Source organism: Myxococcus sp. MH1, from assembly GCF_059738865.1.
In genome coordinates, this window is the sequence record NZ_AP026947.1 from 10,198,232 (window position 1) to 10,312,515 (window position 114,284).

Genomic DNA, 114,284 nt, shown 5'->3' on the forward strand with positions numbered 1-114,284 from the left:
CAGCATCATCGCAACCAGACACATCTTCCGCATGTGTTTGCCCTTCCTTCGCTTGTGGCCGCGGCGGCGAAAGCGCGCCGCCAATCTCTCGTTCCGGAGGGGCGACTTACTACAGAAACGCGCGTCCTTCCTCTTGGCGCCGCACCGCGACGCCCATCCGCCGCCCTCGTTTCATCCGAGTAGGATATTTCTCCACCCACCATCCCGAGGCCCTACGAACGCGAAGGGACTCCGGGCTCGAGCGTCAACAAGCGCCAGGGCGGCGCAGGTACGCGAGGAGCGGCTCGCGCAGGGGGCCCAGGCGCTTGTAGCCGCTCAGGTCGTCCGGGACGGTGGCGAGCACGCGGGCCAGGCGCTGGCGGCGCTCGGGCGTGGGCACCTCGCCGGCCACCGGGGCCACGTAGGTGTGGATGGTGAAGAGGATGGCGCCCGTCTGGGGCAGGCGGCTCAAGGTCTGCCGCTCCAGGCGCAGGAAGCAGCGCTCCCCGGCGTTGTCGGGGGTGAGGCCCTCGAAGAGGTGGCGCCACTCGGAGAAGGAGCGCGGCTCCATGCACAGCCTGTCGGTGACGGTGACGGCCCAGTTGCAGCGGGTGACGGGGCGGCCCGGCTTGAGGCCCTCCAGCAGCTTCAGCGTGCCGCGGCCCATCTGCTCGGCGAAGCCCGGCACCGGCGCGTGCACCGCGAGCAGGGACTTGCCCAGCTTCTCCCCCAGGCTCCAGCCGGAGGGGAAGCAGAGCTGTCCGGCGATGAGCGGGCAGCCCTCGCGCGTGCCGTCCAGCACCAGCAGGTCCTCCTGCACCTGCCTCCCCACCCAATCCAGCGGCGCGAACGGCAGGCCGTCCTCCTGGCCCGGCGTGAAGGAGGCCGCGTCGCCCGTGAGCGTGTTGTGCCAATGCCAGCGCCCGTCGTCGTCGACCCGCAGGGTGAACGACTCCGGTGTCTGCTCGGCCATGCGCGACAGCAAGAGCCGCAACACCTCCCACTGCTGGGGCCCGGTGCCCGGCTGCGCCTGGAAGCGCGCGTGCGGGTCCTCGCCGAGCAGCGAGGCTTTCAACGCCAGCTCAGCGCGATAATGCGCTGCGTCTACCTCGATGAGTGTTTCACCGGGACGCAAGGCGCGCACTCCAAGTGCCATGGCGTAGGCGTCCTGCTCGAAGGGGAAGTAGGGCAGCACGTGGACGAAGCTCCGACCCGAGAAAAATACAGCCTGCCATTCCTTGCACATCGCAGCGCGTCACGAAACCCAGGCGCGAAGGAAATCCTCACCTCACCCTTGAGGTCGGGCGCGGGCGGGATGAGGATTCGCGCCATCCCTTGGCCCCGCCCCGCTCCGCTCCCCGTCGAGACACGAGGGGGGCATGGCCGACTCCTGGAGGAACCCTGATGAACCGTCTGTCACGTGCCGTGCTCGTCGCCGCGCTGAGTCTGCTGGCCCTTCCCGCCTGCTCGGACGACGACGAGGACCGTCAGTTCGCGAGCCCCAACCCGAGCCCGGGAGAGCCCGCGACGGACGCCGGCACGCCCGACTCCGGCACGCCGGACTCAGGTGACGTGTGGCCCGCCGAGTTCTCGTGTACCGATGCGCAGCGCAAGACGCTGACCTTCAATCCGGGTCAGGAGCAGGACCTGCAGAACGCCGTCAATGACTTGCAGCCGTGCACCACGGTGCAGCTGGGCGCGGGCACGTTCAAGTTCAACAACGCGGTGACCATCCGCCAGGACGGCATCACCATCGTCGGCGCGGGTCGGGGCGCGCAGGGCGAGGGCACCGGCGGCGCCGCCAGCACCGTGCTGGACTTCTCCAACGCAGTGGCCAACACCAACGGCCTGGACGTGGTGGGCAAGCTGTTCACGGTAAAGGACGTGGCGCTGTGGAACGCGAAGAAGGACGCGCTGCGCGTGGAGAACTCGTCCAACGTGTTCATCCAGCGCATCCGCACCGAGTGGGCGGTGGAGAACGACGAGAACAACGGCAAGTACGGCATCTACCCGGTGAAGTCGCGCTACGTGCTCATCGAGGACTGCGAGGCGTACAACGCCGCGGACGCGGGCATCTACGTGGGCCAGACGCGCTACACCATCGTCCGGCGCAACATCGCGAAGAAGAACGTGGCGGGCATCGAAATCGAGAACACGCGCTTCGCCTACGTGGAGGGCAACACGGCCATCGACAACACCACGGGCCTGGTGGTGTTCGACCTGCCGGGCAACCCCATCAAGGGCACCGACATCCTCATCACCAAGAACACCATCACGGGCAACAACCGGCCGAACTTCGCGTCGGTGACGGCCAGCAGCAGCACGGTGTCGCAGGTGCCGGCGGGCACGGGCACGTTCATCCTGGCGTCGCGCCGGGTGGAGTTCGTGGGCAACACGTGGGGTGACAACGGCTCCGTGGACATCGCGGTGCTCAGCGGCCTGGCCATCGAGCCCAACCCCATCCTGTGGTCGGCGGGCTTCTTCAACTTCAACACGGGCGATGTGTCCATCCACGACAACACGTTCCTGGGTGGCAGCGGCGCGAACGTGGACAACGGCCAGCCGGACCTGCAGAAGCGCCCGCTGGGCGCGCTGATGTTCAACCTGTACGCGTACGGCAAGGCGGTGCACGGCGTGGAGCGCGTGGAGCACGTGCTGTGGGACGGCATCGACCCGGCGCCGCGCGCCGAGGGCCGCGAGCCCAACGCGCTGAACCTGTGCTTCTACAACAACACGGTGCCGGCCACGACGAAGCAGGCGGTGGTGGACCTGGACCTGCAGTCGGTGCAGGCGTACCTGACGGCGCAGACGCCCAACCCGGCGGCGGCGTGGGCCGCGACGGCGCGCTACGACCAGGGCGCCGAGCCGTTCAACTGCCGCGGCTTCGCGCCCGCGCTGGACCTCCCCTGAAGTGAGCGGACCGAGGACGCCCGTCGCCATGCGCGCGCCGTACACGAAACATCTGGGCCTCGCCGCGGTGCTGCTCGCCGCGGCGGTGGCCGCCTGCTCCGGTGACGAGGACCCACCGGGCAACGAGCCCACGCCGGACGCGGGCAATCCCTCGCAAGGGGATGCCGGCACGCCGGACGCGGGTGCGCCGGACTCGGGCCCGGACGCGGGGCCCCCCGACGCGGGGGTGCCGGACGCGGGTCCCCCCGACGCGGGCACGCCCGACGCCGGGCCTCCGGGCACGGTGGTCATCCCGAACAAGCTGTCGGACCTGAAGCTCTTCACGGGCACGCCGGCGACGGGGGACTTCCAGCCCGTGGCGGGCAACATCCCGTACGAGCTGACCACGCCGCTGTTCTCCGACTACTCGCTGAAGTCCCGCACGCTGTACGTGCCGGACGGCAAGAAGGCGCTGTATTCGGCGAACGACGTGTTGGACCTGCCGGTGGGGACCATCATCACCAAGACGTTCGCGTACCCGGCGGACTTCCGGGAGCCGGACAAGAATGTGCGCCCGCTGGAGACACGCATCCTGGTGCGACAGCCGAGCGGCTGGGAGGCGTATCCCTACGTCTGGAACGACGCGCTGACAGAGGCGACCAAGGTCGTCGGCGGCTACGTATTCGAGAACTTCGAGTTCATCGACGCCGAGGGCGTGAAGAAGACGTTCAACTACCTGGTACCCCAGCGCAACCAGTGCCAGAAGTGCCACCACGAGGTGGACGCGCAGGACAACCAGTACCTGGTGCCCATCGGCGTGAAGGCGCGCTACCTCAACCGGGAGCACGTCTACGACGGGCAGCCGGTGAACCAGCTCCAGCACCTGGCGGCGCTGGGGAAGCTGGGCAACCTGCCTTCCGCCAACATCCCCCGCGCGCCGAACGCGTTCGACGCCACGGAGGCCACGGTGGCCGAGCGGGCGCGCACGTACCTGGACATCAACTGCGCGCATTGCCACAACCCGAAGGCGCAGCCGGGCATCACCAGCCGGCTGTTCCTGGACATCAAGACGACGGACGAGTTCAGCCTGGGCTACTGCAAGCGCCCGGGCTCCGCGGGCAGCGGCGTGGGCGGTGAGTTCGACATCGTCCCCGGAGACCACTCCACGTCCATCCTCTGGTACCGGCTGCACACCGAGGAGTCGGGGAAGATGATGCCGGAGATTGGCCGCGCCCTGCGCCATGACGTGGGCTCGCAGCTCATCGCCGATTGGATTGACGCCATGCCGCCGCGGTCCTGCAAGTAGCGGCGCGACAGTCCTGGGTGTGGATGAAGGCCCTTCGCCGCTGCCCCTTCGAGGCACGGCGGAGGGCCTTCGCCTTGTCGGGCCTCAGCGAGTCGGCCGCACCCGGCGGCGGCGCGCCGCGTCCTCACCGCCCAGCGACACGAGCATGCCGGCCAGGAGCGTGCGGGCCTCCTGCAGCGGGCCTTCGCCATGCTGGCGCTCGAAGCGCTTCTGGAGCGCGGAGCGCAGCGCCCGGGACTTCTCCACCGACGCGAGCCCGCGGGGCGACAGGGCCACCTGACGCACGCGCGCGTCCCCGGTCTCCGTCTTGTCCACGTAGCCTAGCGACTCCAGCTCCGCGACGGACTTGGACGCCGCCTGCTGCGTCACCCCCAACAGCTTCGCCAGCTCGCTGATGGAGCGCGCGCCGCCCAGCAGGTGCTGGAAGACATGGCCGTGCGAGTGGCGCAGCCCGGTGAAGCCCGCGCCGTGGAGCTCCTCCAGCACCTGGTCGTTCATCCGCTGCCCCACGAAGAGGGCCAGGTACCCCAGGTCCAGCGACTCGGGGCGCACGTCCACGTCTTCCATCCGGCGTGACATGCGCCACTGTGTCGCATTCACATCCCGGGTTGTGCAATGCGGGTCCTCCCTGGACCTGGCCTTGTCGTCGTCGACCCGTGGGTCCTTTCGTGACATCGCCCCCCAGGACTTTCCGCAGGCGTGTCGCATAATCCCGCCCCCATGTCCCTTCCCCTCCTCGCCCGGGCCTTGGGCCTCGCCGTCGCGCTGGCGGTGCTCGCCGCGTGCCGCATCGAGTCCGCGGCGCCTGCGTCCGGCGCCGCCAACAAGCACGAGGGCGCGCCATCGGGCGAGGTCTGGGTCTACACGTCCATGTATCAGCACGTGCTGGACGCGATGGAGCCGCTCCTGAAGGAGAAGCTCCCCGGCGTCACGGTGCGCTGGTACCAGGCCGGCAGCGAGAAGGTGGCCAGCCGCCTGGAGGCCGAGCGCGCCGCGGGCGCCGTGCGCGCGGACCTCCTCTCCGCGTCGGACCCGTTCCTCGTCGAGCGGCTCGCGCGCGAGGGGGCCCTCCTGCCGTATGCGTCCGTGCACGTGCTGCGGGCCCCGCGCGCGTTGGTGGACCTGGATGCCCGCTACGCCTCCATCCGCGTGTCCACCATGGTGCTGGTGCATCGCGAGGGCTCGCCGCCCCCGCCCGCCTCGTTCGCGGCGCTGGTGGATGGGAGCTGGAAGGGACGCGTGGCCATCGGCGACCCGCTCACGTCGGGGACCGCCTTCACGTGGGCCGTGTTCTGTCATTCCAGGTACGGCGAGGCGTACTTCACCGGCCTGCGCGAGCACGGCGCGCTCGTGGCCGGCGGCAACGCGGCGGTGCTCCAGAAGGTCGAGAGCGGCGAGGCCGACGCGGGCGTGCTGCTGCTCGAGAACGCGCTGGCCGCCCGGGCGCGCGGCAGCAGGCTGCACATCGTCTGGCCCACCGACGGCGCGGTCACCATCCCCGGCCCCGTGGCCATCCTCGCCGGGACGCCGAACCCCGTGGCCGCCCGCGCCGTAGTGGACGTGATGCTGTCTCCCGAGGGCCAGCGCCTCATCGTCGAGAAGGGAGACATGCACGCGGTGGACCCCCGGCTGCCGGGCCCTCGCGAGGAGCCGGGCGTGGACGCGCTGCTGCGACGCACGCAGCCGTGGACGCCGCCCCTGCTGGAGCAGGGGCTCACGCGGGGCAGCGCCATCAAGGAAGCCTTCAGCCGGGCCTTCGCGCGATGAGGGTGCCCACGCGGTGGCTGGGGCTCGGTGCGTGGCTTACGCCGCTGCTCGTCTTCGCGGTGGGGCCGGTGGTGGCGCTGCTGGCGCGCGGGCTCGGCGCGCAGACGGGTGACGCGGGGATGAGCGGCCTGGGCGCGGAGGCGGGGGCGCTGCTCAACACGCTGGCCATCTCCGGCGGCGCGGCGCTGCTGGCGCTCTGCCTGGGCACGCCGCTGTCGCTCTTGCTGTTCCGCACGGACCTGCCGCTGCGCGGCGGCTTCACCGTGCTCTTCACCCTGCCCTCCGCCATCCCCGCCTTCATCTGGGGCATGGGGTGGTTGTCATTGGCGAGCCCTCGCGCGGGCTATCTCAATCGCATGCTGGGCGCGGGCACGCTCGACATCCACGGCCCGGTGGGCATCGCCTTCGTCGAGGGTGTGTCCGGCCTCCCTCTCGTGCTGCTCGCGGGCGCCGCGGCGCTGAGGCGCGTGGACCCGGCGCTGGAGGAGGCCGCGCGCGTGTGCGGCGCCTCCCCCCTGCGCGCGCTGCTCACGACGACGGTGCCGCTGGTGATGCCGTCGCTGCTCTCCGGCGCGGTGATGGTGTTCCTGATGGCCGCGTCGTCGTTCGGCGTGCCGTACCTCCTGGGCGTGTCCGCGACGCCGCCCACGCGGGTGCTCACCACGCGCATCTACGAGCTGGTCCTGCTGGGCGACGAGGGCCTGGGACGCGCCAGCACGCTCGCGCTCGTGCTGCTGCTGCTCACGCCGCTGTCGCTCTTCGCCACGTGGGCGCTGGGGCGCTCGGGGCGCGTGCGGTTGAGCGCGGGGAAGGGGCTGTCTCCACGGCCCTTGTCACTGGGCCGCGCGCGGAGACTGGCCACCGGTGGCGTGGCGGCGGCCTGCGTGCTGCTGGTGCTGCTGCCCCTGGGCGCCATCCTGCTCACCTCGCTGCAGCGGGGCTTCGGGGCCCGGCTGGCGTGGGAGGAGTTGACGCTGTCGCACTGGTCCGGCGTGCTGTTCGAGCCGCGCACGCTGCGCGCCACGGGCTTGAGCCTGCTGCTCGCGACGGGCGCGGGCGCGCTGGTGTGCGGCCTGGGGCTGTCGGCGGCGCTGCTCCAGCGGGCGTGGCGTCGCCTGGGCGCGGGCATGGAGGCGCTCGCCGTCTGGCCCTACGCGGTGCCGGGCACGGTGCTGGCGCTGGCGCTGCTCGTCGCGTTCTCGCGCGACTGGCGCTTCATCCTCGTGGACCGCGTGGCCTTCGTGCTGGCGCTGGCGCACACGCCGTGGCTGCTGCTCGTCGCCTACGCGGCGAAGTACCTGGCGCTGGGCACCCGCAGCGCCTCGGAGGCGCTCGCGCAGCTGGACCCGTCGCTGACGGAGGCGGCGCGCGTGTCGGGCGCGGGCCCGCTGCGCGCGTTCCTGGACGTGCCGCTGCCGCTGCTGCGGCCCGCGCTGACGGTGGCCTTCATCCTGACCTTCCTGGCGTGCGCGACGGAGATAACGATGTCCGTGCTGCTGGTGCCCGCGGGCTCGGAGGTGCTGGGCAAGCTGCTGTTCGACCTGCAGAGCTACGCGGCCCCGGCCTCCGCGGCGGTGCTCGCGTGCGCCTTCGTGGCGCTGGTGGTGGCGGGACAAGCGGTGCTCGCGCTGGTGTCGCGGCGCGCGACGGAGACGCGGTGATGGCGGCGATTGCGTTGCGGTCCGTGTTCAAGGCCTACGGCGCCACGCCCGTGGTGCGCGGGCTGAGCCTGGACGTCCACGAGGGCGAGCTGGTGTCGCTGCTGGGCCCCTCCGGCTGCGGGAAGACGACGACGCTGCGCATGCTCGCGGGCCTGGAGCATCCGGACTCGGGCGTCATCCGCATCGGCGACGAGACGGTGGCGGGCCCCGGCGTGCGCGTGCCGCCCGAGCAGCGCGGGCTGGGCATGGTGTTCCAGGGCTACGCCGTCTGGCCCCACCGCTGCGTCGAGGAGAACGTGGCCTATCCGCTGGTGCTGCGCCGCGTGCCGAAGGCGGAGCTGGCCACCCGCGTGCGCGAGGCCCTGCGACAGGTCCGTCTGGAGCACCTGGCCACGCGCAGGCCCCACGAGCTGTCGGGAGGACAGCTGCAGCGCGTGGCGCTCGCGCGCGCCCTGGTGGCGAGCCCCCGGGTGCTGCTGCTCGACGAGCCCCTCTCCAACCTGGACGCGGCGCTGCGCGAGGAGCTGCGCGCTGAGCTCGCCACCCTGCGCGCGAAGCTGGGCACCACGCTCGTCTTCGTCACCCATGACCAGGGCGAGGCGCTCGCGCTGTCGGACCGCATCGCGGTGATGAACCAGGGCGTGCTCGAGCAGGTGGACTCGCCCCAGACGCTCTACCGCGAGCCCGCCACCCCGTTCGTCGCGGGCTTCGTCGGCGGCGCCAACGTGCTCACGGGCGAGGTGCGCGCGGGCCACTTCCACACCACCCCTGGAGGCACAGGGTTCGCGCTGCCACCCGGGACTCCCGCCACCCCGCCGGGCCCCACCACCCTGGTGGTCCGCCCCGAGGACGTGGAGCTCGGCGAGCACGGCACGCCCCTGCCCCTGTCCGCGCGCCTGTTCCTGGGCCACGCCGCCGAGTACCGCTTCCCCGTCGGCAGCACCCTCCTGCGCGCGGTGGCCCCTCCACTCGAGGTGCGCGCGGGCCAGACACTCCACGTCCGCCTGCGCAAGGTCCGCCTCTTCGCCCCACGGTGAGGCGTGGGCTCGGGGGCACCTGGATGTTTTCGGACTCATTGCCCGGGACGAACCGCTCCGGGGAGACTCCCAGCGTCACCCCCGACTCCCGGAGTCCTCGTGTTTCGCCCCATCGCCCTGCTCGCGCTCCTCGTGTCGTGCCTCGGACTCACCGCCTGCTTCGAGGACGACGTCTGTACCGGAATCTCCACCTGTGGCGGCTGCGCCAGTGAGTACGTCGCCAACGCCTGCAAGTGGTGTCCGTCCGACAGCACCTGCTCCGCGTATGGCGAGGGCAGCTCCTGCTCCTACTCGGAGTTGAAGGACGACGCGGACGAGTGCGGCGGTACGTCGAGCGCGTGCAACAGCCCGTACTCGGGCCCCTCGGCCGACCCGCAGTCCTCCTCCTTCTGCCAGGCCGCGTACCACTACGGCTGCCAGGGCCAGACGTCGCGGCGCGACGACAACTGCCGCGTGTACGCCCAGTTCGAGGCGGACAACCCGGGCATGCCGTCCTGCCCCTACTGCCCCTGAGCGATTGGGCGCGCGAGGAGGCTCGGGCCGGGTTAAAGCCGCACGCATGAGCGACTCGAACCCGAGCATCCTCTCCCACGTCTCCCTCGGCACGAACGACTTCGCGAAGGCCGTGGCCTTCTACGACGCCGTCCTCGGCACCCTCGGCTGCAAGCGGGTGCTCGACTTCCCCAACGCCGTGGCCTACGGCAAGCAGTTCCCCGAGTTCTGGGTGCAGGCCCCCATCGACGGGCAGCGCGCCAACGTCGGCAATGGCACCCACTTCGGCTTCATCGCCGCATCGAAGGAGGCCGTGCACGCCTTCCACCAGGCCGCGCTCGCGGCGGGCGCCACCGACGACGGCGCCCCCGGGCCCCGTCCGCAGTACGGCGCGCCCTACTACGGCTGCTTCGTGAAGGACCTGGACGGCCACAAGATTGAGGCGTCCTTCTGGGACGAGTCCGCGGGCGGCGCGCACGGCGTCTGACGTGGCGCCTACACCTGGCGCAGCTTCCAGCGCCCTCTGCGGAAGAGGAGGGCCGCGAGCACCGCCAGCACGGAGAAGGCCACGGTGAGCGAGAGGAACACCCCCGAGGGCCCCATCTTCAGGGGCCCCGACAGCACCCACGCCAGGGGCAGCTCCAGAATCCAGAAGCAGAACACGTTGATGAGCGTGGGCGTGGTGGTGTCCCCCGCGCCGTTGAACGACTGCGTCAGCACCATGCCGAAGGCGTAGAAGAGGAAGCCTCCGCTGATGATGCGCAGCGCGTGCGAGCCGTGGTCCACCACCACCGGGTCCGGGGAGAAGGCGCCCACCAGCGGCTGGGCGAAGGCGACGAACAACACCCCCAACGAGCCCAGGAACACGGCGTTGATGCGCCCCGCCGTCCACACGGCCTGCTCGCCGCGCTCCGGCTGACGCGCGCCCAGGCTCTGGCCCACCATCGTCGCCGCCGCGTTGGCCAGGCCCCACGAGGGGAGCAGCGCGAAGAGCACGATGCGCATCGCGATGGTGTAGCCCGCCACCGCCTGGCTGCCGAAGGTGGAGACGATGCGCGCCAGCACCACCCAGCTCGTGGTGTTCACCAGCGACTGCGCCGTGCCCGCGCCCGACAGCCGCAGCATGGAGAGCATGGTGCCCACTTCCAGCCGCACGTGCTCCCAGCGCACGCGCAGCCGCCCGCTCCCCCGGGCCAGCCGGTAGATTTGGTACACCACGCCGCAGCCCCGGCCGAACGTGGTGGCCACCGCCGCGCCCATGACGCCCAGCTCCGGGAAGGGGCCCACGCCGAAGATGAGCATCGGCGCCAGGACGATGTTGATGGCGTTGGCCAGCCACAGCACCCGCATGGCGATGGCCGCGTCCCCCGCGCCCCGGAAGATGGCGTTGATGAGGAACAGCAGGAGCACCGTGCCCATGCCGCCGAGCATCACCTGCGTGTAGCGCACGCCGTGCTCCAGCACCCACGGCTCGCCGCCCATCAGCTCCAGCAGGGAGCGCGAGAACACCACGCCGCCCACCGCCAGGGGGATGGCCAGGAACACGCCCAGGCCAATCGCCTGCACCGCCGTGCGCGCGGCCTGCTCCGGGTTCTTCTCACCGATGCGCCGCGACACCAGCGCGGTGGCGCCGATGCTCAGCCCCGCGGCCGCCGCGTAGATGATGGTGAGCAACGACTCCGTCAGCCCCACCGTGGCGACCGCATCCGCGCCCAGCCGCCCGACGAAGAAGACGTCCACCACCGCGAAGATGGACTCCATCACCATCTCCAGCACCATGGGGACCGCGAGCAGGAAGATGGCGCGCTTCACGGGCAGCCCCGTGAGGTCCTTCTCCGTGCCGTGCATGGCCTCCTTCAGCGACGCCCAGAACCCCTCTTGCGGCACGGACTCCCGCCCCTCCACCTGCGACATGTGTGCTGCCTCCTGGACCGCCCCGCCGAGCCTCGGGCCCTTCTGTCAGGAAGGGGCGACGGCGTCCAGGACGCCGCGGCGCGCGGCCGGCTGACCCGCACGGCGCCTCGCGGCGGGGCGGGTGCGCACGCTCGGCCTTGTCCTCCGCGCCCGGGCGGGCGTGGATGGCCGTCACCCACCCCAGACCCGGGGCCGGGTTACGCGCTGTTCGCCGTTGCACCTCCGACACCACTCCAGCGCCTCCGGGCGGTCCTTCATCGCCGAGGCGAGGTGTAGCTTGCGCCCACTCATGATGCCGAGCTTCTCTCGTTCGCTGTTCCCGTCAGTCCCCAGTCCGGGCACCGCGCACTTCCGTCTGGCCAGCAGTGCGCGCGTGCTGGGGCGCGTGCACCTGGGACCCGGAGTCCACCTCGCGCAGGGCGCGGTGGTCTGCTCTCCGGAGGGCGCGGTTCAACTGGGCGCGGGCTCCACGCTGCGGGAGAACACCACCGTCGTCGGCACCGCGCGTCATCCCGTGGTGGTGGGCGAGAAGACGACGCTGGGCCCGCGCAGCCTGGTGCTCGGCGCGTCGGTGGGCCACCTGTGCGACGTGGGCCCGGGGGCCATCCTCCAACCGGACGCCCGGCTGGGCGACCGCTGCCTGGTGGCGGATGGGGCGCTGGTGCCTTCCGGCATGTGGGTGCCCTCGGATTCCGTCGTCGTCGGCCGGCCCGCGCGCGTCGTGCGGCGCGTGGACACCGGCGACCTGGAGCGGCTGCGCGCCTCGCGCGGCGGCTCACTCACCCTTCCCCAACAACCCCTCACCCCTTTCTTCGCCAGAGACCGCGCCGAGGATGCACCCATGGGACAGCTCTACTCCCTCCGAGACAAGCACCCGCTCGTCCACCCCACCGCCACCCTGTTCTCCTCCGCCGAGGTGACGGGCGACGTGCTCATCGGCCCCGGCGCCATCATCGGCCCCGGCGTGCGCATCATCGGCGAGTCCCACGCGCCGCTGCGCATCGGCGCGGGCGTGCGCATCCACGCCAACGCCGTGGTGCAGCTGCAACCGGGGGGCACGCTGGTGGTGGAGGATGGGGCCATCATCGGACCGGGCTGCCTGGTGCACGGCTGCTTCGTGGGCGCGGGCACCGTGGTGGAGGCGGGCGCCATCCTCTGCGACCGCAGCCGGCTGGGGCGAGGCTGCCTGGTCGGCGCGGGCAGCATGGTGCGCCCCGGCTCGCTCTTCCCGGACGCGGCCCAGGTGGATGGCTTCCCCGCGGTGCAGACGGGCTTCTTGTCCGCGCTGCCCGCGACGCCGCCCTGGGCGCTCAAGCCGGAGGACCTGCCGGAGCTGCGCCGCGTCAGCTGAAGCCGCTCGTCGCCCGGGCATGCCGCGAGGCCCCGCCCCGCTGCCCGCTGTCGACTGCGCTCCCGCGTGCCGAGGGGCGCCTTCGTCCAAATCCTGAGGGAACGGGCCCGCCCGCGCGTGGAAACGTCCGCGCGCCTGGGGGACGGACGGAGGACCTCGCCTCGCGGCGGGGACGAACGATGTGGCAGGCGCCGGGCACCGAAGGCCTTCAGGAAATCCATCGGGGACGCCGGTACGTCGTGTTCCGCACCTGGGCACGCGATGGCCGGCCCCTCATCATCAAGCAGGTCCGCCAGGGGCCGCTCGCCGCCGGCAGCGCGCCCATGCTGCGCCACGAGCACGCGCTGCTCACCGGGCTGCGCGACACCGTGCCCGACCTCGCGCGGGTCGTGTCGCTGGAGGACGCGCCCTCGCACCCGCCCGCGCTGGTGCTGGAGGACGCGGGGCCGCACAACCTGCAGGAGTGGCTGCGCCGCAAGCCCGTGGACCTGGAGCGCTTCATGGCGCTGGCGCTCCAGCTCACCGGCATCCTCACCCGCCTGCACGAGCAGCACGTCATCCACCGCGACCTCAACCCCACCAACCTGGTGATGAGCGCCGACGGCACGCACCTGACGCTCATCGACCTGGACCTGGCCACGCGCGTCTCGGGCATCGCCCCCAGCGGGGAGCTGCCCGGCGAGCTGCAGTGGGCCCTGCCGTACGTCGCCCCGGAGCAGACGGGACGGATGAACCGGCCCATCGACCACCGCGCGGACCTGTACTCACTGGGCGCCACCTTCTACGAGCTGCTCACGGGGCTGCCGCCGTTCACCTCCCCGGACCCGGTGGAGCTGGTGCACGCGCACCTGGCCCGCGCGCCCGTGCCGCCCGCCTTCGTCAACCCCGCCGTGCCGCGCATCGTCTCGGACATCGTCCTCAAGCTGCTCGCGAAGATGCCGGAGGAGCGCTACCAGGGCGCCGACTCGCTCCTGTCGGACCTGCTCGAGGCCAGCCGGCGTCAGAACGACGGGGACTTCACGCTGGGGCGGCTGGACCTGGCCCACCAGCTGTCGCTCCCGGAGCGCCTGTACGGCCGCGAGCCCGAGCAGCAGGCGCTGCGCGCGGCCCGCGAGCGCGTGCGCCGGGGCGGAAGCGAGCTGGTGCTGCTGTCGGGCGCGGCGGGCATCGGCAAGTCCGCGCTGGTGCACGAGCTGGCGCGCGACGCGCTCCCTGGAGACCGGCTGCTCACCGGCAAGTTCAACCAGCTGCAGGGCACCGTGCCCTATGCCGCCTTCGTGCAGGCGTTCCAGGGGCTGATGCGCGAGCTGCTGGAGGAGTCGCCCCCGTCGCGCGACTTCTGGCGCGAGCGCCTGTTGGGTGCGCTGGGGCCGCACGCGCGCGTCATCACCGACGTGGTGCCCGCGCTGGAGGTGCTGCTCGGACCGCAGCCGGTGCCGCCCGCGCTGGGACCGGTGGAGGCCGCCGCGCGCTTCCACCTGCTCTTCCAGTCCTTCGTGCAGTCGCTGGCCACGCCCCGGCACGCGCTCATCCTGTTCCTGGATGACCTGCAGTGGGCGGACCCCGGCTCGCTCCACCTGCTGGAGAGCCTGTGCACGGACCCGGGCTCGCGACACGTCCTCTTCATCGGCGCGTGGCGACCGCAGGAGGTGGGCCCCGGACACCCGCTGTCGCGCCTGCTCGACGTGCTCGCGGAGCAGGACACGCTGCCGGTCCAGGACCTGGAGCTGGCGCCGCTGGAGGTCGGCGCCGTCACCGCGCTGTGCGCGGACACCTTCCAGCTGGAGCCCGCGCGGGTGGCGCCCCTGGCCCGGCTGCTCGCGGGCAAGACTGCGGGCAACCCGCTCTTCCTCACGCGGCTGTTGCGCCTGCTGCACGCATCCGGGCTCCTGCGCTTCGACTGGGAGCGCGGCACGTGGACCTGGGAGCTGGAGCGGCTGTCCCGGGTGGAGGTGACGGAGAACGTGGTGGAGCTGCTGCTCGCCGCCATCCGCCGCCTGCCCGAGCGCACCCAGTACGTGCTGGAGGTGGCCGCGTGCCTGGGGGACCAGGTGGAGCTGGGGCTCCTGTCGTCGCTCGTCGACGAGGACGAGCAGGACGCGGCCTCCGCGCTGTGGAGCCTCCTGCGAGAAGGGCTGCTCGTCCCCGAGAGCGAGCCCGCGCGCGCGCCGGCGACGACGGACGGCGCTCGGCGCGAGGCCACCTACCGCTTCGCGCACGACCGCGTCCGACAGGCGGCGTACTCGCTGCTCACCGAGGACCAGCGTCAGGCGCTGCACCTGGCCGTGGGACGCAAGCTGTGGCACGGCGCGAGGGGCGAGGCGCTGGAGGAGCGCCTGTTCGCGGTGGTGGACCACCTGTACCGGGGCCTCGGCCAGCTGAGCGACGGAGAGGAGCGCGAGCAGCTGGCGGAGCTGTTCTTCCGCGCGGGCTTCAAGGCCAAGGGGGCCTCCGCCTTCGGCGCGGCGCTGGTGTACTTCACCCGCGGCCTGTCGCTGCTGCCCTCGGACGGGGGACTTCGGCGACAGGCCCGGCTCTTCCAGGTGCACCGGGAGGCCGCAGAGTGCGCGTACCTCTCCGGCAACGGGAGGCTGGCGGAGGAGCTGCTGCACACCGCGCACACGCACGCCGCGTCCGCGACGCAGAAGGCGGACCTGTACGTGCTCCAGGTGCTCGCGAACCTCATGACGGGCAGCTACCCGGAGGCGCTCGCCGCGGGCCGCGAGGGGCTGCGCCTGTTCGGCGTGGAGCTGCCCGAGCACGGCTACACGGAGGCGCTCGCCGAGGGACAGGCGCGCGTGCGCCGGCACCTGGACGGGCGCCGGGTGGAGGCGCTGCTGGACGCGCCGATGATGACGGACAGCGCGCACCTGGCCTGCGTGCAGCTGCTGTCGGAGCTCGTCACGCCCGCCTTCTTCGTGGACCCGGACCTGTTCGCCTGGCTCAACACGCTGGCGCTGGCGCTCACGCTGGAGCATGGCAGCTCGCGCTGGGCCCCGGCCGTGTACGCCGTGCAGGGCATGCTGCTGGCGAGCCGGGGCGAGGTGGAGGAGGCCCAGGCCTACGGACACCTGGGCGTGGCGCTCGCGCGCAAGCTGGGCGACGCCAGGCAGGAGTGCCGGGCGCTCATCAGCCTCACGCTCAACGTCAACCACTGGCGCGCGCCCCTGCGCACCAGCCTGTCCCTGCTGCGCCGGGCGGTGACGACGGGGCTGGCCAGCGGTGACCTGCAGTTCACCAGCTACGCGCTCACCACCGTCGTCTCCACGGAGCTGGCGATGGGCACCGAGCTGGTGCGCATCCTCGGCTCCATCGACACCGCGCTCTCCTACTCCCGGCGCGCCAACGTGCAGGGCATGGTGGACGTGTCCCTGCTCTACCGTCAGGCCATCCGCGCGCTCCAGGGCCGCACGCGCACGCCGGCGCGGCTGGACGACGACGACTTCGACGAGAGCGCCTACCTCGCGTCGGACCGGGTGGAGCAGACCAACCTCTACCTGCTCGCGATGATGAAGCTGTTCGTCGCCTACGTGATGGGCGACCTCGACGAGGCGCTGCGCATGTCGCGCGAGGCCCTGCCCTACGTGCACTACACGCAGGGCTTCTTCCGCAACGTGGACTTCAACGTGCTCACCTCGCTGACGCTCCTGGCGCGCGCGTCGCGGACACCGCTGGAGAAGGAGGCCCTGCTGTCCCACGTGGAGGCCAACCAGCGCAGGCTGGAGGCGTGGGCCCGGACGTGCCCGGAGAACTTCCGCCACAAGCACCAGCTGGTGGCGGCGGAGGTGGCGCGGCTGGAGGACCGGGCGCTGGAGGCGATGCGGCTGTACGACAGCGCCATCGACGGCGCGCACACCGAGGGCTTCCTCCAGGACGAGGCCCTGGCCCACGAGCTGGCGGGGCGGTTCCACCAGCAGCAGGGCCACCGGCGCCTGGTGCCGCTGTACCTGCGCGCGGCGCTGGACTGCTACGTGCGCTGGGGCGCGCAGGCGAAGGTGGCGCAGCTGGAGGAGGAGTTCCCGGAGCTGGCGACGCGGCTGGACCGGCCCTGGACGGAGCCCGGCGCCATCACGACGGGCCCCACGCCGCCGGGGGCCTCGCTGGACCTGCTCACCCTGCTCAAGGCCTCCGAGACGCTGGTGAGCGAGGTGGTGCTGGACCGGCTGCTCGAGAAGCTGATGGCGGTGTGCTTCGAGGCGGCGGGGGCCACGCGCGGGGCGCTGGTGCTGGACGAGGGCGGCAGCCTCCAGGTGTGCGCCGTGGGCGCCAGCTCCGAGCCGGTCAGCCTGGAGCGCACCCCGCTGGAGTCGAGCCCCCAGGTGCCGGTGACGTTGGTGGAGCACGCCTTCCACACCGGTGAGACGCTGGTGCTGGCCGACGCCGCGCACCAGGGCCGCTTCGTGGGGGACGCCTACGTGGTCCGCCGCGCGGTGAAGTCCGCGCTCGTCGTGCCCATCCAGCGCCACGGCAACACGGTGGGCGTGCTCTACCTGGAGAACGACCTGGCCACGCGCGCCTTCACCCCGGAGCGCGTGGGCGTGCTGCGCACGCTGTCGTCGCAGATCGCCATCTCGCTGGAGAACAGCCGCCTGTTCGAGCAGCTCCACGTGGAGGTGCAGGAGCGCCGCCGCGCGGAGCGGGCCGTGCGCTTCCTGGCGGACACGGGACTGGCCCTGGCCGAGTCGCTGGACGTGGAGGTGATGCTGGGCAACGCCATGCGGCGCGTAGTGCCCTTCCTGGCGGACTGGTGCATCGTCACCGTCGTCGAGCGCGGCGAGCACCTGAGGGTGCTGTCGGCGACGCACGTGGACGCGCGCAAGGAGGCGCGGCTGAAGCAGATGCTGGAGCGGTACCCGGTGGACTGGACGTCCCCGCCCGCCCTCGTCCACGCGCTGCGCACCGGCCAGCCCTTCCTGCGCGAGGACGTCCCCGACTTCATCCTGCGCGAGCATGGCCATGGCCAGGAGTACATCGACACCCTGCGCGACATCGGCTCACGCGCCGCCATGCACGTGCCGCTCATCGCCGGAGGCAAGACGCTGGGCGTCGCCACCTTCGTCTCCGGCGCGCCCGGAAGGCGCTACACGGAGGCGGACCTGGGGCTCGCCCAGGAGCTGTCGCGCCGCGTGGCTGTCTGCCTGGACAACGCCCGCCTCTACCGCGAGGCCCAGGACGCCGTGCGCCTGCGCGACGAGTTCCTCAGCGTGGCCTCCCACGAGCTCAACACGCCGCTCACCTCGCTGCGCCTCATGGTGCAGACGCTCCTGCGCCACACGCCGCCCGGGCTGCCGCCCCACGCCGTGCGCGCGCTGCGCACGCTGGACGGCCAGACGCTGAAGCTGGCCACGCTGGTGGAGGAGATGCTCGACATCTCACGGCTCCAGGCCGGGCGCATGGACCTGCGCCTGTCGCGCGTGGACCTGGCGGACCTCATCCGCCACGCGGCCAGCAGGCTCGCCGAGCCGCTGGAGCGCGCCGGCTGCGCGCTGGAGCTGCACATCGACGGTCCGCTGTGGGGGAACTGGGACGGCGCGCGGCTGGGGCAGGTGCTGGTGCACCTGCTGTCCAACGCGCTCAAGTTCGGCCCGGGCAAGCCCATCACCCTGCGCGCGTGGGAGGACGACGGGCGGGTGCGCGTGAGCGTGACGGACCGGGGCATCGGCATCGCGGAGGACCGGCTCGCCGACATCTTCGAGCGCTTCGAGCGCGCCGTCTCCGTGCGCGCCTACGGCGGCCTGGGCCTGGGGCTGCACCTGGTGCGCGAAATCCTCACCGCGCTCGGGGGCTCCATCCACGTGGAGAGCACCCCCGGCGAGGGCAGCACCTTCACCGTCGAGCTGCCGACCGACCCCGAGGCTCAGAAGTCCTCGTACTCCATCGAGATGACATAGGGCTTCGTGGCGCTGACCCGGCCCGCGGCGTCCGTGTGCAGCTCACAGCCCAGCATCTGGCTCACCGGCGCGTCGAAGCGGAGGATGCGCAGCCGCTTCGCGACGGAGCCCTCCAGCCGGACGGGGTAGCCCAGCGAGCGCGAGCGCTCCAGCGCGTCCTCGGGCAGCTCGCCCGCCTTCACCTCGCCGCAGAACCCCGCGATGCGCGCCTGCACCTGCCGCTCCCTGCGCGGCGTCAGGACGCGCGCGCTCAGCCAGGAGAAGAACAGCACCAGTCCCGGCACGAGCACGAACACCAGCAGCGACACGCCGCAGCCGTACCGGCCCAACGAGGTGCCACCCGGCTTCGCCGCGCTGTCACGTGCCATCCGCATGCTCCCTTGCGTGCCCCGGGAAAAAGCGACACCCGGGAGGCCCATGATGGCCCCCCGGGTGTCGCCGTCCAACCCCGAACCTCGAAGCTCCTGGAGCTAGTAGGAGCCCTTCAGCGTCACGCCCGTGAAGGCCGAGTAGGCGCGCACCATCACGTAGTACTTGCCCGCCGTGGTGTTCGTCAGCTGGCAGGTCTCCGCGTTGCCACCCAGGTACGGGCGGCAGTCGTAGGTGCCGGAGCCCGTGCCGGGGGCCGAGCCGAAGCGGACGTACAGGTCCGCGTCACCCGTGCCGCCGCTGGTGGCGAACGTCACGCGGGTGTTGGCCGGCACGTCCATCGTGTAGTTCACGCTGGCGCTGGTGGCGGCGGACAGGCCCGTCACCGGCACGTTGTTCTGCAGCACGTTGCCCACGGTGGCGCTCGCCGTGCCCGTCAGCGTCACGTTGGAGTAGGCCGAGTACGCGTAGAGCAGGACGTGGTAGGTGCCCGCCGTCGGATTGTTGAGGGTGCACGTCTCCGTGCTGCTGCTGCCCGCGGAGCTGCACACGTAGCTGGACGTGGTCGGCTGGGTGCCGCGCCCCACGTACAGGTCCAGGTCACCCGAGCTGCCCGTGGTGGTGAACACCACCTTGGTGGTCCCCGCGGGGACGACCAGCGAGTAGTACTTCTCGTTGCCCAGCGTGCCGGAGATGCCCGTCACGGGCGTGCCGTTGGTCAGCGGGATGGAGACCGGCGGCGTCCACACGCCGTTGACCCCCACCGCCTCCCAGGCCGCCTTCACCGCGTCCTGGATGGCCTGACTGTAGTTGAGGTCCGCCGCGGCCTGGATGGTCCACGTCTTCGCCTGGAGGAACGTGGTGCCCTCCGTGAAGATGTCCGTGTTGGCCTTGTACCAGATGCGCGCGGCCGTCTCGACGCCGATGGCCGGCACGTTGATGGTGGTGCGGCCGCGCGGGTGCGTGCCGCCCTTGGCGAGCAGCGCGAAGGCCAGGTTGGGGATGCCCGAGCTGTAGTGCACGTCGGTGCTGGACGTGTAGCTGTCGAGGTGGTCCAGCGAGACGCCGTCCTTCCTCGGGTCATCCATGTAGCGCAGGGCGTCGTTCTGCGTGTTCGGCGTCCACACCTGCTCGCCAATCATCCAGATGGCGGGCGCGGTGCTCCAGGTGCCGGACGCCCAGCTCTGGCAGATGGCGGCGAAGGTGTCCGACAGCGCCTCGTTCAGACCGCCGGACTGGCCGGAGTAGATGAGGTTGGACTCGCGCTCCGTCACCGCGTGCGTCAGCTCGTGCACCGTGACGTCCGGGTCCTTGCCCAGCTCGATGGAGTTCACGCCGTCGCCGTCGCCGTACACCATCTGGCTGCCGTTCCAGAAGGCGTTCACGTAGTTGCTGCTGTAGTGGACGGTGCTGCGCAGCTCCGCGCCCGCGTTGTCGAACGAGTCGCGGCCGAACAGCGTCTGGTAGCAGTCGTACGTGTAGCCCAGCTGCGTGTGGTTCTGGTCCACGTGCGCGTCGTTGGTGACCGCGCCCAGCTCGCCGCGGCGCAGGGTGCCCGGCAGCGTGGTGCCGTTGTTGGCCGTGTACACCGCGCGGTTGCGGGCGGTGTGGATGAGCGGGTGGCGCGCCACGACGCCCGCCTTGCCGAGCGCGTCGACGTAGACGTTGTCCACCAGGGGGATGCCGGAGGGCTGGGTGCCCGTCACGCGCACGTGCCAGGCGAGGAACAGCGTGCCCGCGTCGTCACGCACGTAGACCAGCCGGGGCTGGCCCTCGGAGGCGATGCCGGTGCCGGCGGTGGCACGGGCCGCCGCGCTCGCCGCCGCGGCGGCGTCCACGCGGGGCGTGGCGGGCAGGTCCACGCCGTCACGGGCGGAGCTGTTGGCCGCGTACACGTTGCCGTCGGGGCGCACGTGCAGCATCAGCTCACCGCCCACCACCTCCAGGCCGTTCTTCGTCTGGCGATAGCGCAGGTGCTGGTTGCCCTGGTTGTCCGTGCGCGCGCGCTGCAGGAACAGGTCGTCGGCGCGCAGGCGGAACACCGGGGCGATGTCCGTCAGCGCCGGGGCCGCCGCGAACGCCGCCTGGCCCACGCCCAGCGCCGACAGCGTGCGCTCCACCTTGCCCAGCTCACCCACCAGCGTGTCGGGCACGCCGTCCGTGTGCGCCCCCGCCACGCCCGCGCTCGGCAGCTTCTTGAGCGACTGCTGGATGTCCGACCCCGCCTTCACCTCGGGCGCCTTCGCCTCGTCCGGCGCGGACTCCGTGGTGCCACACGCGGTGAGCGCAACACCCAAGCAGGCCACGCCAATCGTCTTCAGGACTCGATGAGCCAAACGCAAGACCTCCGGTAAAAGGCCATTTATTCGTGACACACCTGGAATCACGATTTCAAACGTAAAAGCCATTATTCATGTTTCGATATATTTCCAACCCAGACACGTCAATTTGCTTTACGTGTGAATCCTCGCGCGACGAGAAATGGCCAGCACAAGGGTAGGACAACGGCTCGAAAGAGCGTGTCTGGCGGTAGAAGTCGAGCCCGCCTGAAAACACGTCTGTCAGCGTCAGGGATTCAACGGGGTTTGAGAGGCATTGACTTCGCGCGGCTCACGGGCGCGGCTGGGGCGGCTCGGTCGCATCCCCCTGGATGAGCCAGAGGCGCGCGGCAGACTCCTCCCAGAAGCGGCGCAGGATGCGGTCCGTGCGGCTGTTCTGGGCCACGCGGTTGAGCTGGAGGGCGACGATTTCGCTCTCCACCAGCTCCGCCACGCGCACCACGCCCGAGCGCAGGCCGTACTCCTGCACACGGCGAATCATGTTGGCGGCCTCGGGCGAGGCGGGGCGGAAGGCGCGCAGGTCCGCCAGGATTTTGATGTCCTGGCCGGCGAGCGAGTCGGTGGCCCGCTCCAGCTCCGTCACGAAGGCCTCCATCTCCGGCACCCGGATGTAGCCCTCCAGGACGAAGCCCACGATGGCGTGCGCATTGTCGACGTCGATTCGGAACACCCGGGCTCCTTCGCCACCAGCACGCGCGTCGCGCGCCCCCACAGCGTAGGAGCCCGCTGGTGGCGAGCCCAGACACCCGGGAGTGCGGGGTGGATGTCCGGTTCAGGATTCGACGCTCAGCCGCTCGATCAACAGCGCGAAGGCGCGGCGGGCCACGGCGTCGCGCACCTGGGCCCGGCCCCCGGCGAAGACGTGGCGCTCCACCGCCGCCGCTCCGCCCCGCCGCATCACCGCGATGAAGGCCAGGCCCACGGGCTTGTGCGGCGTGCCCCCTCCGGGGCCCGCGATGCCTGTCTCCGCGAGGGCCCAGTCCGCGCGCGAGCGCTCCAGCGCCCCGCGCGCCAGGGCCTCCGCCGCCTCGGCGCTCACCGAGCCATGCGCCTGGAGCAGCTCGAGCGGGACGCCGAGCTGTTCGACCTTGGACTCGTGGGAGTACGGCACGAAGCCGCGCTCCACCACCGCCGAGGCCCCGGGCACCTGCGTCAGCCGCCCGCACAAGAGCCCGCCGGTGCACGCCTCCACCAGCACCAGCCGCACGCCCGCGCTCCGGCAGCGCTCCAGCACGCGCTCCTCCAGCGACTGCTCCTGTCCGTCGTTTCGCGGCGTCACCGCGCCATCCTCGCGCGGAGGGCCGCGGGCCTCAACTCCGGGCAGGCGCGGGTTTCACGGCCAGCACCGCCACCAGCACCTCGTCCCTCCAGCGCAGGCCCACCACGCCCGGCTCGCGCTCCAGCGTCAGCGCCGGGTGCACGCCGTCGGGGCCCAGGTGCTCGAGCAGCTCCAGGGGCTCGAAGCCCGCGCGCGACAGCCGCGCCATCCACATGCGCGCCGTCTCGTGGCGCTCGCAGCGGGCCGACTCGTCCACGGTGCCCACCACGTCCTCCACCTCGCGCCCGAAGAAGCGCTTGATGGCGGCGCGCTCCTCGCCCGGCACGCCCAGGGAGTCCAGCAACTGGAAGACGTGCGTGAAGTGCCGCCACGCGTGGCCGAAGCGCTCCAGGGGCGCGGCCTGGAAGTGGTCCGTGTTCGGCTCGCACATCACCAGCGCCACGGGCTCCAGCGCGCGCAGCTGCCGCAGCACCGCGTCCCGGGCCGGGCCCTGGCTGTCCGGCGCCTCCGCCACGTGGTGCAGGGCGAACGCCGCGTTCACCACCCGGGGTCCCGGCAATGCGCGCAGCCGGGCCCACGTCGCCTCGCTCAGCGCCTCCACCGGGGACTCCACGCCGATGAAGCACACGCTCGCGCCCACCTCACGGGCCACGCGCGCGGTCGTGGCTTCCGCCTGCGCGAGGCTCGCCCCGCTCGGGTCCACGCCCACCAGCGTCAGCCGCCCTGGCAGGGCGCCGCGTCGTGACAGGGATTGCAACAGCCGCACGGCCTGCCGTCCCTGGCCGATGCCCACGTCCACCAGCGTGGCCTCCTCCTGGCCCCCCAGCAGCGACTCCAGCACCGCGTTCGCCAGCGCGTCGGCCGTGGACGCCAGCGGCATGTGGGCCATCAGCGAGCGGAACAAATCAATCTGCCGCTCGCTCGCGTCGGGGTGCAGATAGGGATTGCGGCTCCCCGCACCCGCGCCCGCCAGGCGATGCCTCACGGCGGTGGCGAAGAGCTGGTAGCCCAGGTCCTCGGGCACCGCGTCCACGTCCAGCATCGACTCCAGCGCCCCCAGCGACGCCGTGGCCTCGTCGACGCGTCCCGACAGGCCCTGCTCCATCGCCTGGAAGAGCAGCTGCTCCTTCTGCGCGCGCATCGCCCCGACTCCTTCCCCACGAGAAGCCCCGCGTGGACTCAACGGTAATGGTGCCCTCCCGGGCCCTCCACCCGCGCCCCACGCCCGCGCCCTTCCTCCGTGAGTTGCCACACACGCGGACGCACGAACGTGCGCCCCGGCCGTCCTCGGGACGACGACGGACTCGTACCCGGCGACCAGGACTCGCCGTGAGGGACCCACCGCACGCGGGATGCATGACTTCCCGCGTAATCGAACAAACCATTCGACGCGCCGGAGGGACGGGGCGAGGCTGCGCCCACCTGAGGACTCGCCGGAGTGACAGTTCCGCGGTCATCGGGTGTTGAAGGGGGCCTCATGCGTTCCAGACGCGGTGTCTTCCTCCCGCTGCTCGTCCTCACCACGCTGTCCGTCCTCGCGCACGCCCAGGGTGTCCCCTCGCCCGCGTCGGACGCGCGCGCCATCGAGGTCCAGCTCCAGGCCAGCGACGGCGGCACCGTGCTCTCCGCCGACGACGCGGAGCGCTTGGGTGTCACCGAGGATGGCCGCGAGGCCCGACTCCAGCCGCCCACGCTCGTCACGCCCTCCCCGGCCGCGTGGCCCGAGGGGCTGGAGGGCACGCCGGGCGAGGTGACGCTGGAGCTCCTGGTGGACGTGGAGGGCGCGGTGGCCGAGGTGAAGGTCGTGGCCGCGCCCCAGGAGCCCCGGCTCACCGAGGCCGCGCGCCAGGCCGCGGCGGGGCTGCGCTTCACGCCCGCGGTGCTCGCCGGCGCGCCGGTGGCGGTGCGGCTGCCCTTCGTCTATCGCTTCGAGCCGCCCGCACCCGTGCCCCGCTCCACCGCGAGCCTCTCCGGAGAGGTGCGGGCCCGGGGCACGCGCCGTCCCCTCGCGGACGCCACGCTCTTCGTCGACGGCGCCACCGAGCCCTCGGGCGCGGTGGACGCGGACGGGCGCTTCACGCTGGCGCTGCCGCCCGGCGTCCACCGCGTGGAGGTGCGCGCGCCGGGACATCAACCGGGCACGTTCGAGGAGACGCTGTCGGAGGGGCAGGCGCTCCAGGTCATCTACCGGCTGCAGCCCGGCCGCGTGAATCCGTACGAGACGGTGGTGCGCGACGAGCGCCCGCGCACGGAGGTGACGCGAATCACGCTGCACGAGCAGGAGCTTCGCGAGGTGCCCGGCACGTTGGGAGACCCGTTCCGCGTGGTGATGTTGATGCCCGGCGTGGGCAGCCTCGCCTCGGGCATCAGCTACCCGGTGGTGCGCGGCAGCCAGCCCGCGGCCACGGGCTTCTTCCTCGACGGCGTGCGCATCCCCATGCTGTACCACCTGATGCTCGGGCCGGCGGTGCTCCACCCGGACTTCATCGACACCGTGGACTTCTTCCCGGGCACGCCGCCGGTGCAGTACGGCCGGCTGCTGGGCGGCGCGGTGGATGGACGGCTGAGCCGTCCGCGCGAGGACCGGCTGCACGTCACCGCCTCGGTGGACCCCATCAACGCCGGCGGCTTCATCGAGTACCCGTTCGAGAGCACCGGCACCTCCGTCAGCGTCGCGGGGCGCCTCAGCTATTCGGCGCTGTTGATGACGCTGGGCTCCAAGCTGCTCAGCTCGGCGGAGACGGAGAAGCTCCACGCCGACTTCTGGGACTACCAGGCGCGCGTCGAGCAGAAGGTGGGCCAGGGGCGGCTGCGGCTGTTCGCGCTGGGCAGCTCGGACGACGTGGGCTCCTCGCCCTCGCTCGACTGGGTGGGCATGACGGGCGGCCGCATCGTCTCGCGCTTCCACCGCGTGGATTTGCGCGGCACGCACCCGCTCGCGGGCGGCGACGCGGAGGTGGGCTTCACCTTCGGCACGGATGCGCTGGGGTTCACCGGCCAGGAGTCCTTCCGCACGGCGAGCGGCGCCATCGACTACCAGGACGTCGGTGAGTACGCGCTCGAACAGCTCACCTTCGCGGCGCGCGCGGGCTGGAAGCGGAGCTTGAGCGACACGCTGGAGGTCGCCGTCGGGGGCGACCTCGAGCACCGGCGCGCGGCCACGGACATCCGGGGCACCGGCATTCCTCCTGGCAGCCGGCCCGGCGAGACGACGGACCCGCTCAAGAGCCCGTCCTCGCTGGCGCTGTTCTCCGGCGCGTATCTCTCCGCGACGTGGCTGCCCGCGCCCGGGTGGCTGGTGCAGCCCGGCGTGCGCGTGGACAACTACCACCTGTCCCCCGGCATCAACCACACGGTGGCGGAGCCGAGGCTCACGGTGCGGCGCCAGCTCACGGACGCGCTGGTGCTCAAGGGCGGCGCGGGCGTCTTCCATCAGACGCCCACGGTGCTGGTGCACCTGCCCGCGGTGGACACGTCCAGCCTGCGCCACGGGCTCCAGGAGGGCCTGCAGTTCGACGTGGGCGCCGAGTGGAAGGCGGTGGAGGGCCTGGAGCTGAGCGGCGACGTCTTCTACAACCCGCTCACCCGCACGGTGGAGCTGGACCTGCGGCAGGTGGTGGAGAACCGCCGTCGCCGGGGGCTCGACACGCCGGACCCGGCCGCGAGCGGGTATGCGTACGGCATCGACCTGATGGCGCGGCACCCGCTGGGGCGGGACTGGTTCGGCTGGGTCTCCTACAGCTTCCTGCAGAGCAAGCGGCGCGTGCGCTTCGACCGGTACGGGGATGATGACCGCGTGGTGGAGACGGTGGAGGGCACGCTGCCCTTCGCGTTCGAGCAGGCACACGTGCTCAACGCGGCGCTCAGCTACAAGCTCGGCAACAACTGGACGGTGGGCACGGTGGTGCACTTCAACACCGGCCGCCCCGAGTCCGGGGAAATCACCACGCTGACGCAGCGCCTGGTGACGAGCGCGGACGGCACCCAGGATTGGGTGCGGCAGGACCGCGACAAGGCCGAGCGCCTGGACGCGTTCTTCCGCGTGGACCTGCGCGTGGCGAAGTCCTGGGCGATGGAGGACTTCACGCTCGACGCGTACCTGGACATCCTCAACGTGTCCGCGCGGCAGGAGGTGTTCGCGTACGACTACGGCTTCGACGAGGCCCAGCGCCCCGAGCGCAAGCCCACGCGTTTTCCCATCATCCTGCCGCTGCTCGGCGCGAAGGGGACGTACTGACATGCCACGACTGCTTCGTTGCCTGCCTCTCGCCGCGCTGCTCGCCACGGGCTGCGACCGCAAGCCGGAGGACCCGGTGTTCGTGTACGGCTTCCTGCAACACCTGGATGGCTCGCCGCGTCCCGACGTCACGGTGACCTTGGAGCGCACGCGCCAGCCGAGCTACGAGCACCCCGAGAACGAGGGCTTCAAGCCCTACACGGAGGCTCGCAGCGAGGGTGGGGGCCAGGTCACGCTGGAGGTGCTCCACGGAGACGCCCTGGAGGAGGGGGAGTACGAGCGGACGCAGTACCGCTTCCGGCTGGCCGCGCCGCTCGAGGAAGGGCATGGCGTCTACACGTCCTTCGTCTTCGAGGACGACGTGGAGATTCCTCCCCTGCGCCCGTGGGCGCCGAACCTGACGGTGGGGCGGGACGCGGAGGGGCTCGCGCTGTCGTTCGACGCGCCGCCGCCGGTGCCGCCGCTTCCGCCCTCGGGGCGCCTGCTGCAATGGGAGACGAGCGCGTCGCCGGACCTGATTACACTCGAGCCGTGGACGCCCTACCCGGTGGTCCAGCTGCATGGCCCGGGAGGAAGGCTCTGGGAGGTCCATGACGCGGCGGCGCCCTGGCGTCCCAATCCCTATCAACTGGAGGACTTCGCCGGGGTGGAGGCGCAGGTGCGCGCGGTGAGCCTGGGCACGTGGATCTTCCGTCCGCTGGCCTCCAATGACAGCACGGTGTCGTTCCGCGTGGAGTGGCGAGGCCCGCGTGTCCCCGTGCCCGTGGGCACGGCGCACCCCGTGAGCCGAGGGGCCGCGTGCACGCCTGCTCCCGTGGGCGAGCTGTGTCCGTACACGGATGGTTCGCTGCGCAAGGTGCGCACCACGCAGGGGGCGGTGGACTCCGGCGTGAACGAGGTGGTGCTCCAGTGGGAGGCCCCCATCCGTCCCCGGCACGCCGTCATCCGGGAGGTGGAGCTGCATTCGAGCGCCACGCCCCAGCTCCTCTTCCAGGTGGAGGGCAGCCTGGATGGAGGGAGCTGGGCGACGCTGGGGAGCGCGCCGTACGAGAACTACGACGACGTCGAGATACGAGACCCGAGCTTCTCCATGGCGCTCGACCACACGGCGGAGGACAGCCCCTATGGGGATGGGCCGCTGGACATGAAGCGGCCGGCGCGCTTCGTCGAGGTGGCGCTGACGGGGGAGGTGCCGGTGCGCTTCGTGCGCCTGCGGGTGTTCGCGGGAGGAGGCTCGTGGACGATTCCCATCTCCGCGCTCTCGGAGCTCTCGGTGTTCGAGTAGGGGCCATCGCCCTGGAGAGCAGGTTGCTGCCCGGGGGACACGTGTCGACGTTGCGCGAGGTAGTCCACATTGCCTCGAAGGAGCAGGCCCTTGCGTACGACGCCCGAGAAGAAGATGTCCCTGCTGACGGAGAACGAAGCCCAGCTCGTGCTCGCCAGCGCGCCCCGCAATCTGATGGAGCTGTCCCGCCGCGAGCTGCGCGGTCGCATCCAGCGCGCGCGGCGGCTGATGGACAAGTATGACGGCCTGGCGACGCGTCAGCGGCGCGAGGCCCTGGGCAGGCGCACGCCCACGCGCTCCAAGCGCGCCGAGGGCAACGCGAACACGCGGCGCAAGGCCACCTACTTCCGTCAGGCGCTGATGCGCTTCGAGAAGCGCCTGGCGATGCTGGACCGCCAGGAGGCGATGATGGCCAAGCGGGCCCGCGTCACGAGGAAGGCCACGGGGGCCAGGAGGACGACGAGGGCCGCGGGTGGGAACACGCGGAGGACTCGGACGGCGACGCGGACCACGGGCGGCGCGCGGAGGACGCGCACGGGCACGGCGACGCGAGCCGTGGGTGGGCGCAAGCCCGTGCGCCGCATGAGCGCCGCGGGTCGCACCGCGACGGGCTCGGTGCGCGAGATGAAGGCCCAGCGCCGCAAGGGTGGGGCTCGCAAGCAGCAGGGCTTCAGCTCGATGCGGCGCGCGTCCCATGTCCAGGGTCGCAACCGGCGCACGCAGGCGCGCAAGGACTCGCGCCGCTGAGCTTCTCGGCTCACCGCACCGCCTCGCCGAACCCGACGAGGCTCGGCGAGGAAGTCGTCAGGATTGAGCGGAAGTCGGCGTGGACGCGTACAGCGCCGAGACTTGCTCCGTCACGCTCTCCAGCCATGCCCGCGCCAGTGCCCAGTTGCGAACCGGCTTCGGATAACGCCACGCGGGGAAGTCCGTCTCCTCGTCGCTGCGACAACCCGCGGTCGCGACACCTTGGGCGTCGACCCAGGCTTGCGCTTCGACTGCGAGCGACGCGAGCCGCTTGTCCAAGCCCCATGCGCAGATGACGAGCGGCGCGCCCAGCACGTCGGTGCCAATCGCCGCATTCGCCTCTGCGAATACGCACCCCAGGTCCGCGTGGGTCGCGCCCTTGCTGATGAGCGCGAACAGGTCGGCGCTCTTGGCCGCGCGAACATCGGACAGGTTCACGACCCGCACATGGGTCATGCCGACGGCCTCCATGACACGCATGATCCGGTACTGGACCGCGTCGGGTTTGGTGGGCACCAGGAGCCCCGCATGCTCGCGCGAACCGAAGCCTGGCTTCGGCGCCGATGAGCCCGGATTCATCATCACCACCAACGCCTCAGGCTGCTCGGCGAGCTTCTCGGGCGGGAGCGGAGCGAGCACCAACGGCTTGCCTGCACGAATCTCGAGCACGGCTCGCCGCTGGAAGTCGGCGCGCGCATCATCCCAATCGTGGAACAGACCCCAACAGGCGTAGTGGTTCTTCAGGCGCTTCATGGCGGCTCCCTGATGGGGGGTTCGCCGCGCTCCATCCGCGTGGGATGGAGCGCGCAGTGACGCGAGCCTCAGGCCCGCCGACGGCGCGTGAGCGCGGTGACACCGGCCAGCGAGAGCATCAGCCACAGCGCCATCGCGCCGGGGCCCGTGGCGCTGCAGCCACCGCCCGTCACCTGGGGCTCCTCGGACGAACCCGAGTCGGGCTGACCGGGGTTGCCCGCATCGGGCGTCCCCGGGCCGGCGTCGGGCGTGCCAGGGCCCGCGTCGGGCGTCTTGGTGATGGTGCTCTCATCCAGGTACGCGCCGCACGCCGGGTCGGCCGTGCCCTCCGCGCGGTGCGCCAGCGCGAGCGCATACGCCCCCGCGCCGAAGCCCACCATGGGGGAGTTGTACTTGTAGGTGCCATTGAGCTCGTCATACGTCTCGGACACCGCGAGGTAGTTCTTCAGCGACTGGTCCGTCACCCACTTGAGCACCCGCTCCGCACGCTCCGGGTCTCCGGCCATCCGCTTCGCCATGGCGCCGCGCAGGCTCACGATGACCCACTCCGCGCTGTCGTACTCGCCGCCCCAGGGGCTCAGGTCCGCGCCGCCCGTGTGGTCATAGCGGTCATCGTTGCGCGACCAGCCCGCGCCCGCGGGAGAGGACAGGCGCAGGTCCAGTCCGCGAATCGTCTCGCGAGCAATCTTCCCCGCCGGGTCGAACAGCTCGAACGCGAACGCGTCCAGCACCGCCGCGTCCCAGTAGCCGCGACCCGAGCGCACCTCCTCCAGGTTGGAGCCGAGCGCGAAGTTGTGGTCCGTCAGCTTCTCCGCCATCGCGCGGCGGATGGACTCGCCGGCGTTGCGGTAGCGCGTGGCCCGCTCGGTGTCACCGACGCGCTCGGCGAGCGCGGCCGCGTCACACAGGCCGCGCGCCGCGGTGAGGCTCGTGTACGTCCACGAGCGCTGCCGTCCGTTCCAGTGTGTCTCCCAGATGGACGAGTCCGCGCGGATGAGCCCCGTCTGCGGGTCGATGAGCGCCACCAGCGCGTCACCCACCTTCGTGGACACGGTGGGCCACGTCTGGTCGACGAGGGTGACGTCTCCGGTGGTGCGCTCGTAGTGGCGCAGCGCCCAGAGGAACAGGCCGAAGCCGTCGAACTCGATGTTCGGCCCCGCCTCGTTGAAGTCCGTCTCCTCCACGCCGAAGCCGTGGTAGCGCGTGAGCGTGATGATGTAGGGCGGCATGGAGTACGGCTGCAGCTCGCGCCAGTTCTGGAACCGGCCGCTGTCCGCGTTGAGGTAGTAGGACAGCGCCTCGCGCGCGTCCGTGTTCATGCCCAGCGTGGTCATGGCGGCGGCCGCGTAGGCGCCGTCGCGAATCCATGCGTAGGTCCACTGTCCAGGCGGGAGGCTCGCGAGCACCGCGCCCTTGCCCGCGTGCTTCACCAGGCCGGGCAGCGTGGCCGGTGAGCCATTGGGCGCCTTGAAGCGCGTCGCGCGGGGCTCGCCGTCGCGGGAGAGGAACTCGCGCAGCCAGGCCTCGCTGGAGCGGACCTGGGCCATGTGCATCACGACGGCGGAGTGGCGCAGCAGGGTCTCCTCGTTGTCGGACAGGCCGGTGGGGACCTTGACGGTGTCGTTCTGGAAGGAGGCCCAGCGGGCGACCTCGGCGTCGACCAGGGCCTTGGCGTCGGAGGTGCCCACGTAGTCGGACAGCCACTGGCGCGCGGTGGCGGAGCCCTCGGGGTTGCCGAAGTGCGCGAAGGCGACGCCGACCCACTTCTCCGCGCCGGCGGCGATGTCCCCCAGGTTGAACTGGTAGGCGGTGGCCCAACCCTTGGCGGCCGAGGGCTGCGCGGTGAAGTCCTGCAGGTCCTGGCCGCCGCCGCTCTGCACCACGTTGTAGCCATTGGCGGCCCCCGTGGCGGTGGAGACCCACGCGGCCTTGCGAGCCACGGCGCCCAGGGGGCGGCCCACGACGACGCCGGCGAAGCCCTTCTCGACGAAGTCGTTGCCGCTCAGTTCCACCGTCTCGCCGTTCTCGTCGATGTCGGACATGACGCCGGGGCGGCCGTAGCCCAGGTGGAAGTTCTGGAGGGAGAAGACGCTGACGCCGGTGGAGGGCGCGGTGCCGGTGTTGCGCACGCGCAGGGCCATGACGAAGGCGGCGTGGGGGAGGGACTGGGGGGCGAAGACGTAGGTGGTGACCTCGAGGGTGCCCACGCGCTGGACCATGCGCGCGAGGCCCGTGCCGCCGTTCTCACCGGAGGCCCAGGGGGCGTAGCCGCTCGCGTCCAGGTCCACGTCCTGGGCGCTCAGCCAGCGCTGGGAGCCGCCGGAGCGCAGGCCGAAGAACGCGTCGAAGAGGACATCGCGCGCGTGGACGACCTGGGGCTGGCCGCGGACGAAGACGTCGTTGCCCACGCCGTCGATGACGGGCTCCTCGGTGGCGAAGAGGTGCTCGCGGAAGTGGGAGACCTTCTTCTGCTCCAGGTCGAGCATCACGGCGCCGTGGCCGTTGGAGGAGGCGAGCTTGGTGAAGGTGCGCTGGACCGCGACCTCGGCGCGAGCCTCGATGGCGAGGCCACACAGCAGGGGGGCGAGGAGGAGGGTCAAGGCCCGGGCGGGGGCGCGACACAGGTGGGAGAGACGCTTCATGCCGCCGATTCTGGAGTGCTTCCCGCCCCAGGCCAACCGGGTACGTCGCTTCCCTGTGTCACGGGTGCCCGTGGACCCGTGACGGTGGTCCGATCCGGCGACGAGTTGCCAGGCAGCTCAGACCTCGTCGAACCGTCCTCCCGAGATACCGTTCGCCTCCAGCGCGTCCTTGAGCTCCTCGTCGACGATCAGGGCCGCGGGCCATCCCCAGGGTCGGAACACGCGCGCATTCACGACCTTCGCTGGGTCGATTCGCAGACCGATGACCGACCGGTACTCGCCCACCCGGTCCGCATGCAGCTTGTCGTCCGCGGTGTAGAGCTGCACCTCACGGCAAGCTGCATCATCGATACAGCGAATGGTCCGAGCGACATTCAAAATGAAATAGGGGCTCGACTCTCCTTCGACCTCCACCGGGAACAACTGCACATCGTCTGGTGCCATCTCGCGGAAGATGGACGCCACACGCCCGCTCACGACAGGTGCCAACCCTGTTCCGGCAAACTCGATATCGAGCGGTATTCCTGGACGAGAGATGGGCACTCTCAGCTGCGCCTGTGGCGCGATGGGCCGCCCATCCGAGAACATCCAGACATCCTCCAACGCCTGACCTGTCACTGACGTCGGGTCGTCGAGGTACCACCGCCCCTTGACGTATTCGTCCATGCTCAGGTCGAAGTAGCGCTGTGCCATGTCCCTACTCTTGAGCGCTCTGCACGAAGAGACCTCTCAACTCGGACCCGTCACCTATGAGGCTCCATGCGCTCCTGGCAAGTTGCTCCGCCAGCGAGCTCGGCAGCGCTCCTGGTCCATGCCGACCGTGCATTCGGGGTGCTACCAATCCTGGGGCTCTCCAACTCGTAGCCCATGAGCAGTGGATGAACTGTCGGGCAATCCACACTGACGACAAGGCAGTGCGCGCAGACAGCCGGGCAGCGCTGGCGCAACCATCCTCGGAACCGCCACGGCGCGGACACTCGCTCACGAGCTACAGCCCTGCTCCGCGCTTACTGCAGGTCCGTGGCCGTTCACGGCATTGAGCCGCGGCTTCTGACGCACGGCGCCTTTCCCATCGAGACACCGTAAGTCCCCGCGTCCCCTCGGGTTTCACGCGCGCGTGACACAGGGCACGCCGTGCATCGCGGCATTCGCGCGCACCGGCTTGGCGTCAGGAGACAACGGGTTGTCGCCCACGTTCGTCTCAAGACATGCGACTTCTTGCGTTCTGTGAAGTGCACGGCCCTCGGTCAACCAGGCCGAGACACGGGGGGGACAAAGGCATGATTTCGCTCGACGGGTCCACGGTGAGACTCTGGAAGACGCTGAGCTGCTTCCTCAGGGTCCTCATGACGCAGGTGCTCTACGTGGCACCGCTGTTCTGGTTCATGGAGCTGTCCCAGAACGTGGCCTGGCGATGGATGAACGGCGACTGGGGGTGGCACTACCCGGAGTCGCCGTACCACTGGTTCTCCTTCGGCAGCATGATTCTGTGGGCCGGGTGCGTGGGCCTCTTGTGGACCCTGCACTACTTCTGGTTCTACCCGCGCCGCGTGAAGGTCTGGACGCGCGTGGGCATCGGCGCCGTGGCCTGCTTCATGGGCGAGTGGTTCGGTGGCTACATGGCCGCCAACATGTTCGACCACCCCCTCCAGGTGTGGCCGGGCTCGCCGCTCATCTACGTGCACTACGCGGCCATGTTCTTCTGGGTGAGCAACGTCATCGTCTACCACCTGGTCACCGTGAACGTGGTCGACCTCACCCCCACCTACGACGCCCCGCCCGACACCGGCGCCCAGGTGGCCTGAGTCTCCGGACACCCGTCCCTCCAGGGCAGGGCTCTGTGCTGGAATGCACGCAACGCCAGTCACGCGTGAGTCCCTCGGGCTCACGTGAGGCAGCGCAGGCGCGGTTCCACACAACCTGGAGGTAGCCCCATGCTGAACAAGATGTTCATGTCCGCGGTGGTGATGCTGGTGGGCCTGATGGGCGTCGTCGCCACGAGCGGTGCCGAGGTGACGAACCTGGATGCCAGCGAGCAGGTCTGTGTCGCCGCGCACACCGCGCAGGAGCTGGTGCCTCCGGGCCCCACGGCCGCGTGCCCCTCGTACTGCGGCCCGGCCCGGGTCGCCTGTGTCGCCGGCTGCAACGGCGACACCGCGTGCCGCGCTGTGTGCCAGGACCAGTACATCACCTGCTGCGGTTTCTGAGCGTCGCCCGTTCCTCGCCGCGTGGCTTCTCGCGCGGCGAGCCAGCGACCGGAAGAACAGTCCCGCCCATGAAAGACACCCCGGGCGAACACTCGAATCGCTCACTCGAGGTGCCCGACTCAATCACTTACAGGCCAACCCGCTACGGCCAATCCGGATCGCACTGCCATCGCCCCAAGCAGACGCAGCTTCCAGGAATATCGACCGGATAGCAGCACCGCCTCCTCGTCTCCTCTCCGCACTCCGTCCGGTGCACGAACTTGCAGGGCGTATCGTCAATACACCCAGGCGGCGAGGAGGGGCACGGCATGAAGACCCCGTCGCACGTCACGCCCTGGTAGTCCGTCGTCGTGCACGTCGAGGTCCCCGTCGGACAACTGACCGAGCCCGAGGAACAGAGCGCGGTACAGACCGCGAGCTCTTGCGAGGACGACTCCAGCACCTCGCCCTCGACAGCGACCTCGGTCGACGCGCCTCCACATCCCATCACCAGACCGACAGCACAGGCCAAAACCCACCACTTGAAGCACTTCATGGCAGCCCTCCCGTTTCGTGGAGCTGTGCGAGCCAGGGATGTTCGAGCCACCCCCATCCTCGGGCAGGCGTGCCAGCCTGACAATCGTGTCCCCTGGGACCCACCCGCTCACGGCGCTTGCCTTTGCAGTTGCTCGAACGCCCCACCGGGCAACGACTCACACGCATCTTCATGCCGTGTACCTGGCCCCACTGAGCGATGCTGTCCGCCGGCCCCCATCACCCCCAGGGACGAACACATGACCGTCAAGCGCTTGGACAACATCGGCATCGTCGTCGAGGACCTCCCGGCGGCCATCGCCTTCTTCACCGAGCTGGGCCTGGAGCTCGAGGGCGAGATGCCCGTCGCCGGTGACTGGGTCGACCGCTGCGTCGGACTCGAGAACGTCCAGGTCGACATCGCGATGATGCGGACCCCGAATGGCCCCACCCGCCTGGAGCTGACGAAGTTCCACCACCCGGCCGCGACCCACGGCGAGCCGAAGGACGCTCCCGCCAACATCATGGGCCTGCGTCGCATCATGTTCGCCGTCGACGACATCCACGACGTCGTCACCCGCCTGCGCAAACACGGCGCCGAGCTCGTCGGCGAGGTCGCCCGCTACCAGGACCGCTACCTGCTCTGCTACCTCCGAGGCCCCTCGGGCATCATCGTCGCCCTGGCCGAGGAGCTCCGCTGAAGCACCTTCACCCCACCATCGCCGCGCGCCCCTCCAGCGGGAGCCTCAGCCGCGCCCGGCACCCACGTCCCTCCGGACGGTTCTCCAGGCGCAGCGTGCCACCGTGCGCCTCGGCAATCTGCTGACTCAGCGCCAGGCCGATGCCGCTGCCCTGCGGCTTCGTCGTGAAGAACGGCACGAACAGGTTCCCCGTGTCCGCCAGCCCCGGGCCCTCATCCTCCACCCAGACCTCCACCGCCCCCGGCGACAACACCGCCCACGACACCCAGACGTCGCCACCGCGCGGCTCCGCCAGCACCGCGTCCACCGCGTTGCGCACCAGGTTGATGAGCAACTGCTCCAGCTGGTCCGAGTCCCCCCGCACCACCAACGACGGCCCCGTCCGCACCGCCACGGGCTTGCGGTGCTCCAGCGCCGCCACGCGCCGCACCCACCCATCCACCTCCACGCCTCGCAACACCGGCGGCGGCAGCCTGGCCAGCCGCGCATACGCGGACATGAACCGCGCCAGCGCCTCCGAGCGCCTCGCCACGATTCCCAGTCCGCTCTTCGCGTCGTCCTCCCAATCCGACGGCCTGGGCTCCATCACCAGCGTGTCCCGCAGCGCCTCCGCGATGGACTGGATGGGCGCCAGCGAGTTGTTGATTTCATGGCTCAACACACGTACCAGCCGGCGCCACGCCTCGCGCTCCTGCTCGCGCAACGCCAGTCGCAAATCGGCAATCACCACCAGGTGATGCGGCAACCCGCCCTGACGGAACGCCCCGCGCCGCAGCTCGTACGGCCCGCCCTCCTCCGCGAAGGTGCGCGACAGCCTGCGCGGCGCCGGGCCCTCCAGCAGGTCCGCCAGCCCCACCGAGCCCGCGCCCTTCCCCATCAGCTGCGAGCGCGGCTGGCCCAACAGCTTCTCACCCGCCCGGTTCACCAGCCGCAGCGTCCCCGCCACGTCGAACGCCAGCACCGTGACGTCAATCTCCTCCATCACCTGCTCGAGCAACGCCCCCGCCTCCAGCGCACCCAGTCGCTGCTCGCGCAAGGTGTCGCCCAGCGCATTCACCTCCAGCAGCACCTCGCCCAGCGCGTCGCCCGCCCGAGCCCCACGCCCGCGCGTCGAGTAGTCCCCCTCGCGCAGCGCGGCCAACAGGTTCGCCACCGCGTGCAGCGGCCGCATCACCCGCTCGCGCACCAGGAGCCCCACGCCCAGGAAGATGCCCACCACCAGCGTGGTGAGCGTCCAGCGGACCTTCGACGAGAAGTCTCCCGTCCACACCAGCGCGAGCGACGCCACCCCGCCCGGCAGTCCCGCCAGCCACGTCAGGGCCAGCACCTGCAGGTCATGTGGCCAGGGCCCGCGCTCGCGCCTCACCTTGCTCCCTTGATGCCGTAGTACTGGAGCCGACGGTACAGCGCGCTGCGTGACAGGCCCAGCCCCTTCGCCGCCTCGCTCACGTTGCCCTCATGCCGCGCCAGCGCCCGCTCGATGAGGTAGCGCTCCACCTCCTCCAGCGTCATCTCCTCCAGCCGCGACAACCCCTCACGCCCCGCCCGGCGCAGCAGCAAATCCTCCGCCGTCACCTCGTTGCCCACCGCCATCAACAGCGAGCGCTCCACCGCGTGCTCCAGCTCGCGCACGTTGCCCGGCCACGGATAGGACAAGAGCGCCTCCAGCGCCCCCGCCGACATCCGCACGTCATGGCGCCCGTAGCGCTTGCCGTGCTCGGCCAGGAAGTGCGCCGCCAGCAGCGGGATGTCCTCGCGCCGCTCCCGCAGGGCCGGCAGCGGCACCTCCACCGTGTTGAGGCGGTACAGCAGGTCCTCGCGGAAGCGGCCCTCGGCCACCGCCTTGGGCAGGTCCACGTTCGTCGCGCTCACCACGCGCACGTCCACCCGCCGCGTCTTCGACGAGCCCACCGGGTGCAGCTCCCCCGTCTGCAGCACGCGCAACAGCTTCGCCTGCTGCGACAGCGGCATGTTCCCGATTTCGTCCAGGAACAGCGTGCCGCCGTCCGCCAGCTCGAAGCAGCCGATGCGGTCCGTCTTCGCGTCCGTGAAGGCGCCCTTCACGTGGCCGAACAGCTCGCTCTCGAAGACCCCCTCCGACAGGCCGCCGGAGTTCACCGCCACGAAGGCCCGGTCCGCGCGCGTGGAGGACGCGTGCAGCAGCCTGGCCACCACCTCCTTCCCCGTGCCGTGCTCACCCGTCACCAGCACGTTGGCGGCCGACGGGGCCACGCGCTCAATCATGCGGCGCACCGGCATCATCGCGCGCGACTCGGAGACCAGGTTCGGCAGCCCGCCCTGTCCCCGGCGCAGGTGCTGGTTCTCCTCCTCCAGCCGGCGGCTGCGCTTGAGCGCGCGGCTCAGCTCCAGCTGCGTGCGCAGCGTGGCGAGCAGCCGCGTGTTGTCCCACGGCTTCTGCACGTAGTCGCGCGCGCCGCCACGCATGGCCTCCACCGCGCCCTCCACGCTGCTCCACGCCGTCATCACCACCACCGGCAGCGACGCGTCCTGCGCGCGGATGCGGCCGAGCAGGTCCATGCCCTCCTTGCCGGACGTGGTATCGCGCGCGTAGTTCAGGTCCATCAGGACCAGGTCCACGTCCTCGGCCTCCAGCGTGGCGAGCGCTCCCGCGGGCGACTGCGCGGTGACGACGGTGTGTCCGTCACGCTTGAGCAGCAGGCGCAGGGCCTCCAGCACGTCGGCCTGGTCGTCCGCGATGAGGATGCGCGAGGGCCTCGCGGCGGCCACCAGGGCCGGCGACGCAGGGACGGGGGTGGGAACGGAAACGGAGAGTGATTCGGACACGGAGGTCATCCAGGAGAAAGAGAGTGCCAGAAAGGAAGGGACTCAGCCGCGACGAAGCACCGACGCGGGGTCCACGCTCGCCGCCCTGCGAGCCGGAAGCCAGCTCGCCAGCCAGGCGGTACCCAGGAGCAACAGCGCCACGCCCGCCAACACCGGAACATCCAGCGCGCCCATGCCATACAGCAGCCCTTCCATGATGCGATGGGCCGCCAGCGCGCCCAGCAGGCCCAGGCCCAACCCCAGCCCCACCCGCCGCAGCGCCTGCCCCACCACCAGCCACAGCACATCCACGCCGCGCGCGCCCAGCGCCAGCCGCACCCCCATCTCGTGCGAGCGCTGCGCCACCGAGTACGACATCACGCCGTAGATGCCCACCGCCGCGAGCACCAGCGCCAGCACGCCGAAGGCCCCCAACAGCACCGCCCGGAAGCGCGGCTGTCCCAAGTCCATCGCCAGCCGCTCCTCCAGCGTGCTCGCGCGCGCCAGCGCCACCGAGGAGTCCACCGCGCGCAGCTCCTCGCGCACCACCGACTCCAGCGTCCTCGGGTCCAGGCCCGGCGCCGCCCGCACCGCGAGCTGCCCGTCCGTCGTCGGCTCCTGCGCCATGGGGACGTACGCGGTGGGCTCGTGCCCCGTCTCCACCCCCGCGTACGCCACGTCCGCCACCACGCCCACCACCGTCGTCCACAGCGGGTTGCCCTGCTCGTCGTCACCTCCGAAGGAGATGCGGCGGCCAATCGGGTCCTGGTCCGGGAAGACCTCGCGCGCGAAGCGCTCGCTCACCACCGCGACCCGGGGCGCCTTCGCTCCGTCCGCCTCCGTCAGGAGCCGCCCCGCCCGCAGCGGCACGCGCAGCGCCTCCAGGAAGCCCGGCGTGGCGGCGTTGATGAGCGCGTCGGGACGCACGGGTGGATCCTCGGAGCCCTCCTTCCAGTAACCCGAGCGCGAGATGGAGCCCCCCGCCGGAAGGCTCTCGCCCACGCCCACGCCAGCGACCTCCGGACGCGCGGAGAGCCGCGCCGTCAGCTCCCGATGGAAGGCCTCCGTCCGCTCCGGCGTGTCATAGCGGCCCTGCGGCAGCGCCAGCCGGGCCACGAAGACGCCCGCCGGGTCCAGGCCCGGGTCGGACTGGTACATCCGCCAGAAGCTCTTGAGCATCAACCCCGCCGAGGTGACGAGCATCAGCGCGAGCGCCACCTCCGCCACCACCAGCGCCGCGTGCGCGCGCCCGCGGGACGTCTCCGTCGCTCCGCGCCCCAGCACCGTCGCCGGCGACAGCTGCGTGCGCTGGAGCGCCGGCACCAGCCCCACGCCCACGCCCGTGGTCAGCGTCACCGCCAGCGCGAAGACGAGCACGCGGCCATGCACCACCACCTCGCCCGAGCGGGGCAGCTTGTCGGCGCCCAGCGCCATCAACACATCGGTGATCCACAGCGCCAGCAGCACGCCGCCCACCCCGCCCATCAGCGCCAGCAGCACGCTCTCCGTGAGGAGCTGACGCATCAGCCGGCCACGCCCGGCGCCCAGCGCCACGCGGATGCCCATCTCCCGCTGCCGCGCCGCCGCCCGCGCGAGCTGCAGGTGCGCCACGTTGGCCGCCGCCAGCAGCAGCACCAGGGACACCGCGCCCAGCAGCACCCACAGCAGCAGGCTGACGCCCTGGGTGAGGTGCTCGTCGTAGCGGACCACCCGCAACCCCAGGGTGGTGTCGTCCCGCGCGAGCAGCTCCTCGCGCAGGCCCTCCAGCTCGTGCCGGGCCGACTCCAGCGTCGCGCCCTGGGCCAGCCTCGCCGCGACGGCGAAGGAGCGGAAGCCCCGCTGCGTGCGCTCATCCGACGTGGCCGCGCCCGGCAGGCTGTCGAAGGGCACCCAGACCTCGGTGGTGAGGGAGGGCGCGTCGAAGGACGGCGGCATCACCCCAATCACCGTGTAGGGCTGACCGCCCAGCGTCAGCGTGCGGCCCAGCACGCCCGCGCCGCCGCCCTCCTTCAGCCAGCGCGCGTACGAGATGACGGTCAGCGGCGCGGCGCGCTCCTCGGGCGCGAAGGTCCTGCCCAGCATCGGCTTCGTACCGAAGGCCCCGAAGAAGTCCCCCACCACCACCGCGCCGCGCAGCTGCTCGGCGTCACCCTGGCCGGTGAGGTTCATCAGCCGCTGGCCGTACGCGGTCATCGAGCGCAGCTGCGTGGAGCGCCGCGCGACGTCCTCGTAGTTGGGCAGACTGTAGCGCGCCAGGGACTTCCCGGGCCGCGCGTTGGACAGCACCACCAGTCGCTCCGGCTCCGGGAACGACAGGGGGCGCAGCAGCACCGCGTCCACGACGCTGAACAGCGCCGTCGTCACGCCGATGCCCAGCGTCAACACCAGCACCGCCGCCACCGTGAAGACGGGCGACTGGCGCATCGTCCGCAGGGCGTACTTCACGTCCATCGACAGGTCGCTCAGCATGGCGTTCCTCGCGAAACTCTCAGGGCTTCTGGAGCCAGCCGTCGGCGAGCTGGATGATGCGGTGGCCGTAGGCCGCGTTGGCCTCCGAGTGCGTCACCTGGATGATGGTGGTGCCCTGCTGGTTGAGCGTCTGGAACACCTCCATGATGTGCTTCGCCTGCGCCGAGTGGAGGTTGCCCGTGGGCTCGTCCGCCAACAGGACCTTGGGCGTGGCGATGAGCGCGCGGGCGATGCCCACCAGCTGCTGCTGACCGCCGGAGAGCTGCGAGGGGAACAGGTCCTTCTTCCCCACCAGCTGGAAGCGGTCGAGCATGTCGCCCACCAGCGCCTCGCGCTCGCCGCGCTTGAGGTTGCGGTAGGACAGCGGCACCTCCAGGTTCTCGGCCACCGTGAGGTTGTCGAGCAGGTGGTACTGCTGGAACACGAAGCCGATGGTGCGGCGGGACAGCTCCCCGCGCTCCTTGGGCTTCATCGCGTGCACGGCCTGACCGTCCAGGGCGTACTCGCCCTTCCACTCGGCGTCGAGCATGCCCAGCACGGACAACAGCGTGGACTTGCCCGCGCCGGAGGGGCCCATCAGCGTGACGAACTCGCCGGCCTGGATGTCCAAATCGATGTTGCGCAGCACCCAGGTGCGGCCGCCCGCCAGGGGATAGGACTTCTCGACTTGGCGCAGGGAGATGAGGGGAGAGGACATGGTGCGTGCTTCTTTCGTGCTCACTCGGAGCGCAAGGAGATGATGGGGTCCACGCGCGTGGCCCGGCGCGCCGGCAGCCACGTCGCCGCCAGCGCCACCGCGCCCAGCAGCGCCGCGACCCCCGCGAAGGTCCACGCGTCGTACGCGGCCACGCCGTACAGCAGCGAGCGCAAGAGGTGCGCGAGGCCCAGCGACAACCCCAGGCCCAGCACCACCCCCAGCCCCGCGAGGCTCAAGCCCTGGCGCAGCACCAGCCACAGCACGTCCGAGCGCGCCGCGCCCAGCGCCATGCGGATGCCCAGCTCCCGCGTGCGCTGCGCCACCGAGTAGCCGATGACGCCCGCGAGGCCCAGCGCCGCCAAGAGCAGCGCGGTGCCGCCGAACAGGCCCATGAGCAGCGCCGACAGTCGCCGCGCGCCGATGGACTCGTCCACCAGCCGCGTCAGCGGCGCCACGCCGAACAGCGGCACGTCCGCGTCCACCTGGCGCAGCTCGGCGGCGATGCCCGCGCGCAGCGCCTCCGGGGCCCCGGCCTTCGTCCGCACGGCGAGCGCCAGGTGCGAGCCGCCCAGCTGCGGCAGCGAGTAATACGCCATGGGCACCACCGGCTTGTCCAAGGCCCACTCGCGCGCATCCTCGACGATGCCCACCACCGTGGCCCACTCGGCCTTCGGGTACCTCAACTTCAGCCGCTGTCCCAGCGCGTTGCCCTGGGGCCAGTACGCGTCCGCGAAGGTCTTGTTGATGACCACCGCCCACGCCGTGCCCGGGACGTCCGTCGCCTCGAGCAGCCGCCCCTCGCGCAGCCGCATGCCCAGCGTGGAGAGGTAGTCCGGGCTCACGGTGCGCAGCTGAACCGCGGGCCACACCTCGTCGGGGCCCTTCGTGCGCCCGTCGATGTCGAAGCCGAACGTCACCGAGCGGCCCAGGGGCAGAAGGTTGGTGAGCCCCGCGGACTCCACGCCGGGCAGGGCCTGGAGGCGCGTCAGGAGCTCGCGCTGGAAGGCGCCCTGCTGCTCCGTCGTCGCGTAGCGGTTCTCCGGCAGCGTCAGCCGCGCGGTGAGCACGCCCTCGGGCCGGAAGCCGGGGTCCACCGACAGCAGCGCCAGCAGGCTCCGGCCGAACAACCCCGCGCCCACCAGCAGCACCAGCGCGAAGGCCACCTGCCCCACCACCAACCCGGAGCGCAGCTTCCCGGAGCGCCCGCCCGCCGTGCCGCGCGAGCCCTCGCGCATCGCCGCGTTCAGGTCCGCGCGGCTCGCCTGCAGCGCCGGCACCAGCCCGAACACCAGTCCCGACAACAGGCTCACCCCACCGGTGAACAGCACCGAGCGCACCTCCAGCCGCACCTCGGCCGCGCGCGGCAACGCGTCACCCACGAAGGCGAGCAGCACGTCCGTCCCCCACAGCGCGAAGAGCAACCCCAGCGCCCCGCCCAGGAGCGACAGCAACAGGCTCTCGGTGAGGAACTGCGCCACCAGGCGCGCGCGGTTCGCGCCCAGCGCCGCGCGGATGGACACCTCGCGCTCGCGCGCCGCGGCTCGGGCCAGCAGCAGGTTCGCCACGCTGCCGCACGCCACCAGCAGCACGAAGCCCACCGCGCCCAGCAAGAGCCACAGCGTCCCGCGCACCTCGCCCACCACCTCGTCCTCCAGCGACTTCAGGGCGATGGTGCGCTGGCCCTGCGCGTACTTCGGATGCTCCTGGGCGAGCTGCCGCGACACCCGCTCCAGGTCCTCGCGCGCCGCCTCCAGCGTCACGCCGGGCTTCAGCCGGGCCATGACCTCCAGGAACCGCGTGTCGCGCTTGTCCTCGGACGCCAGCTCCGCCGAGGGCGCGAAGGGCTTGTACAGCTGCGAGCCCGCCGGGAACGCCACCCCGCGCGGCAGCACGCCGATGACGGTGTACGGCTCTCCGTTCAGCTGGAGCGTGCGTCCCAGCACGCTCGGGTCCTCGGAGAAGTGCGCGCGCCACGTCTGGTGCGTGAGCACCACCACCCGGTCATTGCCCTGCGTCTGTTCCGCCTCGGTGAAGTTGCGGCCCAGCATGGGCGCGACGCCGAGCGTGGGAAGGAAGGAGGCGGTGGCCTCCACCATCACCAGCGATTGCGGCGTGTCCACGCCCGTCAGCGTCACGCTGTCATCCGTGTACGCCGCCACCGAGGAGAAGACGACGGGCAGCCTCGCGGCGTCCTGGTACTCCGCCACCGAGGACGTCAGCCCCTTGCGCCCCGCGCGGGCGAAGTCGTTCGACACGTCCATCAGCCGGTCCGGCGCCGCGAAGGGCGGCGGCACCAGCAGCACGCCGTTCACCACGCTGAAGACCGCGCTGTTCGCGCCGATGCCCAGCGCCAGCGCCAGCACCGCCACCAGCGTGAAGCCGGGGCTCTTGCGCAGCGAGCGCAGCGCCAGGCGGACATCCTGAAGAAGGTTTTCCATGGGTGGGGAGTCCGCGTGTCGAAGGGGACGACGGACGGTCAGCGGCGCTGCTCGTCCTGCACGATGCGGCCGTCGAAGAGGCTCACCGTGCGCGTGGCGGTGCGCGCGTGCGCGGGGTCGTGCGTCACCATGCAGATGGTGGCGCCCGCCTTGTGCAGCTCGGAGAGCAACTGCATCACCGCCTCGCCGTTCTTCGAGTCGAGGTTGCCCGTGGGCTCGTCGGCCAGCAGGATGAGCGGGTCTCCCGCCACCGCGCGCGCCACGGCCACGCGCTGCTGCTGACCACCCGAGAGCTGCCCCGGCATGTGCCGCGCGCGGTGCGCCATGCCCACCTTCTCCAGCGCGCGCTCCACCCGCTGCTTGCGCTCGGCGGCGGGCATGCCCCGGTATGTCAGGGGCAGCTCCACGTTCTCGAACACCGTCAAATCACCGATGAGGTTGAAGCTCTGGAAGATGAAGCCGATGTGCCGGTTGCGCACCAGCGCGCGGTCCGTGGCGGACAAGTCCAGCACGCTCTTGCCGTCCAGCAGGTACGTGCCGCGCGTCGTCGTGTCGAGCAACCCCAGCACCGCCAGCAGCGTCGACTTGCCCGAGCCCGACGGGCCGACGATGGCCACCCACTCACCCTGGCGGATGTTGAGGTGGATGTTGGAGAGCGCGTGCGTCTCCACCTCCTCCGTCTCGAACACCTTCGTCAGCCCCTCCAGCGTGATGAGGGCCTTGCTCGGGTCCGCCTTGGGTCCACCGGAGAGCACCGCCGCGTCCTCGGAAGCGGGGGTCTCCACACTGCTCGTCGTCGTCGTCATCGCAATCTCACCCGCTCCACCGCGTCCCACGCGGCCATGTCCGAAAGCACCACCTGGTCACCTTCCGCGAGGCCCTGGAGCACCTCCACGGCATTCACCGAGCCCCGGCCCAGCTGCACCGGCACCCGCACGGCCTCGTCGCTTCCCGGCATCAAACGGAAGAGCGACATCGTCCCGTTGGGCTGCGCGCCCGCCGGGCGCCCCACCGACAGCACGTTGGCCAGCCGCTCCAGCTCCACCGTGCCCTCCACCGTGAGGTCCGGCCGCGCGCCCCGGGGCAGCTGGGCCGGCAGGGACACCTCCACCCGCACCGTGCCCTGGCTGGCCGCCGGCGCCACGCGCGCCACCGTGCCCTCGACGACGCCGTTGCGCGTGTCCACCAGCGCCTTCTGGCCCTGGACGATGTCGCGCGCCTGCGTCTCGGCGATTCTCAGCTCCGCCTTGAGCCGCTCGGGCTTCACCACCTTCGCCAGCAGCACGCCCGGCGTCACCCACTGGCCCAGCTCCAACGGCAGCTCCTGCAGCACGCCATCCTCCCCGGCGACCACCTTCATCGAGTCCACCTGGGTACGACGGAAGCGCGCGACCGCTTTCAATCGCTCCACCTGTCCGGCCTGCGCGGCCAGCTGGTCCTTCATGCTCGCGGCGACCACGGTCAGCTTCTTGCGCTCCAACTCCAGCCGGCGCGTCAGCTCGCCCGCCTTCTCCCCCTGCTGCCGCGCCTCGAGCGCGGGGATGAGGTCCTTCTGGGCCAGCGCCGTGTTCGCCGACGCCCGGCGCGCGGCGTCCGAGGACTCCGCGGTGAGCGTCTCCACCGTCGCCTCCTGCGCCAGCCGCTGCGTCTCCAGCGTCATCCGCAGCTGGATGTACTCGGCCTCCGCGCTCGCCAGCTGCCGCTCGGCCTCCAGCATCTGCAGCTGCACGTCCGGGTTGGACAGCTCCATCAGGAGCGTGTCCGCCTTCACCTCGGCGCCGGGCCGCACGTGGATGCGCTCCACGCGCCCCGCCGTGTCCGCCGTCAGCCAGCGGATGTACTCGGGCACCAGCGTGCCCGCGCCCTTCACCTGGCGCACCATGGGGCCGCGCTTCACCGTGTCCAACCACACCGAGGCCCGGTCCACCGACGGCGCCGCGGGGCGCAGCCGGCCCAGCCCCACCGTGACGAGGATGAGGGCGAGCGCGCCTCCGATGGCGAAGACCCAGGGCTTGCGGCGAGGCTTCTTGGCTTTGGGAATGTCCACGCCAGGCCCTAGAGCGAGCCGCGTGCCAACACCTCCTCGCGCACCAACCCCACAGAATCGTTGGAGGCAGGGCCCCCCTCGCCCCAGGCCGTGCCCGCTTCCGCGAAGTGATGTCCCAGAAGCGAACAACCGCGCGACCCGGATGCGCGTGCGGTCCGGCCCGGCAAACACTCCCCGTCTCCCGGGTGAGGTCAGCGTCGACTAGAATTGCAGACTATGCAGTTAATACCATTCTAGAGCGTCAAAATTGACTCACAGCTTGTTCCCAGACGAAGCCACGGCAGTAGGCTGCGGTGCGAATGACTTCGTCCCTGCTCGAGGCCTTCCTGGACCACGCCCACGGCGCGCCAGCACGGCCGCTGCTCACGTTCGAGCGTGAGTCGACCTCCTACGGAGAGCTGGCCGCGCGCGTCGCGGCGCTCGCCCGGGGACTTCGCCAGCGCGGCCTGCAACCGGGCGAGCGCGTGGCGCTCTTCCTGGAGAACAGCCCGAGCTTCATCGTCGCCTACCTGGGCGTGCAGTACGCGGGGGGCGTGGTGGTGCTGGTGAACACGGCGTATCGCCAGGTGGAGCTGGCCCACATCCTGGCGGACGCGGAGGTGCACACGTGTGTCACCGGCGCGGCGGGCGTGGCGGAGCTGGCGCCGCTGCGCGAGCAGCTGCCCACGCTGCAGTGGCTGGTGACGGTGGAGGCGCCCACGGTGACGCCGCCCGCGTCGCTGGAGGTCATCGACTTCGACACGCTCGTCACCGAGGGGAGCCAGTCCACGCTGGCGCTGGCGCTGCCGCGGCCCGAGGACCTGGCGGTGCTGGGCTACACGTCCGGCACCACGGGGCGCTCCAAGGGCGCCATGCTGCTGCACAGGAACCTGCTGGCCAACGTCAAGGCCGTCACCGAGGCGTGGCGGTGGACGGCGGCGGACCGGCTGCTGCACACCCTGCCGTTGTTCCACACGCACGGCTTGATGGTGGGCCTGCACGGCACGCTGTACACGGGCGCGAGCCTGGAGCTGCACCGGCGCTTCGTGGCCACCGACGCGCTGGCGACGTTGCGCGATGACACGTCGCTGACGATGTTCTTTGGTGTGCCCACCATGTATGGACGATTGCTGGAGGAGTCGCGACGCACGGGCGTGAAGCCCCGGGAGCTGAGGCTCTGGGTCTCCGGCTCGGCGCCCCTGAGCCCCCAGCTGTTCCATGACATCGAGCACGACTTCGGCGCGCGCATCCTCGAGCGCTACGGCATGACGGAAACCATCATGAACACCACCAACCCGTACGACGGCGAGCGCCGCCCCGGCACGGTGGGCTTCCCCTTCCCCGGCCAGGAGGCCCGCGTGGTGGACGTGCGCACCCGCCGCCCGCTGCCCCAGGGCGAGACGGGGGAAATCGAGGTCCGCGGCCCCCACGTCTTCGCCGGCTACTGGCGGCGTCCGGACGCGACGAGCGAGTCGTTCGACTCGGAGGGGTGGTTCCACACCGGGGACCTGGGCGAGCTCGACGCGGACGGCTACCTGCGCATCACCGGGCGGGCGCGCGAGCTCATCATCTGTGGGGGCTTCAACGTGTACCCGCGCGAGGTGGAGGAGGTGCTCGCCACCCACCCGGGCGTGGCCGAGGTGGCGGTGCTGGGCCTGCCGGACGCGGACTACGGCGAGCAGGTGGTCGCCGTGGTGGTGCCCCCGCCGGGCGTGCACGCCCCGGAGGCCCAGGCGCTGGTGGAGTGGTGCAAGGACCGGCTGGCCAGCTTCAAGAAGCCCCGCCGCGTCGTCTTCATGGACTCCCTGCCGCGAAACGCGCTGGGCAAGGTGCAGAAACACCTGCTGCGAGCGCGCCTGCGGTGAGCCACCTCGAGCGCAATATTCCGAACACACCTCACGCAAATGCGTGGCTTGCGCCGGACTTTCCCCTAGCTTTGCGCCCAGGGGCGCGAGGGTGGAATGACGTCTGGCGAGATGCGGCCCATGAGCGCGCCGAGGGCGCCTGGCGAAGGGAGGAAGGGCTTCGATGAAGCGGCTGCTCATCGTCGATGACGAGCTGGCCATCGTCGAGGCGCTCCAGGACATCCTCTCCGTGGAGGGCTACGGCATCCTCACCGCCTTCAACGGCGCGGAGGGGCTCCAGCGGATGGCGGACATCAAGCCGGACCTGGTGCTGCTGGATCTGATGATGCCGGTGATGGACGGGCGGGAGATGCTGCGCCGCATGCGCGACGACCCCGCCCTGAAGTCCATCCCCGTCGTCGTCATGAGCGCCGGGCGCATCTCCGACGAGGAGCGGCGCTCCAGCGCGAGGTTCCTGGCCAAGCCCTTCGAGCTGGACCTGCTGCTGGACACCATCAGCGAGCTCTTGGGCGGCCCCAACGGGCCCGTGCCCGGGAGCGGCGAGGGCTCCCAGGGCTGAGGCCCTCGAGCGTGACGCCGCTCAGCCCGGCGTCGCGCGGAAGAGCGTGTCCCGGTAGTACTGGAGCTCGTTGATGCTCGAGCGCAGGTCCGCGAGCGCGGTGTGCCCGGAGGGCGGCTTGCGCGGCTCGACGAGGTTCGGGTACCAGGCGCGCGTGAGGACCTTGAGGCTCGTGACGTCCACCATGCGGTAGTGCAGGTAGCGCTCGAGCAGGGGCATGTACTGGAACAGGAAGCGGCGGTCGGTGTGGATGGAGTTGCCGGCCAGCACGCCCTCGCCCAGCGGGCAGTGCTCGGCCACCAGCGCCGTCACCTCGCGCTCGGCCACGCGCAGCGAGGTGCTGGAGGCGCGCACCTTCTCCAGGAGGCCGTTGCGCGTGTGCATCTCGCGCACGACGGGCTCCATGCGCAGGAGCACCTCCTCCGGCTGCCAGATGACCCGCTCGATTTCCGCGAGCGGGCGCAGGTCGGGGCCGGTGATGATGACGCCAATCTCGATGATGGCGCAGGACTCGGGGTCCAACCCGGTCATCTCCAGGTCCAACCAGACGAAGCGTGGTTCACGCGAGGGCATGCACCTGCCTATAGCAGCCCGCGCGTCCGGGCGGTGCGCCAAAGCTTGGCTCCGGCGCGAGCCCCCGACGGTCCACGGCCCGTCCGCGCGCCTTCGCACCGCGAGTCCCCAGGACGACCTCACTCGCGCGCGGCGAACCCGGGGGCGTCCAGGTGGCGGGAGAACCAGTCGGCCGCGCGGCGCGCCACGTCCCCCAGCGCGCCGGGCTCCTCGAACAGGTGCGTGGCGCCGGGGATGACGACCAGGGACTTGGCGCAGAGCAGCTCGTCGAACGCCTCCTGGTTCAGCTCGAGCACGTCCACGTCCAGGCTCCCCACCAGAAGGAGCGTGGGCGCGCGCACCCGCCCGAGCGCGGGCCCGGCCAGCTCGGGCCTGCCGCCGCGCGACACCACCGCCTGGACGTCCCCGGGATGCAGCGCCGCCGCCAGCAGCGCCGCCGCCGCGCCCGTGCTGGAGCCGAAGTAGCCCAGGCCCAGCCCCGCGAGCTCCGGCCGCGCCCGCGCCCAGCGCGTCACCGCGATGAGCCGCCGCGCGAGGAACGGGATGTCGAAGCGCAGCTCGCCGGTGCCCAGGTCCATCGCCTCCTCGTCCTCGGTGAGCAGGTCGAACAGCAGCGTGCCCAGCCCCGCCTCGCGCAGGCCGCGCGCGACGGCGACGTTGCGCGGGCTGAACCGGCTGCTGCCGCTGCCGTGCGCGAAGACCACCAGCCCGCGCGCGCCGGGCGGAACCCCCAGGCTGCCTCCCAGCTCCGCGTGGCCGGAGCGGACCCTCACCTCGCGAACGTCCACGTCCAGGCTGACCTCGGTCGTCATCGCGGCGGACCTCTTGGATTGCGGGGGACTCCAGAACGCGTCACGGCTCACGACTCACATCCAGGAGCCGCCCGGGTCCGCGGACTCCAGCACCGAGCGCGAGCGCCACGGCGGCTGGCGCGAGCGCTCCACCAGGCTCTGCAGCTCCACGTCCGGGAACGCGCGGAAGTCGTCGTACGCCTCGGCCACGGTGCGCAGGCCCGGCTCCGTCTCCACGCACGACACCTGGTCCGCCTCCGCGCGCACCACCTCCAGCCCTCGCGGCGACGCCACGGGCGTGGCCATCACCAGGCGCGCCGGGTGCAACTGTCGCAAGGCGACGAGCGCGGCGGCGGCCGTGGCGCCCGTCAGCACGCCGTCATCCACCAGGATGACCGTGCAGCCGCCCAGCTCCGGTTGGGCCCGCCCGCGCAGGCGCCGCACCTGCGCCTCCACCTCGGCCGCCTCGTCGGACACCAGGGCGTCGACCTCCGCGCGGGGCATGGGCATAAGGCGCAGGGAATCCGAGAGCAGGAACCGGGCGCCGTTCTCGGAGACCGCGCCCAGCGTCATCACCCGGCCGGGGATGCTCAGTCGCCGCGAGACCCAGATGTCCAGGGGGACCTCCAACGCGCGGGCCACCTCGTACGCCACCCGGACGCCGCCCCGGGCCAGCCCCAACACGCGCACGTTGGAGCCCCGGTAGGGCAAGAGCGTGGCCGCCAGCCTGCGTCCGGCATCGGCCCTGTCGCGAAAGCGCATGCGTCATCCTCCTTGCTCCCAAGGAAAAGCACGGCCCGGCCTGCTTGCGCCGGAGGGGCGACCCACGGCCCGCCTGGAGGCATGTGCCCGGGGCGGACGGCGGGGGCCCGCGCTCCGGGGCACCGGGCGCGCTAGGGTGCGGCCCATGGACCCCCTCCTCCTCACCGGCACCGCCAGTCCGCACCTCGGGCGGGAGCTCGCCCTGGCCCTGGGCGTGCCCCTCGCCGACTGTCACTTCGAGCGCTTCCCGGATGGGGAGATGCACCTGGAGGTGCCCGCCTCGGTGCGGGGCCGCACGGTGGTGCTGGTGCAGTCGCTGACGCCGCCCGCGGGGGAGCACCTGCTGGAGCTGCTCCTGATGGCGGACGCGTGCTGGCGGGCCGGCGCGGCGCGGCTGGAAGCGGTGGTGCCCTACCTGGGCTACGCGCGACAGGACCGGCGCGCCCGGCCCGGCGAGCCCCTGGGTGGCCGGCTGGTGGCGGACATGCTGTCCCAGGGCCGCTTCGCGCGGGTGCTGGTGGTGGACCTGCACAGCCCCGCGCTGGAGGGGTGCTTCGACTCGCCCCTGGAGCACCTCACCGCGCTGCCGCTGCTCGCGGACGCGCTCTTGCCCAGGGTGAGCGACACGTCCGTGGTGGTGGCGCCGGACCTGGGCGCGGTGAAGCGCGCGGAGGCGCTGGCGCGGCTGCTCGGGCGCCCCTGGGCGGTGATTCACAAGGTGCGGCTGAGCGGGGACCAGGTGCACGCCAGCGGCCTCATGGGCGAGGTGCGGGGCAAGCGCCCCATCCTGGTCGACGACATGGTGTCCACCGGCGGCACGCTGGTGGCGGCCGCGGGCACGCTGCGCGACGCGGGCTGCGCGGACGACCTCACGGTGGTGACGACGCACGCGCTGCTCGTGGGCCCGGCGGTGGAGCGCCTGCGCACGCTGCCCCTGGGGCAGCTGGTCTCCACCGACAGCGTGGAGCCGCGCTCGGGGCTGCCCATCGAGCACAGGGTGGTGACGCTCGCGCCGCTGGTGGCCCGCGCGCTGCGGCCCTGAGCCGCTTCGCGTAGGGAGACGGAGCACACGCGGGGTGGGCCGCAAGTTCCGCCCGCGCCCCGGCGCGAGTCGGTCTAGGCTCCGGCGCCATGTCCGACACGTTGCTGACGAAGCGGGAAGCGGGGGTCCTCACCCTCACCTTCAACCGACCCGAGAAGAAGAACGCCTTCACGCATGCGATGTACGAGGCGGCCACCGCCGCGCTCCAGCAGGCGGCGACGGACGACGAGGTCCGCGTGGTGCTGCTCATCGGCGCCGGCACCGTCTTCACCGCGGGCAACGACATCGGCGACTTCATGGAGCACCCGCCCGCGGGCGAGGACAGCGCCGTGTTCCTCTTCCTCAAGGCGCTGGTGGACGCGCCCAAGCCCGTGCTCGCGGCGGTGGACGGCCCGGCGGTGGGCATCGGCACCACCATGCTGCTGCACTGTGACTACGTCATCGCCACCGAGCGCGCGCGCTTCCACATGCCCTTCGTGCAGCTGGGCCTGTGCGCCGAGGGCGCCAGCAGCCTGCTGTTGCCGCGCATGGCCGGCTACGCGCTGGCCAGCGAGCTGCTCCTGTTCGGCGAGCCCTTCGACGCGGCCACCGCGCTGCGCGCCGGCATCATCAACAAGGTCGTCCCCGACGCGAGCCTCCACGAGGTCGCCACCGAGCGCGCCCGCACCCTGGCCTCCCGCCCCGCCGAGGCCGTGCGCGTGACGAAGGAGCTGATTCGCGGCCCGCTGCGCGAGCAGACCCACGCCACGCTCGCGCGCGAGGGCGCGAAGTTCATCGAGCGCCTGGGCTCCACGGAGGCCCAGGAGGCCTTCATGGCGTTCATGTCGCGCGGCCGGAAGTAGCCCGCGGACCGCCCGGAGAGCCACGAAGGCCCTCCGGGCTTTGCGCGACACCCGCTTCAGCGCGTCTTCTGCAGCTTCGGCTGGGGGTGGGTGACGCGGCCGTCGAGGAACGACTCGACGCTCTGGGCCTGCGCGGCCTTCAGCGCCACGCACTGGTCCACCGACTCCAGCACCTGCGCCAGCGTGCGAGGCCCCCCCGGGGCCTTCTCGGCGCGCGGCGTGAAGAACTCCGCCAGCGCCTTGCGCTGCTCCTCACCGCAGAACGCGCGGCCCACGAAGGACATCCGCCCCGCCGCGTCCTGCGGCAGGAGCGCGTCCGGCGAGTCGCCCACGAGCTTGTCGTAGTTCTTCGTCACGAAGTCGAACGCCACGCCCTGCGTCTTCACGTGCTGCGAGGCCGCGAACGCCATCCACACCGTCTCGCGCGGGTCCATCCCCTTCTCGAAGACGAGCCCCAGGTTCTGCTTCACCAGCTCCGGGTCGACGAAGCCGCTCAGCGCCAGAATCATGTCCCCGCGCCGCGAGCGGTCCTTCTCCGAGCGCACCGCCGTCAGCAGCTTCTGCTGGAAGGCCGCGTCCCCGTGCGCCGAGGCGATGGAGAGCACCGCGTCCACCATCTCCGGGTCCACCGCCGCGGGGTTGACGAGCCACTTGTCCGCGAGCCCCTTCGCCTCCGCCACCAGCTTCGGGTCCGCGCCGTCGCGGCCCGCGAGCCGGATGACGCGGGGACGCAACAGCCGCGTGTCCTCGCTCTCGCCCTTGCGCGGCGTGAAGCCGAGCTCCCGGGCCCGGGGGCCGTACGTCTCGCGCAGGAAGCGCGCCCGGTCCGCATGCCGGCTCTCCGGCAGCAGCCGCGTGCTCACCAGGTCCAGCATCTCCATGGTGCTCTCGACGATGACCCGGTCCGGGTCGTGCGCCGAGCGCTCCGCCAGGGCCAGCGCCTCCGAGGCCGGCAGCGCCCCGGCCAGCGCCAGCGCCCGCACGTCGCCCAAGAGCGCCACCCGCTCCGCGCGCGACAGCCTCGCCATGCCCGCCTTCGTCAGCTTCTTCGCCGCCTCGCCCGCCAGCTGGATGCGGAAGAACCCCGCGCCCTCCGCGTTGGGGAACACCCAGGCCGGGCACGTCTTCGCCTCCGTCAGGGCCACCTCGGCGCGCTCGCCCTCCAGCACCGTGCACGCCTTCGCGTCCTTGTTGCCCACCGCGTACTTCACGCACACGGGCACCTTCCACGTCTGCGGCTGGGGCGCCTTCGAGCCCAGGCGCAGGTAGCGCTGCTGGGTGAGCACCACCTTGGGCTGGCCCGCGCCACACTCGAGCGTCGCCGTCACCAGCGGCGCGCCGCCCTGGTCCAGGAACGTGCTCAAGACGCCCGTCACGTCCTGCCCGGCCTCCGCCGACAGCGCGTCCAGGAAGTCCTTCGCCGTGGCGTTGGCGTGCGCGTGCTTCTTCATGTAGCGCTGGATGCCCTTGCGGAACACCTCGCGCCCCAGCCACTCCTCCGTCATGGTCAGCACCGCGGAGCCCTTGCCGTAGGTGATGCCGTCGAAGGCGTTGTGGATGTCATTGGCGCTGTCGATGGGCTGGCGGATGCGGCGCGCGGACAAGAGGCTGTCGGCGTCCAGCGAGCGGCTGCGGTCCTGCACGCGCTCCACCGGCGCGTCCCACGTCGGCTGCCAGGACTCGACGATGCGCGGCGTCACCCAGGACGCGAAGGACTCGTTGAGCCACAGGTCGTCCCACCACGCCAGGGTGACGAGGTTGCCGAACCACTGGTGCCCCAGCTCGTGCACCTGCGTCTCCGAGAAGGCGCGCTGGCGGCCGATGGAGTCCTCCTCCGGCTTGGACAGCATGAGCTGCGAGTTGAACGTCACCAGGCCCGGGTGCTCCATGGCGCCGCCGAGCAGCGGCACCGCGATGACGTCCAGCTTCTCGTACGCGTAGGGGATGCCGAAGTACGCCTCCAGCGCGGCGAGGATTTCGGGCGTCACCTTGGCGGCGTACGTGCCCTCCACGGTGCGGCCGCGCGGGGTGATGATGCGCGTCTTCACCTTCTTCTGTCCGGAGTCGGCCGCCTCCAGGAAGTCGAACGGGCCCACGCCGAAGGCGATGAGGTAGCTGGGCAACGGCTGCGTGCGGCCGAAGCGGTAGGTGCGGCCGCCGTCGGGGCGGGCCTCCTCTGCCAGCTGCGGCGTGTTGGTGACGGCCACGTTGCCCGCGGGCACGTGGAAGGTGAACTGCCAGGGCACCTTGAACTCGGGCTCGTCGAAGCAGGGGAAGACGCGGCGCGCGTCGATGGGCTCGAACTGGGTGAAGACATACCAGTCACCGCCCTCGTTCACGCGGAAGGCGCCATCCGTCTCCTTCTCGGAGGCGATACCCTCGTAGACGACGCGCAGCTTCGCGGTGCCCAGCGTCAGCGGCTCCTTCACGGAGAAGCCCAGGAAGTCTCCCGCCTCGCTCCGGTGCACGGTCGCCTCGCGCGGCGTGCCTCCTTGCGTCAGCGTGGCCTGCTTCACGGTGAGGTTCTTGCCGTGCAGCCACACGACGGTGGTGGGCTTCGACACGTCGAGGCCGATTTCCGCGACGCCCTGGAAGGCGGAGGCCTTCGGGTCCAGGGTGAGCTCCACGGCGTAGCCCTTGGGACGCACGTCCTTGGGCAGGCGCAGCGTGGGCGGCGTGGGGGCCGCGGTGGAGGGAGCCGCGGCGGTGGTCGCCACGGGCTCGGTGGCCGGCGGGGTCTGCCGGGCACCGCATGCGGACAACAGGGCAACGGTGGCCAGCGCCACCGGACGGAGCAGGTTGGGCATGGCGCGCAGTGTGTCTTATGCCGAGCAGCCAGGGTAGCGCCGAGCGCGAGTGTGTCCTTGCCGGAAACTTCACTTCGGGGTGGAGTGCCCGCGTGTCCGCCTCCGCTCCCATTTCCGACCAGGTCGTCCCGGTAACGAACGCCCAGAAGCAGCCCGCGGAGCATCTGCGCCGCATCATCGGCACGCCGCCCGGCGCGCTGGTGAAGCTCCTGACGCGGCCCGTCTTCGCCTTCATCACCTGGCTGTCGCCCCAGTCGCGCGACGCACTCGCCCGCTTCGTGGGCAATCTGGCGTACACGCTGGGCATCCGTCGCCGCGTGGTGATGGACAACCTGGCGCGCGGGCTGCCGGAGAAGAGCGACGCGGAGCGGCGCGACATCGCGCGGGGCGCGTACATCAACATGTCGCGCGTGGTGTTGGAGTCGATTCCCGGTGGGGACCGGCTGCCCGCCGACTGGGGCGAGCAGGGGGTCGTGGGCCAGGAGGCCTGGGACGCGCTGCGGGCCCGGGTGGCCACGGGCCAGGGCGCGCTGCTGGTGACGGCGCACTTCGGAAACTGGGAGCTGCTCGGCGACATGCTGATTCGCTGGGGCGTGGGCATCGACGCGCTGGTGCGTCCGCTCAAGGGCGCGCTCAACACGCGCATCGCGGAGAACCGGCTGGGCTGCGGCGCGGGGCTCATCTATCCGCGCGGCGCCATCCAGGAGATTTCGGAGGCGGTGGAGCGCGGCGAGTCGCCCTACATGCTGCTGGACCAGGCGCTGCCGGCGAAGGCCGCGGTGTTCGTGCCGTTCTTCGGTCGGCTCGCGTCCACCACGCCCGCGTGCGCGGTGGCCGCGCAGCGCACGGGCGCGCCGGTGTTCGTGGTGATGGGCGTGCGCAGCGGCAAGGGCGCGCGCTTCCGGCTGGAGGTGGAGGGCCCCATCCCGGCGCCCGCGCCCGGTGAGTGCGCGGACCCGGTGACGGAGCACACCGCGCGCATCACCGCCGCGCTGGAGCGCTGCATCCGCAAGTACCCCGACCAGTGGATGTGGCTGCACCGCCGCTGGAAGGTGCAGCCGCCCGCGGCGACGGACGCGAAGCGCTGAGGCGCGCGCGCCCGGCTGCCCCCCATCGCGCGGCCGCGTGATGCCGCCGCGCGACCACCCGGGCGGCGTCCGGCGCCCGCTGGGATGGACGCGAAGCGCTGACCGGGGCCCTACTCCACCACCACGCGGCGCAGGTGCGCGCCCAGGCGCGTGACGACCTCGTAGTGGATGGTCTGCGCCCAGCCCGCGAGCGCCTCGGCGGTGATGGACTCCTCGCCGTCGCGCCCCAGCAGCGTCGCCGTCACGGGGCGCTCGTCCGGCGTCGCCCGCGTCACGTCCACGATGAGGTGGTTCATCATCACGCGCCCCAGCACCGCGCACCGCCGCCCGTTCACCAGCACGTGCGCCTTGCCCGACGCCAGCCTCGGGTAGCCGTCGTAGTACCCCACCGGCAATACAGCGATGCGCGTGGGCTCCGACGTCCGGTACGTGCAGCCATAGCCCACGTACGCATTCGCCGGCAGCCACTTCACCACCTGACTCCCGCACCGCCACGACAACACCGGCCGCAAGGACGGCACCTCGCCCAGCACCAGCCGCGCCGACAGCCGCGTCTCCGCCGACGGCCACAGCCCGTACAACGAAATCCCCACCCGCCGCGCCTCGTAGCGCGCCCGGGGCAGCACCAGCGTCGCGGCGCTCGCGGCGATGTGCCGCTGCAACACCCGCCCGGTCCCCAGCTGCGCCGACAGCAGCCCCAGCCCCGTCTCGAACGCGTCCACCTGCGCCAGCGCGTACCCCTGCTCCGTCACGTCCTCCGTGTTGGCGAAGTGGCTCAGCCCGCCCACCACCTCCAGCACGTCGCGCGCGTCCACGAGGAACCGCGTCTCCCCGGGCAGCTGCTCCAACGTGAAGCCCTCGCGCCCCAGGCCCGTGTCGATGTGGACATGGACCCGCAGCGGCCGAGCCAGCCTGGCCGCGCGCAGCACCGGCACCGCGGCCTCCCAACCACGGTCGGCCACCACCACCTCCACGCCCTCCCGCGCCAGCACCACCGCCTCCTCCGGCGCCACCGCCCCCAGCACCACCACCTGCCGGGGAGCAAGGCCCTGGGCCCGCTCGTGCTCCCGCACCCGCAGCGCGTCCTGCGGCGCGATGAAGTACAGGATGTCCACCCGCCCATGGACCACCGGCAGCACCTGCGACAGCCCGTGTCCGTAGGCGTTGCCCTTGAGCACCACTCCCAGTGCCCCCGAGGGCCCCTTGCCCCCCTCCAGCGCCCGGAACACCTCCACGTTGTGCCTCAGCGCACCCGCGCTCAGCTCCAACCACGAGGTATGAGCCGCGTCCCCAGGCCCGCCACCAATGGACTCCACGTGCACCTCCGCGACGTCGACTCCCGTCCCATACCAGCAATGGCCGGGCCAGGGAGCGCGCGGTCCAGGGGCCGCGGGCGCCCGTTTCCGGGACAGGCGAGCCCCTTGTCACACAAGGCACCCAGGCGTCCCACTCCCGTCACGAGACGGGGCAAACAAGCGTTCACTTCGGAAATGGTCGAATCTGGATTACGGGAGGGGGGTGCTATCGTCCCACGGCGTGTCCTCCCCGGACGTTTCCCTGGCCCAGGCCTTCATCGCGGCGCGAGGTGTCCCCTGCGCGCCGGAGTCGCTGCCCCCGCTTCAGGCGTTGCTCGCGCGCGTGTTGGGTACGGCGCGCGCGGCGTGGCCCGGGGTGGAACTGGACGGCGCGCGCTTCGTCGTCCACCTGGCGCGGCTGCTCCCCGCGCAGGCCCCCTCCGAGGACGTGGAGAAGTTCCACCTCCCGGACGTCTACCTGGCGCGCGCGGCGGCGGACCAGCTCCCCTCCGCGTTGAGTGCCTTCGAGGCGAGCTTCATGCCCGAGGTGAACGCCGCCGTGGCGCGGCTGAAGCTGCCGCCCTCGGGGCTCGACGAGGTCCGCCAGCTTTTGCGCCAGCGCATGCTGGTGGGCAGCCAGGATGCCCCCGCCCGGCTGGCGGCCTACCCCGGCACGGGTCCCTTGAGCGGCTGGGTGCGCGCCGCGGCGCTGTGGCTCGCGCTCGACTGGCAGCGCCAGCGCGGCGGACACCCCCAGGCGGATGATGGGGATTTGTCGCTGCTCGTCGCGCCCGGGGACGACCCGGAGCTCGTCTACTTGAAGAACACGTACCGCGCGGAGTTCAGCGCGTCGTTCACCACCGCGCTCGGCACGCTGGAGGCGCGTCAGCGCAACTTCCTGCGCATGAAGTACCTGGACGGGCTGAGCATCGACCAGCTGGGCGCGCTGTACGGCGTGCACCGCTCCACGGCGGCGCGCTGGGTGGTGGCCGCGCAGGAGTCGCTCCTCCAGGAGACGCGGCGCCTGCTCACCGAGAAGCTGCGGCTGACCGGCTCGCAGCTCGACAGCGTGCTGCGCCTCATCTCCAGCCAGCTCGACGTCAACCTGAGCCGCCTCTTGCGCTCGAAGGTGGAGTGAGCGATGCGCACGCTCTTCATCGGCGACGTGCACGGCTGCGCGCGGGAGCTGGACGCGCTGCTGACCGCGTGCGGCTGGTGCCCCGACGACCGCGTGGTGCTGGTGGGGGACCTGGTCGCGAAGGGGCCGGACTCGGCGGGTGTGGTGCGGCGGGCGCGCGAGCTGGGGATGCTCGCGGTGCGCGGCAACCACGACGCGCACGTGCTGCGCTGGCACTCGGGCCGCGGGCCCGAGGGAAAGAAGCTGGGCAAGGAGCACCGCCAGGTGCTCGACACGCTGTGCGCCGAGGACTGGGCGTACCTGGAGGCGCAGCCGCTGTATCGCCGCTTCCCGGAGCTGAACGTGCTCGCGGTGCACGGCGGGCTGGTGCCGGGAGTTCCCCTGGAGGCGCAGCGCGCGGACGAGCTGCTCAACCTGCGCAGCATCGCCCCGGACGGGACGCCGTCGAAGCGGGTGGACGGCGGCGTGCCCTGGGCCAGCTGCTGGAAGGGGCCGGAGCTGGTCATCTTCGGCCACGACGCCATGCGCGGCGTGCAGCAACATCCGCACGCCGTGGGGCTCGACTCGGGCTGCGTGTACGGCGGGCGGCTCACCGCGTACGTGATGCCGGAGGGCCGGCTCGTGTCCGTGCCGGCCCAGCGCGCCTATGTCGACGTGCACGGCTCGCCGTGACACGGGCGCCCGGCGTCAGATGATGCCGCCGTTGGCGCGCAGCACCTGCCCGTTGACCCACGCGCCGTCGGGGCCCGCGAGGAAGGAGACCACCGACGCGATGTCCACGGGCTGCCCCAGCCGCTCCAGCGGGGCCAGCTTCGCCAGCCGGTCCACGACCTCCTGGGGCTTGCCGTCGAGGAACAGGTCCGTGGCGGTGGGGCCGGGGGCCACGGCGTTGACGGTGATGTCGCGGCCGCGCAGCTCCTTGGCCAGCACGCTCGTCATCGCCTCCACGCCCGCCTTGGTGGCCGCGTAGACGGCGTACGTGGGCTGCAGCAGGCCCACCACGCTGGAGGAGAAGTTGATGATGCGCCCGCCCTTGCGCAGCCGGCGCGCGGCCTCGCGCAGGGTGTTGAAGGTGCCCTGGAGGTTGACGGCGACGAGCCGCTCGAAGGCGGCGTCCTCCATGTCCGCCACGGGCGACAGCGTCATGATGCCCGCGTTGTTGACCAGCACGTCCACGCCGCCGAAGGCCTTCTCGGCCGCGTCGAACATGCCGCGCACCTGGGCGCTCTTGCTGATGTCCGCCTTCACGGCCAGGGCCTTGCCGCCGGCCTGCTCGACGTCACGCACGAGCGCCTCCGCGGGCCCCGCGGAGCTCGAGTAGTTCACGATGACGCTGAAGCCGTCCCGCGCGAGCCGCTCCGCGACCGCCGCGCCGATGCCCCGCGATGCCCCGGTGACGAGGGCGACCTTCGAACCCTGGATGCTCATGTGATTCCTCCCGGCCGGACTTCCGTGACGAAAGCCGGGAGGAACCATGTCTTTCGCTCGGCGGGAAGCAGGGAGTGACGCGGGGTCCGCCGTCACTGTCCGCTAGAAGTCGCGGGCCTGCTTGCGCAGCTCCGCGGCGAGCCGCCCCTCCATCTCCTCGCGAATCTCCTCGCCGTAGGCATCGCTCTCGTAGAGCAGCGTCAGCAGGCGGTCTCGCGCCACCTGGTAGCCCAGGAGCCGGACCGCCGTCTCCGGGGCCTTCCAGCGGGCGACGACCACGTACCCGTTCCGGGACGCGCGAATCTCCGGCTCCGGAGAAGAGGGTTCCTCCTGGGTGTCGTCGTACGCGTCAGGCCGGTCGTCATCGTCCACCTGGGCCTCCACGAGCGGCGGCGGCGCCTCGTCCATCGCGTCCTGCTCGACCGCCACGAGCGGCGGCACGTCCATCTGCGCCTCGCCCTCCCGAGCCCCTTCGCGCGATGAGGCCATCGCATCGTCCGCAGGAACTCCGCTCGCCTGGGCCCGCGCGGGTGCCTCGCTCCCCGCCTGTCCTCCCGTCGCCTGCGCCCGCGCGGGTGCCGCGCTCCCTGCGCGTCCTCCCGTCGACTGAGCCTGAGCGGGTGCCGCGCTCCCTGCGCGTCCTCCCGTCGACTGCTCCTGCGCGGGTGTCGCGATCTCCGCCTGTCCTCCCGTCGACTGCGCCTGAGCGGATGCCTCGCTCCCCGCCCGCCCTTCCATCGCCTGCGCCTCCACGGGAGGCGCCACGGTCACCCTCCCCGACTCCTCCACGAGCGGCGGCGAGGACATCGCCTCCGCCGGTGCTTCGCTCGTCCCGAACGCGGAATCTCGCCGCGCGGGCGCCCACTCAGCCGCGGGCGGCGACGTCTTGGTGAGCAGCCACGCCAGGTCGATGGACTCGCGGTACTTCAACACACGTCGCGACGAGCCTCGCTTCCGGGGCCGCCCGTACTTCGCGTTCAGCACCTCCACCATCTGCTGGTGCTCGTCCCGCAGGACCTCCGGGGTCGCGAAGCGCACGAACACCGAGCCCAGCTTGTCTCCCGCGAAGAGGAAGAACACCCGGGCCGGACGCTCCCCGAGCGTCGTCGACACCACCAGGTCCTCGCGCGCCGTCACCAGCGCCTCGGGGTACAGCGCCCGCACCTGCGCGCGCGACATGCCCCACTGCGTGGCCTGGAAGCCCTCGCCGCCATACTTGCCCGCATGGTCGGCCCGAATCGCCGCCCGGCGCTCGTGCACCGTCGGCCCGTGGTGACGCGAACCACAGCCGCCCGCGAGCAGCAACACCACCATCCACCCGTAACGCTTCATCGAGCCCATCTCTCCGGCTCCCGACTTCGAATGACCCGGCACCCCGCGCGAGCGTAGGCCAGGAGGCCCGCGCGAGACCATGCCAGTCATCCCGGAGGAGGACCCCACCGCCGGAGGCGGACACGAGGCCCACCTCCGGCGCGGCGTCACGTCCGCTACTCCACCTCCTCGAAGATGAGCAGGCCCCGCGAGGTGTCGATGACATACACGTGGCCGTCATCCGGGATGCGCACGCCGATGGCGCCGTCGAAGAACATCAACCCCCGCGCCCGGTCCGTCGCCCGCCAGGTGTTGTAGTAGGCGACCTCCTTCATCTCCGAGGGCCGCGACACGTCCAGCACCCGCACGCCGTGCTGGTAATGGCTCAGGTAGAGCCGATTCCCCTTCAGCTCCATGTTGTGCACGGAGACGCCCGGGGTGAGCCGGTACTCGCCGACGAGGATGGGGTCCTTCGGGTCCGTCATGTCGATGGCCCGCACGTGCCCTCCCCAGTCCTCGCCGCCCTCGAAGACGATGAGGCGGTTGTTCACGTAGTGCCAGCGGTTCGTGTGGCTGGTGGAGCGCGGATAGACATACTCCCCCACCTTCACCACGTTCGCCGGGTCGCTCACGTCGAGAATCAGCAGGCCCGCGCGCCAGTGATTCACGAACAGCCGGTTGCCCCACGCCGTGGCGTCATGCGGGAAGGAGGCCACGCTGGGATTGACGCTCGGGTCCGCGTAGCGACCGAGCAGCACCGGCTCCCGCGCGTTCTTCACGTCGAAGATGAGCGTCACCGGCGCCGGCGAGATGGACATCGCATACAGCCGGTCCATCGCCACGAAAACGGTGTGCACGTTGACCGCACCTCCGCCCGGCAGCGCGCTCACCAGCACCGGGTCCGCCGGGTCCGAGATGTCGAACACCAGCAGCCCCCGCGCCGCGCTGGCGACATACAGCGCGTCGTCCTTGGCCCACACGCCGTTCCAGTAGCTGTCCCCCGGGAAGAACACGTTCTTCACCAGCCGGGGCGCCTTGCGGTCCGCCAGGTCGAACACGTAGAGCCCGCCGGGCCCCTTGAACGCATCCTCCAGCGACACCACGTAGGCGTGGCCCTTGGTGACGAAGACGTCGGCCACCGTGCCCTGGGGCACCACGCCCTCACCCACCAGCTCCAGCTTGGAGCCCTCCGCCTCGCCCTCGCGCCGGCGGACCTTCTCCAGCTCGAAGGTGCCCTGGAACGCCGGCGTGCCATCCAGGCAGTTCACGAAGCAGCCCGTCAGCCGCGTCGAGCCCTCCGCCTTGCACCCCACCATCGACGTCCGGTACGCCCGCCCATCCGGGAGCGTGCCGCCGCGCGAGGCGAAGAAGGTGCTCTCATCCAGGCGCGACTCCGGGAAGGGCACGCCATCCTGGAACACGCGCCCGTCCTCCAGGATGCGCACCGCTCCGGTGCCCTGGCTGTTGTCGTTCGTCAGGATGTCATTGCCAATGACATGCAGGGTAAAGATGCCCGCGCCCCGCACCGCCCCCAGGCTGTCGCGCGAGCAGGCCGACAGGTCGAAGGACTCCAGCGTTCCGCACGCGGCGCTCGTACTCCCGGCGGGGAGCACCGGGCAGGCGGCGAGCGGCTCGGTGGACCAGTCCCCGTGGTCCTCCAGTCTGTGGGAGGGCCCCTGCTCCACGGGCACCTTCACCACGTCATCCAGCTCGCGGGAACACGCGCTCCCCATCCCAGCGCAGAGCAGGACCCAGAGCACGCCACCTTTCCACCGGTTCGTCATGAAGCTCCTCGTTCATGTGTTCCGGCCCCTGGACTCCCAACGTCCGGGGTCCCTCCCGCATATCGAACGAAAAGCCAGACGATTGCGCCGGCGGCGCGGAACCTTCAGGGCTGCGCGGCGTAGAGCTGCCCGCGCATCTCCCCGTAATAGGTATGCGCCTTGGTGTGCAGGTTGAAGTAGAGCACGCCCTTGCGCGCCAGGGACTCCAGGCTGGCCAGCGTCCGCGTCTGGGCGAGGAACCCGAGCTCCGCGGGGCAGCTCTCCGGCAGCCCGGGCTTGATGCCCTTCATCTCCTTGATGAAGGTGACGTTGGCGTTGGTGAGCTCCACGGACCAGCGCCCGTTGGCGAGCGTCTTCGACAGGTTGCCCAGCTCCCCGAAGTCCACCACCACCGGCCCGAGCACCCCGGGCGCCCCGCAGTGGATGTGGAACATGAGGATGTCCGCGGGGTTGACGCCCGTCATCTCCACCTCCACGTAGGCCCGGGTCAAATCCTTGCTGAAGCGCAGCACGCCGTGCCCGCGGGACTTGCGCGCCTCGCGCGGCGTGGAAGGCGCGGTGGCCCCCAGGCTCTTCTCCAACAGCTTGGGCACCTCCGACTCCTCGCCCGGCTCCTGCGCGGGGCTGAGGAACGCCTCGTAGACGGTGAAGGTGCTCGCCCCGAGCGCGGGGTCCTTGGCGTGGGCCGAGGACACGAGGACACAGGTCGACACGAGCGACATCAGCAACGGACGCATGGCGGGCTCCAGGGCGGGGATGAGACGCTCCTGGCGTAGCGTGGATGCGAGGGCCCGCGGATGGCCGAAGATGGCCACCCGATGGCCGCCCCGCCCCATCACAGCGGCTCGAGGAACTGGCGGATGTGCGTGAGCACCTGGCGCACCTTGGGAATCTCGCTCAGGGCCTCCGGCACGCTCAGCCTCAAGGGGCGCACCCGGCCCACCACGTCCGGGAGCACCGCCACCAGCGCGTCCCCTCCCGCCGGGTCCGGCAGCTCCACGCTGGGAATCAGGCCGATGCCCTGCCCCGCCAGACAACACACGCGGACGAAGTGGATGTCGGTGGAGATGAGCGCGGGCGCCACCGGGAACGGGGCCCCCGTGAGCGTGGGCCACACGCTCGCGTCGTCACCGGGCGCCTGCCAGCAGAACAGCTCGTGCGCCTTCAGGTCCTCCACGGAGGCGGGCACGCCACGCTGGCGCAGGTAGGTCTCGCTGGCCCACAGCCCCTCGCGCACGCGCAGCACCACCTGCGACAGCCACGGCCCGCGGGGCAGCGCGTCGCCGAAGTGCGCCGCCAGGTCCACGTCCTCCAGCGACTCCGACAAAGGGTGCTCGCTGAAGCGCGCGTGCACGCGCAGCTGGGGATAGGTGGTCCGCAGCAGGCCGAAGAGCGGCGCGAGCAGGTGCGGCGGCATCCCCACCGGCAGCACCACCCGCAGGGTGCCGGAGGGCGTGTGCCCCACCTCGCGCAGCGACGCCACCAGCGCGCTCGTCTCCTGCATCATCAAGCGGCCCCGGCGCGCGAGCAGGGCCCCCGCCTCCGTCAGGATGATGCCCGTCCGGGTGCTCGTGAGCAGCGGCACGCCCGCGCGGGCCTCCAGCGCCTCCACGCGCCTGCGCAGCGTGGTGCGCGACACCGCCAGCACCTCCGCCGCCTCCAGGTACGAGCCCGTCTCCGCCACGCCCACGAAGGCTCGCAACTCTTCCAGGTCCATGCCGTCCTCGCTCCGGTGGAGGCCACCGCGCGCATCTTCCCTGAAGCCCGCCCGCCCGCGCGAGCCCGCCCTCCGCGCCCGGAAGCGTCCGGCACGCGCGGCTCAGTACACGCGGCCCCCGTGGACCGGGCCCGCGCGCAGGTACTCGACGCCCTCGAGCACGAGTCGCCCCGTCGACGGCTCCACGTGGCCCACGCGCTGCCGCGTCATCCAGGACCGGTCCACCTTGACCAGGCTCCAGCCGTCGCAGTCCACCGGGGATGACCCGACGAAGCGCCCCAGGTCCAACGTGAGCTCCCCCGCGGACGTCACGGGGAACTCGACCTCCCGGGCCCCCTGTGAGGGGACCGCCACGGTCTCGAAGCGCGCGCCCGCCAGGTACTCACAGGCGGTGCGCGGGGGGCCTGTCAGCGCCGCGGCCTGGCGCGCCTCATGCGGCGAGCGCCGCTCGGACATCTCGTCGATGGGCCCCTCGGGCCGTGCCCAGGGCAGCACGGCGTCCGCGCCCGAGGGCGCGGTCGGGTGGTCCGGCAGCACCGCCGTCACCTCCACCCTCCGGAACAGCCCTGGCTCGACGCGGACCGAGGTCGCGCGGCCGTCCTCCGCGACCACCGTCACGAACCTCGCGTGGGGGAGCTCCACCCGGAAGACGCCCTCGGTGAACGCCACCCGCCCCTTCATCCGAGGCTCGTTGCCACACAGGCCGCCCGGCAGCGTGAAGGAGACGAAGCCCCGGGCCACGGGCCTGCCGCGCGCGTCGAGCACGCGCCCCCTCACGTCAATCCCATCCTCGAAGGTGCGCATCGGCCCGGAGGGCCCCTCGACCCGCGAGACCGGCAGGTACACCGTCGTCGGCTCCGGCGGGCGGACGTCCCAGAGGGCCCCGCGCGACTGGCTCAGCCACAGCAGGAAGCCCCCCGTCACCAGGACCTGGCGCCAGGGCCCCAGCCGCCTCCACACCGCCGTGGTAGCCTGCGGGATTCCTCCTCCCTGCCTCCCAATCCCCATGAAGAAACTCCTGATGGTCGCGGGCATGCTGTGCGTGCTGCTCGCGGGTTTCGCGCTCAAGACAATGAGAGACGCGGGTCAGTTCCGCTCCATCGCCCCCCACGCCCCCGGCAGGTGCAAGCCGGTGTCGGGCATGCCCGGCGCGGAGGACCTCACCTTCCATCCGAGCGGCGAGTACGCCTACGTGTCCTCGCATGACCGCCGCGCGGCGATGGCGGCCGGCGCCCCCGTCCGGGGCGACATCTACCGCTACTCGCTCGAGGGCGACACGCCGCCGGTGCTGCTGACCGGGAGCTTCCAGGGCACCTTCCAGCCCCACGGCATCAGCCTGTACGTGGACCCCACCGGCGCGCAGACGCTCTTCGTCGTGAACCACCTCCCGGGGCACCGCAACACCATCGAGCGCTTCGAGGTGGGCAGCGACGGCCTGCTCGTCCACCGCGCCACCCGGGAGGGCCCCGAGCTCGTCTCGCCCAACGACGTGGTCGCCGTGGACGCCGAGCGCTTCTACGTGACGAACGACCACGGCAACCCGCCGGGCTTCTGGCAGACCCTGGAGGACTATCTCCAACTGGGCCAGGGCAACGTCCTCTACTTCGACGGCCAGCGCTTCAAGAAGGTCATCGAGGGCACCACGTACGCCAATGGCATCAACCGCTCCCACGACGGGGCCACGGTGTACCTGGCGCAGGCCGTGGGTCGCACGCTCGACAGCTACTCGCGCGACGTGGAGACGGGCGCGTTGACCCTGCGCCACTCGCTCGCGCTGGACACCGGCCCGGACAACATCGAGCTCGACGCCGAGGGCAACCTCTGGGTCGCCGCCCATCCGAAGCTGCTCGACTTCGCCGCCTATGCGGGCGACACCACCGGCAAGGCCCGCGCGCCCGCCCAGGTGCTGCGCCTGTCCGGCACCGACGCGGACATGAAGGTCACCGAGGTCTTCCTCGACGACGGACAGCAGACCTCCGCCACCGCCACCGCCGCCGTCTTCGGCAAGCGGATGCTGCTGGGCCCTGTCTTCGAGAAGGACTTCCTCGACTGCGAGCTGCCCTGAGGCCCACCAGAATCCGACGCGCCCCTTGTCCCCCAGTCCCGGCCGGCTTGTCCTGACTTGAGGGGCTCCCCACCCTCCGTCGTGTCGAGGTAGGGCGAAGTGTCACGAGGGGGATGGCTGCATGGGGAGTCGGCTGGGTTGGCGAGGCATGGTGGGGCTGGGTGGGCTGCTCGCGACGTTCGCGCCCTGGAGCGCGCAGGCCACCGAGCACGCGGGCGAGGACTGGCGCCCCAGCTCCGGGTACTCACTCAAGAAGGACAAGCGGCACCGCCGTCACCACGAAGAGGCCGCCATGGGCGGCTCCGGCATGGCGGCCATGTATCCACGGCTGGGCGGTCACGTGGGCTTCGCGCTGCCGCTGCTCAACATCACCGACGATGACACCACGGTCATCGGCGGGGACTTCTTCTCCCTGGGCCTGACGCCCGGCATCTCGCTGAAGCTCACCGAGCAGTGGACGCTCGACTTCGAGTTCATCGCCTTCAGCCGCTGGGACTTCGAGAAGGACGGCGAGCCGGAGCGGGTGGGCACCAGCTTCGTGGTGGACCCGGGCCTGCTCTACAACTTCGGCGGCTTCACCGCCGGCGTGCGCCTGGCCATGCAGGTGGGCGCGGGCCAGCCGTTCAACCTGGGCGTCGTGCCCATCGTCGTGAAGCCCTTCCCCATCACCGAACACCTCAAGTGGTTCCTCGAGCTGGACCTGCCGCTGTTCTTCACCGGCGCGCCGGGCGACAGCGGCTTCAGCTTCGGGCCGCAAATCCAGACGGGCATCGCCTTCTGAGCGGACCTCACGGCGCGTCGGAGGACGCGGCGTTGTTCCACCGGGGCTCGCCACGCGGGTCCTTGCCCCTGTCCGCGGAGTCGAACAGGAGCAGGTGCTTCTCATGCACCGGCTTGGGAGGCACGGGCGCCAGCACCAGCCCCGCCTGACGCAGGACCCGCGCGAAGGGGGGATGGAGGATGGCGTCGCGCCACCGCGCATCGTGGCGCTCCGCGTCCTCGGCGCTCAGCGTGACACCCGCCGCGAGCAGGGCCTGGAGCAGCTCCAGCTTCGAGGCGTCCGGGCACCTGCGGGCGTCCAGGGCCGACAGATACAGGAACGCGCCCTGGGTGGCCTTGTCCCAGCGAGCCCCATGGCTCAGCACCAGGGGAATCATGCTCGGACGACAGGCCCCCGTCGCCGCGTACAACAGGGCGCCCACCTTCCCCGCCGTGCTGGGATTCGCTTTCGCCTCCAGCAGCAGCCCCACCATCTCCTCGTCCGCGGGAGCGCCCCCCGGGCGGTTCACCGCGGCGCCCAGGGGCATCACGTCCCCCCGGCTCGGCAGGTTCGGGTCGGCGCCCTTCTCGAGCAGCACGTCGACGACCGAGCTGCTCCCCGACTGCACCCCCGCCACGAGCGGCGTGGGCAGCCGAGGCAGCTGGGCATTCGGGTCCACCCCCGCCTCGAGGGAGCGCCGCACCAGGTCCGCATGTCCCAGCCGGGCCAGCTCCGCGAGCGGCGGCCACCGCGCCCCCGCCTCCACGAGGACCTCCACGGTCTGCAGGTCCCGCTGGAGCAACGCCCGGTAGGCGGGCCAGCGCTCGAAGCTGGCTTCGTTGCCCTTCGGCGGAACCCAGCCCGCGCCCACCGCCGCGCGCATCAACAAGGGGCTGCGGTGCTTCAGGGAGAGCTCCGCGGCCCGCTCGAGCACCCGGACCTGCACCTTTCCGCGCAGCTCGCGGCTCAGCGAGAGGGCGCGCGTGGAGTCCCGGCTCCGGAACGCCGACAGGAGGTCCGCCTCCCGCAGACACCCCTCCTCCTCCGTGTTCGCGCCCACGAGCCCCGCCTCCACCGCGGACAGCGCCTGGAAACGGGCGAAGCACCGCGCGGTCCACCCATGGGGCGGCCAGGCCTCCGCGTGCCGGGGCACCCGCAGGGAGGGGTCCGCCCCCGACGAGAGCAACAGCCGGGTGATGGCCACATCCGCCTTCTCGGCCGCCGCCATCAGCGGCGAGAGGTTCCGCGTGGCCTTGGACCTGCCCGGCAGGTTGATGCCACGCCCGGAGGCGATGAGCTCACCCAGGCGGAACCCGTCCGAGCGGAGCACGGCCTCCATCACCGGCTCCTCCGCCACCTCCACGAGCGAGGCCGCCCCGTCAGCCCCTCCCTCGATGCCCTCGGGTCGCTCGCCCGCCGCGCCACAGGGCTCAGGCGCTGCCGTCGTCGCCGCGCAGAACTTCACGCCATCGCAGTAGGCCAAGACGCGGCAGTCGCGCGGATGCTGCCCGCAGCGCTCCACCGGCAAACCCTCGCACCACACGACAGGGGCCCGCGCGGTGGGGCCTCCCTCGCCGGACAACCCGCGTTGCTTCAGGACGAACAGCCCGGCCGCGGCGCCCATCACCAGACAGAGCGCCACGAGCACCAGGGCTTTCGTCACGCCCCGGCTCCGGCGGTGGGACGACCAACGGGGGGCGGCAAGGGCCATGGCTGTCATTCAACCCAATGACAGCCCGCCTTGGATAGCCACCCCCCGGTGGAAAACTCAGCCCTTCTTGAGGAGGTTGTCCGCCACGAAGTCCCAGTTGACCAGGTGCGTGAGGAACGTCTCGATGAACTTGGGCCGCAGGTTGCGGTGGTCGATGTAGTACGCGTGCTCCCACACATCGATGGTCAGCAGCGCCTTCTGGCCGTGCTTCATCGGCAGGTCCGCGTTGCTCGTCTTGGTGACGGCCAGCTTGCCATTGGCCAGCACCAGCCACGCCCAGCCGGAGCCGAACTGCGTGGCGGCCGCGTTGGAGAACTCCTCCTTGAACTTGTCGAAGGAGCCGAAGTCGCGCTCGATGGCCGCCAGCAGCTCGCCCGTGGGCAGCCCGCCGCCCTTGGGCTTCATGCAGTTCCAGAAGAAGGTGTGGTTCCAGACCTGGGCCGCGTTGTTGAACACGCCGCCGTCGCTGCTGAGGATGATCTCCTCCAGGGACTTGGAGGCCTCGGCCTTGCCGTCCAGCAGCTTGTTGAGGTTGTTCACGTACGCCGCGTGGTGCTTGTCGTGGTGGTACTCCAGCGTCTCCTTGCTCATGTGCGGAGCGAGGGCGTCATGGGCGTAGGGAAGAGGGGGCAGCGTGACGGCCATGGTCAGGTCCTTTCCAGGGTAAAGGGACGAGGACACCTACCACCATCCCACCCAGGAAGAGGGCCTGACTCCAATCCATTGGCGTGCCGCCAACCTGCTGGAGCCCCCCGGCCATCCTCGGGTCAACACTTCGACGCGTCGTACGAGGGCCCGCCCTCCGGGTGGGCGGGCCCTACATGGAGCGTCGCCTTTCACACGGTGGGAGGCCGCACCAGCAGGACCGGCCGCGAGGTGCGCGACAGCACCGCCTGCGTCGTCGAGCCGAGCAGCGCGCGCTTGAGCCCCGTGCGCCCGTGGGTCCCCATCACCACCGCGTCCACGCCCAGCCGCTCCGCCGTCTGCACCAGCGCGGTGACGACGTCCTGCGCATCCATGATGACCTCCGCCTGCGCGCGGCGTCCGGTGGCCTCCGCCTCGCGCGGCACCAGCGCCATCAGCCGGCCGCGCTCCGTGTCCACCTGCGAGCCCAGCTCCGCCACGGACACCAGGTAGACCTTGCCCCCGGGAGGCACCAGGCCGAAGGCGTGCGCCACCGCGTGGTTGCCCGTCTCGGAGAAGTCCGTGGCCACCATGACCTCGCGGAACGACGGCAGGGGCGCGTCCACGCCCGGCGCCATCGCCTGCGACGGGATGCAGGCCACCGACACCCGCGCCAGCCTCAGCGCGTTGTGGGACACGCTCCACATGCGCCCCAGCGCCCGGCGGTGGTGCGTGCCCACCACCAGCAGGTCCGCCTGCTCGCGCGCGGCCAGCTCCACCAGGTGGTCCGCGATGCGGCCCAGGGACGGCTCCAGCACCGTGCGCACCTTCACGCCCTGCGTGCCCAGCGGCGTCACCAGGGCTTGCGTCTCCTTGTCCAGCACCGCGCGCAGCTCCGGCGTCACCTCCGCCAGCTCCATGGGCCGCGGCAGGCCCAGCCGCCGGTACTCCTCGTCCGGCCACACCACGCGCGCGCCCACCACGTCCAGCGGGCCCCACACGCCCAGGGCGCGCACCCACTCACGCGCGGCCTCGTACGGCAGCGAGCGGTCCACGCCCAGCACCACCTTGAGCGGCCGCTGGCCCCGCGCCCACGCCTCCATGGCGTTCGCGTCCTGCACGGCGAGCAGCGGCACCTCCAGCGACTGCGCCAGCCGGTCCACCGTCCCGCCGACGCCCAGGAACGGGGCCTCCTTGCTGGGCGAGGCCGCCACCACGAGCGTGGCCAGGCGCTGGCGGGCCACGTCGGCGACCTCGGCGGAGGGCTCGCCGGTGCGCAGCTCCTGCTCCACGCGCGCGCCCTTCTGGGACAGCCGCTTCGCCTCGTCGCCCAGCGCGGCCTCGGCCGCCTGGAGCAGCGAGGGACCGAAGGCCCGCGCGGAGTTGGGGTTGAGCACGTGCACCAGGAACAGCGGCACGTTCGCCTTCCGGGCAAGCTCGGCGGCGACGTCACACGCGCGGCGCGCGGCATCGGAGAAGTTGGTGGCGCAGACGATGGACATGGGGGACTCCTCGAGTCGGCTACGGGATGGGGTTCACGCGGGCCGCACCTGCTCCACGCGCACCTCGTTGACCAGGGGCTCGCCGCGCTCGAAGGCCCGGACGCTCGCGAGCGTGGTGTGGGCGATTCTGCCCAGCGCCTCGCGGGTGAGGAAGGCTTGATGCGAGGTGACGAGCACGTTGGGAAAGGTGAGCAGCCGCGCCAGCACGTCGTCCTGGAGCACCTGGCCGGAGAGGTCCTGGAAGAAGACGCCCTCCTCCTCCTCGTACACGTCCAGCCCCGCCGCGCCGATGTGGCCGGACTTGAGCGCGTCGATGAGCGCGCGGCTGTCGATGAGCGCGCCCCGGCCCGTGTTGACCAGCACCACGCCGCGCTTCATCCGTGCCAGCGCCTTCGCGTCCACCATGTGGTGGGTGCCCGGCGTCAGCGGCACGTGCAGCGAGATGACGTCGCTGACGGCGTAGAGCTCCTCCAGCGTCACGTAGCGGGCGCCCACCTCGCGCGCGAAGGTCGCGTCGGCGACGGCGTCGAAGCAGACGACGTCACAGCCGAAGCCCCGGAAGATGCGCGCCGCGACGCGGCCGATGCGGCCCGTGCCGGCGATGCCCACCGTCTTGCCCGCCAGGTCGAAGCCCACCAGGCCGTCGAGCGAGAAGTTCCAGTCGCGCACGCGCGCGAAGGCGCGGGGGATGTGGCGGTTGAGCGAGAGCACCAGCGTCACCGCGTGCTCGGCCACCGCGTGCGGTGAGTACTCCGGCACGCGCGTCACCCGCACGTCCAGCCGCCGCGCGGCCTCCAGGTCGATGTGGTTGTAGCCCGCCGAGCGCGTGGCCACGAGCCGCACGCCGCACGCACGCAGCAACTCCAGCGTGGCCGCGTCCACGCGGTCGTTCACGAACGAGCACACGGCGTGGAAGCCCTCCGCCAGCCGCGCGGTCTGCGCCGTGAGGCGGGGCTCCAGGAAGGTCAGCGCATGGCCGAAGTCCGCGTTGGCTTCCTCCAACGCGCTCCGGTCGTAGCGATGGGTGTCGAATACCGCCAGCCGCATGCCTGCCCTCCCGCCGACGGACCGGGTGCCCGTCCTGATGGTGCTCCCCTGCAACCCCCACACCATGCCCTCCTCGTGGTCCAGGCGCGATGGAGGACCGCGAAAAAACTGCGCATGCGCGACAGAGGGCGCAAAAAAGTCAGGGCACCGTGGCGGGCGGGCAGGCGGTGCCCTCGGCGTGACGTGCTCGCGGGGGGACGCGCCGGGGCCCCGCGCGGCCTACCTTTCGCAATGAGAGGCTGTCGAGAAGGAGGCGTCATGTTCCGCTGCGCGGCCTGTGGTGCGTTCAATCGTGTGAGAGAGCCCCGACCCTCGGGAAACCCCGAGTGTGGCCGGTGTCACCGGGCGCTGGACCTGTCGGGCGCGCCGCAGGAGGTGGACGGCGAGGGGCTGGACCGGGCGGTGCTGGGCTCGCCGGTGCCCATCCTGTTGGACCTGTGGGCGCCCTGGTGCGCACCGTGTCGCGCGGCGGCCCCCATCCTGGACGCGGTGGGCCGGGCCCAGGCGGGGCGACTGCTCGTGCTCAAGCTCAACACGGAGCAGAACCCGCGCTCCGCGAGCGCGCTCGGCGTGCAGGGCATCCCCACGTTCGTGGTGTTCCAGGGCGGGCGCGAGGTGGCGCGGCGCAGCGGGGTGATGCCGAAGCCGGAGCTGGAGCGCTGGGTGGCGGGCGCGACGTCGGCGCAAGGAGGCGCGGGCGTGACGGCCTGAGTCGTGCATTCGAGTGCGGCCCGCGCCTCGGCTCGGGGCCCGCGCAGGAGGGGAGTCGACATGGAGTCCGAGGCCGCGCTGCTGACGGACCTCTACCAGCTGACGATGACGGAGGCGTACCTGGCCGAGGGCCAGTGGGACGAGGGGGTGTTCAGCCTCTTCGCGCGCCGGCTGCCTCGCCAGCGCAACTACCTGGTGGCGGCGGGCCTGGAGGACGTGCTCCAGACACTGGAGGGCTTGCGCTTCGAGTCCGAGGACCTGGCGTGGCTCGAGTCGACGGGCCGCTTCTCGGACCGGCTCTTGCGGTGGTTGGAGCGCTTCCGCTTCAGCGGGGACGTGGACGCGATGCCGGAGGGCACGCCGGTCTTCGCGCAGGAGCCGCTGCTGGAGGTGCGGGCGCCGCTGCCGGAGGCGCAGCTGGTGGAGACGTACCTGCTCAACCTGGTGCATCTGCAGACGCTGGCGGCGTCCAAGGCCTCGCGGGTGGTGGAGGCGGCGCGGGGCCGGCCGGTGATGGAGTTCGGGCTGCGGCGCATCCACGGCGCGGACACGGGGCTGAAGGTGGCGCGCGCGGCGTACCTCGCGGGGGTGGACTCGACGTCGAACGTGCTCGCGGGGAAGCGGTATGGGATTCCGCTCGCGGGGACGATGGCGCACAGCTACGTGCAGTCGCACGACGATGAGCTGGAGGCGTTCCGCGCCTTCACGCGCGTGTATCCGGACGCGACGCTGCTGGTGGACACGTACGACACGCTGCGGGGCATCCAGCACGTCATCCGGCTGGCGCGCGAGCGGGGTGAGGAGTTCCGCGTGCGCGCGCTGCGGCTCGACTCGGGGGACCTGCTCGCGCTGTCGCTGGCGGCGCGGGAGCTGCTCGACGAGGCGGGGCTTCAGCGCGTGCGGCTGGTGGCCAGTGGCGGGTTGGACGAGGAGCAGGTGGCGGGGCTGCTCGCGCGGGGCGCGCCCATCGACAGCTTCGGGGTGGGCACGGCGATGGGCGTGTCCGCGGACGCACCCTCGCTGGACATGGCCTACAAGCTGGTGGAGTACGCGGGCCGGGCGCGGGTGAAGCTGTCCGCGGGCAAGGCGCTGCTCCCCGGGGCGAAGCAGGTGTACCGGCAGGAGGAGGACGGCGTGGCGAGGCGCGACCTGCTGGTGCGGCGGGGAGACGCGGCGCAGGGGCGTCCGCTGTTGCGGCCGGTGATGCGCGCGGGACAGCGCGTGCCCGGGGCCGTGGCGTCACTGGCCGAGGCGCGGGAGTACGCGCGTCGGGAGCGTGAGCGCTTGCCGAGGGAGGTTCGGGCGCTGCAGCCAGCGAGGCCGCCCTACTCGGTCGTCATCGGGGACGGGCTGGCGCGGGCGCGGGCTCACGAGGTGGAGGTCTGGGCGACCGAGCCGTGATTCACCGAGACGTTTCGCGCGAGGGCGCCGTCCACGGCGAAGGCGCCGCTGCCGAGGAGGACCTGGGTGACGAGCGCCATGATGAGGAAGGCGACGTACTCCCAGCCTCCGCCCGGGTTGGTGAACATCCAGCCCAGGGAGGCGTGGGACGCGAAGGCGCCGAGCAGCACGGGCAGGAGCGCCAGTGACACGAGGCGGACCCGCAGGCCCGCGATGAGCGCGAGGCCGCCGAGCAGCTCCATGGCGAACACCGGCGTGGCCGTCCACCCGGGGAAGCCATGGGCCACGAAGAACCGGGCGGTGCCCTCGAGGGTGAAGATGAACCACTTGGCGCCCGCGTGGGCCAGGAACACGACCCCCAGGGATACGCGGAGCACGGTGGCGGCGAGGGCGGATGAAGCGGGATGGGATGCGTTGTCGAGCATGACGACGACCTCCGGAAGACGGGTGAGCTGACGCGACATGGAATGCGCGCCTGGCGGCTCCGGCGGAAGGTCTGTGTCGAGAACGAATCGTTCTGCTGGCAGGACAATCCCGTGCGTCGGTCCGTTCAGCCCCAGCGCGCGGGACGGAACTCCGCGGCCAGCACGTCGAGCAGGGCGCGCACCAGCGGCGCGGGGGAGCGCCCCGCCGCGTGGACCGCGTGGATGCCCACGGGCCTGGGCATGAAGTCGTCCAGGACGGTGACGAGCCGCCCCGCGCGCAGGTCCTCGTCCACCATGAAGCGCGGCAGCACCGCGAGGCCGATTCCCTCCGCCACCGCCTCGCGCAGCAGGGTGCCGTTGGCCACCGTCAGCGGACCGCTCACCGACACGGGGATGCGCCCCCGGGGGCCGTGGAAGCGCCACTCGTCCTCGGCGCGCAGGTGCGCGTAGCGCAGGCACGCATGGTCCGACAGGTCCTCGGGCCTGCGGGGTGTCCCCCTGCGCTTCAGGTAGGCGGGCGCCGCGCAGACACACAGCGCGGTGGTCGCGAGCTTGCGCGCCACGAGGTTCGAATCGCGCAGGCGCGTGATTCGCAAGGCGACATCCACCCGCTCCTCGACCAGGTCCACCAGCCTGTCGCTCAACATCACCTCCACCGAAGCCCCCGGGTGGGCCGCGAGGAAGCGCGCCAGGGGACGGGCCAGGTACATCTGCGCGAAGCTGATGGGCGCGTTGACGCGCAGGCTCCCCCGTCCCGCGTCGGAGGCCCCTCGCGTGGCGGAGCCCGCCTCCTCCAACAGGCGCGCGGCATGCCCGTACACCCCCATCCCCGCGTCCGTGACGGAGAGCTTGCGGGTGGTGCGGATGAGCAGCCGCTCCCCCACCCTGGACTCCAGGCGGGAGATGCGCGCGCTCACCACCGACTTGGACACCCCGAGCACCGCCGCGGCCCGGGTGAACGAGCGGTGCTCCACCACGCGCGCGAAGCACGCGAGGCCCAGCAGGTCATCGAACAGAGGCTCCGTCACGCGCGCAGGCTGCCACGGACCCACCTACAGAACCAGATACACACATCTACACCGTATTTCCAATGCAACCCGGTGACTGTTATGGCGCCGTCACGCGGAGTTGACGTGGAAGACCGCCCGGTGCGTCGGTCCCCCCCGTCACAATGCGGGCCTCACCATTCACCACGAGGAACGGATGACACGAGCAACCACAGCGAAGACGTGGCTGGGCCTGGGACTGTGCGGAGCGCTGGCGACGATGGCGGGCGCCACCACGGCGGCGGCCGAGGCGCCGCGCACCGAGGCGCGGGCGGCCTTCACCTCTCCCTGGTCCGCGGCGGCGTCGATGAGCCAGGTGCGCGCGTACCACACGGCGACGCGGCTGCCGACGGGCAACGTGCTCGTCACGGGCGGCAGCGGCTGGGGCAGCGTGACGGCGTCGACGGAGACGTACAATCCGAACACCAACACCTGGGCGGCGACGGCGACGATGAGCCAGACGCGCTCGAACCACACGGCGACGCTCCTGTCCTCGGGCAAGGTGCTCGTGGTGGGCGGCCAGGGCGCCGGCACGCTGGCGAGCGCGGAGCTGTACAACCCCTCGACGAACACGTGGAGCGCCACGGGCAGCCTGGCCACGGCGCGGCGGGGCCACAAGGCGGTGGTGCTGTCGACCGGCAAGGTGCTGGTGTTCGGCGGCTTCGGGGCGACGGCGCTGAAGAGCGCGGAGCTGTATGACCCGGCGACGGGCACGTGGACGGCGACGGGTTCGACGTCCGTGGTGGCGGGCCGCGCCAGCCTCACGCGGCTGCCGTCCGGCAACGTGCTGGCCATCAACGACGACGGCGTCGTCGGCGCGGCCGAGGTCTACAACGTGAGCACGGGCACGTGGAGCACCGCCGCGGCGGCGCCCGCGTTCTACGGGCACGCGGCCATCCTGCTGAACCAGGGCGCGGTGCTGGCCGTGGGACAGGAGCAGGGCCAGTACGCGAGCGGCGCGTGGCTGTTCTGGCCGGAGGACAACGAGTGGGAGTACACGTCCTACGCCACCGAGGAGCGCCGCATGGGCCACTCGCTGACGCTGCTGCCGTCGGGCAAGGTGCTTGTCGCGCGCGGCACGCGCAACCAGATTGGCGGCGTCACGGAGGTCTACGACCCGCAGGCCTTCTGGCAGCTGTCCGTGGTGGGCAATGACCAGCCCACGCAGGGCCACACCGCCACGCGCCTCATCAACGGCAAGGTGCTCGTGGCGGGCGGCACCAGCCAGGAGGAGCCCGAGCTGTACTCCTCCGCGGAGCTGTTCACCGAGTAGCCCGCCGTCTCGGCGCTGCTGCGTCCGCTCCGACGCAACCTCCCCGCCGAGGTCCTCCGCGAGAAGAAGAAGCCCTGAGCCGTCACCTCACGGCTTCACCCACTGCTCGCTGTCCGGGGGCCCACCGAAGTCATCGCCCTTCCTGGGAGGCTGCCGCGAGCGCTTCACCGGCAGCCTCCACCCGCGCCGCACGGAGATGAGCCGCACCAGCGCGCCCACCGCCATGCCCGCCGCCAACGCCAGACGCCTGTGCCCCATGAGCGAGAACGCCAGACACACCACGCTCGCCGCGAGCGCGGCGATGGCGTAGTACCCGGGCTCCGGCCTCATCACCGTGGGCGTGCGCCGGATGAGCACGTCGCGGATGATGCCGCCCCCCGACGCGGTGATGATGCCAATCAACACCGCCGTCCCCGGACTGAGCCCCACCTCCAGCGTGCGCTGCGTGCCCGCCACCGCGAACGAGCCGAGCGTCAGCGCGTCCAGCATCGACAAGAGCTTCACCGTCGGCCCGTGCCGCAGCTCGAAGAGGAACGCGGCGAACGCCCCCGTGAAGGCCGCGACCAGATACGCCGGCTTCACCAACACCAGCGGAGGCCCCACCTGCAACAGCGTGTCGCGAAGGATGCCGCCGCCCACGCCGGACACGAGGCCCAGGACCAGGAAGCCCATCAGGTCCATCTTCCGACGCTCGGCCAGCAGCGCGCCCAGCACCGAGCCGGAGAACACCCCCAGCAGGTCCGCCACCAGCGTCCCCAGCGAGATGACCTGCTCCTGGACATTCGGTTCCGTCAGGTCGAGTGACATGGCATGCGCGAGGCGGCCCGTCAGCGCTCCACCACCCCACTGGCAGCGTGGGGACGCCACGCGCCGCGGGCAACACACGCCGACAGGCCCAGGGACCGTCCGCACGGCGCTCCCACCCCGGCGGGCAACCTCTCGGGCGACGGCGCGACACCTCACGCCCCCGTGGACGGGCTCCGCGCGCGACAACACCTTTTGCTGAAAGCAACCCCCTCCCCCGAGCCCACGCCATGAGCCCCACCCAGCCCGCGGACCGCATCTTCGAGGGTGGCACCCTCCTCACCATGAACGACCAGCAGCCCACCGCCGAGGCCATCGCAGTCCAGGCCGGCCGCATCCTCGCCGTGGGCACCCGCGCCGACATCCTCGCGCTGCGCGGCCCCGACACGGAGGTCGTCTCGCTGCGGGGCGGCACCATGATTCCCGCCATCGTCGATGACCCGACCACCACCGACGCCGCGGCCTCCGGCGACGCCGAACCTCAGGGCACGCTCGAGCCCGGTCAGCGCGCCAACTTCGTCGTGCTCTCCGACAACCCGCTCACCATCACGCCCCGCGCCCGCGAGGACCTGCGCGTGCTGCACATCGTCAAGGACGGCGAGAGCCTCTACTTCGACAACGCGCGCGCCGCGAAGGAAGACGACGACACCGTGTTCAGCGAGGCCCTGTTCCTCGACGAGAGCGGCTGGCTCGTCTGAGCCCGCCTGCCTTCATCGCGCGAGAAAATGAAAAGACATGCGACGGAAGCGATGCGTCGTGACGGGGGGAGCGGGGTGAATGGCACCCACGCGCGAGTGGTCTATCGGAAACTTCCTCGCCGTCTACTCCGAGGGTGACTTCCTCCCACTCCGGCCGTTCTGCGATGGTGTGAAGGAACCCCGCACCGGAGAGCCTCCATGCTCCGCCATCTCGGCCCCGCGTTCTTCCTCGGCACCATGCTTCTCGGTGGCGCCTGCAAGAAGTCACAGGACCCCGTCCCCGAGACGCCCGCGGCGCCCAAGCCCGCCCCGGAGCCCGTGCCCGCCTTCTCGCTGTCGCTCCTCCAGGACGCGGCGCCAGCGAGCTGTACGTGGCTGCGTCAGGACACCACGGGCATACGCAAGGCCCTGGCCACCGTGGAGGCGCCCTGCGCGCGGGTCCGCCTGGCGTGGAGCCCGGACGGCAAGCAGGGCGTCCTGGTGGACCGGGGCAACGGCAATGTGCAGCCGCGCGCCTGGAGAGTGGACTTCGACGCCGCCCAGGGTGTCCCGCTGCCGCTGCCCACCGAGGGCCACACGGACACGGTCGGCTTCGACGCCCGGGGGCAGGTGGTGGCGCTCGTCTCCCAGCTCGAGGGGCTGGCGCGCAAGGAGGAGCGCGGCGAGGAGTTCTTCGTCGTCGACGGCCGCAAGCTGATGGTGCCGGAGATGGAGGGCAGCAGCCCGGGCCTGGCCCACGCGTACCGCCGCGAGGGTGAGGCGTGGAAGCGCATCGAGTCGGTCGCCACGGTGTACGAGACCGAGGACGCGCCGGGCACGAGCGCGCTGGCCACCGCGAGCCAGCTGGTGTCCTCCACCGTCGGCACGGACCCGGACGACCCCGTCGCGACGGAGCTCTCCGAGGGCAGTGAGGACGCCGTGCGATTGGACGCGGTGGTGAAGGACAAGGGCCATACGGAGTACGGCGCCTGGGTCTCGCTGGAGACGCATGGCGGGCCGCTGTACGCGTGGCGCGCGGCGACCGAGCTGCCGGTGCTGATGCTGCCGCTGCGGTGGGAGTCGGAGGACCGGCTGTCGGAGCCCGAGTCCCTGTCGCTGTCCCCCACGGAGGTGGTGGCCGTGCGCGTGAGGGGCGCCCTGCTGCTGGTGAGCGCGGAGGCCCACGCCCGCGTCTACGACGCGCGCACGAAGAAGCGCATCGCGTCATTGGACGACGTGCACGACGCGCGCTTCTGGCCCAAGCAGCGCACGGTGACGGCCGCCATCCCGACGGCGGGCGCGTCGGCGACGCAGTAGTCCCCTCAGGTGCATGAGCGCGCCTTCGCGTCGCCGCGACGCGAAGGCAGGGTCCCCTCCACGGCATGGAGACGCGAAGCACCGAGCGCGGTCGTCAGAGCTTGAGGGTCCCGGGTGCGAGGATGGCCGTCATGATGGCCACGTAGCTGCCCACGCCGATGCAGCAGGTGAGCGCGGGTATCAGCAGCGCGCCGAACACCGCGGGCCCCCAGCCGACACCGTGCAGGCTCCGGTACGCGGAGACGCGGACGCCGAGGCTCCAGAAGGGCAGCACGTACATGCTGCAGAAGGGCACCAGGCCCGCGAGGTTGACGCCCTGGGACAGGGCATGGCCGCGCAGCGTCGTCCTGAACGTGCCTTGCGCGCCGGCGACCTTGAGCACCAGGTGGTCCAGCCCCGCGACAGCGAGCGTGAGGCCCATGCTCAGCAACGGCAACAGCAGCATGCAGACGACGAAGAGGACCACGACGACGCCGCGGAAGAGCGCGGGGTGGGTCTCGTTGTCGGAGCCGCTGGCGGGGAAGCTCTCGTAGGGGAAGGCGAGCAGGAAGAGGGTGTAGAGGAGCCAGGTGGAGGCGTAGCCCACGAACGCGCTGAGGCCGGCGAAGAGGAGCGAGTCGCCCACCGACGCCTCGCGAGACATCCGCTCGAAGGTGGTGACGGGGCGGAGCATCACCTCGACGCACGTCCTCCAGAACGCCTTGACCCAGCCCAGCTCCGCGCGCTGGTCCCACGGAAGCAGGGCGTGGGGCACGCGGGCGTGGCACGACTCGCAGACCAGCTCCTGCCGAGGACCTCGGCGCAAACACCGGGCGCACGCGAAGGCGCCGCAGCGCTCACAGGCATGAAGGCTCATCCACTGAGGATGGACGGCACACACCGGAGCGCCCGAGTCGGGCGGAGGCGAGACGACAAAGGAGGCGCCGCAGCCACCGCAGCGAAGGGCACCTGCGCCCACGGGGGCCTGACAGAAGGGACACACGAACTCGGACACGCTTCACATCCTCGCACAGTCGCAACGCTCGCAAGGCCCCAGCGGAACGCCTGCGGGAGCGCCTCATGCGCAGCGCCTGCCCGTCTGCCCTCGGTGACTCGACGAGCATGCCACCCGCTCAGAACATGAGACACGGACGCATCAACCCGTGCTCATTCCGGCACCCGCCCGGGTCATGACTCGGAGCGAGGCATCCTCGCAATGCGAGGAACGCGGGCGCATCCGCCGCGCCGCTCCGGCACGTGGCGCCCGCGCCACTCCAGCGCGTGGGCTCGCAACGAGGCGCCCGCGCGAGAGAAGAGCATGGGCGCACGAGCTTCGCGCCGCTCCGGCGCGTGGGCTCGCAACGAGGCGCCCGCGCGAGGCGAGAGGCCCATGCACGCGCCACCGTCTCCACCGCTCCGGCCCGCGACGCGAGCCCCCGCTCAGGGCGACGGACGCGGCCGCACCAGTCCGTGGTCATCCGGCACGGGGCCCGCGCCACGGTCTCCACCGCTCCGGCTCGCGGGGTCCACCGAGGGCTCCGGCCGGGCCTCACGCGCGCGTCGCGCCTGACGCAGCGCCGCCTTCGCCTCGGCCTTGTGCCCCTGCGCCTTCTCCCGCTTCGCCAGCGCCTCCCACAGCTCCGGCGACTCCGGATGCAGCGCCACCGCCGCGCGCAAGAGCCCCAGCCCCACGCGCGGAGACTCCGCCTCCGCCACGCGCTTGAGCAGCGGCGTCGGCGCCAGCGCCAGCATGCCCTGCGGCGTCGCGTGGGCCTCGCGAAGATGCCCCAGCACCTCCTCGTCCCGCTTCGCCACCAGCAGCGCCTGCGCCAACGCCAGCCGGGCGTCCACGCTCCTCGGGTGCAGCTCCACCGCGCGCTCCAGCCAGCGCAGCCGCCCCGCCTGCTGCTTGCGCCACGCGAAGCGCTCCGCGATGCGCAGCATCTCGTCCGAGTAGTCCGGCCGCACGTCCGGCGACAGCCCCGCCGCCTTCTTCACCACCGCCCAGCGCGGCTCCGGGTTCGACTCCTCGTCCAGCCGCTGGCGTTGCAGCTCTGGCACCTCCGCGCGCTTCCACCCCGCCACGAAGCGCAGCAGGTCCGTGCGCAGCGGCTCCCCGAAGCGCTCCGTGTCCGGCGCTCCCTGCGCCTCACACGCCGCCAGGTAGTCCGCGAAGAACGACAGCGGCCCCTCGGCCGGATACGCCAGCAGCCGCTCCGGGCCCCGCGCCTTCTCCAACGTGCGCGCCATGTGCGCGCCCACGCGGATGAACACCGACCCCAGCCGCGGGTCATGCCCACCGCGGATGCGCTCCAGCGCCGCCTTGCCATCGCGCGCAATCGCCTTGCGGTCCAGCAGCTCCGACACCCGCGCGAACGCGCCCGGCAGGTCCTCGTCCGCCGGCAGCGAGCCCGGCCCGCGCGTGGCCCACAGATGGTACGCGAGCCCGTAGCTCGCGATGCGCCCCAGCCCCTCGTACACCACCGAGTCCACCGGGTCCGTGAAGTGCGCATCCCGCCGCGTGACGCCCTGCTCCAGCACCCCCTCCATCAACCGGATGGACAGCCGGCGCAGGCGCTTCGCCTCGCCCTCGATGTTCGTGGCCAGCGAGATGACCGTGTCCTCCGCGGGGAACATCACCAGCAGCGTCGTCGTCTCCGGCTGCCCTCCTGCGTGCGCCACCAGGTAGTGGCCTCGCAGCGGATAGGTCGCGAAGCCCATGCCGTAGTCCGTCAGCCGCCCATCGCTCGTGGCCATGGACGCCTGCATCTTCCCCATCGTGTCGCGAGACACCAGCCGGTGCGACAGCACCGCCCGACCGAAGCCGAGCATGTCCCCCACCGTCCCCCGCGTCCCACCCCCGCCGAAGCGGCTGGACACATCCAGGAAGCGCGAGCGCTGGAGCACCCCCTCCTTCACCCGGTAGCCCACCGCCTGGTGCTCATCGCGCGTCGCGGTGACATCCAGGTCCGCGTGCGCCATGCCCGCGGGCTGGAAGACATGCTCGCGCAGGTAGTCGCGATACGACTGCCCGGACGCGGACTCCACCGCCGCGCCCAGCAGGTTGTAGCCCCACGTGCTGTACAGGTAGCGGGAGCGCGGCTCGAACGCGAGCGGCTTCTGCGAGAACACCGCCAGCGCCTCCTCGGTGCTCACCGCCTTCACGTTCTGGGTCGACGCCACGCCGTCATACGTGGGCACGCCGCTCAGGTGTCCCAGCAAATCCTTCACCGTGACGGTCCACTGCTTCGCCGGGTACGTCGGCACCACCGAGTGGATGTCCGCGTCCAGCGACAGCTTGCCCTGCTCCACCAGCTGCAGCACCGCCACCGCGGTGAAGGACTTGGTGACGGACGCCATGCGGTACGTGGTGCGCGGCGTCGCGGGCAGCCGCTTCGCCACGTCGCGGTAGCCATAGCCACACACCCACCGCTGCTCCCCGCGGGACACCGCGACGGACAAGCCCGCCACGGGCCCCTGGGACAGCTCCGAGCGGACGATGGCGTCCAGCGCCTTCGTCACCTCCTCGGGCAGCGCGCGCGGCGAGGCGCCGGCCTCGTCCACCTCCACGCTCTCACAGACGGACGGCAGCTTCGGCGCCGCGACCACCGGCGTCGAGACCCAGAGGACGACGGCCAGCCACCCCGCGCTTCGCATCGTCATGGCACGGCCTCCACCCGCTCGGCCGCCGGAGCCACCTGGGCCACGGGGCCCTGGGCCGGCGGCGTCTCCACCCACGCGCGCAGGAGCGCGTCCGTCACCAGGTGCCCCAGCACATCCAGCCCGCGTCCACGCGGGTGCACCAGGTCGTCATGCATGAAGCCGGACTTGTGGAAGCGCGTCAGCGCGCCCTTGCCGCCCATCGCCTCGTACAGGTTGAAGAACGCGCAGCCCTCCGCGAGCGACACCTCGCGCTCCGCCTCCACCACCGCCTCCAGGAACGGGCGCTGGGTGAAGGCCTTGCCCGAGTCCTTCGCGTCGCGCACCGCGTCCATCGGCCCCACCACCAGGCACGCGCTCGACGGCGCCGCCACGCGGGCCCGCCGCAAGAGCGCCCCCAGGTCCTCGCGCAGCGTCGCCAGGTCCGTGCGCTTCCACTCCAGGCGCTTGGACTCGTTGCCGCCCAGGAAGAACACCAGCAGCTTCGGGTCCCGCTCGGTGAGCTGCGAGCGCAGCGCTCCGTCCTCCAGCCGCGCGTACAGGCTCGCGTCCGCGGACGGGACGCCCAACATGTCCAGGACGATGCCAGGGCGCTCGTGCTGGAGCACCACCCCCTGCACCACCGCGCCCTTGCCCTCCGCCACCACGTCCACCGTCGTCGCGCCGGGCGGCAGCTCGAAGCGCGTGGAGCGCGACGCGCCCGTGCCCTCCGGCGTCGTCCGCGCCAGCACCGTGTCGCCGCTCACCACGCTGAGCGCGCCCCCTCGCGGGACGTCCAGCCACCACAGCGTGCCCCGCGCCTCGCCCTCCAGCTTGAAGCGGCCGCGCGCCTTCGCCTGGGTGGCCACGTGGTACACGCCGGTGATTCCGAACGGCAGCGGCGGCGCGCGCAGCTCGCCCAGCGTGCGCGGCGTCCAACCGCTCGCGCTGTGGCTCGCCCGGCCACGCCCGCCGTAGGGCGCCATCCGGTCCACCAGCAGCACGCCCCGGCCCGCCGCGCCGAAGCTCGCGCCCAGGTCATCCCGCAGGATGTCCACGATGCGATCTCCCGCGATGAGGGAGTTGCCGAACGCCTCGATGACGGTGGGCCGCTTCGCCGCGCCCGACGACAGCGCGTCCAGCGACTCGAAGAAGGGCGCCAGCGCGGTGCGCACGCACCCTTGCGCCACCGACGCCACGCACGGGTCCTCCACCTTCGCGCCCGGAGCACCCAGCTTCACCGCCAGCGCCTGCGTCGAGCGGGTCCGCTCGGTCGGCTCCGGAAAGACCCTGCGGGGCGCCACGGCGGGTGTCACCGGCACCGGGGTCCTCGGTGACGCCACGGCCGGCGTCGCCACCGCCGCGGGGACTGGCGCGGAGGGGGGACGTGCCTCGGAACCGATTTCACAAGCGGTCAGCAGCCCGCCACAGGCCAGGACGCGGAGCACGCGCCCGACGCCCACCCACCCGACTTCCGAATGCGTCATGCGGCATCCAGCGTAGACGAAAGCTTCCGCTCGCGCATTTTCCCGGCCCGCCAGGCCCCCTGCTCTCCGAGGGAGCCCGAAGCTTCCGGGGGCTCGCACCTTGCCCACTGGTTTCGCGCGCGCCTGCGACACACAGGGCCTGCGAGTTGGCGGACAGGCCGATGCCAGGGTCCACACGCCAACAGACTCACTTCACTTGGGCCGCCGCGTCCCCAAATTACCCGCCACTCATATGGAGAAAGCGAAAAACAAGGTAGCGAACTGGACGAGGTTCCATCGCAAGTTCGGCAGCCATGTACGCCAGCTCCGTAATGGCCGCGAGCTCACCCAGGAGGTGCTGGCCGAGCGGTGCGACCTCTCCGTGGATGCCATCCGTCGGATCGAGCGCGGGTCCTTCTCTCCCTCGCTCGACACGCTGGGCAAGCTGTCGGTGGGCCTGGACGTGTCGCTCAAGACGCTCTTCCAGGGCTTCGAGCACGAGCGAACCGGCGACGTGGCGGAAATCTGCGACTTCCTCTCGTGTCGCTCCGACCCGGAGGTGAAGCTCGCCCGGAGGGTGCTCCAGGCGATGTTCGAGGACTCGTAGTCTTCTTCGGACATCTGCCGGTGGAAACCGGCAGATGTTCCCTGTTCCCCACGGCCACGCTGACCTACGCACGCTCGCATATGTCGGGAGTCCCCGAAGGCATCCTCCTCGTCGTGGAGGACGATGCGGACCTGCGCGCCGCCGTCGTCGAAATCATCGCGAGCACGGGACAGCTCGTGTCCATGGCGAAGGACGGCCTGGAGGCGCTCACCTGGTTGGAGGTGCACGGCCGTCCCAGGCTGGTGCTGCTCGACATGGGAATGCCGCGCATGACGGGCCAGGACTTCCTCGGGCGCGTGGCGCGGCACTGGCCGGGCCTCGCCGTCGTGGCGATGACGACGCGGCCCATCCATCACCCGGGCGTGCTCGACACGCTGCTCAAGCCCTTCGACCTGGAGACGCTCCTGGAGCGGCTCCCCGTCTGGCTGCGGCTGGCGCGCGACCTGCCCCGGCCCTGAGGCGCGATTTCATTGCGCACAATGCAGTCCGGGGGCATGGTGGGGAGAGGAGCCGTCATGTCCCCGTCGAACAAGAAGCGCGGCGACGCGCTGCACCTGGACGAGCAGCTGTGCTTCACCCTGTACTCGACGGTGCACCTGCTCAACCGCACGTACCGGCCGCTCCTGGAGAAGCTGGGCCTCACGTATCCCCAGTACCTGGCGATGATGGTGCTGTGGGAGGAGGACGGCGTCACGGTGAAGGCGCTGGGGGAGCGGCTGCTGCTCGACTCGGGCACGCTGACGCCGCTGCTCAAGCGGCTGGAGTCGGCGGGGTTGCTCAAGCGTGAGCGGGACGTGCTCGACGAGCGCCAGGTGCGCATCCGCCTGACGGCGTCCGGTCGCGCGCTGCGCGCCAGGGCGGAGAGCGTGCCGCCGTCCATCCTGGAGGCCTCGGGCTGCACGTTGGAGGAGCTCCGGGACTTGAAGGCCCGCGTGCTCGCCATCCGGGAGCAGTTGGGCGCGCGGCTGGGTGAGGAGTCCTCCGCCGCGGCGCCCCGGGGTCAGCGCAAGAAGTCCGGCTAGCGCGCCGGCGCGGTGCGCGTCGGCCTGCCGCCGATTCCCACCAGCTGGCTCACCAGCTCCAGCGCCTGGGTGTAGCGCGTCATCGAGGCCTGGAGCGCGAGCAGCTCCGCGTTGGACAGCCGCTCGCCCGAGGGCGCCGACTGGATGACGCCGACGAGCGCGCGCTGTCCCTGCTCCAGCTCCTGCATGAAGCGGGAGATGCCGTCGAGCCGCTCCGTGCGCTCACCCGCGGGCACGGCGCGCGGCGCGCCCGCGTCACCGGGGTCCGCCACCTTCACGTTCGAGACCGCGACACTCACGGAAGACCGATTCACCGAAGAAGGACGAGGGAGTGCTGCGGTCAGCGGACGCGACATGAAGCGGACTCCTGCGGGAACGGAGTGAGGGGGAGGCGCGAGTATCCGCCCGTGGACTGACAGTCGCCAGTCGGGTGGGGACGGCGGCCTCCTCTCCAGGCACTCGATTGCGTCATACGCGGTGAATCCGTGTTCCCCACTCCTGGAGGCGGCTCACGACGTAGGCCGCGTCGAGCACACCCTCGGGTGAGTACAAGCCGGGCTTCACGGGCGTCCCACCCGCGAGGCCCAGCAGCCGCTCCACGGCGAGCGCGGCGCCCTTTCCGCTGAGACCGGAATGGACGTCCGCGTCGACCAGCGCGTGACGCACGAGTGACGGCGTTCCGTCCGCCTTCACGCCCTCCAGCTCGATGATGACCTCGTGGCCCGGACCCTGTCCCGGCGCGCGGCGCGACGCGGGGCGCAGCGCGAAGTCCAGGCGGATGTCGCTCGCGTCCGTGACCGCCGCGAGCGAGGCCACGTCGAGCAGCGGATACGCACGGCCCTGCCACTGCGTGCCGTCGACGCCCTGGAAGGTGCGCGTGAGGTCGGCCTCGCTGGTGGCCCAGAGGAACCGGCCCTCCTTGCGGATGAGCGGACTGGGCACGCCCTTCGCCACGCGGTCCATGTCGCCGAGCGCGGCGGGTCCGCCCACGTCTTCCTCGTCGAACACGGCGCAGATGCGGATGGCGTGGACCTTCGCCAGCTCGCGCGCGAAGTGGAGCGTGGCCAGGGCGACGGTGCCGCCCAGGAAGTGCCCGAGCAGCAGCGTGGGCGCGGCGGTGGGCCGCTGGACGTGGAGCGCGACCTCCGGGCCGATGTCGAAGACGAAGTCGGAGAAGGACACGTAGGGCACCCCCTGGTCCTGCGCGTAGCGCAGGGTCCGGAGCGAGTCGTCCTTGAGCAGCACGACGATGGCGCTGAACGTGGAGCCCGGAGGCAGGCCCAGGTCATCGCGCTCCAGGTCGATGCGCACGGCGTCGGCGTGGCCCACTTCACGCGCGAGCGCGGACGCCTTCGTCACGTCGCGCGCGCCGATGCGGAGGGGGAGGTGCGGCTGGAGGTCGCGGAGGGCCTTCACGGCGCGACGACCGACGACGCCGGAGCCACCGATGAAGAGGACGGGGTTGAGCTTCGATGCGTTGTTCATGACGGGATTCCTTTCGAGCAAGGGGATGCGAATCAGGAGAGGCGGCGCGTGCGGACACCGGCCTCCTCGAGCCGTCGCATCAGATAGGCGGGCTCGATGAGGACGTTCGGCAGGTAGAGCCCCGGCGCGACGGGAGCGCCGCCCGCGAGCCCCAGCAGTCGCTCCACGCTCACGGCCACGCCCACCGCCGTGACAGGCGCCTGCCCCTGCGCGTGGCTCATCTCGTAGCGCACGAGTGCCCGCGTGCCGTCCTGCAGCGTGCCCTCGAGCTCGAAGAGCGTCTCGACGGAGTAGGCCCCACCCTTGCGACGCCCGGCGGACAGGCCCACCACCGCGTCGAGCCGGATGGCGCGCGCCTTCGTCTCGGCCGCCAGGCTCACCGGGTCCGTCAGCGAGTACGCCTGCCCCACGTGCTCGTTCCCGTCGCCATCACGGAAGCGACGCTCCCCCGCCGCGCCGCCCACCCAGCGCCACTTGCCGTCCTCGAGGATGAGCGCGTTGGGCGCGGCGCTCGCGGCGCGCTCCAGGTCCGCGGAGGCGGCGGGCCCACCCACGTCCTGCTCGTCCAGCACGGCCCCCATCGCGATGGAGTCCAGCGTCTTGAACTCCCGCGCGAAGTGGAGCGCGGGCAGCGTCGCCGCGCCCACCAGCCAGCTGGTGCCCAGCAGCACCGCCGAGCGCTGGGGCGCGTTCATGAAGTACGCCACCTCGGGCGCCACCTCGAACAGGGCCGTGGAGATGCCCAGGTGCGGGATGCCCCGGGCCTGGGCGAAGCGCAGCGCGTTGAGCGTGTGGTCCTTCACGAACAGGACCACGGCGCTGTACCCGCGCCCCTCGGGCAATCCCAAATCCCCGCGCGACAAGTCCACGCGCACCGCGTCCGCGTGCCCCAGCTTCTGGGCCACTGCCTCCGCGCGGGCCACATCCCTCCCGCCAATCGTGATGGGCAGCTCGGGATGGAAACGACGAAGCGTCTGGGCGGCCATCGAGCCGACGACGCCCGAGCCTCCGATGATGAGGACGGGCTTCTGCGTGGGTGAAGACATGACGGGTGCGCTCCCCTGCCAGCGAAGGCAGTGGTCGAGAGGGCCGGAGGACCGGCGCGGACGGGAATTCCGACGACCCTACAGGAAGTAAGTTACCAAAAGTAGGTCCGCAACCATTTCGACCAGGACCCCGTCGGTTGCGCGCCAGGGGCGAGGCGACTAAGCCCTCAAGAGCCGTGGTGACGCGCATGAGTGAGACCTCTTCCAAGAAGCTGCCCAAGGCCCAGCGACGCGAGCAGCTGCTCGACGTGGCGGTGGCGGTGGTGCGTGAGGAGGGCACGGACGCGCTGACGCTCGGGCACCTGGCCGAGCGCGCGGGGGTGAGCAAGCCCATCACCTACGAGCATTTCCAGACGCGCGCCGGGCTGTTGATGGCGCTGTACGAGCGCACCGACGCGCGGCAGGTGGCCCAGCTTCAGGAGGCGCTCGAGCGCACGCGGCGCAAGCTGGAGGACGTGGCCCGGGTGATGAGCGCCGCGTACATGAGCTGCTACACCACGTCCGGCCCCGAGCACTTCGCCATCGCCGCCGCGCTCAAGGGGGACGGGCAGATGGAGGCCTTCCACCAGGGCCTGTTGGACCAGTACGTGGACTTCTACCAGCGCACGCTCGCGCCCTTCTGCGATTTGCCCCGGGAGGCCCTGCGCCAGCGCTGCGTGGCCATCATCGGCGCGGCGGAGGCCCTGTCGCGCGACGTGCTGCGCGGGGCCGTGGCGGAGGGCACCGCGGCCAACACGCTCGCGTCGCTCATCGTCTCCTGGTTGACCTCGCGCAAGTAGCACCGCCCGCGTCGATGTGATGCAGTCGCGCGGTGCTCGACAGCGTCACCATCGACCAGCTCCGGACGCTCCGCGCGGTGGCCGAGGAGGGCAGCTTCTCCGCGGCGGCGCGCAAGCTGGGCCTGGGCCAGCCCGCCGTCAGTCAGGCCATCCAGCGGCTGGAGAAGCAGCTGGGCCTGCGCCTCTTCGACCGCAGCAGCCGCGTCCCCCGGCTCACGACCAAGGGCGAGGCCGTGGTCGCCGCCGCGCGCCGTCTCCATGAAGACCTGGCCACCTTCCAGTCGGTGGTGGGCCGCATCAAGAGTGGCGAGGAGACGAAGCTCGCGCTCGTCGTCGACGCGATGTTCCCCACTCCCGCGCTGCTCTCCTTCGTGCGTGAGCTGGCCCAGACACATCCGGGCGTGGAGCTGACGCTGGAGGTGGAGCTGCTCTCCGCGGTGACGGAGCGCCTGCGCGAGCGCAAGGCGACGCTCGGCATCGCCGGCGCGGACCTGGACCTCACCGGCCTGGAGCAGCGGCCCATCGCGTTGTTGAGCATGTTGCCCGTCGCCGCGCCCTCGCATCCGCTGGCCCACGTGAAGGGTGTCATCACCGAGGAGCACCTCGCCTCCGCCACGCAGCTGGTGCTGAGCGAGCGGCTGCCCACGGGCAAGGCGGGCACGACGGACCGGGGCGTGCTGTCGCCGAAGCAGTGGCGCGTCGCGGACCTGATGACGAAACATGCCCTCATCCTCGGAGGCCTGGGCTGGGGCCACGAGCCCGAGCACCTGGTGCGCGAGGACCTGAATGCCGGCAGGCTCGTGCAGCTGCGGCTCGCCGCGTGGGAGGGAGGCCCTCCGCCCCGGCGCCCGCTCGCCCTGGTGCGCCGCAAGGGCGTGCCGCTGGGCCCGGTGGCCACGTGGGCCTCGAACCGGCTCACGGACCTGTGTCAGCTCGCGCTGTCCGCGGACCATCACACGACGTGATGCCAAGCATCATGGGCAGCGGCGATTTACACGTCGACTCCCAGCCTTACTGTTTGGGTCATGAGCACCACGACCCAGACACTTCCTCCCCCCACCGTTCCCCATGCGCCTCCCCGCGCGCGGACGCTCGAGAGCGTCCACGGCGGCGGGCCCCTGCACTGGGTCGGTGACGGCTTCCGCGTCAAGACGCTCGTCCCCAGTGGCGGCCTCACCCAGGAGCGCGTCAGCCCCTTCCTGCTCTTGGACCACCATCCTCCGTACGAGTACCCGGCCCTCGCCAAGGGGCAGCGCGGCGTCGGCTGGCACCCGCACCGGGGCTTCGAGACCGTCTCGCTCGCCTTCCAGGGCGTCGTCGCGCACCGTGACAACGCGGGCCACTCGGGCGTCATCGGCCCGGGCGACGTGCAGTGGATGACGGCCGCGTCCGGCATCCTCCACGAGGAGTACCAGGAGCAGTCCTTCTCCCGGCGGGGCGGCATCTTCGAGTTCCTGCAGATCTGGGTGAACCTCCCTCGCGCCGACAAGCGGGCCGCCCCGGGCTACCAGCCCATCACCGCGGCCCAGATTCCGACCGTCCCCATCGAGGGCGGCACGGTGCGCGTCATCGCGGGCGACTTCGCCGACACCCGAGGCCCCGCGCGGACCTTCACACCCATCACCCTGCTCGACGTCAACGTGCGCGCGGGGACGAAGCTCGAAGTCCCCCTGCCCCGTGGCTACAACGCCATGGTGCTCGTCGCCTCCGGCCGCGTGTCGTCCGGCGGTGAGCGGGCCACCGAGGGGGAGCTGGCCGTGTTCGCCAACGACGGCGAGCACCTGACGCTCCTCGCCGAGGAGGACACGCACCTGGTGGTCCTCGCGGGCGAGCCCATCCGCGAGCCCATCTTCCACATGGGCCCGTTCGTCATGAACAGCCAGCGCGAGCTGTTCCAGGCGATTCATGACTTCGAGATGGGCCGCTTCGGCGACATCCCCGAGGATTCGCCCGGCGCCACCCCGTAGATTCAGCGCGACGCCCGTCGGACCCTTGTGTTCCGACGGGCGCTCAGCGTCCCCGGGCCCGACGCGCGGCGGCCTGTGGCTTCACGCGGGGCTCCGCCGCCCGCGTCATCGACGGCTCCTTCAGCACCTCCACCATCAACTGCCGGAAGTAGCGCGCGCCGGGGTCCGTGTGCGTGCGCTCATGCCATATCAGCGACATGGTCATGGGCGGCGTGCTGATGGCCAGGCGCAGCCGCTTGACGGGCAGCATCGCGCACAGCGCGTCCGCGGTGCGCCCCGGCATCCCCGCCACGTAGTCCGTGCGCGTGACGGCCATGCCCGCGGCGATGAAGTGCGAGACGGACAGCGCGGGGTTGAACTCCAGGCCGTGCTCCTTGCAGAACTCCTGGAAGTAGCGGTGGCCGATGCCCGGACGCCCCTGCGCGATGACCATGCCGATGTGCCGGGAGGCGTTGAACTCCTCCTTCGTCAACGTCGACCCGCGCAGGCGCGGATGCTCCTTGCGCACCAGGAAGGCCACCTCTTCCAGGTAGAGGTCCTCGCAGAAGTAGCCATCCCGCGTCGCCACCATCTGGGGCGCCAGCGCCGCGTCCACCTCCCCCGTGGTCAGCCCGTCCGAGGCCATCAGGAAGTCGATGCTCACCACGCGCAGCCGCGCGCGGGGCAGCTTCCGGGCGAAGGCCTCCACCACCCGGGGCACGTCGCAGACATCCTGGTTGTCGCCACACGACAGCGTGAAGGTGCGCGTGCTCTCCGCGGGCACGAAGCGCTGTCCATCCACCGCCACCTGCAGCTGCGCCACCGCGTTGACCACGAGCGGCCGCAGCTCCTCGCAGCGAGGCGTGGGCACCAGGCCTCGACCGCTGCGCACGAAGAGCGGGTCCCCCAACATCTCCCGCAGCCGGGCGAGCGCGTTGCTCACCGCGGACTGCGTGACGTGGAGCTGCTTGGCCGCGTCCGTGGCGCTCCCCGTCTCCAGCACCGCGTGCAGGACGAGGAACAGGTTCAGGTCGATGGCGGACAGGTTCATGACGGCACGCTCAGGAGCGCTGCGCGCCCGACAACATCGCCGCCACCTGGGGGTCCAGGCGGAAGGACTCGAAGAACGCCTCCGCGTCGGCGGGCGGCTGGCCCTCCGGGTGGAGCAGGAGCTGCTGATAGAGCCGGGGCCCCACCAGGTAGAAGCGGCCCTTGAGCCGGCGCGGCCCGGAGATGCCCTCCACCTCCCAGCCCGGGAAGCCCTCCAGCGTCAGCGGCCGCGAGGACACGCCCGTGGCCCCCAGCGCCTCCAGCGCGCCCATGCTCGCGCGAGACACCACGTCGCCCGGCCTGGCCTGCGACACGGCCGACGCGGGGAAGTCCGTGTACGAGACGTAGTACGCCGTGGATGACTCCTTGCGCTCGGCGATGAACGTATGGAGTGTCACCTCGCCCACATCCGTCAGCTGCGAGCGGCGCTCCTCGCTCACCGGCCCCGGCAGCGCGACGGAGAAGCCTCCCTCCGTGGACTGGACGACAGAAGCCCTGGCGGCGGCCGACGGGGCCACCGGGGTCTCGGGCGCCGTCTGGCGGGAGGCACACGCCCCCAATCCTCCCACGGACAGCAGGATGGCGAGCGACGCGACCCGGCGCGAATTCTTCATAATCCCTGCGACTCCTGGCATGTGGCCCGGAAGGTACGTCCGACGAGCGTCCGGCGCACCCAGCCTCCACGACACGAGCGTCGCGCGCAACGCTTTGCGTCTAGTGCAGGGCGTCCGGGCCCCCGCCCCGGGCCTCCGCGGCCGGCCCCTCGGCGCCGTGCGCCTTCTCGCCGCTCACCCGCGCCAGCCGGACACAGAAGGAGGACCCCGCCCCGGGAGCGCTCTGCACCTCGATGTCGCCGCCGTGCGCCTCCACGATTCGCCGGGCCACGGACAGCCCCAGCCCCACCCCTGGAGCGCGCTTGCCGCGCGGGCTGCCCAGCCGCTGGAAGGGCGCGAAGAGGATGGCCATGTCCTCCTCGGAGATGCCGATGCCCTGGTCCTTCACCACCAGGAGCACGTGCTCCGCCTCCCCTCGCACCGCCACCTCCACGCGGCTTCCCGCCGGGGAGTACTTCAGCGCGTTGCTCACCAGGTTGGCCATCACCTGCTCCAGCCGGTCCGGGTCCGCGCGCACGAAGAGCGGCGCGTCCGGCACGTCCAGCTGGAGCACGTGTCCGCTGTCGCTCGAGCGGTACAGCTCCACCACGCCGCGCGCCAGCTCGCGCGCGTCCCGCACCTCCGGGCGCAGCTCCAGCTTGCCCGCCTCGATGCGCGTGGCGTCGAGCAGGTCCCCCACCATGCGGTCCAGCCGCTCCACCTGACGTCCCACCAGCGCCAGGGTGCGCTGCATGCGCTCCGGGGTGAGCTGGGCCTGGCTGCGCTCGGACAGCGCGGTGGACAGCTTCAGCGCGGACAGGGGGTTTCGCAGCTCGTGGGCCACGCCGGCGAGGAAGGCGAGCTGCTGCTCCTGCTGGTGCGTGAGGCCGTTGGCCATCTCGTTGAAGGTGCTGGCCATGTCCCGCAGCTCCGTGGGCCCGGCCACCGGGGCGCGCGTGCGCTTGCGGCCCACGCCGAAGCGGCGCATGGCCTGGCTGATGTCCTTCAGCGGCTGGAGCGCGATGCGCTGCAACAGGAGCGAGCCCACGACGAAGGCCATCAGGAGCAGGCCGCACAGCGACAGGCCCACGGTGTTGCCCAGGCGGCTGAGGTCCGCCGAGGCCTCCCGCGCCACGCGGGCCTCCTCCACGTTGAGCTGCACCAGTCGCTCGAGCGAATCGAGCGCCGCGTCCATCGCGGGCACCACGGGGGCCAGCCGCGTGCGCGAGGGCAGGCGTGCGGCCTCGCGCTGGGCCTGCAGGTAGCGCTCGAAGTCCTCCTCCACCTCCTGGATGAGGGTCCGCTCGGCGTCGCTGACGGCGTTGCGCTCCAGCCCGTCGAGCAGGAGGGGGAACGAGGCCTCGATGCTCTCCACGGAGCGCCCGCGGATGAGCTGGGAGCGGGTGTCCTGCGGCCCGGCGCCGCCGCTGAGGCGGAAGTGGTTGAGCAGGTCGATCTCCAGTTCCTCCGCCATGTGCAGCCCATCCACGGAGTTGCCGAGCGTGTTGGCCGAGTGGGTCTGCGCGTTCGTGAGGACGATGAGCGCGACGGCGGCGATGAGGGTGAGGAGGGCCAGTCCGCCCATGGTGGCGGCCAGCCAGGCACGCAGGCTCATGGTGTCTCCTGGAGAGTGGCGAGGGCGGGACGGGTCACGGTTCAAGCCCTCCTGGACTGGGGACGGGTGAGACGGCGGTGCCCCCTACCTGACTGGAGGAACAAGCCCAGGAGGTGGGGGATTCACCGAGTGGACAACGGCGCGGCGCGGGGGTGGGTTCCCCGCACGGTGTCAGCGCTGGCGGCGGGCAATCGTGCTAGGGAGGTTTCAGCGAGGCGGGCGGGCGAGAGCCTGCTGGCCGCGCGTGAGGTCACCACCATGGACATGCTCCCCCAGCCGAGTCGTACCCTGAAGTTCGATGGTTTCTGGCGCTGGCTCCAGGAACACACGCAGTGCATCCTCCGGTGCGGCTCGGTCGACGCGATGCTGTATGACCACGACGACTTCCACTGGGTGGTGCTCGAGGAGGACCGCCAGCACATCATCCAGGTGCTCAAGGGCAAGGTGCTCGTGGGCGAGCTGGTGATGGCGGGCCGCGAGGTCACCGAGGTGAACGTGGCGCCGGACCCGGACTCGGGCACCCAGGGCCACTTCCTGGTGGAGCTGATGGGCGGTCCGAAGGAGGACCCGCAGGTGCTCTACCACTTCATCATGGCGCACGGCATCGACCCCGCGCCGGGCCACAAGGACCTCAAGCACTGAGCGCCGTTGCGCCGTGTGCTCCGTTCATCGCGGAGCACGGCGCCGGGGTTCGAGATGTTTCGCCACGGACACCGAGGCTCAGGCACCCCGAGCACCAAGCAGGACGCGCTCGATGAGCGCCACCGCGTCCCGAGCGCCGTTCGCGTAGCTCGGAGGGTCGCGCCTGGGGCGCGAGTCCACCAACTCCACCGCGCGCTCCACCAGCTCCTCGGGCGTGCGCGCCAGCTCCTCGGGGCGCAGCCGCACCGCCTGTCGGTCGTAGCGCCGCGCCCGTGCGAGAGCCACCAACGGGGTGCCCGTCACCCGGGCCTCCTGCACGGTGTTGTAGCCACCCGCGCCGACGAGCACGTCCACGCCGGACATCACCGCCAGCGCGGGCCACACGCGCAACGGACGCGGCGCGCCGTCTCGCACCACGTTCTTCTTCCGGGGCGCCTTCTCGGAGAGCCAAGGCCCCGGAGGCGCGAGCCACCGCACCGGCGCCTTCGCACCGAGCCGCTCCTGAAGCCGCGCGGCGATGAGCCCCGCCTCCTCCACCTCCAGCGCGTTGCCACTCCCCATCACCGCGACCAGGGGACGCGTGTCATCGGGCGCAACGCCCAGCCGCTCACGAGCCTCCTCACGCCCGAGCCACTCCTCGCGGCCGAGCAGCAACCAAGGCTCCGTGCGCACCGCGCGCGGATGCCCCGCGAAGGGCGCGTCCTCACCCGGGACGAGCAACAGGTGGAAGTCCTCCACCGCGGCGGCGATGTCGAAGCGCGCGACGTACGTGGGGTTCAAGTCGCGATGCACCAGCACCTTGCCCATGCGCAGCGAGGGCAACAGCGGCGCCAGCTCTCCCACCAGCCCGCGAGGGAACGTGTCCACCACGAGCAGGTCCGGGCGCACGCCCTCGAGCAGACAGTCCACCGTCTCGCGCATGGCGGCCTTGCCCAGCTCCGGGCTCAAGCGGTGCACATGCACCTCCGGACCGAGCACCGCCTCCAGCGGGACATCGGGCGCGAAGGGGCTGTTCGTCACCAGCGTGACGTGATGGCCCTTCCGAGCCGCGTTGCGCGCGAGCCCCGAGGCACGGGTGAAGTGCCCCATGCCACCGCCCAGGGCGTAGATGAGCCAGCGCGCGGGAGTCATCAGCTTCCGCCCAGGTCCTCCTCGAAGGAGGCATCTTCCTCGTGGCGCAGGCTCTCGCCATCCGCCTCGGTGAAGTCATGCGGGTCCCTCGAGGAGCCGCCCCCCCACGACGCGCCCCGGCCGTAGTAGCCGTAGTCGTCGTAGTAGGTGCTCGCCTCGTCCGACTCTCCGGAGAGCACGCCCGCGCACCCCGTGCAGACCGTCTGGTCCTCTTGCGACGTCAGGTGCATCTCACAAGCAAGCTTGCCGCACAGCTCGCACGGGATGCTCGCGGGCGCCCCACACTCGTGGGGCAGCAGGAAGCCCAGCCGCACCTGACAGCCAGGATTCGCGGAAGCGGGGCTCATGGCGTGGGTCCGGAAGGCGGCTGCTGGAGCTGGTGGAGCAGCGCCACGCGCAAGGGCAAGGACACCGCCTCGAAGGCGAGGCACGCCGCCGCGTCCGCGCGCACGAGCGCATGCGTGGAGAGCGTCGTCTTGCCCTGGGCATCGCGCAGGGACACCTTGCCCTCGCGCACCTTCACGCGCGCAATCTCCGCGCCCGGCGCGTCATAGACACGGGCACCGTCATCCTCCGGGAGCACGGTGTAGAGCAACGCGCCCTTCGAGTCGGTGAGGCGCCAGCCTGGCCCCTGGATGGCGAGGGTGTAGAGCACCTGGCGCTGCTCGCCGTCGCGCACGATGATGGCGCCACCGGACGAGCCGAGCACGTACCCCAGCGCCACGTCATCGGGGCCGGAGACCTTGAGGGAGGCGCCCTTCCACTTGAGGCGCGCCAGCTCGCGCTCGTCACCATCGACGAGCTTGGCGCCATCGTCCTTGGGCTTGAGGGAGAAGCGCTCGCGGCCGTCGCCGTCCTTGAACTTGAGCTTGCCCGGCAGGGGCACGTCCTCCGCGGAGGCGGCGGTGGTCGTGGGGGCCTGGGGAGGCTCGGAGCCGGAGGGGCGCGAGCAGCCCCACGCGAGCAACAGACAGAGGAGGAGTGGGAGGCGGCTCATGAAGCCCTCGAGGTGAGGTGCTTGCCGCGCGCCGAGGAGGCGTGGAGCACCTGGAAGAGGCTCAACAGCATCATCAGGCAGGCCCGCGTCGCGTCCGGCTCCACCTTCCATTCGGAGTCCATGTGGGCGCGCATGGCGAGCTTGTCCTCCGTCACGTCGAGCCGGGACAGCTTCACCTGGGGAGGCAGCTTCACGGCCTGCTGGGCCTGCGCGCGCAGCTGGGCGAGGCCGGGGTGGCGCTCGGGCTTCACGCGCAGCTGGGCCTGGAGGAAGGTGGCGCTCTTGCGCTTGTGCTTCGTCTTGAACTTGCCGCGGGGGTTTCGCCGGCTGCGCGTACGCTTCTGGAGCCACTCGGTGAGGGAGAGGCGCAGGTGGGTGCCATCGCGCAGGCGGGCCTGGAGCGACATCCACGCATCCTCGAACTCGTTGGTCTCCCAGCCAGTGGCCGTCCTGCCCTGGCGGACGAACTTCGAGGAGTGGTCGATGGGCTGGAAGTCCAGCTCCAGTGTGACGCGCTCCTGGGGGTCGATGTCCCGCAGCAGCGGGCGCAGCAGTCGGGCGGGGAGCTGGTAGCGGCGGTCCTCCAGGTCACACCGTGAGGAGCCGGAGGCCTTGAGGTGCAGGAAGACCGCCCCCACGAGCGACAGCCAGCCGAGCCACCACGCCCACCCGCCGAGCCAGGAGACCTCCGTGAAGCCGCGAAGGATGAAGGACAGGCCGACGAGGCCCGCGAAGCCCCTCAGGGCCCATCCGCGGCGACGACGCCAGAGGCGGGCCTGTTCGGCCATGTGCTCGTCGAGGTGCCCGAGTCGATTCAGGTCCTCCATCAACACGGACACAGGCGCGGTGTTGCGGTAGCACTTCTCCACGCGGAAGCGGTCGACGTCGAAGGACACGATGGGAGCTCCCCCTCGGAGCCACGGTACGGAGGCGCTGAGTGTATGGGTCGGCAGGGGGCGGGGCAAACGAGGAGGTTGGCCGGGGATGGCCAGGCGCGATAGCACGCATGACGTGGCCTCCGCGTCCGGCATCGTCTACGCATCGTTCGACCGTTTCCCGGCCCCCAAGGGGGCAGCCGTGCACATCCGGGCCTTCGTGGAGGCGCTGGGGGCGGCTTTCGGAGGGGTGGACCTGCTGGCGCTCCGGGACGGCCCCACGGCCAGCTCGGAGCCGAGGCCCCTGGTCGAGGGCGTGACGTACCACCCCCTGGAGGCGAGAGGGCGGGACCTGGTGGCGCAGGCCCTGTCGTTCCGCACGCACCTGGCGGCGTGGTGGAGGAACCGGCCGAGGGCGCGGGTGGTCCACGTGCGCTCCATCTTCGAGGGCTATCCGGTGGCGACGCGGAAGGGCGCACTGACGGACGCGCTGGTGTTCGAGGTGAATGGGCTGCCGTCCATCGAGCTGAAGTACCACCACCCGGACGTGGCGGACGACGCGGAGCTCATGCTGAAGCTCGTCGCGCAGGAGGACGCGTGCATCGCGAGCGCGGACCTGCTCGTGACGCCCAGCGAGGTGACGGCGGAGTACCTGGTGAAGCGCGGCGCGCGGGCGTCGAAGGTGCGGGTGATTCCGAATGGTGTCGAGCTGGAGGTGTTCCGCCACGCGTCGCCGAGGATTCGAGCACCGGGGCAGCCGGTGCGGCTGTTGTACAGCGGGACGATGACGTCGTGGCAGGGAGTGCATCACGCCATCGAGGCGCTGCGGCTCTTGAGGGAGCAGATGCCCGCGGTGCTGACGTTGGTGGGGCCGCTGCGCAAGCACCAGCGCAAGGTGATGATGGACCGGTGTGGGGACCTGCTCCTGGAGGGGGCGGTGGAGCTGCGGGAGCCCCTGCCCCAGGCGGAGCTGGCGGCGCTGCATCATGCCTGTGACGCGGTGCTGGTGCCGTTGCCGGTGAACGACCGCAACTGCGTGCAGGGGTGTTGCCCGCTGAAGTTGCTGGAGGCGATGGCGTCGGGGACCCCGGTCATCGCGTCGAACCTGCCGGTGGTGAGGACGCTGGCGGGGCCGGACGAGGTGCTGCTCGTGAGGCCGGGCTCGCCGAAGGCCATCGTGGAGGCGGTGAAGGACCTGTGCGCGAACGCGGAGCTGGGTCCGTCACTGAGCCACAGGGCCAGGGCCCGCGTGGAGCGGGACTTCAGCTGGGCGAAGGCCCGCGAGGCGCTGGTGAGCGCGTACGAGACAGATCTCGGGATGACGCGCAAAGTACCGGGCGTCGTGGAGAGCTGAGGCGCGGAGCCGGACAGGCAGAGACCTCGCGAGCGCCGCACAGGCGGCCGAGACATCCTCGAGGTGGCGCCCGCTTGATGTGGCAGCCGACAAGCAACGCGCGCGGGTGGGTCGACACCGATAGATGTGGCGGCCGACAAGCAACGCGCGCGGGTGAGTCGACACCGATAGCGGTGCGATGCCGGCGCTTCCGAATCATCACACGCGAGGAACAGCGCGGGTGAGGACCCGGCGCAGCACCTCCGCCTCGGCCTCGGACTGAAAGCGCTCCAGGATGCGACGACGCGCGGCGGCGCCGATGGCGGCGCGGTGCTCCGAGGACAGCGACAGCACGTCGAGACACGCCTGTCCGAGGTGGTTGAGCAGGGCCTTGGAGACGATGAAGCCGTTGCGCTGATGGTCCACGGCCTCGGGGATTCCGCCCGCGTCACTCGCGACGACAGGCAGGCCGCAGGACATCGCCTCCAGCAGAGCGTTCGGCATCCCTTCCCAGAGTGACGGCTGGAGATACACGTCGCACAGGCGCAGGTGCGCGGCGATGGACTCCGGCGTCTCGAGCGCGCCCGAGACGAGGATGCGAGCCCCATCCTCGGGGTGCTCGGCGCGGAAGGCGACCAGGTGTTCGGCATCCCGAGGCCGCACCTCACCGATGACGAGCAGACACGCGGGCCGGGTGCGCCGCACCTCCGAGAGCGCGGCGAGCAGGAACGGCAGTCCCTTCTTGTGACGCAGCTCTCCGGAGAAGCCGAGCACCGCCTCATCCGGAGCGATGCCAAGCCGCGTGCGCAGCGAGACGTCGGCGGGGCCGGGTGAGAACACCTCGGTGTCGACGGCGTTGGGGATGACCTCCACGCGGCCATCCTTGCCCAGCAGCATGCTCATCTTCCGGCCCAGGTCGGCGGAGGCCGCGGTGAGCACATCCGCGCGCTGGAGCGTCCACAGCAGGCGAGCGAAGTCCCCGGGCGGGAACATGTGCTGGTCCACGTCATTGCCGCGAGCGCTCACGGTGGAGGCGATGCCGACAGACGCGGCGAACACCACGGCGAGGAACCCGGGCGGTGACAGGTAGTGCCCCCAGACCAGGTCATAGCGTCGACGCGAGTGCAGATACCCGAGCACGTCCAGCGTGTGTTGCATGGACAGGTCACTGCTGCCGAAGAGCCCCAGCCGATGCAACGTGACACCGCGAGCCAACGGCGTCACCTCGCCCGCATCGTCCAGTGTGCTCAACGCGCCGGGGGCCGCCGTGCGGGTCCAGGCGAGCACCTCCACCCGAGCCCCGAGTCGAGCCAGGGCTCCCGCGGTGCGGGCACCGCTGCGAGCAAGACCACCGATATCAGGCGGGAAGCGTTCAGCGAGGAGAAGGACACGAGGTGAGCCAGCCATGGGGATGAATCTACCCGGCTGGGGCTGCTTCACCCTCGTGGAATCTCACGAGCCCCGGTCGAGCCATCACTCACCACACAACAACCGGTCATCACGACGCACAAAGCCAGACGAATTGATTGGACACCCCTGGCGAATCACTCACACCATGACATCGCCCTCACTCCCCCCGGCTCGCGGTCCGTGACTCAATCCCAGCCGGGTTGGGACGCGCTCCCTCACCGCAACCGGGTGTCATCACCGCCCCACATCCTTCGACGGGAGTTCGTCCCCACTCCTCCGCGCACGAGAGGCCGGTCGCCGGAGAAAATCCTTGGAGCGCAGCTTGAGACACCCCTGTCAGCCGAGGTCATTCGTACCTCGCATCCACTCCGTGATTCCCCTCCTCCTGGCCCTGCTGTCCTGCGGCGAGCCGGAGCCCATGTCTGACAATGGGTCGGAGACGACCACGACCCAGAAGAAGCTGTCCGCCCAGGTGAAGGTGGACCGGGCCGTGGCGGCCGGTGCCTACCACTCCCTGTTCCTGCAGAAGAACGGCGAGGTCTTCGCCTGGGGACAGAACTCCGTCGGACAGCTGGGGACGGGCAACACCAGCACCACGCCGGTGGCGAGCCCCACGAAGCCCGTGGGTCTGCCTCCCAGCAAGGCCATCGCCGCGGGACAGACGCACTCGCTCGCGCTCGATGTGGATGGGAATGTCTGGGCCTGGGGCAAGAACGACTTCGGCCAGGTGGGCCTCGGCACCACGGGTGGATTGGTGAACGCCGCCACGCGCGTGAGTGGGCTGTCGGGTATCCAGGCCATCTCGGCGAACGGGAATTTCTCCCTCGCGCTGGGGCAGGACGGCCGCGTCTGGGCCTGGGGACAGAACGCCTCCGGGCAGGTGGGCAAGGGCGCGGTCAGCACCGCGGAGTCCACGCCCCGCCAGGTGAACAGCCTGCCCACCATCCGCGCCATCGCGGCGGGTCACAACCACGCGCTCGCGCTGGATGCGGACGGCAAGGTGTGGGCGTGGGGCAAGAACGACTTCGGGCAGCTCGGCACGGGGAGCACCTCGCCCGCCATGGTGCTCGTGCCCACGGTGGTGACGACGCTGCCTCGGGCCAAGGCCATCGCGGCGGGAGCAGCGCACTCGCTCGCCATCGATGAGCAGTTCGGCAACGTCTGGGCCTGGGGGCAGAACTCCTCCGGGCAGGTCGGCACCGGGACGACGAGCACCACACCGGTGCTCGCGCCCACGGCCGTCCCGGGCGTGTTCGCCGCGACGCACGTGCGCGCGGGTCTTGCCTTCTCGATGATCATCATGGGCAATGGCGTGGTGAAGGCGTGGGGTCTCAACGCCTCCGGCCAGCTCGGGCATGGCGCCCCGGGAGGCACGAGCGGAGTTCCCGTGGATGCCGTGGGACTCACGGACGTCACGGCCATCGCCGCGGGCTACCACCATGCGTTGGCGGTGCGCCCGGGCTGTCCGGTGTGGACGTGGGGCAACAACAGCCAGGGGCAGCTCGGCACGGGTGCGTACACGACCACGGCGACCTCCGCGCCCGTGACGACGCTCATCCTCAACACCTACTACTACGACAGCGACATGGACGGCTTCGGCGACGAGTATGTGTCCATGGAGGCCTGTGCCCCGGTGGATGGCTTCGTGGAGGACATCGACTGTGACGACTTCACGTCGACCACGTACCCAGGCGCGCCGGAGACGTGCAACAGCATCGACGACAACTGCGACAGTGAGGTCGACGAGGGCAACCCGAGTGGCGGCGACGAGTGCGCCACGGGCGCGCTCGGTGTCTGCGCGAAGGGCACCACGGCCTGCACGCAGGGCCTCGTGGTGTGCGAGCAGAACCAGGCCGCATCGGACGAGCAGTGCGACGGCCTGGACAACGACTGTGACGGAGAGGTGGACGACGGCAACCCGGGCGGACTCGTCGCGTGCGAGACGGGCGGCGTCGGCGTGTGCGGCGAGGGCGTCAGGTACTGCACCCACGGCGCCCTGGAGTGCGTGCAGAAGTACGCCCCGTCCGCGGAGACCTGCGACAACCGCGACAACGACTGCAACGGCCAGACGGACGACGGGCTGACGTTCGCGACGTGGTACCTGGACCAGGACCACGACGACTACGGTGTCGCCTCGCAGTCGATGCAGGCCTGTGCGCGCCCGGTGAACCACGCGGCCCAGGCGGGTGACTGCGACGACACGCGGGCTGCTTTCAACCCCGGCGCGCCCGAGTCCTGCGACGGCGTGGACAACAACTGTGATGGCCAGGTGGACGAGGGCCTGACGCGACAGACGTGGTACCGCGATGCGGACGGTGACGGCTTCGGCGTCGCGAGCGACACGGTGAGCGACTGCCGGCAGCCCGCGGGCTATGCGGCCGTGGCGGGCGACTGCAACGACGGCAACGCCTCCATCAAGCCTGGAGCCGCGGAGGTCTGCGACGGCGCGGACAACGACTGCGACTCCCTGACGGATGAAGGCGTGCTGGGCACGTACTACCGGGACGCGGATGGCGATGGCTACGGCAGCGCGAGCCAGTCGACGCAGGCGTGCGCGGCGCCCACGGGCTACGTCACGAACGCCTCGGACTGCCTGGACACGGATGCGTCCATCCACCCGGGAGCCGCGGAAGTCTGCGACGGTGTCGACAACAACTGCGCGGGAGGCGCCGACGAGGGAGTCCCCACGCAGGAGTGGTTCCTGGACGGAGACGGGGATGGATATGGTCGGTCGACCCTGTCGACGCGGAGCTGCCGTCAGCCCACGGGCTACGTGGCGAGCGCTTCGGACTGCGATGACTCCAACCCGACGACGCACCCGGGCGCCACCGAGATCTGCGACGGCGTGGACAACAACTGCGCGGGAGGAGTCGACGAGGGCCTCACGACCCAGACCTGGTACCGGGACGCGGACGCCGATGGGTTCGGCGACGCGAACAACGCCACGCAGTACTGCCGACAGCCGTCGGGGTACGTGAGCAACGCCTCGGACTGCCAGGACGCGAACCCCAACATCCGTCCCGGCGCCTCCGAGACGTGTGATGGCGTGGACAACAACTGCAATGGCTCCGTCGACGAAGGGGTCCAATCAACCTGGTACCGAGACGCGGACGGCGACGGGTACGGGAACGCGTCGAGCTCCACCCAGGCGTGCTCGAAGCCCTCCGGCTACGTGGCGAACGCCACCGACTGCAACGACGGCAGCGGGTCCATCCATCCAGGCGCTTCCGAGGTCTGCGACGGCGTGGACAACAACTGCGCAGGTGGCGCCGACGAGGGCCTCACGACGCAGACCTGGTACCGCGACGCGGATGGCGACAGCTACGGCAACGCGAGCGCCTCCACGCAGAACTGCCGGCAGCCCTCGGGCTATGTGAGCAACGCCTCCGACTGCAATGACGGCAGCTCCGGCATCCGCCCGGGTGCCGCGGAGTTCTGCGACGGTGTGGACAACAACTGCAATGGCTCCGTGGACGAAGGCGTTACCTCCACCTTCTATCGGGACGTGGATGGAGACGGCTACGGCAACGCGTCAAGCAGCACCCAGGCCTGCTCGCGGCCCTCCGGCTATGTGACGAACGCCAGCGACTGCAACGACAGCGATGCGAGCGTCAGCCCTGGGGCATCCGAGGCCTGTGACGGCGCGGACAACAACTGCAACGGCTCCGTGGATGAGGGAGTGACAGTGCCCATCTGGTACCGAGACGCGGACGGCGATGGATACGGTAACGCAGGTGTGTCCACGCAGAGCTGTGGCAATCCTGCCGGCTATGTATCGAACGCCACGGACTGCAACGACACCAACGGGCTCGTCAACCCAGGCAAACCGGAGATCTGCTGGGATGGCATCGACAACAACTGCTCCGGCACTCAAAACGAACACTGCGTCGGCCCTTGCGGGCCTGTCATTGAGGACCTCGTCGAGTCCGGCGATGCCTCACTGCTCCCTCAATGCGACGGTCCTAAACTGCGCTGAGTCGACACCAACGCCTGGGTAGAACGTCCACAGGCATATGAGCGTCGGGGAGGTTTAGAAAAAGCCTCCCTGACGCCTTCGTGCATCAGTCCAGGCGGACAGGCGTCGCACTGCGGGAGTGAGCCTGACAGCCATGGGACGAAGGCGGAAACACGTCGAAGGGGACAAGAGATGTGGCCGGTGCTCACCCCTGGCTGGAGGCAGGACAAACGCCAGTGCGAGGTGAGCCTGTCCTGGGCCGGAATCTACCCAGTCAGGGTCAATCCAGCCTCTCAAAACCTCGCGATGCTTGAGTTGCAGAATGGCTCGCCACTCGTCATCCAGCGGCCACGACGCACAGAGCCAGATGAACGGATTTGACACACCTGTCGAACCATTCACACCATGGTCTCGCCTCGCTCCCCTGATCTCGGTCCACGACTCAATTCCTACCGGATTGAGACTCGGGATCTCACCGCGTCCGGCGCCATCACCGCCCCACATCTTCGACGGGAGCTCGTCCCCCACTCCTCCGCGCTCGAGAGGCCGGTCGCCGGAGGAATCCTTGGAGCGCAGCTTGAGATACCCCTGTCAGCCGAGGTCAGCCGCACCTCGCACGCACTACGTGATTCCCCTCCTCCTGGCCCTGCTCTCCTGCGGCGAGCCGGAGCCCATCTCTGACGACGGGTTGGAGACGACCACGACCCAGAAGAAGCTGTCCGCCCAGGTAAAGGTGAACCGGGCCGTGGCGGCAGGTGCCTACCACTCATTGTTCCTGCAGAAGAACGGCGAGGTCTTCGCCTGGGGACAGAACCTCGTCGGACAGCTCGGCACTGGCAGCATCAACTCCACGCCGGTGGCGAGCCCCACGAAGCCCGTGGGTCTGCCTCCCATCAAGGCCATCGCCGCGGGACAGACGCACTCGCTCGCGCTCGATGTGGATGGGAATGTCTGGACCTGGGGCAAGAACGACTTCGGCCAGGTGGGCCTCGGCACCACGGGCGGACTGGTGAACACCCCTGCTCGCGTAAGCGGGCTGTCCAGCATCCAGGCCATCTCGGCGAACGGGAACTTCTCGCTCGCGCTGGGCCAGGACGGCCGCGTCTGGGCCTGGGGGCAGAATGCCTCCGGACAGGTGGGCACGGGCGCGCTCAGCACCGCGGAGGCCACGCCTCGACAGGTGAACAGCCTTCCCACCATCCGGGCCATCGCCGCGGGTCACAACCACGCGCTCGCGCTGGATGCGGATGGCAAGGTGTGGGGCTGGGGACGGAACGACTTCGGGCAGGTCGGCACCGGTACGGCCGGAGGCACCGTCCTGACTCCCGCGATGATGGCCACCCTGTCTGGCATCACGGCCATCGCGGCGGGCGCGGCGCACTCGCTCGCCATCGACGAGCAGTTCGGCAACGTCTGGGGCTGGGGCCAGAACTCCTCGGGCCAGGTCGGCACCGGGACGACGAGCACCACGCCGGTGCTGCAGCCCTCCGCCGTCTCGGGCGTGTTCGCCGCGACGCATATCAGCGCGGGTCACGCCTTCTCCCTGGTCATCATGGGGAATGGCCACGTGAAGGCGTGGGGCCTCAACGCCTCGGGACAGCTCGGGCACGGTGCCCCGGGTGGCACGAGTGGAGCACCTGTCGACGTACTCGGACTCCAGGACGTGATGGCCATCTCCACGGGCTACCACCATGCGGTGGCGGTGCGCCCGGGCTGCCCGGTGTGGACCTGGGGCAACAATGGTCAGGGACAACTCGGCACGGGCACCTACGTCACGACACCGACGTCCTCACCCGTGACGACGTTGGTCCTCAACACCTACTACTTCGACGGCGACATGGACGGCTTCGGCGACGAGTTCTTCAGCGCCGAGGCCTGTGAGGCTCCCTACGGCTATGTCGAGGACACCGACTGCGACGACTTCAATCCGACCACGTACCCGGGCGCGCTTGAGGCATGCAACGGCGTCGACGACAACTGCGACACTGTGGCTGACGAGGGAGACCCGGGCGGCGGCGACGAGTGCGTCACGGGCCTGCTTGGCGTCTGCGCAAAAGGGACGACATCTTGCACGCAGGGCAGCGTGGTGTGCACGCAGAACCAGACCGCGTCCACGGAGCAGTGCGACAGCCTGGACAACGACTGTGACGGAGAGGTGGACGAAGGCAACCCGGGTGGGCTCCAGGCGTGCGCCACGGGTGGCGTGGGGGTCTGCGGTGAAGGCGTGACCTACTGCACGCACGGCCTCGTCGAGTGCGTGCAGAAGTACGGCCCCACCGCCGAGGTCTGCGACGGCCGCGACAACGACTGCAACGGCCAGCCGGATGACGGCCTGACGTTCTCGACCTGGTACCAGGACCTGGACCACGACAACTACGGAGTGGCCTCGCAATCCGTGCAGGCCTGCGTGCGTCCGGCGAGCCACGCGGCCCAGGCAGGTGACTGCGACGACACGCGAGCCACCTTCAACCCCGCGGCCCCCGAGGTCTGCGACGGCCTGGACAACGACTGCGATGGCCAGGTGGACGAGAGCCTGACGCGGCAGACGTGGTACCGGGACGCGGACGGTGACGGCTTCGGCGTCGCGAGCGACACGGTGAGCGATTGCCGGCAGCCCGCGGGCTACGTCGCGGTGTCGGGTGACTGCAACGACGGCAGCGCATCCATCAAGCCCGGCGCAGCCGAGGTCTGTGACGGCGTGGACAACAACTGCAACGCGCTGACGGACGAGGGGCTGCTGGGCACGTACCACCGGGACGCGGATGGCGACGGCTACGGGAGCGCGAGCCAGTCGACCCAGGCCTGCGCGGCGCCCTCGGGCTACGTGGGGAACTCGACGGACTGCAACGATGGCAGCGCGGCCATTCACCCGGGTGCCACCGAGGTCTGCGACGGCATCGACAACAACTGCGCGGGCGGCGCCGACGAGGGCCTCGCGACGCAGACCTGGTACCGCGACGCGGACGGCGACAGCTACGGCAACGCCAGCGTCTCCACGCAGAACTGCCGCCAGCCCTCGGGCTACGTGAGCAACGCCTCCGACTGCAGCGACAGCAACTCCGGCATCCGCCCTGGCGCCACGGAGACCTGCGACAGCGTGGACAACAACTGCAACGGCTCCGTGGACGAAGGTGTTACCTCCACCTTCTATCGGGACGTGGATGGAGACGGCTACGGCAACGCGTCAAGCAGCACCCAGGCCTGCTCGCGGCCCTCCGGCTACGCGACGAACGCCACCGACTGCAACGACGGCAGCGCGGCCATCCACCCGGGCGCCACCGAGGTCTGCGACGGTGTGGACAACAACTGCGCGGGCGGTGTCGACGAAGGCCTCACGACGTACACCTGGTACCGCGACGCGGACGCAGATGGATACGGCAACTCCAGCGTGTCCACGTCGAGCTGTCGGCAGCCCTCGGGCTACGTGGGCAACGCCACGGACTGCAACGATGGTGCGTCCAACGTCCGTCCTGGAGCCACCGAGTCTTGCGATGGCCTGGACAACAACTGCAATGGCTCGGTGGACGAGGGCGCGATGCGCACCTGGTACCGGGACACGGATGGCGACGGCTACGGGTACCCGACGAGCACCACCCAGGCCTGCTCCCCCCCTGCCGGCTACGTGGCCAATGGCACCGACTGCCATGATGGCTTCGCGACCATCCATCCGGGAGCCACGGAGGTCTGCGACTACATGGACAACAACTGCAATGGCTCCGTCGACGAAGGTCTGACGGTGCCCACGCTGTACCGCGATGCGGACGGCGATGGTTACGGCAACCCGAGCGTGTCCACGAAGAGCTGCGGCCCATTCGCCGGCTACGTCGCGAACGCCACGGACTGCAACGACAACAACTCAGCCATCCATCCGGGACGGATGGAGATCTGCTGGGACGGCATCGACAACAACTGCTCTGGACAGGTCAACGAGAACTGCGGCTCCCCTTGCCCAGAGCCACCGGAGTTCTCCTCGGCCCATGGAGTCTCGACGATGGTCAAGTGCGACCCCTTCATGCCGAGTGAGTACGTGAGCGAAGAAGTCCAGTAGGCCCCACGACCACACGGAACGGCGTCAGGAGGACGCACCCTCCTGACGCCGTTCCGTGAATAATTCCCGCGAGCCCCCGTCCAGGGGCACGGAGGATCCACCCCTACCCCAGGGCCGGACCCCTACAGGCTCCTCCGGAGGCATTCCACACATGCACGCGCGCCCGTGGTGGGCAATCGCGCTCGCGGGGACACTCGCGGGCTGCATCGTCGAGTCCGGGCTGGACGACCCGCCCGACTGGGACGACGACCCCAGCGAGCCCAGGCCCGACCCCAGCACCCCCAGGCCCCAGCCGAGCGCCCCCGACTTCCGGGTGGAGCTCGTCTCGGGTCCCTCCGCCCTGGGGACGGGTGAGCAGCGCGTCCAGGCGCGCCTGTGCAACGACGGCGCGGGCTCCGGCATGACGGACGCGGCCTTCTTCCTCACCGCCTCCTCCGCCCCCGGCGCCTCCGAGTTCCACCTGGGCGCAAGCCCCCGCTTCTCCCTGCGCGCCGGCGAATGTCGCGAGGTCTCCGCGTCCGTCAGCGCCCGCGCCATCCCCGAAGGCGACTACTTCCTCAGCGCCCGCGTGGACCCGGATGGCCTGGTCACCGAGGACAGCGAGGGCAACAACATGCGCCTCGGCAACGCGGTGTTCGTGGACCGCACGCCGCCGCCCACCCCCACGCCCACCTGGGCCCAGGCGGGCACCGGCTCCACCCGCGCCCTCACCCTCCACACCGAGGCCGGCGCCACGGTCCGCGTGTACCAGGGCCCCGGCTGCACCGGGGCCGAGGTCGGCTCCACCGTGGCCAACGCGGGCAACTACTGCGAGGTCCCCGTCTCCGTCCCCAACGGCCCGGGCGCCCGCTACTCCGCGCGCGCCTACGACGCCGTCGGCAACGGCTCCCAGTGCAGCCCCGCCGTCGACTACCCCTACGGCCCGGGCACGCCCCGGATGGCGCCGGTGCTGCTGAGCACCTCGCCCACGTCCCCGGGCGGGAGCCTGCAGCCCGTCTTCCACGGTCGCGCCGAGCCGCGCGTCACGGTGGAGGTCTTCCGCACCGCCAACTGTCAGGGCCCGGTGGAGAAGACGGTGACGACTGACGACATCGGCCTGTTCTACGCCCAGGTGAGCGTGGCGAAGAACGCGAAGGTGACGGTGTCCGCCCGGGCGACAGCCGCGGGTGGCTACGACTCCGCGTCCACCTGCTCCAACCCGCTCGAGTACCAGCATGACGGAGAGCCGCCCGAGCCGCCGCGCGTGACGGACGTGAAGTGGCAGTACCTGAACGATGGCCAGCAGCTCGTCATCACGGGCACCGCGGAGCCGCACGCCACGGTGGGCATCTTCGTCGACGTGGCCTGCACGGGCACGCCCACGCGCACGGTGCAGGCGGACGCGCAGGGGCGCTTCAGCACGGTGGCCCCGTTCGGTCCCGGTGGCAGCCACCGCGTGTTCCTGGCGGCGAAGGACGCGTGCGGCAACGTGTCCACGTGCGCCGAGGGTCCCGCGTACGAGCTGCGCTGCCCGCCCGGCACGGCGGACTGTGACGGCCGCTCGTCCAACGGCTGCGAGGTGGACCTCACGGCGAACCCCAATCACTGCGGCACGTGCGGCAACTCGTGCCAGGACGGTCCCTACGCGGACGGCGTCTGCGTGGCGGCGACCTGCGGACAGACCTGCGTGCCGGGCTACTACGACTGTGACGGCAAGGCGTCCAACGGCTGCGAGTCGCGCACGGTGTGCCAGCCCACCAACACGTGCACCATCGACAAGCCGAGCGAGCTGATGATCACCCACCTGTCCGTGGTGGAGGACCCGGTGCGCACGGCGCCGGGAGGCGCGTGGCACTTCGGCACGGTGATGCGCGAGCTGAACGGCGGACAGGACCCGTCCGAGCTGGTGCGCGCGTGGCTGAAGACGTGGCTGGAGAAGCAGCACGTGAACGGGCTGACGATTCCGCCGCGTCCGGAGATGCAGACGAAGGTGCTGGGGCCGTGGGAGACGCGCAGCGGCGGGCCGTCGAAGCCGCTGGACTTCAACTCGGCGCCGTTCCGGCTGCTGGCCATCGTCAACCGCATCGACCTGCGCGAGCAGGGGGTGACGGCGGGCGAGGGGCGCTTCATCTACGGCGTGGTGGCGCCCAACGGCGAGCCGCTCGAGTTCACCGTCATCCTGGAGTACGCGCTGCCGGGCACCACGCCCGAGGCCATCCAGCGCTGGGCCTCGGACTGGCATGCGCTGGGCGCGGTGAAGGTGGGCAACGCGGGCTACAACGCGAAGCTGCAGGCGCTCACGGACCGCTTCGTGAAGGCGGGGGTGATGACGGGTCGGCACCAGGGCAGCGCGCTGAACCAGATTCGCACCAACGAAATCGAGCTGGAGGAGCCGTGGGAGCTGCGCGAGTTCGTGCTGTCTCCGCTGGGGCTGATGCCGACGACGATGAAGCTCACGCCGGCGAACCACTTCGAGAACACGCCGATGCTGGCCAGCTACCTGACGGAGAACTCGGCGGCGGTGCTGGAGGAGCGGCACACGGTGCCCGACAGCATGGGGGGCATCCCGTTCCTGGGAGCGCACTCGCTGGTGCCGCTGGACTTCTTCTGGCGGGCGCCGAACGTGTCGAACGAGGTGCGGCACAAGTTCTCGCTCAACACGTGCAGCGGGTGTCACGCGGGTGAGACGCAGACGGAGTTCGTCCACGTGTCCGCGCGGGCCTCGGGCAGGACGTCCACGCTGTCGCCCTATCTGCGAGGCACCACGGTGACGGACCCGGTGACGAAGTCGATTCGCACGTTCGACGACCTCACGCGCCGCGCCGAGGACCTGAAGGCGCTGGTGTGCACGCCCACGGCGGGCCTCAAGTCGGTGGGCCTGGCGCCCTCCAACCTGCCGCGCGCCCGCGTGCACTGAAGCACGAGGACCCGAGCCGTCCGGAGCGCGACTTCGCCCCCGGGCGGCTCATGTCGAGGTGGAGCCAGGCGTCGCCTCGGCACGCCATCGCTCCAACAAGCGACGCCGATGGGCGGGCGAGATCTCCGCGCCGTAGGTCCGGTCGAGGAGCCCGAGCTTCCACTCGGCGGAACCCATCGTCAGCCCCTGCTCCCGTAGCGAGGCTGAGACCAGCGCACGCGCGGCGGAGAACATGTCGGCCCCCATCACGAGACGCTCTTCCCCTGACTTGCGCAGGAGCAGCGAGCGAACGAGAGCCTCGGCACGAGGCAGGGTGTCCTTCATGGCTTCACCGTCTCCAACAAGGACTCGATTCCCAGGTCCCGAGCCCAGTGCATCAGATAGGCCCAGTCCATCGAGGACGTAGCATCCACGATGTTCCGCACATCTCCCATCTGCATCTCGGACAGACTGTCCCGCGCCCAGTAAAGCTTCGAGAGTACCAGGTCCTCAGGCGAGACAATCCAGATGCGCTGTCCCTGGAGCTCGACTGTTCGCCGCCTGCGAAACTCCTCCTGTCGATACGCCGACCTCTTACGGATGACACAGTCGACCTTCACGACCGTTTCGAAGTGGATGAGGTTGAAGAGCGACTGGTGTGACAGCGCCTCGCGAATCTCCTCTTCATCGATGGAGAAGTCGGCCTGGAACAGCGAGAGAAGGACTGGAACCTTCGGAGCCTCCAGTTCGACGACGATGTCCACATCGCGAGTCATGCGAGGACGCGCGTAGAAGTTCATGGCCGTGGAGCCACTCAGCATGTACGGGATGCCTGCCTGCTCCAGCCTGCTCCCCACCAGGAGGAGGACCTTGAGGTAATCGTCCACGCGCGAAAGATAGCGCGTTCAGTCGCCGTCGGCCCGTCTTGACCCGCCAGCCCGCAGGGCTGGCAGGCCCCACCTCCACTCCAAGCCTCACCGCCCGAAGCCACCCAGGGCCGTGCGGCTGAAGCTCGCGCCGCCCTGGCTCACCTTCACCGCGGACTGGCTGAACACCTGGAAGGCCGAGCGAATCTCCCGCTCGGACTGGCCCGGCGTGAGAATCCACGCATCCTCGATGCCCATCTGCTGGAACACGCGCCGGAAGTTCGTGCTCCCGTCGTCGATGCCCATCGCCGCGACGATGTGGTTCTCCGCCCGCCGCAGGTCCTTCACCACCGCCGCCACGTCCTTCGCCTGCGCGCGGCTCGAGTGCATGTCCGCGCCGTCCGTAATCAACAGCGTCACCGTGCGCACCGGCACACCGTTCGCGCTGAACTCCTGGGACTTCGCCAGCACCGTCCCCAGCAACACCACCGCCTGGTCATACAGCGGCGTCCCCTGGTCCGCGCGGTAGTTGCCCGAGTGCATCCGCACCACGTCCTCCAGCGGCCGGTAGGGATTGAGCACCTGGCCGTTCAGGTAGCGCGTGTGGAAGAGCACGCCGTCCTTCTGCTTGCTCGCCAGGAGCGAGTCGAGCACCAGGTTGTGCCCGTCACACACCGTCTTCGTGTGCCCCGACGTGGAGATGCTCCCCGAGTCGTCCGGCATCACCGTCACCAGCACCACCTCGCTGGCCTGCACGTCCTCCACCCGCACGCCCAGGCCCGCCTGG

Annotated in this window: 94 protein-coding genes (2 of these 94 running past the window's edge); 40 read left to right on the plus strand and 54 right to left on the minus strand. The window is 71.1% G+C overall.

All coding sequences use genetic code 11. From position 1 onward, the window contains the following. Both AC6JA9_RS40420 and AC6JA9_RS40425 read right to left on the minus strand, forming a co-directional pair. On the minus strand, positions 1 to 33 hold the 5' end (the start) of the coding sequence (locus AC6JA9_RS40420; RefSeq protein WP_223750374.1) for an FKBP-type peptidyl-prolyl cis-trans isomerase. 747 nt of this gene lie to the left of the window's left edge; the window shows 33 of its 780 coding nt (coding positions 1-33); it begins with the start codon at positions 31 to 33; the stop codon falls past the left edge of the window. Positions 34 to 244: 211 nt separating this feature from the next. Beyond that, complete coding sequence (locus AC6JA9_RS40425; protein WP_483579087.1) at positions 245 to 1,174, minus strand: heme-dependent oxidative N-demethylase family protein; 930 nt, start codon at positions 1,172 to 1,174, stop codon at positions 245 to 247. Between the two features lie 209 nt (positions 1,175 to 1,383). Here AC6JA9_RS40425 and AC6JA9_RS40430 point away from each other — a divergent pair, with 209 nt between their 5' ends. Both AC6JA9_RS40430 and AC6JA9_RS40435 read left to right on the plus strand, forming a co-directional pair. After that, entirely contained in the window at positions 1,384 to 2,889 is a 1,506-nt protein-coding gene (locus tag AC6JA9_RS40430) for a parallel beta-helix domain-containing protein (RefSeq protein WP_223750376.1), read from the plus strand. A gap of 28 nt (positions 2,890 to 2,917) precedes the next feature. Beyond that, a complete protein-coding gene (locus tag AC6JA9_RS40435) occupies positions 2,918 to 4,174 on the plus strand; it encodes an SO2930 family diheme c-type cytochrome (RefSeq protein WP_305070696.1) in 1,257 nt (418 codons plus the stop codon). Positions 4,175 to 4,258: 84 nt separating this feature from the next. Here the strand turns inward: AC6JA9_RS40435 and AC6JA9_RS40440 are convergent, their stop codons facing one another. After that, positions 4,259 to 4,753, minus strand: a complete 495-nt coding sequence (locus AC6JA9_RS40440) for a MarR family winged helix-turn-helix transcriptional regulator (protein WP_223750377.1) — start codon at positions 4,751 to 4,753, stop codon at positions 4,259 to 4,261. Between the two features lie 141 nt (positions 4,754 to 4,894). Between AC6JA9_RS40440 and AC6JA9_RS40445 the strand changes: the two genes are divergently transcribed. The 5 genes from AC6JA9_RS40445 (at position 4,895) to AC6JA9_RS40465 (ending at position 9,618) form a co-directional block, all read left to right on the plus strand. Then, the gene (locus AC6JA9_RS40445) at positions 4,895 to 5,941 is read left to right on the plus strand and encodes an ABC transporter substrate-binding protein (RefSeq protein WP_497958743.1); all 1,047 of its coding nucleotides are present in this window, start codon (positions 4,895 to 4,897) and stop codon (positions 5,939 to 5,941) included. Further along, a complete protein-coding gene (locus AC6JA9_RS40450; RefSeq protein WP_497958744.1) occupies positions 5,938 to 7,602 on the plus strand; it encodes an ABC transporter permease in 1,665 nt (554 codons plus the stop codon). Before AC6JA9_RS40445 ends, AC6JA9_RS40450 begins: the two co-directional genes overlap by 4 nt. Further along, positions 7,602 to 8,639, plus strand: a complete 1,038-nt coding sequence (locus AC6JA9_RS40455; protein WP_497958745.1) for an ABC transporter ATP-binding protein — start codon at positions 7,602 to 7,604, stop codon at positions 8,637 to 8,639. Before AC6JA9_RS40450 ends, AC6JA9_RS40455 begins: the two co-directional genes overlap by 1 nt. A 99-nt stretch (positions 8,640 to 8,738) precedes the next feature. Continuing rightward, the gene (locus AC6JA9_RS40460; RefSeq protein WP_497958746.1) at positions 8,739 to 9,152 is read left to right on the plus strand and encodes a hypothetical protein; all 414 of its coding nucleotides are present in this window, start codon (positions 8,739 to 8,741) and stop codon (positions 9,150 to 9,152) included. Between the two features lie 46 nt (positions 9,153 to 9,198). Then, positions 9,199 to 9,618 (plus strand): VOC family protein, encoded by a 420-nt coding sequence (locus AC6JA9_RS40465; protein WP_141327056.1) that lies wholly within the window; start codon positions 9,199 to 9,201, stop codon positions 9,616 to 9,618. A gap of 8 nt (positions 9,619 to 9,626) precedes the next feature. On the opposite strand, the gene AC6JA9_RS40470 is transcribed toward AC6JA9_RS40465, so the two are convergent. Further along, positions 9,627 to 11,045, minus strand: a complete 1,419-nt coding sequence (locus tag AC6JA9_RS40470; RefSeq protein ID WP_497958747.1) for an MATE family efflux transporter — start codon at positions 11,043 to 11,045, stop codon at positions 9,627 to 9,629. 277 nt (positions 11,046 to 11,322) lie between these two features. Here AC6JA9_RS40470 and AC6JA9_RS40475 point away from each other — a divergent pair, with 277 nt between their 5' ends. Together AC6JA9_RS40475 and AC6JA9_RS40480 are read left to right on the plus strand one after the other, a co-directional pair. Continuing rightward, complete coding sequence (locus AC6JA9_RS40475) at positions 11,323 to 12,396, plus strand: gamma carbonic anhydrase family protein (RefSeq protein ID WP_223750382.1); 1,074 nt, start codon at positions 11,323 to 11,325, stop codon at positions 12,394 to 12,396. Between the two features lie 179 nt (positions 12,397 to 12,575). Next, positions 12,576 to 18,287 carry an AAA family ATPase gene (locus tag AC6JA9_RS40480; protein WP_497958748.1) on the plus strand — a complete coding sequence of 1,904 codons (5,712 nt, stop codon included), beginning with the start codon at positions 12,576 to 12,578 and terminating at the stop codon, positions 18,285 to 18,287. Here AC6JA9_RS40480 and AC6JA9_RS40485 read toward each other — a convergent pair. The 5 genes from AC6JA9_RS40485 to AC6JA9_RS40505 form a co-directional block, all read right to left on the minus strand. Continuing rightward, entirely contained in the window at positions 18,254 to 18,655 is a 402-nt protein-coding gene (locus AC6JA9_RS40485) for a hypothetical protein (RefSeq protein WP_483579095.1), read from the minus strand. The genes AC6JA9_RS40480 and AC6JA9_RS40485 overlap by 34 nt on opposite strands. Positions 18,656 to 18,757: 102 nt before the next feature. After that, complete coding sequence (locus tag AC6JA9_RS40490; protein ID WP_408888754.1) at positions 18,758 to 20,992, minus strand: M4 family metallopeptidase; 2,235 nt, start codon at positions 20,990 to 20,992, stop codon at positions 18,758 to 18,760. Between the two features lie 274 nt (positions 20,993 to 21,266). Then, positions 21,267 to 21,665 carry an STAS/SEC14 domain-containing protein gene (locus AC6JA9_RS40495; RefSeq protein WP_223750386.1) on the minus strand — a complete coding sequence of 133 codons (399 nt, stop codon included), beginning with the start codon at positions 21,663 to 21,665 and terminating at the stop codon, positions 21,267 to 21,269. Positions 21,666 to 21,767: 102 nt separating this feature from the next. Continuing rightward, on the minus strand, positions 21,768 to 22,274 hold the full coding sequence (locus tag AC6JA9_RS40500; protein WP_223750387.1) for a CinA family protein: 507 nt from the start codon (positions 22,272 to 22,274) through the stop codon (positions 21,768 to 21,770). A 31-nt stretch (positions 22,275 to 22,305) separates the two neighbouring features. Then, the gene (locus AC6JA9_RS40505; RefSeq protein WP_223750388.1) at positions 22,306 to 23,415 is read right to left on the minus strand and encodes a GRAS family protein; all 1,110 of its coding nucleotides are present in this window, start codon (positions 23,413 to 23,415) and stop codon (positions 22,306 to 22,308) included. A gap of 336 nt (positions 23,416 to 23,751) precedes the next feature. Between AC6JA9_RS40505 and AC6JA9_RS40510 the strand changes: the two genes are divergently transcribed. From AC6JA9_RS40510 to AC6JA9_RS40520, 3 genes are all read left to right on the plus strand, one after another. Further along, entirely contained in the window at positions 23,752 to 26,511 is a 2,760-nt protein-coding gene (locus AC6JA9_RS40510) for a TonB-dependent receptor domain-containing protein (RefSeq protein ID WP_497958749.1), read from the plus strand. Between the two features lies 1 nt (position 26,512). Then, complete coding sequence (locus tag AC6JA9_RS40515; protein ID WP_497958750.1) at positions 26,513 to 27,796, plus strand: hypothetical protein; 1,284 nt, start codon at positions 26,513 to 26,515, stop codon at positions 27,794 to 27,796. Between the two features lie 90 nt (positions 27,797 to 27,886). Beyond that, on the plus strand, positions 27,887 to 28,543 hold the full coding sequence (locus tag AC6JA9_RS40520) for a hypothetical protein (protein ID WP_426748907.1): 657 nt from the start codon (positions 27,887 to 27,889) through the stop codon (positions 28,541 to 28,543). Between the two features lie 57 nt (positions 28,544 to 28,600). Here AC6JA9_RS40520 and AC6JA9_RS40525 read toward each other — a convergent pair whose 3' ends face one another. From AC6JA9_RS40525 to AC6JA9_RS40535, 3 genes are all read right to left on the minus strand, one after another. Then, complete coding sequence (locus tag AC6JA9_RS40525; protein WP_223750392.1) at positions 28,601 to 29,296, minus strand: hypothetical protein; 696 nt, start codon at positions 29,294 to 29,296, stop codon at positions 28,601 to 28,603. A 68-nt stretch (positions 29,297 to 29,364) separates the two neighbouring features. Continuing rightward, on the minus strand, positions 29,365 to 31,938 hold the full coding sequence (locus tag AC6JA9_RS40530) for a glycoside hydrolase family 15 protein (RefSeq protein WP_497958751.1): 2,574 nt from the start codon (positions 31,936 to 31,938) through the stop codon (positions 29,365 to 29,367). A 117-nt stretch (positions 31,939 to 32,055) separates the two neighbouring features. Next, a complete protein-coding gene (locus AC6JA9_RS40535) occupies positions 32,056 to 32,631 on the minus strand; it encodes an imm11 family protein (protein WP_223750394.1) in 576 nt (191 codons plus the stop codon). A gap of 587 nt (positions 32,632 to 33,218) precedes the next feature. Here AC6JA9_RS40535 and AC6JA9_RS40540 point away from each other — a divergent pair. The 3 genes from AC6JA9_RS40540 to AC6JA9_RS40550 all read left to right on the plus strand — a co-directional run bounded on the left by AC6JA9_RS40540 (position 33,219) and on the right by AC6JA9_RS40550 (position 35,359). Further along, the gene (locus tag AC6JA9_RS40540) at positions 33,219 to 33,743 is read left to right on the plus strand and encodes a hypothetical protein (RefSeq protein ID WP_223783830.1); all 525 of its coding nucleotides are present in this window, start codon (positions 33,219 to 33,221) and stop codon (positions 33,741 to 33,743) included. 129 nt (positions 33,744 to 33,872) lie between these two features. Continuing rightward, entirely contained in the window at positions 33,873 to 34,145 is a 273-nt protein-coding gene (locus tag AC6JA9_RS40545) for a hypothetical protein (RefSeq protein WP_426748903.1), read from the plus strand. 773 nt (positions 34,146 to 34,918) lie between these two features. After that, positions 34,919 to 35,359, plus strand: a complete 441-nt coding sequence (locus AC6JA9_RS40550; RefSeq protein WP_483579098.1) for a VOC family protein — start codon at positions 34,919 to 34,921, stop codon at positions 35,357 to 35,359. Between the two features lie 7 nt (positions 35,360 to 35,366). On the opposite strand, the gene AC6JA9_RS40555 is transcribed toward AC6JA9_RS40550, so the two are convergent. From AC6JA9_RS40555 to AC6JA9_RS40585, 7 genes are read right to left on the minus strand one after another with little or no spacing between them, the layout of a single operon-like run. Next, entirely contained in the window at positions 35,367 to 36,725 is a 1,359-nt protein-coding gene (locus AC6JA9_RS40555; RefSeq protein ID WP_426748902.1) for a sensor histidine kinase, read from the minus strand. Beyond that, positions 36,722 to 38,173 carry a sigma-54-dependent transcriptional regulator gene (locus tag AC6JA9_RS40560; RefSeq protein WP_223750399.1) on the minus strand — a complete coding sequence of 484 codons (1,452 nt, stop codon included), beginning with the start codon at positions 38,171 to 38,173 and terminating at the stop codon, positions 36,722 to 36,724. The genes AC6JA9_RS40555 and AC6JA9_RS40560 overlap by 4 nt, the downstream gene beginning before the upstream one ends. A 33-nt stretch (positions 38,174 to 38,206) precedes the next feature. Beyond that, positions 38,207 to 40,612 (minus strand): ABC transporter permease, encoded by a 2,406-nt coding sequence (locus AC6JA9_RS40565; protein WP_223750400.1) that lies wholly within the window; start codon positions 40,610 to 40,612, stop codon positions 38,207 to 38,209. Positions 40,613 to 40,631: 19 nt separating this feature from the next. Beyond that, positions 40,632 to 41,309 carry an ABC transporter ATP-binding protein gene (locus tag AC6JA9_RS40570; protein WP_426748901.1) on the minus strand — a complete coding sequence of 226 codons (678 nt, stop codon included), beginning with the start codon at positions 41,307 to 41,309 and terminating at the stop codon, positions 40,632 to 40,634. Between the two features lie 20 nt (positions 41,310 to 41,329). Next, positions 41,330 to 43,747 (minus strand): ABC transporter permease, encoded by a 2,418-nt coding sequence (locus AC6JA9_RS40575; protein ID WP_223750402.1) that lies wholly within the window; start codon positions 43,745 to 43,747, stop codon positions 41,330 to 41,332. A gap of 38 nt (positions 43,748 to 43,785) precedes the next feature. After that, positions 43,786 to 44,553 (minus strand): ABC transporter ATP-binding protein, encoded by a 768-nt coding sequence (locus tag AC6JA9_RS40580; protein ID WP_223750403.1) that lies wholly within the window; start codon positions 44,551 to 44,553, stop codon positions 43,786 to 43,788. Continuing rightward, the gene (locus AC6JA9_RS40585; RefSeq protein ID WP_223750404.1) at positions 44,550 to 45,794 is read right to left on the minus strand and encodes an efflux RND transporter periplasmic adaptor subunit; all 1,245 of its coding nucleotides are present in this window, start codon (positions 45,792 to 45,794) and stop codon (positions 44,550 to 44,552) included. Before AC6JA9_RS40585 ends, AC6JA9_RS40580 begins: the two co-directional genes overlap by 4 nt. Before the next feature lie 299 nt (positions 45,795 to 46,093). Here AC6JA9_RS40585 and AC6JA9_RS40590 point away from each other — a divergent pair, with 299 nt between their 5' ends. Both AC6JA9_RS40590 and AC6JA9_RS40595 read left to right on the plus strand, forming a co-directional pair. Beyond that, positions 46,094 to 47,638 (plus strand): AMP-binding protein, encoded by a 1,545-nt coding sequence (locus tag AC6JA9_RS40590; protein ID WP_141330564.1) that lies wholly within the window; start codon positions 46,094 to 46,096, stop codon positions 47,636 to 47,638. Positions 47,639 to 47,801: 163 nt separating this feature from the next. Then, positions 47,802 to 48,197: a response regulator gene (locus AC6JA9_RS40595; protein WP_141330562.1), complete on the plus strand. Its 396-nt coding sequence runs from the start codon at positions 47,802 to 47,804 to the stop codon at positions 48,195 to 48,197. 21 nt (positions 48,198 to 48,218) lie between these two features. On the opposite strand, the gene orn is transcribed toward AC6JA9_RS40595, so the two are convergent. The 3 genes from orn to AC6JA9_RS40610 all read right to left on the minus strand — a co-directional run bounded on the left by orn (position 48,219) and on the right by AC6JA9_RS40610 (position 50,323). After that, positions 48,219 to 48,770: an oligoribonuclease gene (orn, locus tag AC6JA9_RS40600; protein WP_046716931.1), complete on the minus strand. Its 552-nt coding sequence runs from the start codon at positions 48,768 to 48,770 to the stop codon at positions 48,219 to 48,221. Between the two features lie 119 nt (positions 48,771 to 48,889). Beyond that, a complete protein-coding gene (locus tag AC6JA9_RS40605; protein ID WP_223783824.1) occupies positions 48,890 to 49,582 on the minus strand; it encodes a dienelactone hydrolase family protein in 693 nt (230 codons plus the stop codon). A gap of 54 nt (positions 49,583 to 49,636) precedes the next feature. Further along, positions 49,637 to 50,323: a phosphoribosyltransferase gene (locus AC6JA9_RS40610; protein WP_223750407.1), complete on the minus strand. Its 687-nt coding sequence runs from the start codon at positions 50,321 to 50,323 to the stop codon at positions 49,637 to 49,639. Positions 50,324 to 50,459: 136 nt separating this feature from the next. Between AC6JA9_RS40610 and AC6JA9_RS40615 the strand changes: the two genes are divergently transcribed. Beyond that, positions 50,460 to 51,365 carry a ribose-phosphate diphosphokinase gene (locus AC6JA9_RS40615; RefSeq protein ID WP_223750408.1) on the plus strand — a complete coding sequence of 302 codons (906 nt, stop codon included), beginning with the start codon at positions 50,460 to 50,462 and terminating at the stop codon, positions 51,363 to 51,365. An 89-nt stretch (positions 51,366 to 51,454) separates the two neighbouring features. Then, positions 51,455 to 52,207, plus strand: coding sequence for an enoyl-CoA hydratase (locus AC6JA9_RS40620; RefSeq protein WP_223750409.1), 753 nt, complete (start codon positions 51,455 to 51,457; stop codon positions 52,205 to 52,207). Between the two features lie 56 nt (positions 52,208 to 52,263). Here the strand turns inward: AC6JA9_RS40620 and AC6JA9_RS40625 are convergent, their stop codons facing one another. Beyond that, entirely contained in the window at positions 52,264 to 55,014 is a 2,751-nt protein-coding gene (locus AC6JA9_RS40625; RefSeq protein WP_497958752.1) for a M1 family metallopeptidase, read from the minus strand. Positions 55,015 to 55,106: 92 nt separating this feature from the next. Here AC6JA9_RS40625 and AC6JA9_RS40630 point away from each other — a divergent pair, with 92 nt between their 5' ends. Then, positions 55,107 to 56,102 carry a lysophospholipid acyltransferase family protein gene (locus AC6JA9_RS40630; protein ID WP_223750411.1) on the plus strand — a complete coding sequence of 332 codons (996 nt, stop codon included), beginning with the start codon at positions 55,107 to 55,109 and terminating at the stop codon, positions 56,100 to 56,102. A gap of 110 nt (positions 56,103 to 56,212) precedes the next feature. On the opposite strand, the gene alr is transcribed toward AC6JA9_RS40630, so the two are convergent. Beyond that, positions 56,213 to 57,424 (minus strand): alanine racemase, encoded by a 1,212-nt coding sequence (gene alr / locus AC6JA9_RS40635; protein WP_223783822.1) that lies wholly within the window; start codon positions 57,422 to 57,424, stop codon positions 56,213 to 56,215. Between the two features lie 214 nt (positions 57,425 to 57,638). Here alr and AC6JA9_RS40640 point away from each other — a divergent pair, with 214 nt between their 5' ends. Both AC6JA9_RS40640 and AC6JA9_RS40645 read left to right on the plus strand, forming a co-directional pair. After that, complete coding sequence (locus AC6JA9_RS40640; RefSeq protein WP_228557365.1) at positions 57,639 to 58,535, plus strand: transcriptional regulator; 897 nt, start codon at positions 57,639 to 57,641, stop codon at positions 58,533 to 58,535. A gap of 3 nt (positions 58,536 to 58,538) precedes the next feature. Then, positions 58,539 to 59,207: a metallophosphoesterase gene (locus AC6JA9_RS40645; RefSeq protein WP_141332676.1), complete on the plus strand. Its 669-nt coding sequence runs from the start codon at positions 58,539 to 58,541 to the stop codon at positions 59,205 to 59,207. A gap of 15 nt (positions 59,208 to 59,222) precedes the next feature. On the opposite strand, the gene AC6JA9_RS40650 is transcribed toward AC6JA9_RS40645, so the two are convergent. The 6 genes from AC6JA9_RS40650 to AC6JA9_RS40675 form a co-directional block, all read right to left on the minus strand. Then, positions 59,223 to 59,963, minus strand: coding sequence for an SDR family oxidoreductase (locus AC6JA9_RS40650; protein ID WP_267698905.1), 741 nt, complete (start codon positions 59,961 to 59,963; stop codon positions 59,223 to 59,225). A gap of 102 nt (positions 59,964 to 60,065) precedes the next feature. Beyond that, a complete protein-coding gene (locus tag AC6JA9_RS40655) occupies positions 60,066 to 61,295 on the minus strand; it encodes a hypothetical protein (RefSeq protein WP_497958753.1) in 1,230 nt (409 codons plus the stop codon). 155 nt (positions 61,296 to 61,450) lie between these two features. After that, on the minus strand, positions 61,451 to 63,058 hold the full coding sequence (locus AC6JA9_RS40660) for an LVIVD repeat-containing protein (protein ID WP_497958754.1): 1,608 nt from the start codon (positions 63,056 to 63,058) through the stop codon (positions 61,451 to 61,453). Positions 63,059 to 63,162: 104 nt separating this feature from the next. Beyond that, complete coding sequence (locus AC6JA9_RS40665) at positions 63,163 to 63,795, minus strand: CHRD domain-containing protein (RefSeq protein WP_497958755.1); 633 nt, start codon at positions 63,793 to 63,795, stop codon at positions 63,163 to 63,165. Positions 63,796 to 63,893: 98 nt separating this feature from the next. Continuing rightward, entirely contained in the window at positions 63,894 to 64,775 is an 882-nt protein-coding gene (locus AC6JA9_RS40670; protein WP_223783820.1) for a LysR family transcriptional regulator, read from the minus strand. A gap of 102 nt (positions 64,776 to 64,877) precedes the next feature. Next, positions 64,878 to 65,783 carry a hypothetical protein gene (locus AC6JA9_RS40675; protein WP_497958756.1) on the minus strand — a complete coding sequence of 302 codons (906 nt, stop codon included), beginning with the start codon at positions 65,781 to 65,783 and terminating at the stop codon, positions 64,878 to 64,880. Between AC6JA9_RS40675 and AC6JA9_RS40680 the strand changes: the two genes are divergently transcribed. Together AC6JA9_RS40680 and AC6JA9_RS40685 are read left to right on the plus strand one after the other, a co-directional pair. After that, a complete protein-coding gene (locus AC6JA9_RS40680) occupies positions 65,782 to 66,840 on the plus strand; it encodes an SMP-30/gluconolactonase/LRE family protein (RefSeq protein ID WP_497958757.1) in 1,059 nt (352 codons plus the stop codon). The genes AC6JA9_RS40675 and AC6JA9_RS40680 overlap by 2 nt on opposite strands. Before the next feature lie 121 nt (positions 66,841 to 66,961). Next, a complete protein-coding gene (locus AC6JA9_RS40685; protein WP_223750421.1) occupies positions 66,962 to 67,621 on the plus strand; it encodes a hypothetical protein in 660 nt (219 codons plus the stop codon). Positions 67,622 to 67,628: 7 nt separating this feature from the next. Here AC6JA9_RS40685 and AC6JA9_RS40690 read toward each other — a convergent pair whose 3' ends face one another. From AC6JA9_RS40690 to AC6JA9_RS40705, 4 genes are all read right to left on the minus strand, one after another. Continuing rightward, the gene (locus AC6JA9_RS40690; RefSeq protein ID WP_497958758.1) at positions 67,629 to 69,263 is read right to left on the minus strand and encodes an ankyrin repeat domain-containing protein; all 1,635 of its coding nucleotides are present in this window, start codon (positions 69,261 to 69,263) and stop codon (positions 67,629 to 67,631) included. Positions 69,264 to 69,368: 105 nt separating this feature from the next. Then, positions 69,369 to 69,956 carry a superoxide dismutase gene (locus tag AC6JA9_RS40695; RefSeq protein ID WP_141330132.1) on the minus strand — a complete coding sequence of 196 codons (588 nt, stop codon included), beginning with the start codon at positions 69,954 to 69,956 and terminating at the stop codon, positions 69,369 to 69,371. A gap of 191 nt (positions 69,957 to 70,147) precedes the next feature. Further along, positions 70,148 to 71,437, minus strand: a complete 1,290-nt coding sequence (locus tag AC6JA9_RS40700; protein WP_267698897.1) for a universal stress protein — start codon at positions 71,435 to 71,437, stop codon at positions 70,148 to 70,150. Positions 71,438 to 71,470: 33 nt separating this feature from the next. Continuing rightward, positions 71,471 to 72,484 (minus strand): 2-hydroxyacid dehydrogenase, encoded by a 1,014-nt coding sequence (locus AC6JA9_RS40705; RefSeq protein ID WP_223750425.1) that lies wholly within the window; start codon positions 72,482 to 72,484, stop codon positions 71,471 to 71,473. A 258-nt stretch (positions 72,485 to 72,742) separates the two neighbouring features. Between AC6JA9_RS40705 and AC6JA9_RS40710 the strand changes: the two genes are divergently transcribed. Together AC6JA9_RS40710 and AC6JA9_RS40715 are read left to right on the plus strand one after the other, a co-directional pair. Next, positions 72,743 to 73,195 carry a thioredoxin family protein gene (locus AC6JA9_RS40710; protein WP_223750426.1) on the plus strand — a complete coding sequence of 151 codons (453 nt, stop codon included), beginning with the start codon at positions 72,743 to 72,745 and terminating at the stop codon, positions 73,193 to 73,195. A gap of 60 nt (positions 73,196 to 73,255) precedes the next feature. Next, a complete protein-coding gene (locus AC6JA9_RS40715) occupies positions 73,256 to 74,596 on the plus strand; it encodes a nicotinate phosphoribosyltransferase (protein ID WP_223750427.1) in 1,341 nt (446 codons plus the stop codon). On the opposite strand, the gene AC6JA9_RS40720 is transcribed toward AC6JA9_RS40715, so the two are convergent. Next, a complete protein-coding gene (locus AC6JA9_RS40720; RefSeq protein WP_223750428.1) occupies positions 74,563 to 75,060 on the minus strand; it encodes a DoxX family protein in 498 nt (165 codons plus the stop codon). The genes AC6JA9_RS40715 and AC6JA9_RS40720 overlap by 34 nt on opposite strands. Before the next feature lie 86 nt (positions 75,061 to 75,146). Next, positions 75,147 to 76,049, minus strand: coding sequence for a LysR family transcriptional regulator (locus AC6JA9_RS40725; protein ID WP_497958759.1), 903 nt, complete (start codon positions 76,047 to 76,049; stop codon positions 75,147 to 75,149). A gap of 175 nt (positions 76,050 to 76,224) precedes the next feature. On the opposite strand from AC6JA9_RS40725, the gene AC6JA9_RS40730 reads away from it, so the two are divergent. Continuing rightward, the gene (locus AC6JA9_RS40730) at positions 76,225 to 77,340 is read left to right on the plus strand and encodes a Kelch repeat-containing protein (RefSeq protein ID WP_267698894.1); all 1,116 of its coding nucleotides are present in this window, start codon (positions 76,225 to 76,227) and stop codon (positions 77,338 to 77,340) included. A gap of 87 nt (positions 77,341 to 77,427) precedes the next feature. On the opposite strand, the gene AC6JA9_RS40735 is transcribed toward AC6JA9_RS40730, so the two are convergent. Further along, positions 77,428 to 78,147, minus strand: coding sequence for a trimeric intracellular cation channel family protein (locus AC6JA9_RS40735; RefSeq protein ID WP_223750431.1), 720 nt, complete (start codon positions 78,145 to 78,147; stop codon positions 77,428 to 77,430). Between the two features lie 227 nt (positions 78,148 to 78,374). Between AC6JA9_RS40735 and AC6JA9_RS40740 the strand changes: the two genes are divergently transcribed. Together AC6JA9_RS40740 and AC6JA9_RS40745 are read left to right on the plus strand one after the other, a co-directional pair. Continuing rightward, the gene (locus tag AC6JA9_RS40740) at positions 78,375 to 78,842 is read left to right on the plus strand and encodes an amidohydrolase family protein (protein WP_223750432.1); all 468 of its coding nucleotides are present in this window, start codon (positions 78,375 to 78,377) and stop codon (positions 78,840 to 78,842) included. A 198-nt stretch (positions 78,843 to 79,040) separates the two neighbouring features. Then, a complete protein-coding gene (locus AC6JA9_RS40745; RefSeq protein WP_223750433.1) occupies positions 79,041 to 80,138 on the plus strand; it encodes a hypothetical protein in 1,098 nt (365 codons plus the stop codon). 94 nt (positions 80,139 to 80,232) lie between these two features. Here AC6JA9_RS40745 and AC6JA9_RS40750 read toward each other — a convergent pair whose 3' ends face one another. From AC6JA9_RS40750 to AC6JA9_RS40760, 3 genes are all read right to left on the minus strand, one after another. Beyond that, positions 80,233 to 80,892, minus strand: a complete 660-nt coding sequence (locus AC6JA9_RS40750) for a YIP1 family protein (RefSeq protein WP_223750434.1) — start codon at positions 80,890 to 80,892, stop codon at positions 80,233 to 80,235. A 665-nt stretch (positions 80,893 to 81,557) separates the two neighbouring features. Beyond that, positions 81,558 to 83,774, minus strand: a complete 2,217-nt coding sequence (locus tag AC6JA9_RS40755) for a serine hydrolase domain-containing protein (protein WP_473568446.1) — start codon at positions 83,772 to 83,774, stop codon at positions 81,558 to 81,560. Between the two features lie 2 nt (positions 83,775 to 83,776). Next, a complete protein-coding gene (locus AC6JA9_RS40760; RefSeq protein WP_473568260.1) occupies positions 83,777 to 85,243 on the minus strand; it encodes a GDSL-type esterase/lipase family protein in 1,467 nt (488 codons plus the stop codon). A gap of 232 nt (positions 85,244 to 85,475) precedes the next feature. Between AC6JA9_RS40760 and AC6JA9_RS40765 the strand changes: the two genes are divergently transcribed. The 3 genes from AC6JA9_RS40765 to AC6JA9_RS40775 are packed head-to-tail and all read left to right on the plus strand — an operon-like array spanning position 85,476 to position 86,851. Next, a complete protein-coding gene (locus AC6JA9_RS40765; protein ID WP_141327495.1) occupies positions 85,476 to 85,829 on the plus strand; it encodes a helix-turn-helix domain-containing protein in 354 nt (117 codons plus the stop codon). A gap of 20 nt (positions 85,830 to 85,849) precedes the next feature. After that, positions 85,850 to 86,287, plus strand: coding sequence for a response regulator (locus AC6JA9_RS40770; RefSeq protein WP_267698888.1), 438 nt, complete (start codon positions 85,850 to 85,852; stop codon positions 86,285 to 86,287). Between the two features lie 57 nt (positions 86,288 to 86,344). Further along, positions 86,345 to 86,851, plus strand: coding sequence for a MarR family winged helix-turn-helix transcriptional regulator (locus AC6JA9_RS40775; RefSeq protein WP_223750438.1), 507 nt, complete (start codon positions 86,345 to 86,347; stop codon positions 86,849 to 86,851). Here the strand turns inward: AC6JA9_RS40775 and AC6JA9_RS40780 are convergent. The 3 genes from AC6JA9_RS40780 to AC6JA9_RS40790 form a co-directional block, all read right to left on the minus strand. Further along, positions 86,848 to 87,150, minus strand: a complete 303-nt coding sequence (locus AC6JA9_RS40780) for a hypothetical protein (protein ID WP_223750439.1) — start codon at positions 87,148 to 87,150, stop codon at positions 86,848 to 86,850. The two genes, AC6JA9_RS40775 and AC6JA9_RS40780, sit on opposite strands and share 4 nt — an antisense overlap. A gap of 169 nt (positions 87,151 to 87,319) precedes the next feature. Beyond that, the gene (locus tag AC6JA9_RS40785; RefSeq protein WP_408888732.1) at positions 87,320 to 88,336 is read right to left on the minus strand and encodes an NAD(P)-dependent oxidoreductase; all 1,017 of its coding nucleotides are present in this window, start codon (positions 88,334 to 88,336) and stop codon (positions 87,320 to 87,322) included. Positions 88,337 to 88,368: 32 nt separating this feature from the next. Continuing rightward, entirely contained in the window at positions 88,369 to 89,382 is a 1,014-nt protein-coding gene (locus AC6JA9_RS40790) for an NAD(P)-dependent oxidoreductase (RefSeq protein WP_497958760.1), read from the minus strand. A 188-nt stretch (positions 89,383 to 89,570) separates the two neighbouring features. Here AC6JA9_RS40790 and AC6JA9_RS40795 point away from each other — a divergent pair, with 188 nt between their 5' ends. The 3 genes from AC6JA9_RS40795 to AC6JA9_RS40805 are packed head-to-tail and all read left to right on the plus strand — an operon-like array spanning position 89,571 to position 92,128. Then, positions 89,571 to 90,161: a TetR/AcrR family transcriptional regulator gene (locus tag AC6JA9_RS40795; protein WP_223750442.1), complete on the plus strand. Its 591-nt coding sequence runs from the start codon at positions 89,571 to 89,573 to the stop codon at positions 90,159 to 90,161. 32 nt (positions 90,162 to 90,193) lie between these two features. Further along, positions 90,194 to 91,126: a LysR family transcriptional regulator gene (locus AC6JA9_RS40800; RefSeq protein ID WP_497958761.1), complete on the plus strand. Its 933-nt coding sequence runs from the start codon at positions 90,194 to 90,196 to the stop codon at positions 91,124 to 91,126. Positions 91,127 to 91,186: 60 nt separating this feature from the next. Then, complete coding sequence (locus AC6JA9_RS40805) at positions 91,187 to 92,128, plus strand: pirin family protein (protein ID WP_223750444.1); 942 nt, start codon at positions 91,187 to 91,189, stop codon at positions 92,126 to 92,128. Positions 92,129 to 92,171: 43 nt separating this feature from the next. Here the strand turns inward: AC6JA9_RS40805 and AC6JA9_RS40810 are convergent, their stop codons facing one another. The 3 genes from AC6JA9_RS40810 to AC6JA9_RS40820 form a co-directional block, all read right to left on the minus strand. Then, complete coding sequence (locus tag AC6JA9_RS40810) at positions 92,172 to 93,158, minus strand: LysR family transcriptional regulator (protein ID WP_223750445.1); 987 nt, start codon at positions 93,156 to 93,158, stop codon at positions 92,172 to 92,174. 10 nt (positions 93,159 to 93,168) lie between these two features. Then, a complete protein-coding gene (locus AC6JA9_RS40815; RefSeq protein WP_267698887.1) occupies positions 93,169 to 93,771 on the minus strand; it encodes a hypothetical protein in 603 nt (200 codons plus the stop codon). Positions 93,772 to 93,871: 100 nt separating this feature from the next. After that, a complete protein-coding gene (locus tag AC6JA9_RS40820; protein WP_426748877.1) occupies positions 93,872 to 95,365 on the minus strand; it encodes a sensor histidine kinase in 1,494 nt (497 codons plus the stop codon). Positions 95,366 to 95,623: 258 nt separating this feature from the next. On the opposite strand from AC6JA9_RS40820, the gene AC6JA9_RS40825 reads away from it, so the two are divergent. Continuing rightward, a complete protein-coding gene (locus AC6JA9_RS40825; RefSeq protein WP_046716969.1) occupies positions 95,624 to 96,007 on the plus strand; it encodes a hypothetical protein in 384 nt (127 codons plus the stop codon). A gap of 78 nt (positions 96,008 to 96,085) precedes the next feature. On the opposite strand, the gene AC6JA9_RS40830 is transcribed toward AC6JA9_RS40825, so the two are convergent. The 4 genes from AC6JA9_RS40830 to AC6JA9_RS40845 are packed head-to-tail and all read right to left on the minus strand — an operon-like array spanning position 96,086 to position 99,031. Further along, positions 96,086 to 97,138, minus strand: coding sequence for a hypothetical protein (locus AC6JA9_RS40830; protein WP_223750449.1), 1,053 nt, complete (start codon positions 97,136 to 97,138; stop codon positions 96,086 to 96,088). After that, complete coding sequence (locus tag AC6JA9_RS40835) at positions 97,138 to 97,485, minus strand: hypothetical protein (RefSeq protein WP_223783800.1); 348 nt, start codon at positions 97,483 to 97,485, stop codon at positions 97,138 to 97,140. Before AC6JA9_RS40835 ends, AC6JA9_RS40830 begins: the two co-directional genes overlap by 1 nt. Further along, the gene (locus AC6JA9_RS40840) at positions 97,482 to 98,135 is read right to left on the minus strand and encodes a hypothetical protein (protein WP_223750451.1); all 654 of its coding nucleotides are present in this window, start codon (positions 98,133 to 98,135) and stop codon (positions 97,482 to 97,484) included. Before AC6JA9_RS40840 ends, AC6JA9_RS40835 begins: the two co-directional genes overlap by 4 nt. Then, positions 98,132 to 99,031: a hypothetical protein gene (locus AC6JA9_RS40845; protein WP_497958762.1), complete on the minus strand. Its 900-nt coding sequence runs from the start codon at positions 99,029 to 99,031 to the stop codon at positions 98,132 to 98,134. The genes AC6JA9_RS40840 and AC6JA9_RS40845 overlap by 4 nt, the downstream gene beginning before the upstream one ends. An 88-nt stretch (positions 99,032 to 99,119) precedes the next feature. On the opposite strand from AC6JA9_RS40845, the gene AC6JA9_RS40850 reads away from it, so the two are divergent. Then, on the plus strand, positions 99,120 to 100,364 hold the full coding sequence (locus AC6JA9_RS40850) for a glycosyltransferase family 4 protein (RefSeq protein WP_497958763.1): 1,245 nt from the start codon (positions 99,120 to 99,122) through the stop codon (positions 100,362 to 100,364). Between the two features lie 198 nt (positions 100,365 to 100,562). Here the strand turns inward: AC6JA9_RS40850 and AC6JA9_RS40855 are convergent, their stop codons facing one another. Next, positions 100,563 to 101,750 (minus strand): glycosyltransferase, encoded by a 1,188-nt coding sequence (locus AC6JA9_RS40855; protein WP_497958764.1) that lies wholly within the window; start codon positions 101,748 to 101,750, stop codon positions 100,563 to 100,565. Positions 101,751 to 102,123: 373 nt separating this feature from the next. On the opposite strand from AC6JA9_RS40855, the gene AC6JA9_RS40860 reads away from it, so the two are divergent. The 3 genes from AC6JA9_RS40860 to AC6JA9_RS40870 all read left to right on the plus strand — a co-directional run bounded on the left by AC6JA9_RS40860 (position 102,124) and on the right by AC6JA9_RS40870 (position 112,652). Further along, positions 102,124 to 105,729: a MopE-related protein gene (locus AC6JA9_RS40860; protein WP_497958765.1), complete on the plus strand. Its 3,606-nt coding sequence runs from the start codon at positions 102,124 to 102,126 to the stop codon at positions 105,727 to 105,729. A 604-nt stretch (positions 105,730 to 106,333) separates the two neighbouring features. Next, positions 106,334 to 109,756: a MopE-related protein gene (locus AC6JA9_RS40865; protein WP_483579118.1), complete on the plus strand. Its 3,423-nt coding sequence runs from the start codon at positions 106,334 to 106,336 to the stop codon at positions 109,754 to 109,756. Between the two features lie 151 nt (positions 109,757 to 109,907). Then, positions 109,908 to 112,652, plus strand: a complete 2,745-nt coding sequence (locus tag AC6JA9_RS40870; protein ID WP_497958766.1) for a CARDB domain-containing protein — start codon at positions 109,908 to 109,910, stop codon at positions 112,650 to 112,652. Between the two features lie 48 nt (positions 112,653 to 112,700). Here the strand turns inward: AC6JA9_RS40870 and AC6JA9_RS40875 are convergent, their stop codons facing one another. The 3 genes from AC6JA9_RS40875 to AC6JA9_RS40885 form a co-directional block, all read right to left on the minus strand. Next, positions 112,701 to 112,976: a hypothetical protein gene (locus tag AC6JA9_RS40875; protein ID WP_141332213.1), complete on the minus strand. Its 276-nt coding sequence runs from the start codon at positions 112,974 to 112,976 to the stop codon at positions 112,701 to 112,703. Further along, the gene (locus tag AC6JA9_RS40880) at positions 112,973 to 113,518 is read right to left on the minus strand and encodes a nucleotidyltransferase family protein (RefSeq protein ID WP_141332214.1); all 546 of its coding nucleotides are present in this window, start codon (positions 113,516 to 113,518) and stop codon (positions 112,973 to 112,975) included. The genes AC6JA9_RS40875 and AC6JA9_RS40880 overlap by 4 nt, the downstream gene beginning before the upstream one ends. Before the next feature lie 87 nt (positions 113,519 to 113,605). Further along, a protein-coding gene (locus tag AC6JA9_RS40885; protein WP_046716976.1) for a hypothetical protein crosses the window boundary here: on the minus strand, positions 113,606 to 114,284 show its 3' portion. It continues 125 nt past the right edge of the window; the window shows 679 of its 804 coding nt (coding positions 126-804); its start codon lies beyond the right edge, outside the window; its stop codon occupies positions 113,606 to 113,608.

What these genes read in the sequence shown, in the direction of transcription:
- AC6JA9_RS40430 (WP_223750376.1), top strand. Translation starts at nt 1,384, where the DNA reads ATGAACCGTCTGTCACGTGCCGTGCTCGTCGCCGCGCTGAGTCTGCTG.
- AC6JA9_RS40435 (WP_305070696.1), top strand. Translation starts at nt 2,918, where the DNA reads ATGCGCGCGCCGTACACGAAACATCTGGGCCTCGCCGCGGTGCTGCTC.
- AC6JA9_RS40440 (WP_223750377.1), bottom strand. Translation starts at nt 4,753, where the DNA reads ATGTCACGCCGGATGGAAGACGTGGACGTGCGCCCCGAGTCGCTGGAC.
- AC6JA9_RS40445 (WP_497958743.1), top strand. Translation starts at nt 4,895, where the DNA reads ATGTCCCTTCCCCTCCTCGCCCGGGCCTTGGGCCTCGCCGTCGCGCTG.
- AC6JA9_RS40450 (WP_497958744.1), top strand. Translation starts at nt 5,938, where the DNA reads ATGAGGGTGCCCACGCGGTGGCTGGGGCTCGGTGCGTGGCTTACGCCG.
- AC6JA9_RS40455 (WP_497958745.1), top strand. Translation starts at nt 7,602, where the DNA reads ATGGCGGCGATTGCGTTGCGGTCCGTGTTCAAGGCCTACGGCGCCACG.
- AC6JA9_RS40465 (WP_141327056.1), top strand. Translation starts at nt 9,199, where the DNA reads ATGAGCGACTCGAACCCGAGCATCCTCTCCCACGTCTCCCTCGGCACG.
- AC6JA9_RS40470 (WP_497958747.1), bottom strand. Translation starts at nt 11,045, where the DNA reads ATGTCGCAGGTGGAGGGGCGGGAGTCCGTGCCGCAAGAGGGGTTCTGG.
- AC6JA9_RS40480 (WP_497958748.1), top strand. Translation starts at nt 12,576, where the DNA reads ATGTGGCAGGCGCCGGGCACCGAAGGCCTTCAGGAAATCCATCGGGGA.
- AC6JA9_RS40485 (WP_483579095.1), bottom strand. Translation starts at nt 18,655, where the DNA reads ATGGCACGTGACAGCGCGGCGAAGCCGGGTGGCACCTCGTTGGGCCGG.
- AC6JA9_RS40505 (WP_223750388.1), bottom strand. Translation starts at nt 23,415, where the DNA reads ATGCGCGCGCAGAAGGAGCAGCTGCTCTTCCAGGCGATGGAGCAGGGC.
- AC6JA9_RS40510 (WP_497958749.1), top strand. Translation starts at nt 23,752, where the DNA reads ATGCGTTCCAGACGCGGTGTCTTCCTCCCGCTGCTCGTCCTCACCACG.
- AC6JA9_RS40515 (WP_497958750.1), top strand. Translation starts at nt 26,513, where the DNA reads ATGCCACGACTGCTTCGTTGCCTGCCTCTCGCCGCGCTGCTCGCCACG.
- AC6JA9_RS40525 (WP_223750392.1), bottom strand. Translation starts at nt 29,296, where the DNA reads ATGAAGCGCCTGAAGAACCACTACGCCTGTTGGGGTCTGTTCCACGAT.
- AC6JA9_RS40530 (WP_497958751.1), bottom strand. Translation starts at nt 31,938, where the DNA reads ATGAAGCGTCTCTCCCACCTGTGTCGCGCCCCCGCCCGGGCCTTGACC.
- AC6JA9_RS40535 (WP_223750394.1), bottom strand. Translation starts at nt 32,631, where the DNA reads ATGGCACAGCGCTACTTCGACCTGAGCATGGACGAATACGTCAAGGGG.
- AC6JA9_RS40540 (WP_223783830.1), top strand. Translation starts at nt 33,219, where the DNA reads ATGATTTCGCTCGACGGGTCCACGGTGAGACTCTGGAAGACGCTGAGC.
- AC6JA9_RS40545 (WP_426748903.1), top strand. Translation starts at nt 33,873, where the DNA reads ATGCTGAACAAGATGTTCATGTCCGCGGTGGTGATGCTGGTGGGCCTG.
- AC6JA9_RS40550 (WP_483579098.1), top strand. Translation starts at nt 34,919, where the DNA reads ATGACCGTCAAGCGCTTGGACAACATCGGCATCGTCGTCGAGGACCTC.
- AC6JA9_RS40560 (WP_223750399.1), bottom strand. Translation starts at nt 38,173, where the DNA reads ATGACCTCCGTGTCCGAATCACTCTCCGTTTCCGTTCCCACCCCCGTC.
- AC6JA9_RS40565 (WP_223750400.1), bottom strand. Translation starts at nt 40,612, where the DNA reads ATGCTGAGCGACCTGTCGATGGACGTGAAGTACGCCCTGCGGACGATG.
- AC6JA9_RS40570 (WP_426748901.1), bottom strand. Translation starts at nt 41,309, where the DNA reads ATGTCCTCTCCCCTCATCTCCCTGCGCCAAGTCGAGAAGTCCTATCCC.
- AC6JA9_RS40575 (WP_223750402.1), bottom strand. Translation starts at nt 43,747, where the DNA reads ATGGAAAACCTTCTTCAGGATGTCCGCCTGGCGCTGCGCTCGCTGCGC.
- AC6JA9_RS40580 (WP_223750403.1), bottom strand. Translation starts at nt 44,553, where the DNA reads ATGACGACGACGACGAGCAGTGTGGAGACCCCCGCTTCCGAGGACGCG.
- AC6JA9_RS40590 (WP_141330564.1), top strand. Translation starts at nt 46,094, where the DNA reads ATGACTTCGTCCCTGCTCGAGGCCTTCCTGGACCACGCCCACGGCGCG.
- AC6JA9_RS40595 (WP_141330562.1), top strand. Translation starts at nt 47,802, where the DNA reads ATGAAGCGGCTGCTCATCGTCGATGACGAGCTGGCCATCGTCGAGGCG.
- orn (WP_046716931.1), bottom strand. Translation starts at nt 48,770, where the DNA reads ATGCCCTCGCGTGAACCACGCTTCGTCTGGTTGGACCTGGAGATGACC.
- AC6JA9_RS40605 (WP_223783824.1), bottom strand. Translation starts at nt 49,582, where the DNA reads ATGACGACCGAGGTCAGCCTGGACGTGGACGTTCGCGAGGTGAGGGTC.
- AC6JA9_RS40610 (WP_223750407.1), bottom strand. Translation starts at nt 50,323, where the DNA reads ATGCGCTTTCGCGACAGGGCCGATGCCGGACGCAGGCTGGCGGCCACG.
- AC6JA9_RS40620 (WP_223750409.1), top strand. Translation starts at nt 51,455, where the DNA reads ATGTCCGACACGTTGCTGACGAAGCGGGAAGCGGGGGTCCTCACCCTC.
- AC6JA9_RS40625 (WP_497958752.1), bottom strand. Translation starts at nt 55,014, where the DNA reads ATGCCCAACCTGCTCCGTCCGGTGGCGCTGGCCACCGTTGCCCTGTTG.
- AC6JA9_RS40645 (WP_141332676.1), top strand. Translation starts at nt 58,539, where the DNA reads ATGCGCACGCTCTTCATCGGCGACGTGCACGGCTGCGCGCGGGAGCTG.
- AC6JA9_RS40650 (WP_267698905.1), bottom strand. Translation starts at nt 59,963, where the DNA reads ATGAGCATCCAGGGTTCGAAGGTCGCCCTCGTCACCGGGGCATCGCGG.
- AC6JA9_RS40655 (WP_497958753.1), bottom strand. Translation starts at nt 61,295, where the DNA reads ATGAAGCGTTACGGGTGGATGGTGGTGTTGCTGCTCGCGGGCGGCTGT.
- AC6JA9_RS40660 (WP_497958754.1), bottom strand. Translation starts at nt 63,058, where the DNA reads ATGACGAACCGGTGGAAAGGTGGCGTGCTCTGGGTCCTGCTCTGCGCT.
- AC6JA9_RS40665 (WP_497958755.1), bottom strand. Translation starts at nt 63,795, where the DNA reads ATGCGTCCGTTGCTGATGTCGCTCGTGTCGACCTGTGTCCTCGTGTCC.
- AC6JA9_RS40670 (WP_223783820.1), bottom strand. Translation starts at nt 64,775, where the DNA reads ATGGACCTGGAAGAGTTGCGAGCCTTCGTGGGCGTGGCGGAGACGGGC.
- AC6JA9_RS40680 (WP_497958757.1), top strand. Translation starts at nt 65,782, where the DNA reads ATGAAGAAACTCCTGATGGTCGCGGGCATGCTGTGCGTGCTGCTCGCG.
- AC6JA9_RS40675 (WP_497958756.1), bottom strand. Translation starts at nt 65,783, where the DNA reads ATGGGGATTGGGAGGCAGGGAGGAGGAATCCCGCAGGCTACCACGGCG.
- AC6JA9_RS40685 (WP_223750421.1), top strand. Translation starts at nt 66,962, where the DNA reads ATGGGGAGTCGGCTGGGTTGGCGAGGCATGGTGGGGCTGGGTGGGCTG.
- AC6JA9_RS40695 (WP_141330132.1), bottom strand. Translation starts at nt 69,956, where the DNA reads ATGGCCGTCACGCTGCCCCCTCTTCCCTACGCCCATGACGCCCTCGCT.
- AC6JA9_RS40700 (WP_267698897.1), bottom strand. Translation starts at nt 71,437, where the DNA reads ATGTCCATCGTCTGCGCCACCAACTTCTCCGATGCCGCGCGCCGCGCG.
- AC6JA9_RS40705 (WP_223750425.1), bottom strand. Translation starts at nt 72,484, where the DNA reads ATGCGGCTGGCGGTATTCGACACCCATCGCTACGACCGGAGCGCGTTG.
- AC6JA9_RS40710 (WP_223750426.1), top strand. Translation starts at nt 72,743, where the DNA reads ATGTTCCGCTGCGCGGCCTGTGGTGCGTTCAATCGTGTGAGAGAGCCC.
- AC6JA9_RS40715 (WP_223750427.1), top strand. Translation starts at nt 73,256, where the DNA reads ATGGAGTCCGAGGCCGCGCTGCTGACGGACCTCTACCAGCTGACGATG.
- AC6JA9_RS40720 (WP_223750428.1), bottom strand. Translation starts at nt 75,060, where the DNA reads ATGTCGCGTCAGCTCACCCGTCTTCCGGAGGTCGTCGTCATGCTCGAC.
- AC6JA9_RS40730 (WP_267698894.1), top strand. Translation starts at nt 76,225, where the DNA reads ATGACACGAGCAACCACAGCGAAGACGTGGCTGGGCCTGGGACTGTGC.
- AC6JA9_RS40735 (WP_223750431.1), bottom strand. Translation starts at nt 78,147, where the DNA reads ATGTCACTCGACCTGACGGAACCGAATGTCCAGGAGCAGGTCATCTCG.
- AC6JA9_RS40740 (WP_223750432.1), top strand. Translation starts at nt 78,375, where the DNA reads ATGAGCCCCACCCAGCCCGCGGACCGCATCTTCGAGGGTGGCACCCTC.
- AC6JA9_RS40745 (WP_223750433.1), top strand. Translation starts at nt 79,041, where the DNA reads ATGCTCCGCCATCTCGGCCCCGCGTTCTTCCTCGGCACCATGCTTCTC.
- AC6JA9_RS40755 (WP_473568446.1), bottom strand. Translation starts at nt 83,774, where the DNA reads ATGCGAAGCGCGGGGTGGCTGGCCGTCGTCCTCTGGGTCTCGACGCCG.
- AC6JA9_RS40760 (WP_473568260.1), bottom strand. Translation starts at nt 85,243, where the DNA reads ATGACGCATTCGGAAGTCGGGTGGGTGGGCGTCGGGCGCGTGCTCCGC.
- AC6JA9_RS40765 (WP_141327495.1), top strand. Translation starts at nt 85,476, where the DNA reads ATGGAGAAAGCGAAAAACAAGGTAGCGAACTGGACGAGGTTCCATCGC.
- AC6JA9_RS40775 (WP_223750438.1), top strand. Translation starts at nt 86,345, where the DNA reads ATGTCCCCGTCGAACAAGAAGCGCGGCGACGCGCTGCACCTGGACGAG.
- AC6JA9_RS40785 (WP_408888732.1), bottom strand. Translation starts at nt 88,336, where the DNA reads ATGAACAACGCATCGAAGCTCAACCCCGTCCTCTTCATCGGTGGCTCC.
- AC6JA9_RS40790 (WP_497958760.1), bottom strand. Translation starts at nt 89,382, where the DNA reads ATGTCTTCACCCACGCAGAAGCCCGTCCTCATCATCGGAGGCTCGGGC.
- AC6JA9_RS40795 (WP_223750442.1), top strand. Translation starts at nt 89,571, where the DNA reads ATGAGTGAGACCTCTTCCAAGAAGCTGCCCAAGGCCCAGCGACGCGAG.
- AC6JA9_RS40805 (WP_223750444.1), top strand. Translation starts at nt 91,187, where the DNA reads ATGAGCACCACGACCCAGACACTTCCTCCCCCCACCGTTCCCCATGCG.
- AC6JA9_RS40810 (WP_223750445.1), bottom strand. Translation starts at nt 93,158, where the DNA reads ATGAACCTGTCCGCCATCGACCTGAACCTGTTCCTCGTCCTGCACGCG.
- AC6JA9_RS40815 (WP_267698887.1), bottom strand. Translation starts at nt 93,771, where the DNA reads ATGAAGAATTCGCGCCGGGTCGCGTCGCTCGCCATCCTGCTGTCCGTG.
- AC6JA9_RS40820 (WP_426748877.1), bottom strand. Translation starts at nt 95,365, where the DNA reads ATGAGCCTGCGTGCCTGGCTGGCCGCCACCATGGGCGGACTGGCCCTC.
- AC6JA9_RS40825 (WP_046716969.1), top strand. Translation starts at nt 95,624, where the DNA reads ATGGACATGCTCCCCCAGCCGAGTCGTACCCTGAAGTTCGATGGTTTC.
- AC6JA9_RS40830 (WP_223750449.1), bottom strand. Translation starts at nt 97,138, where the DNA reads ATGACTCCCGCGCGCTGGCTCATCTACGCCCTGGGCGGTGGCATGGGG.
- AC6JA9_RS40835 (WP_223783800.1), bottom strand. Translation starts at nt 97,485, where the DNA reads ATGAGCCCCGCTTCCGCGAATCCTGGCTGTCAGGTGCGGCTGGGCTTC.
- AC6JA9_RS40840 (WP_223750451.1), bottom strand. Translation starts at nt 98,135, where the DNA reads ATGAGCCGCCTCCCACTCCTCCTCTGTCTGTTGCTCGCGTGGGGCTGC.
- AC6JA9_RS40850 (WP_497958763.1), top strand. Translation starts at nt 99,120, where the DNA reads ATGGCCAGGCGCGATAGCACGCATGACGTGGCCTCCGCGTCCGGCATC.
- AC6JA9_RS40855 (WP_497958764.1), bottom strand. Translation starts at nt 101,750, where the DNA reads ATGGCTGGCTCACCTCGTGTCCTTCTCCTCGCTGAACGCTTCCCGCCT.
- AC6JA9_RS40870 (WP_497958766.1), top strand. Translation starts at nt 109,908, where the DNA reads ATGCACGCGCGCCCGTGGTGGGCAATCGCGCTCGCGGGGACACTCGCG.
- AC6JA9_RS40875 (WP_141332213.1), bottom strand. Translation starts at nt 112,976, where the DNA reads ATGAAGGACACCCTGCCTCGTGCCGAGGCTCTCGTTCGCTCGCTGCTC.